Annotated in this window: 106 protein-coding genes, 3 tRNA genes, 1 pseudogene, 1 riboswitch and 1 other annotated feature (2 of these 112 cut by a window edge); of the genes and pseudogenes, 65 read left to right on the plus strand and 45 right to left on the minus strand. The window is 57.9% G+C overall.

Translation table 11 applies throughout. The features are described from left to right. From gatA to ACTJKV_RS09570, 3 genes are all read left to right on the plus strand, one after another. A protein-coding gene (gene gatA, locus ACTJKV_RS09560; protein ID WP_111847892.1) for an Asp-tRNA(Asn)/Glu-tRNA(Gln) amidotransferase subunit GatA crosses the window boundary here: on the plus strand, positions 1-1,154 show its 3' portion. It extends 328 nt beyond the left edge of the window; 1,154 of the gene's 1,482 nt are visible here — the last part of the coding sequence; its start codon lies off the left edge, out of view; its stop codon occupies positions 1,152-1,154. Next, positions 1,145-1,636, plus strand: a complete 492-nt coding sequence (locus tag ACTJKV_RS09565) for a GNAT family N-acetyltransferase (RefSeq protein ID WP_274103680.1) — start codon at positions 1,145-1,147, stop codon at positions 1,634-1,636. Before gatA ends, ACTJKV_RS09565 begins: the two co-directional genes overlap by 10 nt. 64 nt (positions 1,637-1,700) lie before the next feature. Beyond that, entirely contained in the window at positions 1,701-2,171 is a 471-nt protein-coding gene (locus tag ACTJKV_RS09570) for an SRPBCC family protein (protein ID WP_274103678.1), read from the plus strand. Between the two features lie 102 nt (positions 2,172-2,273). On the opposite strand, the gene ACTJKV_RS09575 is transcribed toward ACTJKV_RS09570, so the two are convergent. Next, entirely contained in the window at positions 2,274-2,531 is a 258-nt protein-coding gene (locus tag ACTJKV_RS09575; protein ID WP_116494119.1) for a YjhX family toxin, read from the minus strand. Positions 2,532-2,814: 283 nt separating this feature from the next. On the opposite strand from ACTJKV_RS09575, the gene ACTJKV_RS09580 reads away from it, so the two are divergent. Beyond that, a complete protein-coding gene (locus ACTJKV_RS09580) occupies positions 2,815-3,324 on the plus strand; it encodes a GNAT family N-acetyltransferase (RefSeq protein ID WP_274103675.1) in 510 nt (169 codons plus the stop codon). A gap of 21 nt (positions 3,325-3,345) precedes the next feature. Here the strand turns inward: ACTJKV_RS09580 and ACTJKV_RS09585 are convergent, their stop codons facing one another. Then, a complete protein-coding gene (locus ACTJKV_RS09585) occupies positions 3,346-3,630 on the minus strand; it encodes a DUF1294 domain-containing protein (protein ID WP_274103674.1) in 285 nt (94 codons plus the stop codon). A gap of 151 nt (positions 3,631-3,781) precedes the next feature. Between ACTJKV_RS09585 and gatB the strand changes: the two genes are divergently transcribed. The 5 genes from gatB to ACTJKV_RS09610 all read left to right on the plus strand — a co-directional run bounded on the left by gatB (position 3,782) and on the right by ACTJKV_RS09610 (position 7,470). Beyond that, positions 3,782-5,284 (plus strand): Asp-tRNA(Asn)/Glu-tRNA(Gln) amidotransferase subunit GatB, encoded by a 1,503-nt coding sequence (gatB, locus tag ACTJKV_RS09590; RefSeq protein WP_062437727.1) that lies wholly within the window; start codon positions 3,782-3,784, stop codon positions 5,282-5,284. 137 nt (positions 5,285-5,421) lie between these two features. Beyond that, the gene (locus ACTJKV_RS09595) at positions 5,422-5,919 is read left to right on the plus strand and encodes a GNAT family N-acetyltransferase (RefSeq protein WP_274103800.1); all 498 of its coding nucleotides are present in this window, start codon (positions 5,422-5,424) and stop codon (positions 5,917-5,919) included. 4 nt (positions 5,920-5,923) lie between these two features. Further along, positions 5,924-6,385: a GNAT family N-acetyltransferase gene (locus ACTJKV_RS09600; protein WP_274103672.1), complete on the plus strand. Its 462-nt coding sequence runs from the start codon at positions 5,924-5,926 to the stop codon at positions 6,383-6,385. Positions 6,386-6,490: 105 nt separating this feature from the next. Then, complete coding sequence (locus tag ACTJKV_RS09605) at positions 6,491-6,889, plus strand: NADH:ubiquinone oxidoreductase subunit NDUFA12 (protein WP_274103670.1); 399 nt, start codon at positions 6,491-6,493, stop codon at positions 6,887-6,889. Positions 6,890-7,032: 143 nt separating this feature from the next. Further along, positions 7,033-7,470 carry a DUF2155 domain-containing protein gene (locus ACTJKV_RS09610; protein ID WP_062425495.1) on the plus strand — a complete coding sequence of 146 codons (438 nt, stop codon included), beginning with the start codon at positions 7,033-7,035 and terminating at the stop codon, positions 7,468-7,470. A 144-nt stretch (positions 7,471-7,614) separates the two neighbouring features. Here ACTJKV_RS09610 and aat read toward each other — a convergent pair whose 3' ends face one another. From aat to ACTJKV_RS09635, 5 genes are all read right to left on the minus strand, one after another. Further along, positions 7,615-8,226 carry a leucyl/phenylalanyl-tRNA--protein transferase gene (gene aat / locus ACTJKV_RS09615; RefSeq protein ID WP_062437723.1) on the minus strand — a complete coding sequence of 204 codons (612 nt, stop codon included), beginning with the start codon at positions 8,224-8,226 and terminating at the stop codon, positions 7,615-7,617. A gap of 3 nt (positions 8,227-8,229) precedes the next feature. Next, complete coding sequence (accC, locus tag ACTJKV_RS09620) at positions 8,230-9,573, minus strand: acetyl-CoA carboxylase biotin carboxylase subunit (protein WP_062425493.1); 1,344 nt, start codon at positions 9,571-9,573, stop codon at positions 8,230-8,232. 11 nt (positions 9,574-9,584) lie between these two features. Next, on the minus strand, positions 9,585-10,067 hold the full coding sequence (accB, locus tag ACTJKV_RS09625) for an acetyl-CoA carboxylase biotin carboxyl carrier protein (protein WP_062425492.1): 483 nt from the start codon (positions 10,065-10,067) through the stop codon (positions 9,585-9,587). A 27-nt stretch (positions 10,068-10,094) separates the two neighbouring features. After that, complete coding sequence (gene aroQ / locus ACTJKV_RS09630; RefSeq protein ID WP_113260710.1) at positions 10,095-10,532, minus strand: type II 3-dehydroquinate dehydratase; 438 nt, start codon at positions 10,530-10,532, stop codon at positions 10,095-10,097. Between the two features lie 146 nt (positions 10,533-10,678). Further along, positions 10,679-11,446: a DsbA family protein gene (locus ACTJKV_RS09635; RefSeq protein WP_062437722.1), complete on the minus strand. Its 768-nt coding sequence runs from the start codon at positions 11,444-11,446 to the stop codon at positions 10,679-10,681. A 157-nt stretch (positions 11,447-11,603) separates the two neighbouring features. Here ACTJKV_RS09635 and ACTJKV_RS09640 point away from each other — a divergent pair, with 157 nt between their 5' ends. The 5 genes from ACTJKV_RS09640 (at position 11,604) to ACTJKV_RS09660 (ending at position 17,040) form a co-directional block, all read left to right on the plus strand. Next, the gene (locus tag ACTJKV_RS09640) at positions 11,604-12,773 is read left to right on the plus strand and encodes a pyridoxal phosphate-dependent aminotransferase (RefSeq protein WP_274103666.1); all 1,170 of its coding nucleotides are present in this window, start codon (positions 11,604-11,606) and stop codon (positions 12,771-12,773) included. Positions 12,774-12,802: 29 nt separating this feature from the next. Then, a complete protein-coding gene (locus ACTJKV_RS09645) occupies positions 12,803-13,501 on the plus strand; it encodes an SDR family oxidoreductase (RefSeq protein WP_274103664.1) in 699 nt (232 codons plus the stop codon). 147 nt (positions 13,502-13,648) lie between these two features. Beyond that, positions 13,649-15,667, plus strand: coding sequence for a GAF domain-containing protein (locus tag ACTJKV_RS09650; RefSeq protein ID WP_440598632.1), 2,019 nt, complete (start codon positions 13,649-13,651; stop codon positions 15,665-15,667). Positions 15,668-15,670: 3 nt separating this feature from the next. Continuing rightward, positions 15,671-16,048, plus strand: coding sequence for a response regulator (locus ACTJKV_RS09655; RefSeq protein WP_062425488.1), 378 nt, complete (start codon positions 15,671-15,673; stop codon positions 16,046-16,048). A 152-nt stretch (positions 16,049-16,200) separates the two neighbouring features. Continuing rightward, on the plus strand, positions 16,201-17,040 hold the full coding sequence (locus tag ACTJKV_RS09660; protein ID WP_062425487.1) for a response regulator: 840 nt from the start codon (positions 16,201-16,203) through the stop codon (positions 17,038-17,040). A 57-nt stretch (positions 17,041-17,097) separates the two neighbouring features. Here the strand turns inward: ACTJKV_RS09660 and ACTJKV_RS09665 are convergent, their stop codons facing one another. Next, on the minus strand, positions 17,098-18,672 hold the full coding sequence (locus tag ACTJKV_RS09665; protein ID WP_274103658.1) for a phospholipase D family protein: 1,575 nt from the start codon (positions 18,670-18,672) through the stop codon (positions 17,098-17,100). A gap of 40 nt (positions 18,673-18,712) precedes the next feature. After that, positions 18,713-18,946: a hypothetical protein gene (locus tag ACTJKV_RS09670; protein WP_062425485.1), complete on the minus strand. Its 234-nt coding sequence runs from the start codon at positions 18,944-18,946 to the stop codon at positions 18,713-18,715. A 185-nt stretch (positions 18,947-19,131) separates the two neighbouring features. Here ACTJKV_RS09670 and ACTJKV_RS09675 point away from each other — a divergent pair, with 185 nt between their 5' ends. The 3 genes from ACTJKV_RS09675 to recJ all read left to right on the plus strand — a co-directional run bounded on the left by ACTJKV_RS09675 (position 19,132) and on the right by recJ (position 23,082). After that, complete coding sequence (locus tag ACTJKV_RS09675; RefSeq protein ID WP_274103656.1) at positions 19,132-20,391, plus strand: glycerate kinase type-2 family protein; 1,260 nt, start codon at positions 19,132-19,134, stop codon at positions 20,389-20,391. 39 nt (positions 20,392-20,430) lie between these two features. Continuing rightward, the gene (locus ACTJKV_RS09680) at positions 20,431-20,871 is read left to right on the plus strand and encodes a YqaA family protein (RefSeq protein WP_274103655.1); all 441 of its coding nucleotides are present in this window, start codon (positions 20,431-20,433) and stop codon (positions 20,869-20,871) included. Positions 20,872-21,279: 408 nt separating this feature from the next. Then, complete coding sequence (recJ, locus tag ACTJKV_RS09685; protein WP_274103799.1) at positions 21,280-23,082, plus strand: single-stranded-DNA-specific exonuclease RecJ; 1,803 nt, start codon at positions 21,280-21,282, stop codon at positions 23,080-23,082. Positions 23,083-23,217: 135 nt separating this feature from the next. On the opposite strand, the gene ACTJKV_RS09690 is transcribed toward recJ, so the two are convergent. From ACTJKV_RS09690 to ACTJKV_RS09705, 4 genes are all read right to left on the minus strand, one after another. Then, positions 23,218-23,292, minus strand: a tRNA-Glu gene (locus tag ACTJKV_RS09690). Between the two features lie 389 nt (positions 23,293-23,681). After that, positions 23,682-23,885, minus strand: coding sequence for a DUF3126 family protein (locus ACTJKV_RS09695; protein WP_062425480.1), 204 nt, complete (start codon positions 23,883-23,885; stop codon positions 23,682-23,684). A 184-nt stretch (positions 23,886-24,069) separates the two neighbouring features. Beyond that, positions 24,070-24,894 carry a serine O-acetyltransferase gene (gene cysE / locus ACTJKV_RS09700; RefSeq protein ID WP_062437708.1) on the minus strand — a complete coding sequence of 275 codons (825 nt, stop codon included), beginning with the start codon at positions 24,892-24,894 and terminating at the stop codon, positions 24,070-24,072. Between the two features lie 133 nt (positions 24,895-25,027). Beyond that, positions 25,028-25,816 (minus strand): alpha/beta fold hydrolase, encoded by a 789-nt coding sequence (locus ACTJKV_RS09705; protein WP_274103652.1) that lies wholly within the window; start codon positions 25,814-25,816, stop codon positions 25,028-25,030. A gap of 152 nt (positions 25,817-25,968) precedes the next feature. Between ACTJKV_RS09705 and ACTJKV_RS09710 the strand changes: the two genes are divergently transcribed. Both ACTJKV_RS09710 and ACTJKV_RS09715 read left to right on the plus strand, forming a co-directional pair. Beyond that, positions 25,969-26,214 (plus strand): zinc-finger domain-containing protein, encoded by a 246-nt coding sequence (locus tag ACTJKV_RS09710; RefSeq protein WP_062425477.1) that lies wholly within the window; start codon positions 25,969-25,971, stop codon positions 26,212-26,214. 23 nt (positions 26,215-26,237) lie between these two features. Further along, entirely contained in the window at positions 26,238-27,407 is a 1,170-nt protein-coding gene (locus tag ACTJKV_RS09715) for an FAD-dependent monooxygenase (protein WP_274103650.1), read from the plus strand. On the opposite strand, the gene ACTJKV_RS09720 is transcribed toward ACTJKV_RS09715, so the two are convergent. After that, complete coding sequence (locus tag ACTJKV_RS09720; RefSeq protein ID WP_274103648.1) at positions 27,404-28,591, minus strand: cystathionine beta-lyase; 1,188 nt, start codon at positions 28,589-28,591, stop codon at positions 27,404-27,406. The genes ACTJKV_RS09715 and ACTJKV_RS09720 overlap by 4 nt on opposite strands. 340 nt (positions 28,592-28,931) lie before the next feature. Between ACTJKV_RS09720 and ACTJKV_RS09725 the strand changes: the two genes are divergently transcribed. The 4 genes from ACTJKV_RS09725 (at position 28,932) to ACTJKV_RS09740 (ending at position 33,205) form a co-directional block, all read left to right on the plus strand. Then, positions 28,932-29,954: an amino acid ABC transporter substrate-binding protein gene (locus tag ACTJKV_RS09725; RefSeq protein WP_113227420.1), complete on the plus strand. Its 1,023-nt coding sequence runs from the start codon at positions 28,932-28,934 to the stop codon at positions 29,952-29,954. A gap of 106 nt (positions 29,955-30,060) precedes the next feature. Continuing rightward, positions 30,061-31,257, plus strand: a complete 1,197-nt coding sequence (locus ACTJKV_RS09730) for an amino acid ABC transporter permease (RefSeq protein ID WP_113260702.1) — start codon at positions 30,061-30,063, stop codon at positions 31,255-31,257. Positions 31,258-31,262: 5 nt separating this feature from the next. Continuing rightward, positions 31,263-32,420, plus strand: coding sequence for an amino acid ABC transporter permease (locus tag ACTJKV_RS09735; protein WP_062425472.1), 1,158 nt, complete (start codon positions 31,263-31,265; stop codon positions 32,418-32,420). 11 nt (positions 32,421-32,431) lie between these two features. After that, positions 32,432-33,205 carry an amino acid ABC transporter ATP-binding protein gene (locus ACTJKV_RS09740; RefSeq protein ID WP_274103646.1) on the plus strand — a complete coding sequence of 258 codons (774 nt, stop codon included), beginning with the start codon at positions 32,432-32,434 and terminating at the stop codon, positions 33,203-33,205. Positions 33,206-33,276: 71 nt separating this feature from the next. Here the strand turns inward: ACTJKV_RS09740 and ACTJKV_RS09745 are convergent, their stop codons facing one another. After that, positions 33,277-34,122 carry a universal stress protein gene (locus ACTJKV_RS09745; protein ID WP_274103644.1) on the minus strand — a complete coding sequence of 282 codons (846 nt, stop codon included), beginning with the start codon at positions 34,120-34,122 and terminating at the stop codon, positions 33,277-33,279. A 119-nt stretch (positions 34,123-34,241) separates the two neighbouring features. Further along, a complete protein-coding gene (locus ACTJKV_RS09750; RefSeq protein ID WP_274103642.1) occupies positions 34,242-35,015 on the minus strand; it encodes a competence/damage-inducible protein A in 774 nt (257 codons plus the stop codon). A 245-nt stretch (positions 35,016-35,260) separates the two neighbouring features. Between ACTJKV_RS09750 and wrbA the strand changes: the two genes are divergently transcribed. Next, entirely contained in the window at positions 35,261-35,860 is a 600-nt protein-coding gene (gene wrbA / locus ACTJKV_RS09755; protein WP_112519040.1) for an NAD(P)H:quinone oxidoreductase type IV, read from the plus strand. Between the two features lie 554 nt (positions 35,861-36,414). Here wrbA and ACTJKV_RS09760 read toward each other — a convergent pair. Further along, positions 36,415-36,660 carry a DUF982 domain-containing protein gene (locus ACTJKV_RS09760; protein WP_274103639.1) on the minus strand — a complete coding sequence of 82 codons (246 nt, stop codon included), beginning with the start codon at positions 36,658-36,660 and terminating at the stop codon, positions 36,415-36,417. 72 nt (positions 36,661-36,732) lie between these two features. Beyond that, on the minus strand, positions 36,733-37,023 hold the full coding sequence (locus ACTJKV_RS09765; RefSeq protein WP_274103637.1) for a hypothetical protein: 291 nt from the start codon (positions 37,021-37,023) through the stop codon (positions 36,733-36,735). Positions 37,024-37,224: 201 nt separating this feature from the next. Between ACTJKV_RS09765 and ACTJKV_RS09770 the strand changes: the two genes are divergently transcribed. After that, a tRNA-Cys gene (locus tag ACTJKV_RS09770) sits at positions 37,225-37,298 on the plus strand. Positions 37,299-37,442: 144 nt separating this feature from the next. Here the strand turns inward: ACTJKV_RS09770 and ACTJKV_RS09775 are convergent. Then, on the minus strand, positions 37,443-37,595 hold the full coding sequence (locus tag ACTJKV_RS09775) for a DUF3309 family protein (protein ID WP_082447214.1): 153 nt from the start codon (positions 37,593-37,595) through the stop codon (positions 37,443-37,445). A gap of 243 nt (positions 37,596-37,838) precedes the next feature. Here ACTJKV_RS09775 and ACTJKV_RS09780 point away from each other — a divergent pair, with 243 nt between their 5' ends. Further along, a complete protein-coding gene (locus ACTJKV_RS09780; protein ID WP_082447213.1) occupies positions 37,839-38,510 on the plus strand; it encodes a protein-L-isoaspartate O-methyltransferase family protein in 672 nt (223 codons plus the stop codon). A 197-nt stretch (positions 38,511-38,707) separates the two neighbouring features. Beyond that, the gene (locus ACTJKV_RS09785; RefSeq protein WP_274103635.1) at positions 38,708-39,643 is read left to right on the plus strand and encodes a PopZ family protein; all 936 of its coding nucleotides are present in this window, start codon (positions 38,708-38,710) and stop codon (positions 39,641-39,643) included. 646 nt (positions 39,644-40,289) lie between these two features. Here the strand turns inward: ACTJKV_RS09785 and ACTJKV_RS09790 are convergent. Next, complete coding sequence (locus tag ACTJKV_RS09790) at positions 40,290-47,402, minus strand: hypothetical protein (RefSeq protein ID WP_440598633.1); 7,113 nt, start codon at positions 47,400-47,402, stop codon at positions 40,290-40,292. Positions 47,403-47,882: 480 nt separating this feature from the next. Between ACTJKV_RS09790 and ACTJKV_RS09795 the strand changes: the two genes are divergently transcribed. Then, positions 47,883-48,251 carry an Hpt domain-containing protein gene (locus ACTJKV_RS09795; RefSeq protein ID WP_112952677.1) on the plus strand — a complete coding sequence of 123 codons (369 nt, stop codon included), beginning with the start codon at positions 47,883-47,885 and terminating at the stop codon, positions 48,249-48,251. Positions 48,252-48,411: 160 nt separating this feature from the next. Then, the gene (locus tag ACTJKV_RS09800; protein WP_274104171.1) at positions 48,412-48,732 is read left to right on the plus strand and encodes a 2Fe-2S iron-sulfur cluster-binding protein; all 321 of its coding nucleotides are present in this window, start codon (positions 48,412-48,414) and stop codon (positions 48,730-48,732) included. Positions 48,733-49,031: 299 nt separating this feature from the next. Here the strand turns inward: ACTJKV_RS09800 and ACTJKV_RS09805 are convergent, their stop codons facing one another. Next, positions 49,032-49,661 (minus strand): DUF922 domain-containing Zn-dependent protease, encoded by a 630-nt coding sequence (locus ACTJKV_RS09805; RefSeq protein WP_062425461.1) that lies wholly within the window; start codon positions 49,659-49,661, stop codon positions 49,032-49,034. A gap of 208 nt (positions 49,662-49,869) precedes the next feature. On the opposite strand from ACTJKV_RS09805, the gene folP reads away from it, so the two are divergent. From folP to folK, 3 genes are read left to right on the plus strand one after another with little or no spacing between them, the layout of a single operon-like run. Continuing rightward, positions 49,870-50,733, plus strand: a complete 864-nt coding sequence (folP, locus tag ACTJKV_RS09810) for a dihydropteroate synthase (RefSeq protein ID WP_440598634.1) — start codon at positions 49,870-49,872, stop codon at positions 50,731-50,733. Beyond that, a complete protein-coding gene (folB, locus tag ACTJKV_RS09815) occupies positions 50,730-51,095 on the plus strand; it encodes a dihydroneopterin aldolase (protein WP_062425460.1) in 366 nt (121 codons plus the stop codon). Before folP ends, folB begins: the two co-directional genes overlap by 4 nt. Further along, positions 51,088-51,606 carry a 2-amino-4-hydroxy-6-hydroxymethyldihydropteridine diphosphokinase gene (folK, locus tag ACTJKV_RS09820; protein ID WP_440598635.1) on the plus strand — a complete coding sequence of 173 codons (519 nt, stop codon included), beginning with the start codon at positions 51,088-51,090 and terminating at the stop codon, positions 51,604-51,606. Before folB ends, folK begins: the two co-directional genes overlap by 8 nt. Positions 51,607-51,733: 127 nt before the next feature. Here folK and ACTJKV_RS09825 read toward each other — a convergent pair whose 3' ends face one another. From ACTJKV_RS09825 to ACTJKV_RS09840, 4 genes are all read right to left on the minus strand, one after another. Then, positions 51,734-52,291 (minus strand): hypothetical protein, encoded by a 558-nt coding sequence (locus tag ACTJKV_RS09825; protein WP_274104169.1) that lies wholly within the window; start codon positions 52,289-52,291, stop codon positions 51,734-51,736. A 128-nt stretch (positions 52,292-52,419) separates the two neighbouring features. Continuing rightward, complete coding sequence (locus ACTJKV_RS09830; RefSeq protein WP_274104168.1) at positions 52,420-53,496, minus strand: YcjF family protein; 1,077 nt, start codon at positions 53,494-53,496, stop codon at positions 52,420-52,422. Beyond that, positions 53,493-54,968, minus strand: coding sequence for a YcjX family protein (locus tag ACTJKV_RS09835; RefSeq protein ID WP_274104167.1), 1,476 nt, complete (start codon positions 54,966-54,968; stop codon positions 53,493-53,495). The genes ACTJKV_RS09830 and ACTJKV_RS09835 overlap by 4 nt, the downstream gene beginning before the upstream one ends. A 101-nt stretch (positions 54,969-55,069) precedes the next feature. Further along, positions 55,070-55,579, minus strand: coding sequence for a SixA phosphatase family protein (locus tag ACTJKV_RS09840; protein WP_274104166.1), 510 nt, complete (start codon positions 55,577-55,579; stop codon positions 55,070-55,072). A 268-nt stretch (positions 55,580-55,847) separates the two neighbouring features. On the opposite strand from ACTJKV_RS09840, the gene dksA reads away from it, so the two are divergent. Next, positions 55,848-56,267 (plus strand): RNA polymerase-binding protein DksA, encoded by a 420-nt coding sequence (dksA, locus tag ACTJKV_RS09845; protein WP_062425454.1) that lies wholly within the window; start codon positions 55,848-55,850, stop codon positions 56,265-56,267. A 118-nt stretch (positions 56,268-56,385) separates the two neighbouring features. Here the strand turns inward: dksA and ACTJKV_RS09850 are convergent, their stop codons facing one another. Together ACTJKV_RS09850 and ACTJKV_RS09855 are read right to left on the minus strand one after the other, a co-directional pair. Continuing rightward, positions 56,386-57,285: a PhnA-like protein gene (locus ACTJKV_RS09850; protein WP_274104165.1), complete on the minus strand. Its 900-nt coding sequence runs from the start codon at positions 57,283-57,285 to the stop codon at positions 56,386-56,388. Between the two features lie 152 nt (positions 57,286-57,437). Beyond that, positions 57,438-58,313, minus strand: a complete 876-nt coding sequence (locus ACTJKV_RS09855) for an ATP-binding protein (RefSeq protein ID WP_274104164.1) — start codon at positions 58,311-58,313, stop codon at positions 57,438-57,440. 234 nt (positions 58,314-58,547) lie between these two features. On the opposite strand from ACTJKV_RS09855, the gene yajC reads away from it, so the two are divergent. From yajC to ACTJKV_RS09880, 5 genes are all read left to right on the plus strand, one after another. After that, on the plus strand, positions 58,548-58,904 hold the full coding sequence (gene yajC / locus ACTJKV_RS09860; RefSeq protein ID WP_113260685.1) for a preprotein translocase subunit YajC: 357 nt from the start codon (positions 58,548-58,550) through the stop codon (positions 58,902-58,904). Between the two features lie 63 nt (positions 58,905-58,967). Further along, positions 58,968-61,529 carry a protein translocase subunit SecDF gene (secDF, locus tag ACTJKV_RS09865; protein WP_440598636.1) on the plus strand — a complete coding sequence of 854 codons (2,562 nt, stop codon included), beginning with the start codon at positions 58,968-58,970 and terminating at the stop codon, positions 61,527-61,529. Continuing rightward, complete coding sequence (locus ACTJKV_RS09870) at positions 61,529-61,921, plus strand: Mth938-like domain-containing protein (protein WP_062425449.1); 393 nt, start codon at positions 61,529-61,531, stop codon at positions 61,919-61,921. The genes secDF and ACTJKV_RS09870 overlap by 1 nt, the downstream gene beginning before the upstream one ends. Before the next feature lie 13 nt (positions 61,922-61,934). Continuing rightward, on the plus strand, positions 61,935-62,783 hold the full coding sequence (locus ACTJKV_RS09875) for a phytoene/squalene synthase family protein (protein WP_274104162.1): 849 nt from the start codon (positions 61,935-61,937) through the stop codon (positions 62,781-62,783). A gap of 254 nt (positions 62,784-63,037) precedes the next feature. Next, positions 63,038-63,520, plus strand: a complete 483-nt coding sequence (locus ACTJKV_RS09880) for a hypothetical protein (RefSeq protein WP_113176236.1) — start codon at positions 63,038-63,040, stop codon at positions 63,518-63,520. Here ACTJKV_RS09880 and trmFO read toward each other — a convergent pair. The 3 genes from trmFO to ACTJKV_RS09895 all read right to left on the minus strand — a co-directional run bounded on the left by trmFO (position 63,472) and on the right by ACTJKV_RS09895 (position 65,956). Then, on the minus strand, positions 63,472-64,941 hold the full coding sequence (gene trmFO / locus ACTJKV_RS09885) for a methylenetetrahydrofolate--tRNA-(uracil(54)-C(5))-methyltransferase (FADH(2)-oxidizing) TrmFO (RefSeq protein WP_274104161.1): 1,470 nt from the start codon (positions 64,939-64,941) through the stop codon (positions 63,472-63,474). The genes ACTJKV_RS09880 and trmFO overlap by 49 nt on opposite strands. Before the next feature lie 295 nt (positions 64,942-65,236). After that, positions 65,237-65,380 (minus strand): DUF1127 domain-containing protein, encoded by a 144-nt coding sequence (locus ACTJKV_RS09890; protein ID WP_082447266.1) that lies wholly within the window; start codon positions 65,378-65,380, stop codon positions 65,237-65,239. A 429-nt stretch (positions 65,381-65,809) separates the two neighbouring features. Beyond that, positions 65,810-65,956 carry a DUF1127 domain-containing protein gene (locus ACTJKV_RS09895; protein WP_082447210.1) on the minus strand — a complete coding sequence of 49 codons (147 nt, stop codon included), beginning with the start codon at positions 65,954-65,956 and terminating at the stop codon, positions 65,810-65,812. 552 nt (positions 65,957-66,508) lie between these two features. On the opposite strand from ACTJKV_RS09895, the gene ACTJKV_RS09900 reads away from it, so the two are divergent. From ACTJKV_RS09900 to ACTJKV_RS09915, 4 genes are all read left to right on the plus strand, one after another. After that, positions 66,509-66,593 (plus strand) — tRNA-Leu (locus tag ACTJKV_RS09900). A 188-nt stretch (positions 66,594-66,781) separates the two neighbouring features. Continuing rightward, entirely contained in the window at positions 66,782-68,257 is a 1,476-nt protein-coding gene (tig, locus tag ACTJKV_RS09905) for a trigger factor (protein ID WP_062425445.1), read from the plus strand. 162 nt (positions 68,258-68,419) lie between these two features. Next, on the plus strand, positions 68,420-68,944 hold the full coding sequence (locus tag ACTJKV_RS09910; RefSeq protein ID WP_313556339.1) for a nucleoside kinase: 525 nt from the start codon (positions 68,420-68,422) through the stop codon (positions 68,942-68,944). Positions 68,945-69,343: 399 nt separating this feature from the next. Next, a complete protein-coding gene (locus ACTJKV_RS09915; RefSeq protein WP_313556340.1) occupies positions 69,344-69,997 on the plus strand; it encodes a hypothetical protein in 654 nt (217 codons plus the stop codon). Positions 69,998-70,003: 6 nt separating this feature from the next. Here ACTJKV_RS09915 and sthA read toward each other — a convergent pair whose 3' ends face one another. The 3 genes from sthA to ACTJKV_RS09930 form a co-directional block, all read right to left on the minus strand. Continuing rightward, entirely contained in the window at positions 70,004-71,422 is a 1,419-nt protein-coding gene (gene sthA / locus ACTJKV_RS09920; protein ID WP_062598105.1) for a Si-specific NAD(P)(+) transhydrogenase, read from the minus strand. Between the two features lie 237 nt (positions 71,423-71,659). Next, a complete protein-coding gene (locus ACTJKV_RS09925; RefSeq protein WP_274104158.1) occupies positions 71,660-72,205 on the minus strand; it encodes a DUF1003 domain-containing protein in 546 nt (181 codons plus the stop codon). Positions 72,206-72,287: 82 nt separating this feature from the next. Further along, a complete protein-coding gene (locus ACTJKV_RS09930) occupies positions 72,288-74,183 on the minus strand; it encodes an LTA synthase family protein (protein WP_313556486.1) in 1,896 nt (631 codons plus the stop codon). 283 nt (positions 74,184-74,466) lie between these two features. Between ACTJKV_RS09930 and ACTJKV_RS09935 the strand changes: the two genes are divergently transcribed. The 6 genes from ACTJKV_RS09935 to ACTJKV_RS09960 all read left to right on the plus strand — a co-directional run bounded on the left by ACTJKV_RS09935 (position 74,467) and on the right by ACTJKV_RS09960 (position 81,321). Further along, positions 74,467-76,146 (plus strand): NAD+ synthase, encoded by a 1,680-nt coding sequence (locus tag ACTJKV_RS09935; protein ID WP_116493632.1) that lies wholly within the window; start codon positions 74,467-74,469, stop codon positions 76,144-76,146. 38 nt (positions 76,147-76,184) lie between these two features. Then, complete coding sequence (locus ACTJKV_RS09940; RefSeq protein ID WP_274104156.1) at positions 76,185-77,015, plus strand: TolB family protein; 831 nt, start codon at positions 76,185-76,187, stop codon at positions 77,013-77,015. A 33-nt stretch (positions 77,016-77,048) separates the two neighbouring features. Further along, a riboswitch (cobalamin riboswitch) is annotated at positions 77,049-77,228 on the plus strand. Positions 77,229-77,318: 90 nt separating this feature from the next. After that, positions 77,319-78,005, plus strand: a complete 687-nt coding sequence (gene bluB, locus ACTJKV_RS09945; RefSeq protein ID WP_274104155.1) for a 5,6-dimethylbenzimidazole synthase — start codon at positions 77,319-77,321, stop codon at positions 78,003-78,005. Between the two features lie 104 nt (positions 78,006-78,109). Next, a complete protein-coding gene (locus ACTJKV_RS09950; RefSeq protein ID WP_130979663.1) occupies positions 78,110-78,745 on the plus strand; it encodes a LysE family translocator in 636 nt (211 codons plus the stop codon). A gap of 42 nt (positions 78,746-78,787) precedes the next feature. Beyond that, a complete protein-coding gene (locus ACTJKV_RS09955; protein WP_062425435.1) occupies positions 78,788-79,675 on the plus strand; it encodes an EamA family transporter in 888 nt (295 codons plus the stop codon). Between the two features lie 128 nt (positions 79,676-79,803). Beyond that, positions 79,804-81,321, plus strand: a complete 1,518-nt coding sequence (locus ACTJKV_RS09960) for an ATP-binding protein (RefSeq protein WP_062426118.1) — start codon at positions 79,804-79,806, stop codon at positions 81,319-81,321. A gap of 93 nt (positions 81,322-81,414) precedes the next feature. Here the strand turns inward: ACTJKV_RS09960 and ACTJKV_RS09965 are convergent, their stop codons facing one another. Further along, the gene (locus ACTJKV_RS09965) at positions 81,415-82,404 is read right to left on the minus strand and encodes a TerC family protein (RefSeq protein ID WP_274104154.1); all 990 of its coding nucleotides are present in this window, start codon (positions 82,402-82,404) and stop codon (positions 81,415-81,417) included. A 436-nt stretch (positions 82,405-82,840) separates the two neighbouring features. Between ACTJKV_RS09965 and rpsD the strand changes: the two genes are divergently transcribed. Further along, positions 82,841-83,458 (plus strand): 30S ribosomal protein S4, encoded by a 618-nt coding sequence (rpsD, locus tag ACTJKV_RS09970; protein WP_062425433.1) that lies wholly within the window; start codon positions 82,841-82,843, stop codon positions 83,456-83,458. A 120-nt stretch (positions 83,459-83,578) separates the two neighbouring features. On the opposite strand, the gene gph is transcribed toward rpsD, so the two are convergent. Next, a complete protein-coding gene (gph, locus tag ACTJKV_RS09975; protein WP_274104153.1) occupies positions 83,579-84,268 on the minus strand; it encodes a phosphoglycolate phosphatase in 690 nt (229 codons plus the stop codon). Between the two features lie 349 nt (positions 84,269-84,617). On the opposite strand from gph, the gene rpiA reads away from it, so the two are divergent. From rpiA to gor, 3 genes are all read left to right on the plus strand, one after another. After that, positions 84,618-85,316: a ribose-5-phosphate isomerase RpiA gene (gene rpiA / locus ACTJKV_RS09980; protein WP_113179546.1), complete on the plus strand. Its 699-nt coding sequence runs from the start codon at positions 84,618-84,620 to the stop codon at positions 85,314-85,316. 17 nt (positions 85,317-85,333) lie between these two features. After that, a complete protein-coding gene (locus tag ACTJKV_RS09985; RefSeq protein ID WP_062437632.1) occupies positions 85,334-85,930 on the plus strand; it encodes a DUF2059 domain-containing protein in 597 nt (198 codons plus the stop codon). A 210-nt stretch (positions 85,931-86,140) separates the two neighbouring features. Then, positions 86,141-87,529 carry a glutathione-disulfide reductase gene (gor, locus tag ACTJKV_RS09990; protein WP_274104152.1) on the plus strand — a complete coding sequence of 463 codons (1,389 nt, stop codon included), beginning with the start codon at positions 86,141-86,143 and terminating at the stop codon, positions 87,527-87,529. Here the strand turns inward: gor and ACTJKV_RS09995 are convergent. Continuing rightward, a complete protein-coding gene (locus ACTJKV_RS09995) occupies positions 87,507-88,415 on the minus strand; it encodes a LysR family transcriptional regulator (protein ID WP_274104151.1) in 909 nt (302 codons plus the stop codon). The two genes, gor and ACTJKV_RS09995, sit on opposite strands and share 23 nt — an antisense overlap. 498 nt (positions 88,416-88,913) lie before the next feature. Between ACTJKV_RS09995 and ACTJKV_RS10000 the strand changes: the two genes are divergently transcribed. Next, positions 88,914-90,290, plus strand: a complete 1,377-nt coding sequence (locus tag ACTJKV_RS10000) for a class II 3-deoxy-7-phosphoheptulonate synthase (protein WP_062425427.1) — start codon at positions 88,914-88,916, stop codon at positions 90,288-90,290. A 67-nt stretch (positions 90,291-90,357) separates the two neighbouring features. Here the strand turns inward: ACTJKV_RS10000 and ACTJKV_RS10005 are convergent, their stop codons facing one another. The 6 genes and pseudogenes from ACTJKV_RS10005 to ACTJKV_RS10030 all read right to left on the minus strand — a co-directional run bounded on the left by ACTJKV_RS10005 (position 90,358) and on the right by ACTJKV_RS10030 (position 97,011). Continuing rightward, positions 90,358-92,088: a TadG family pilus assembly protein gene (locus tag ACTJKV_RS10005; protein ID WP_274104150.1), complete on the minus strand. Its 1,731-nt coding sequence runs from the start codon at positions 92,086-92,088 to the stop codon at positions 90,358-90,360. Position 92,089: 1 nt separating this feature from the next. Next, a complete protein-coding gene (locus ACTJKV_RS10010; RefSeq protein WP_062425425.1) occupies positions 92,090-92,503 on the minus strand; it encodes a TadE/TadG family type IV pilus assembly protein in 414 nt (137 codons plus the stop codon). Between the two features lie 192 nt (positions 92,504-92,695). Continuing rightward, positions 92,696-93,370, minus strand: a pseudogene (gene radC / locus ACTJKV_RS10015) (RadC family protein); the annotation flags it as partial. Positions 93,371-93,544: 174 nt separating this feature from the next. Then, a complete protein-coding gene (gene map / locus ACTJKV_RS10020; protein WP_062598095.1) occupies positions 93,545-94,375 on the minus strand; it encodes a type I methionyl aminopeptidase in 831 nt (276 codons plus the stop codon). Between the two features lie 32 nt (positions 94,376-94,407). Continuing rightward, a complete protein-coding gene (gene sfsA / locus ACTJKV_RS10025) occupies positions 94,408-95,127 on the minus strand; it encodes a DNA/RNA nuclease SfsA (RefSeq protein WP_274104149.1) in 720 nt (239 codons plus the stop codon). Between the two features lie 27 nt (positions 95,128-95,154). Then, positions 95,155-97,011, minus strand: a complete 1,857-nt coding sequence (locus ACTJKV_RS10030) for a PHA/PHB synthase family protein (protein WP_274104148.1) — start codon at positions 97,009-97,011, stop codon at positions 95,155-95,157. A gap of 181 nt (positions 97,012-97,192) precedes the next feature. On the opposite strand from ACTJKV_RS10030, the gene ACTJKV_RS10035 reads away from it, so the two are divergent. Beyond that, positions 97,193-97,534: a hypothetical protein gene (locus ACTJKV_RS10035; protein ID WP_246666335.1), complete on the plus strand. Its 342-nt coding sequence runs from the start codon at positions 97,193-97,195 to the stop codon at positions 97,532-97,534. A 79-nt stretch (positions 97,535-97,613) separates the two neighbouring features. Here the strand turns inward: ACTJKV_RS10035 and ACTJKV_RS10040 are convergent, their stop codons facing one another. Then, a complete protein-coding gene (locus ACTJKV_RS10040) occupies positions 97,614-99,101 on the minus strand; it encodes a SulP family inorganic anion transporter (protein ID WP_274104147.1) in 1,488 nt (495 codons plus the stop codon). A gap of 75 nt (positions 99,102-99,176) precedes the next feature. After that, positions 99,177-99,232, minus strand: a sequence feature (sul1 is cis-regulatory element that is thought to sense ions involved in sulfur or methionine metabolism; They are found in Alphaproteobacteria). A gap of 350 nt (positions 99,233-99,582) precedes the next feature. Next, a complete protein-coding gene (gene fnrN, locus ACTJKV_RS10045) occupies positions 99,583-100,308 on the minus strand; it encodes a transcriptional regulator FnrN (protein WP_112519264.1) in 726 nt (241 codons plus the stop codon). A gap of 200 nt (positions 100,309-100,508) precedes the next feature. Between fnrN and hemN the strand changes: the two genes are divergently transcribed. The 9 genes from hemN (at position 100,509) to ACTJKV_RS10090 (ending at position 109,582) form a co-directional block, all read left to right on the plus strand. Then, the gene (gene hemN, locus ACTJKV_RS10050; RefSeq protein ID WP_274104146.1) at positions 100,509-101,858 is read left to right on the plus strand and encodes an oxygen-independent coproporphyrinogen III oxidase; all 1,350 of its coding nucleotides are present in this window, start codon (positions 100,509-100,511) and stop codon (positions 101,856-101,858) included. A gap of 133 nt (positions 101,859-101,991) precedes the next feature. Further along, a complete protein-coding gene (locus tag ACTJKV_RS10055) occupies positions 101,992-102,270 on the plus strand; it encodes an acyl carrier protein (RefSeq protein WP_027675812.1) in 279 nt (92 codons plus the stop codon). 149 nt (positions 102,271-102,419) lie between these two features. Continuing rightward, positions 102,420-102,899 carry a 3-hydroxyacyl-ACP dehydratase FabZ family protein gene (locus tag ACTJKV_RS10060; RefSeq protein WP_062598091.1) on the plus strand — a complete coding sequence of 160 codons (480 nt, stop codon included), beginning with the start codon at positions 102,420-102,422 and terminating at the stop codon, positions 102,897-102,899. Between the two features lie 182 nt (positions 102,900-103,081). Continuing rightward, on the plus strand, positions 103,082-104,278 hold the full coding sequence (locus ACTJKV_RS10065) for a beta-ketoacyl-ACP synthase (RefSeq protein WP_274104145.1): 1,197 nt from the start codon (positions 103,082-103,084) through the stop codon (positions 104,276-104,278). Positions 104,279-104,290: 12 nt separating this feature from the next. Continuing rightward, the gene (locus tag ACTJKV_RS10070) at positions 104,291-105,577 is read left to right on the plus strand and encodes a beta-ketoacyl-ACP synthase (protein ID WP_274104144.1); all 1,287 of its coding nucleotides are present in this window, start codon (positions 104,291-104,293) and stop codon (positions 105,575-105,577) included. A 137-nt stretch (positions 105,578-105,714) separates the two neighbouring features. Next, complete coding sequence (locus ACTJKV_RS10075) at positions 105,715-106,743, plus strand: zinc-binding dehydrogenase (RefSeq protein ID WP_062425415.1); 1,029 nt, start codon at positions 105,715-105,717, stop codon at positions 106,741-106,743. Positions 106,744-106,746: 3 nt separating this feature from the next. Beyond that, positions 106,747-107,688 carry a lipid A biosynthesis lauroyl acyltransferase gene (locus ACTJKV_RS10080; protein WP_062425414.1) on the plus strand — a complete coding sequence of 314 codons (942 nt, stop codon included), beginning with the start codon at positions 106,747-106,749 and terminating at the stop codon, positions 107,686-107,688. A gap of 304 nt (positions 107,689-107,992) precedes the next feature. Beyond that, positions 107,993-108,685, plus strand: a complete 693-nt coding sequence (locus ACTJKV_RS10085) for a PAS domain-containing protein (RefSeq protein WP_062426114.1) — start codon at positions 107,993-107,995, stop codon at positions 108,683-108,685. A gap of 168 nt (positions 108,686-108,853) precedes the next feature. Next, positions 108,854-109,582: a PAS domain-containing protein gene (locus ACTJKV_RS10090; protein ID WP_274104143.1), complete on the plus strand. Its 729-nt coding sequence runs from the start codon at positions 108,854-108,856 to the stop codon at positions 109,580-109,582. Positions 109,583-109,615: 33 nt separating this feature from the next. Here ACTJKV_RS10090 and ACTJKV_RS10095 read toward each other — a convergent pair whose 3' ends face one another. Next, the gene (locus ACTJKV_RS10095) at positions 109,616-110,419 is read right to left on the minus strand and encodes a TSUP family transporter (RefSeq protein WP_274104142.1); all 804 of its coding nucleotides are present in this window, start codon (positions 110,417-110,419) and stop codon (positions 109,616-109,618) included. A gap of 273 nt (positions 110,420-110,692) precedes the next feature. Between ACTJKV_RS10095 and ACTJKV_RS10100 the strand changes: the two genes are divergently transcribed. Together ACTJKV_RS10100 and ACTJKV_RS10105 are read left to right on the plus strand one after the other, a co-directional pair. Further along, positions 110,693-111,652, plus strand: a complete 960-nt coding sequence (locus ACTJKV_RS10100) for a nucleoside hydrolase (protein WP_274104141.1) — start codon at positions 110,693-110,695, stop codon at positions 111,650-111,652. Positions 111,653-111,942: 290 nt separating this feature from the next. Next, positions 111,943-112,437: the 5' portion of an LL-diaminopimelate aminotransferase gene (locus ACTJKV_RS10105; protein WP_062425410.1), read on the plus strand. 726 nt of this gene lie beyond the right edge of the window; 495 of the gene's 1,221 nt are visible here — the first part of the coding sequence; it begins with the start codon at positions 111,943-111,945; its stop codon lies beyond the right edge, outside the window.

Below are 112,437 nucleotides of genomic sequence, written 5' to 3' on the forward strand. Positions count from 1 at the left end.
ACCTGTGGGATGCCGGCGCCGTGCTTCTCGGCAAGCTCAACATGGACGAATTCGCCATGGGCTCGTCGAATGAGAGCTCCTATTACGGCCCGGTCGTAAATCCCTGGCGCGCGCAGGGTTCTGACAAGAACCTCGTTCCCGGCGGTTCTTCCGGCGGTTCGGCCGCAGCCGTAGCCGCGCATCTCTGCGCCGGTGCAACGGCAACCGACACCGGCGGCTCCATCCGCCAGCCCGCGGCCTTCACCGGCACCGTCGGCATCAAGCCGACCTATGGCCGCTGCTCGCGCTGGGGCATCGTGGCTTATGCATCCTCGCTCGATCAGGCCGGCCCGATTGCCCGCGATGTTCGCGATGCTGCGATCCTGCTGAAGTCCATGGCAAGCGTCGATGCGAAGGATACGACGTCGGTCGATCTGCCGGTGCCGGATTATGAGAAGGCCATCGGCCAGTCGCTGAAGGGTCTCAAGATCGGCATTCCGAAGGAGTACCGCGTCGATGGCATGCCGGAAGAAATCGAAAAGCTCTGGGCACAGGGCGTTGCCTGGCTGAAGGATGCCGGTGCCGAGGTCGTCGATATTTCGCTGCCGCATACCAAATACGCGCTGCCCGCCTATTACATCGTGGCACCCGCCGAGGCGTCGTCCAACCTTGCTCGCTATGACGGCGTCCGCTACGGCCTTCGCGTCGATGGCAAGGATATTGCCGACATGTATGAGAAGAGCCGCGCCGCTGGCTTTGGCTCGGAAGTGAAGCGCCGCATCATGGTCGGCACCTATGTTCTGTCCGCCGGCTATTACGACGCCTATTACCTCAAGGCGCAGAAGGTCCGCACGCTGATCAAGCGCGACTTCGAAAACGTCTTCCACGAAGGCGTCGACGCGGTTCTCGCACCAATCACGCCATCTTCGGCCTTCGAGATCGGCGACAAGGAACTCGCCTCCGATCCCGTGAAGATGTACCTGCAGGACGTCTTCACCATCACCGTCAACATGGCGGGACTGCCTGGTCTTTCCGTACCGGCCGGCCTTGACGGCAAGGGCCTGCCACTCGGCCTTCAGTTGATCGGTAAGCCTTTCGAGGAAGAAACGCTGTTCAAGACGGCGCATGCCATCGAGCAGGCAGCGGGCAAGTTCACGCCCGCCAAGTGGTGGTAAGCGGCCTCATAATTCGAGCCATGACAGAGGCCGATCGCGATGCGGTCGGCCTCATCGGTTTTCGCGCCTGGCAATCAAGCAGTGCGTTTGAAGACACCTATCTCGATCCCGTTGTAATCGAACGGGTGCGCGGCGAGTTTGAAGTCTTTGCCAAAGAGACCAACTGCGATCTCGTGGTTGCAGAGATCGACGGCGCGATCGTCGGCTGGGGTGCGCGCGCTGGAGAGCCGGACTACATATCTGATATCTGGATCGATCCAGACTACCAGGGCAGAGCTATCGGTCGTGTCCTCGTTGAGCATTTTCTAAACGAGATGCGCAGCGCGGATATTTCGACGGCAAAAATCGCCACGCATGCCAAGAACGTCAACGCCATCCGCGCCTACGAACGTTGCGGTTTTGCCATCGTCTGGCAGGGCCCTCAATGGTCGGAAAGCATGAAGGTGGAGCTTCAGAAAGTGCGGCTAGAGAAGCCTCTGTAAGAGCCGCCTTCTTCTCCAGCGATCCTCTGCTATGCTGTGGGGCAGACCATCACGGGAGGCAATGATGTCATCTGAAACAGCAAGGCATGAACTCGTTTTGATGCGCGAAATCGACGCGCCGCGGGAGAAGATTTTTCGCGCCTGGACCGATCCGGAGCTTTTGAAACAATGGTTCTGTCCAAAGCCCTGGGGCGTGTCTCACGCTGAACTTGACGTTCGCACAGGAGGCTCAAGCGTCATCGTCATGAACGGGCCAAACGGCGAGGTGGTCGACAACCGCGGCGTTTATCTGGAAGTCGTGCCGAATGAGAAGATCGTCTTTACCGACGCTTTCAAGACCGCCTGGATACCATCCGAAAAGCCGTTCATGACCGGCATTATCCTCCTTGAACCGCTGGGCGATGGCAAGACCAAGTACACGGCCATGGCACGCCACTGGACGGAAGAAGACAAGAAGACGCATGAGGCCATGGGCTTTCATGAAGGCTGGGGCGCTGCCACAGATCAACTCGCAGCGCTCGTTGCCACCATCTAGCAGGTTTGCTGAGGCATCCGGAGCCAAGCTGCCTGTCGTCCAGCGCATGACGACGCGAGGCTTTGATAGGAGCGGCGGGTGTCTGACCGCCGCCCCTTGTTCTCAGCGATTGTCGAGTTCGCCTCTCACCAGTTCCAGCCCACGCGTGGTAATGCGATAAGGTTGGCTTCTGGAGGACGAGATTGCTCTTTTGCTCTTCAGTTTGCGGAAGGTGGTGAGGTCGAGCCCGCTGAAAACCCAGCCGTCACGCGTATAAAGCACGGCTTTCTCGATCTTGCGGTTCTCGTCTCGTGTCAGTTCAATTCTGCCACCCTGCGCGAGCAGGTGGAGGATGCGCTGTTCTGCGCGTGAAATGTCCATGGTTGGAATCCGGCTTGCGTCCATATGGACGCGTGAAAACAAACCCGGGTGCCACTGGCATCCGGCTCGGTTTCAACATGGCCCGGCACGCAAGAGACTTGCGGGCAGGGCCTTTACCGGGACTCCGATTGAGAGAACATCAAAACTCCAAAGTTGGTCCTTCCTGATTAAGAGCTTGCTGCCTTTCAGTCAAGAATCGGCCAAATCCACCCGGTCATTTCCGATACGACTGGAAGAATCGCTGGGCCGATGTTTTATCTCGTCGGGTCATAGGGACCAGAACGTGATCGTCATTCGCAACGCAAATGAACAGGATGCGCCCCATCTTGCGGCCATCGGCCTGCAGGCATGGCGGGTCGCAAGCTCTGCGCTGGGGCTGACGGCTGTCCTGGAAACGAACGCGGCAGAAGCCTTTGCAGGCTTCACGCAATCCTCCTGGCATCGCATCCTCGTTGTCGAAAGACACGGCATGCCCGCAGGATGGGCGGCGCGCGAAAACTCCGACGATATGATCTCGGACTTCTGGATCGATCCGCGCCTTCATCGGCAAGGCCTGGGCGGCAAGCTCCTCAGTGCGGTCGAAGAGCAGGTGCTTGCGGCTGGCTTCTACTCGATCAGGCTTGAAAGCCACGCCAGCAACGAGCGGGCGCTCTCCTTCTTTCGCAAGCATGGCTACAATGTCAGTTGGCTGTCGATGAAATACGCGCGAAAGCTCGACCGCGAAGTCCAGACCATCGGCCTGCGCAAGGAGCTGAAAGAGTTCGACACGACGACCTATGGACCGTCTTTCTAATCACAAAAACTGTCGAAGAGCTCACGCGGTTCGGGCCAAGAAGGCCCACGCGACCGCCGCTGCGAGTTGAAGAAAAACGATAGCCAGAAGCAGTCCGCGAAACGGCTGCTTGCGTGTCTTGTGGCGCAGCAAGTGTTGTGCTGTCACCGTGCCGAGACTTCCGCCCATGAGCGCGAAGAGGAGCAATGTCCTTTCGCGAATGCGTCTGTCGCCTTGCCTTGCGGCCCGCTTGTCCCACCAGAAGAGGAAGAAGGTTGTGATATTGAGAACGGTGTAGAGGCCAAGAGCCGCGGTGATAAATGTCATGACGGGCTCTATAATCCAAATCCCGCTCGCTTGGCATTCCGGATCGCGAAAAAGGTAGGCCTTTGTCCGTAAGCGCCTTAGAAGTCTTGCACCTCCGGACCATTTGCTCTACCTCACCACGGATAGAAATTCCGTATCTTATGAGCTTGATATGACCCTTGTAGACGTTCGCACACCCGACCCGAAGCGTTTTATCCCCGGCGCCACTGGCGACTGGGAAATCGTCATCGGCATGGAGGTCCACGCGCAGGTTCTGTCCAATTCGAAGCTCTTCTCCGGCGCTTCCACGACCTTCGGCAATGCGCCCAATTCCAACGTCTCGCTCGTCGATGCGGCCATGCCTGGCATGCTGCCGGTCATCAACGAAGAATGCGTGGCGCAGGCGGTTCGTACCGGGCTTGGTCTCAAGGCCAAGATCAACAACCGTTCCATCTTCGACCGCAAGAACTACTTCTATCCCGACCTGCCGCAGGGCTATCAGATCTCGCAGTTCAAGGATCCGATCGTGGGTGAAGGCACCATCACGATTTCGCTCGGTCCGGACCGTCAGGGCAATTTCGAGGATATCGAGATCGGCATCGAGCGTCTGCATCTCGAGCAGGACGCCGGCAAGTCCATGCACGACCAGCATCCGACAATGTCCTTTGTCGACCTGAACCGCTCCGGCGTCGCGTTGATGGAAATCGTTTCCAAGCCGGACATGCGCTCGTCCGATGAGGCGAAAGCCTATCTGACCAAGCTGCGCTCCATCGTTCGCTATCTCGGCACCTGCGACGGCAACATGGACGAAGGCTCCATGCGCGCCGACGTCAACGTCTCTGTTCGTCGTCCGGGCGAGGGTTTTGGCACGCGTTGCGAGATCAAGAACGTCAACTCCATCCGCTTCGTCGGCCAGGCCATCGAGTATGAAGCGCGCCGCCAGATCGCCATTCTCGAAGATGGCGGCGTCATCGACCAGGAAACCCGTCTCTTTGATCCGGGCAAGGGCGAGACGCGCTCCATGCGCTCCAAGGAAGATGCGCATGACTATCGCTATTTCCCTGATCCCGACCTGCTGCCGCTGGAATTCGACGATGCTTTCGTGGAAAGCCTGAAGGTCGGTCTTCCGGAACTGCCTGACGACAAGAAGGCCCGTTTCGTTTCGGAACTCGGCCTCTCCGTCTACGATGCCTCTATCCTAGTATCGGAAAAGGCGATCGCCGATTATTACGAGGCCGTGGCTGCCGGACGCGATCCGAAGGCGGCTGCCAACTGGGTCATCAACGATCTGCTCGGCGCGCTGAACAAGTCCAGCAAGTCGATTGAGGAAACGCCTGTGTCGCCTGATCAGCTTGGCGGTATCATTGATCTCATCAAGGCTGGCACGATCTCCGGCAAGATCGCCAAGGATCTGTTCGAGATTGTCTGGAACGAGGGCGGCAACCCGGCAGAGATCGTCGAAAGCCGCGGCATGAAGCAGGTGACCGACACCGGCGCCATCGAAAAGGCCGTAGACGAAATCATCGCTGCGAACCCGGATCAGGTGGAAAAGGTCAAGGCAAAGCCAACGTTAGCCGGCTGGTTCGTCGGCCAGGTGATGAAGGCAACTGGCGGCAAGGCCAACCCGCAGGCGGTGCAGGAGTTGGTGAAAGCCAAGCTTGGTATCGAGGAATAAGTCGCTTTCGGGCTTTTTGCATAAGAGGCCGCGACCCTTTGCCTCGTCACCCTCTTGTGAATTCGAGGTGACGTCGAGAGACTACAAGCAATGCCGGGATCACTCCCGGCGTTTCTGTTTTAATGGGAGTAATGATGGTGTTCTTCATTCGCACCGCAAGCGAGCGCGATATCGAGCCTGTCCGGTCTTTGCTGACGAAGACCTGGCATGCGACCTATGATCCAATCTACGGCGCAGACAAGGTCAACGAGATGATCGCTCTGTGGCATACGCCAAAGGCCTTGAAGGGGCGCGTCGAGAAAAAGGGTGGCGAGTTTCTGGTCGCCGATGATGGCAAGCGTATCGGCGGCATGGCCTATGCTCTCATGTCGACCAGCATGGCGAAAACAGCACTTCTCTATCAGCTCTATGTCGATCCTCAGTTCCAGCGTCAGGGGGTCGGGCGTGATCTTTTTGCTGAACTGGAAACCTGCTTTCCCGACGCGGAAATCATGCGGCTTGAAGTCGAGCCCAAAAATACTGTCGCAATTGCCTTCTATGAAGGCGTCGGCTTCTCCGAAGTCGATCGAATCGAGCGCATGGCAGGCGTCGAGGGGATGCCTGGAATCGTGATGGAAAAGAGCTTGAGGCGGTAAGAGAATGGACGGTCTGATCATTCGCGAAGCACGCGAAGCGGATGTCGCGGCAATCGCTGCGATGTTTGCCGCCGATGATGTGGGCGGGCATGGCGACACCGCCGATGAGGCCGCGATGCCAGATTATCTTGCGGCCTTTAGGGCGATTGCCATGTCGACCCTCGAAACGCTTTACGTCGCTGAGTTCGACGGCCAAGTGATCGGCACCTTCCAGACGGTGATTCTCACCAAGCTCGCCGGCCGCGGCGCCGTTTGGATGGTGGTGGAAGGGGTCCAGACCAGAGAGGATATGCGCGGTCGCGGCATCGGCGCGACGATGATCCGATACTGCATCGCTGAGGCTGAGAAGCGTGGTCTCTCGGGCGTGCAACTGACCTCCAATATGGCGCGGATCGATGCCCATCGCTTTTATGAGAAGCTAGGCTTCGAGAAGCGTCATTTCGGCTTCCGGCTGAAGCTGAAATAATCGTCGCAACGTTGGAAAAGCTGGACAATCGTTGGTGACAGCGTCATAAGCTTCTGGCTGTGCGAGTGCGAAAGCGGCGCATATGAAAAGCCCGAGGAACGGATAATGAAGACTCTTCTGCTACAAATCTTCACATGGTGGAACGGCCAGACGATCGGAACGCGCTTCCATACCTGGCGCTTGGGCAAGAAGGTGGGGCAGGACGAGTTCGGCAACACCTATTACGAAGGTGGCACCACCTCCTGGGGCATGCCGCGCCGTTGGGTGATTTACAAGGGCTATGCAGAGGCTTCGGCAATTCCGCCCGGCTGGCATGGCTGGATGCATTACCGCACCGATACGCCACCGAGCAAGGAAAGCTATGTCGCACGCGACTGGCAGAAGCAGCACCAGCCAAACCTGACCGGTTCCGCCCAGGCTTACCGTCCTCAGGGTTCGATCGCTGTTCCAGGCGAGCGCCCGCGCGTCACCGGTGACTACGACGCCTGGACGCCCGGCGGCTGATCAACTTCACCCGAGGCTCCGTGTGCATCGGGGCGAAAAAGGGCGGCCGTTTCATCATGGCCGCCACCCGCTTTTGCCACATTCGATCATTAGGCGTGATGGGCGCTTCGAAAAGCGGGGCAGTTTTCTGGAGATGGTTTGATATGAGAACATTCACGCGAGATGTATCTTTGCGTGCACTGGCGGTTTCGCTTCTGGCGCTTCTTCCGGCAGTGGGTCTCGTGTCTCCGGCTTCCGCCGCCCGCCTCGAAAACAAGGTCGCCGTCTTCTCCGGGATCGACAAGATCACCGGCCGCATTACCTCTTTCGACGTCTACATCAACGAAACAGTGCAGTTCGGTGCGCTGCAGGTCACGCCAAAGGTCTGCTATTCGCGTGACGACACCGAAGCGCAGAAGATCGATTCCTTCGTCGAAGTGGATGAAATCACCCTCGACCGCAAGATCCGCCGTATCTTCACCGGCTGGATGTTTGCCGACAGCCCCGGTCTCAACGCCGTCGAGCACCCGATCTACGACGTCTGGCTCACCGGCTGCAAGCAGGACTCCGACGTCCCGCCGCCATCGACAGCAAGTAAGTAAAAGAGCCGGATTCGGCGCAGACGAGCGTTTCTATGCGTTGCCGATGTCGGGCTTGATGTAAGTGGTAGTTCAACCTGTAGTGCTGGTTTGCGGCGGGTTGAACCGCAATGATCCCGCATGCAAGCGAATCTCTTTATCGCGAAATCAGAATTTCAAATCCGCCTGGTTCACAGCCAGATCCAGCATCTTTGCATACGCGTCCTTGGGAACGTCGATCGCGCCAAAGGTCTTCAGGTGTTCGGTGGTGAACTGCGTATCGAGCAGCACAAATCCGTTGTCGCGCAGTCGCTCAACCAGATGAACGAGGCAGATTTTCGAGGCGTTGGTGCGGCGGGAGAACATGCTCTCGCCGAAGAAGGCGGCGCCCAGCGACACGCCGTAGAGACCGCCGACCAGTTCATCACCCTCCCACGCCTCCACGCTATGCGCGTGGCCGATCTCATGCAACTCGGTATAGAGTTTGCGAATCGTCTCGTTGATCCAGGTGTTAGGGCGGTCCGGCGCTTCTGCGGCACATCCGGCCATGACGGCAGTGAAGGCCGTGTCGAAGCGAATATCGAAAGGCTTCTTTCGGATCGCTTTTGCGAGACTTTTTGAGACGTGAAAATCGTTGAGCGGGATGATGCCCCGCAGGTCCGGCTCGACCCAGAATAGCTCGGGGTCATCAGCCGCCTCGGCCATCGGGAAGAGGCCGATGGAATAGGCGCGCAGCAGCATATCGACCGTAATATCGCTATCCCTGCTGCGCCGCCCCATTCCCTAGTGCGCGTCGCCGGCCAGATATTTTTCCAGCCAGTGAATGTCGTAATTGCCGTTCAGAATGTCTTCGTTCTGAAGCAGATCCTGGAACAGCGGAAGCGTGGTCTTGATGCCATCGACGACGAACTCGTCGAGTGCACGGCGCAGGCGGCGAATACACTCGTCACGGTCGCGACCATGGACGATGAGCTTGCCGATCATGCTGTCGTAGTAAGGCGGGATCTTGTAGCCCTGATAGGCACCCGAATCCACACGAACGCCGAGACCGCCGGGCGTGTGGAAATAGGTCAGCGTCCCGGGAGAGGGGACGAATGTCCGCGGGTCTTCGGCATTGATACGGCATTCGATGGCGTGGCCATGGAATTCGATATCGGCCTGCGTAACGGAAAGGCCCTGGCCGGAAGCAACGCGAATCTGCTCCTGCACGAGGTCCATGCCCGTGATCGCTTCCGTGACCGGATGCTCAACCTGAAGACGGGTGTTCATTTCGATGAAATAGAACTCGCCATTTTCATAGAGGAACTCGATGGTACCTGCACCGCGATATTTGAGCTTGCGCATGGCGCTGGCACAAATCTCGCCGATCTCCATGCGCTGTTCGACGGTGAGAGCAGGGGAGTTGGCCTCTTCTAGTACCTTCTGGTGACGACGCTGCAGCGAGCAGTCGCGTTCGCCAAGGTGGATCGCCTTTCCTTCGCCATCGCCGAACACCTGCACCTCAATATGGCGCGGCTTGCCGAGATACTTTTCCATGTAAACAGCGTCGTTGCCGAAAGCGGCAAGCGCTTCGGAACGGGCGGTCGAGACGGCCTCGTCGAGATCGGCTTCGGTCTTGGCGACTTTCATGCCGCGACCGCCACCACCTGCTGTGGCCTTGATCAGAACGGGGAAGCCGATCGAACGCGCGATCTCCATCGCGTTTTCAGGCTTCACCTCGCCATCGGAGCCGGGAACGACCGGGATGCCAAGTTCCTGAGCGGTCTGCTTGGCGGTGATCTTGTCGCCCATGATTCGGATGTGCTCGGCGGTCGGCCCGATGAAGGTGATGCCGTGCGCGTCGAGGATATCGGCAAACTTGGCGTTTTCCGAAAGGAAGCCATAGCCGGGGTGAACCGCGTCCGCGCCGGTGATTTCGCAGGCTGCAACGATCTGATGAATGTTGAGGTAGCTGTCACGCGATGGCGGTGGGCCGATGCACACGCTCTCGTCGGCGAGGCGCACATGCATGGCATCCGCGTCAGCCGTGGAGTGAACGGCAACCGTCGGGATACCGAGTTCCTTGGCGGCACGAAGCACGCGAAGGGCGATTTCGCCGCGGTTGGCAATGAGGATCTTGGATACCATGTGAGCTGCCCTTATTCGATGACCACGAGGGCTTCACCATACTCCACGGGCTGCGCGTCATTGACAATGATTTCCGTGACCTTGCCGGATTTCGGAGCCGGAATCTGGTTCATGGTCTTCATGGCTTCAACGATGAGAATGGTCTGGCCTTCCTTGACGGTGGCGCCGACTTCAACAAAGGCGCGGGCGCCTGGTGCCGGCGACAGGTAAACCGTGCCGACCATCGGGGAGGTGACGGTGTTTGCAGGGTTGCGCGCCGGAGCTGCCGGTGCAGCGGCGGCGGCAGGTGCTGCTGCGGGAGCCGCAGGCGCTGCGGCAGGTGCAGGGGCGTACTGGGGAGCCGCGGCATAGACGGTTGCAGGCGGTGCGGAGCGCGACACGCGGATGCGCAGATCGTCCTGCTCGACTTCGATCTCGGAAAGATCGGTGTCGTTGAGGATGTTCGCGAGGTCGCGGATCAGTTCCTTGTCGATACCGTTTTTCTTTTCAGACATGACAAACCCTATTCTGATTGTTTCTTTTTATGCCGTGATGTTCTTCAAGGCGTTGAGCGCCATGATGTAGCCGTAAGGCCCGAAGCCGCAGACCATGCCTTTTGCAGCGGGCGCTATCATCGATTTGTGGCGGAATTCTTCGCGGGCGTGGATGTTGGAGATGTGCACTTCCACGACGGGAACGGAAATGGCGCGGATGGCATCATGCAGAGCAATCGATGTATGGCCATAGGCACCGGGATTGATGACGATACCGGCGGCGCGTTCGCCCGCCTCATGCAACAGGTCCACAAGAACGCCTTCATGATTGGACTGATGGCACTCGACAGAAAAGCCAAGCCCTTCACCAGCCACCACGCAGTCGTTCTCGATATCCTTCAGCGTCTTGCCGCCGTAAATGCCCGGCTCCCGTTTTCCCAGCATATTGAGATTGGGGCCGTTCAGGACGAAGATCGTGTTGCTCATTCGCGGTTCCGTCAAAAATCAGCGCCACCTATAGACTGCGCGACCGTCAAGGAAAAGCCCCCGGAGCCTCGAAAGAGGGCCGGAGGCAGCGTAAGTCGAAGTTATTCAGTGGCTTTTGGGCTTTCAACGCGGCCGAAGCGCGTGTCTTATGAGCAGCTTGCCTTGCCGCAATTGCGCATATTGGCGATCTTTTCCTTCAATGGCTCGGCGCCGACCGCACCAAAGACCGCCTCGTTGCCGATCACGTAGGAAGGCGTACCGGAGATCCCGAGATTGCTGGCAAGCGTATAGGCTTCCTGAACCTGCGCATCATTCGGGTTGTCCGCCATCGATTTGCGGATGTCGGCTTCCTTAAGCCCGAGCGATGTCGCCACCTCCATTGCCTTGGCTTCATTGGCGCGTCCGCGGCTGCCGAGCAGCGTGCGTTGGAACTCAGGATATTTCTTCGGCGCAAGCAGTTTCACCGCATTGGACACCTTGTGCGCCTCGACCGATTCCGGTCCGAGGATCGGGAACTCTTTCAGCACCACACGGACGTTCTTGTCCTCTTTCAGGATCTTGTCCATGTCGGCCATGGCGCGCTTGCAGTAGCCGCAATTGTAATCGAAGAACTCGACCAGCGTCACATCGCCGTCAGGATTGCCGATTGCGAGATCGTATTTGGAGCCGAAGATCGCTTTGGTGTTGTCGGCAACGGCTTCGGCAGCTTTGGTGTTGCGGGCCGCATATTGCTTCTTTTCCAGAGCATCCTGGACTTCAAGCATGATTTCAGGATTTTCGACCAGATATTCCTTGATGAAAGCGCCGATCTCCTTCTTCTGGTCGGCATCCAGCGCATGAGCAGGAAGGCTCGCGCCAAGGGTGGAAAGGGCCGTGACACAGGCAAGTGTTGCTGATCGGATGGAAAGTGCCATTGCGGTCCTCACTGGGTTCGGTCGTGGTTCATGTTGCAGCCAATTACCGTAATTTAAAGGAATTGCCATATCGCAAATAAATTGCGTTCGTTGCTCTCTCGTCATTGTGAAGAGCGCAACAATGCGGCAAATCTCCGTCACAGCATATAGAAAGACCATGCCTTTGATCACACTGTCCAAGCGAAGCGCCGTCGAGCCTTTCCATGCCATGGATATCCTGGCAGAGGCCAACCGGCGAATGCAGGCGGGGCGGCCTGTGATTTCCATGGCAGTGGGGCAGCCTTCCCATCCCGCCCCAAAGGCCGCGCTGGAAGCGGCCGAGACTGCGTTGAAACATGGCCGTATCGGCTACACGGATGCGCTTGGTCTTCGCGAGTTGCGAGAGGCGATTTCCGCCCATTACCGGCTGCGGCATCAGGCGATCATCGATCCGGCCCGGATTGCGGTGACGACCGGCTCGTCAGCAGCCTTCAACCTTGCCTTTCTGGCGCTGTTCGATGCCGGGGATGCAGTCGCGATCGCAAGGCCCGGCTATCCCGCCTACCGCAACATCTTGAAGGCGCTTGGGCTGAATGTGGTGGAAGTGCCGGTCACGGCTGAAACGGGCTACACGCTGACGCCTGCCAGCCTGGAGCGGGCCGAGACCAAGGCGGGCTGCAAGCTCAAGGGCGTGCTGCTTGCAAGCCCCGCCAACCCGACCGGTACAGTCACCGGCCGAGACGCGCTGAAGCGGCTCGCGACCTATTGCGATAGCCGCGACATCGCTTTCATTTCGGATGAGATCTATCACGGTCTGACCTTTGTCGGTGATGAGACCAGCGCTGTCGAAGTCACAGACAAGGCCATCATCATCAACTCCTTCTCCAAATATTACTGCATGACAGGTTGGCGAGTCGGCTGGATGGCGCTGCCGGAAGAGCTGATCCGGCCTGTCGAATGTCTGGCGCAAAGCATGTATATTTCGGCGCCCGAACTTTCCCAGCTCGCTGCGGCTGCGGCGTTTTCCGCACAAGCGGAGCTCGATATCTACAAGGAAAGCTATCGCACCAACCGCGACTTTCTGATGAGCCGCCTGCCGGAACTCGGCCTGCCACTTGCCTCCCCCATGGACGGCGCCTTCTACGCCTATGTCGATACCAGCCGCTATTCCAATGACAGTATGGAGTTCGCCAAGCGCATGCTGGCGGAAATCGATGTGGCCGCGACGCCGGGACTGGATTTTGATCCGCTGGAAGGGCATCGTGCCATGCGGTTTTCCTATGCGGGTTCGGTCTCGGACATTGCCGAGGCCGTGGGCCGCATTGCGGCCTGGCTGAAACAGGATTGACGCGCAAGCGCGTGAGAGAGGAGACGACGATGGATAAAGTGGCGATCGTGACGGCGGGAGGAAGCGGCATGGGTGCCGCCGTTGCAAAGCGTTTCGCACAAGACGGTTACAAGGTGGCGATCCTCTCTTCGTCCGGGAAGGGTGAGGCACTGGCAGCTGAACTCGGCGGCGTGGGCGTGACCGGGTCCAACCAGTCCAACGACGATATCCAGAAGCTCACCGATCTCGCGTTGGAAAAGTTCGGCCGCATCGATGTACTGGTCAACAGCGCCGGACACGGCCCTCGCGCACCGATCCTCGACATCACCGACGACCAGTGGCACACGGGTCTCGACGTCTACCTGATGAATGTCATCCGTCCGACCCGGATCATCGCCCCCTTGATGGTCGCACAGAAGGGCGGAGCCATCATCAATATCTCGACGGCATGGGCCTTCGAGCCCAGTGACATGTTCCCAACCTCCGCGGTCTTCCGTGCTGGTCTTGCCGCCTATACCAAGATCTTTGCCGACACGTACGCCGCCGACAATGTCCGCATGAACAATGTTCTGCCAGGCTGGATCGATAGTCTTCCGGCAACCGAGCAGCGCCGGGACATGGTGCCGATGCAGCGCTATGGCACAAGCGAGGAAATTGCGGCCACCGTCGCCTTTTTGGCGTCCGCAGGCGCCGGCTACATCACCGGGCAAAACCTGAAGGTCGATGGTGGCCTGACGCGCTCCGTGTAACTTTTTTCTCGGCCCCGGAACTGATTTTCTTTCCCAGCGTTGTAGCAAGGCGGGGGAGTGTCCTTTTTCTGTTCTCGATTCCGAATGGACGTCGCGAGTTGATGGACGCCACGCCCTTTAATGGATTGGGGAATGGACTTGGTTCACATGATTCGCGATTCTGAGCCGGAAGTGTCCGTATTCTCGGCGTCGTATATGGAGCGTCTGGAGGCTCTGGAAGAGCTCCAGATCATCGGAAGCGGGCCTGAGCCGGTTTTCGATGATGTCGTGCAAATCGCGAGCACCGTTTGCAAAGCGCCAGTTGCCCTCATCAGCTTCGTTCAGGAAGAGCGTCAGTGGTTCAAGGCGCGTATCGGCTTCCCGCCGACCGAGACACCGATAGATCAATCGGTCTGCCGCTATTCTTTGAACTCCGAGGATCTGCTGATCATTCCTGATCTGACGAAAGATCCTCGCACCTCTAACAATACCTTGGTCACTCAAGCCCCTTTCATCAGATTTTATGCAGGCGCACGGCTTATTCTATCGGATGGCGTCGCGGTAGGCGCGCTCTGCGTTATCGACCATGTGCCGCGCCCGGAGGGCCTGACGCAGGAGCAGCGCTCCGTACTGAAGGCTCTAGCCGGACAGATTTCCGCTCATCTCGAACTTCGCCGCGTCGCAAACCGTCAGCGCGAACTCCTTGAGCGTCAAAAACAGATCAACGCGATGATGCGCGATAGCGTTCGCACAGCGCTCACGGCGCAGGAAGCCGGACGCATCGGCACCTTCGAACTCGATATCGAAACGGGAAATATCAAGGTCTCGGCAGAATTTTGCCGGATTTTCGACGTGCCGCCCGCCGGCCGCTATCATGCGCGCGATTTGGAAAAGATGCTCCATCCCGACGATCGCGGGCGCGAATCATCGGAAGAGACGCGCAAGAACGGTACGGCGGTCACCACGGTTGACTATCGCATCGTCACTGCCTCGCGCGGTGTCCGTTGGGTGTCCCGCCAAGCGACCTTCGAGCGGGATGAAAGTGGTAAGCCGCTCAAGCTGCTGGGCACTGTCCAGGATATCACACAGCAAAGGCGTGCGACCCAACGCATCAGGACTCTCTTGGAGTTGGGCGACAGGCTTCGCGATTTGAACGACGTCGAGGAAATCGCCTTGACCGCCGCAGAACTGATGGCGCACGCGTTGGATGCGACGCGCGCCGGCTTTGGCGTCGTCGATCCCGTTCGCGAGACAGTGATGATGCAGCCGGAATGGCGCGCGCCAGGCGTCTCGTCACTGTCGGGCAAGCACTATTTTCGCGACTACGGCTCCTATATCGATGACTTGAAGGGCGGCATGAGCGTCGTCATTTCAGATGTGACCACCGATGCGAGAACCAGGGACAAAGCCGACGCACTGCTGTCACTTGGCATTCGTCAACTCGTCAACGTCCCAATCTTCGACCAAGGGAAATTCGCCCTCGTCGTTTTCGTCCACCATTGCGATCTCTTCGAATGGATGGAAGACGATCTGGCCTTTGTCAGGAGTTTTGGCGACCGCATCCAGAGCGCGATCGGCCGCTTGCGGGCGGAAGCGGAGCAGAACATGCTCAACCGAGAAATCGGCCACCGGCTGAAGAACGCCTTCGCCATGGTGCAGGCGCTTGCGAAGCAGACCTTGCGACCCGTTCAGGACCGGGGACCGGTGTTGAACTTCGAGCAGCGGCTCCAGGCGCTGAGTTCAGCCCACGACATTCTGCTCGGCAACAACTGGGCAAATGCAGATGTGCGCACGGCGCTTCTGCGTGTTGTCGATACGCTTGGAATGACAGAGCAGGTGGAGATCCGGGGCAAGGATATTTCGGTCAATCCCAAGGGGGCGCTGTCCCTGTCGCTGCTTTTGCACGAGCTGACGACGAATGCGGTAAAATACGGAAGTCTCTCGTCAGTTCATGGCAGGGTCTTGGTATCCTGGGATGTTCAGGGCGAGAGGGAGGATGCCGTCCTCCGTTTGCTCTGGAGGGAGACAGGCGGGCCGCCGGTCGTCCAGCCGCAATCAAAGGGCTTTGGCTCGCGCCTGATTTCGATGGGGCTATTAGGAACCGGCGGTGTATCGACGCGTTACTTAGATCAAGGACTAGAGGTCGAAATGACAGCGTCTCTGGTTCAACTGCAACAGGTAGCGTAAACGATGGGACAGAAGCAACCATTCGCCAAACACGTCGTACTGGTCGTGGAGGATGATCCACTCCTGCGCATGATGGCAGTCGATATGGTCGAAGATGCGGGTTTTAGTGCAATCGAGGCCGGTGGGGCCGACGAAGCACTGGAAATCCTGCAGGCGCGGACCGACGTTGGCGTGCTCTTTACCGATATCGACATGCCAGGCAGCATGGATGGCGTGCAACTTGCGCATCTCGCCTGCCAAACCGACAGGCCGATCAGCATTCTGTTGACCTCCGGGCACCATCGCCTCGACCAGGAAACCCTGCCACCGCGCAGCGTTTTCTTTCCCAAGCCATACGACCTCAACATCGTGACGGAGGTATTGCGGAAGTTTGCGGCTTGAGGGAGCTGTCCCCGTCAAAACTTTAGAACATGTGCACGCGAAGCATCGAAATTCACGGGTTATAAACCAAGATAATCGTCGAAAATTCGCATTAATTTTTCAGAAAATAAAATTTTCTATTGTCTCTCCAAGATTTGGCTCTGGGGGACTACATGAATTTTCTCGGCATTACAGGTATGCAATATTCCGGCGTTCCATTCCACGATACGCGAATATTGCTCGCGGAAGATTCAAACGTCTTTACCCAGATGATCGGAGCGCGTTTGAAGGAGTTGCTTGGGCTGACCGTCGAAGTCTGCCGCAATTTCGAAGAGCTGCAAGAGTGCTACGAGCACTCCAGCGAAGAGGTAACGCTCGCCATCTCCAACATCAATCTGCCGGGTGCGGAAAACGGCGAGGCGCTGGAATATCTGGTCGATCTGTCGATCCCCACGATCGTCTTCACCAGTACCTTCCATGAAGATACGCGCGAGAAGCTGATCACCAAGGAAGTGGTCGACTATATCCTCAAGGACAATGTCTTTGCTGTCGACATGCTGACGGAATCGGTCTGCCGCTTCCTGACCAACCATCGTCACCACGTGCTGATCGTCGACGACAGTCCAACTGCGCGTGCGCTGCTGTCCAGTCGTTTGAAGCGCTATAATTTTCGCGTCAGCCTCGCCGATAGCGGCGCTAAGGCGCTCGAGATTCTTCGCAACAATCCGGACATCGGTCTGGTCGTCACCGACTATAACATGCCGGACATTGATGGCTTCGAACTGACCCGTCGCATTCGCACCATGCGTGGCTCGCACGAGCTGCGCATCATCGGTGTGTCGTCTTCGACCAATCGTCTGCTCTCTGCTCGCTTCCTGAAGGCCGGCGGCAATGACTTCATGCTGCGTCCCTTCATCGAGGAGGAGTTCTATTGCCGCGTGAACCAGAACCTCGACACCCTGGTGCAGATCAAGACGGCCCGGGGAAACGGTCAGAAAGCCGCAGCGGCCTGAGGGGCGCGCGCATCACAATCATCCAAGCCGTCCTTGCATCAAGGACGGCTTTTCATTTTAAAGCTGGGACTCAAGCGGAAGAATGCCCATGATGAGCGCGATCCCGCGCCTCGACAGGCTGGCATAGGGCTCGTTGCCGTAAAGACGGGGCCTGCCTTTGACAAGCCCGGTCCAGATCAGCCGTCTCTTAGGGTTGAGTGCCAACTCGAAGCTCATCTCGCGGCTGGTTTCCTGTTTGAAGATGTCGTCCATTGCGCTTGCTAGTTCCGGCGAATTGAACAGCACACCCATTTCGGTATTCAGCGACATCGACCGTGGGTCGAAATTGAGCGATCCGATGAAGCCGGTCTCTCCATCACGGGTGAAGGCCTTGGTGTGCAGGCTCGCCTGTCCCGAACCTCGAAGAGACAACGAATTATGCTGGTCGGCAAGCGACCTAAGTTCGTGGATTTTGACGCCATTCAACAGAAGAGGGCGGCGGTAGCGTGCGTAGCCGGCATGCACTGCGGCGACATCGGTGGCGGCGAGCGAATTGGTCAACACAGAAACACAGACTCCGCTGGCCGAGAGGCGTGACAGCGTCTCGACACCTTTCTGCCCAGGAATGAAATAGGGCGAGGTAATCTTGAGCTTATGTTTGGCGCCTTCCAGAACCGGCAGCAGGTTCTCCATCAGATAGTTATGCCCGCTGCGGCGCTTGCCAGCGGCTTTCTCTGGTGGGTCCGCCAAAACGGTTGCGGACGAAACGGTGTGAAGTCGGTCGGCCATCAGGAACTGGCCGTCGTGATGAAGGCTTTCCACTTTTTGAAGATAGGGCCGTGCAGCGTCGCTTGTTGCAAGACGATCGAGCTTGCGCCGCAGCCTGGCAAGTCTGCTCGGCCGTTTGGCGAGCAGTGACCGCACCGGTATGGCAACGGCGCTGTTCCAGTAATCGTCGAAAATCTCCTCGGCATCGCTGACGGCTTTGCCATGGGCAAGCACGTCGAAGTCTCGAAAATTCGCGGCCTCCGCCGCACCGAAATAGGCGTCGCCAATATTGCGCCCACCGATGATCAGCGCGCGACCATCTGCAATCCAGGCCTTGTTGTGCATTCGTCTGTTGACGCTGCGGAAACGCAGAACGAGCTCGATACCACGCCGGAACATATTCTCCCGTGCCTTCGTCGGATTGAACAGGCGCAACTCGATATTGGGATGGCTATCAATTGCGTGGAAAATCCTGTCCGACATGGTGACGCCAAGATCGTCCAACAGAAGCCGCACGCGAACGCCACGATCGGCCGCGGCAAGAACCTCCCGCATCATCAGCCGACCGGTGAGATCGGCATTCCACATATAGTACATGAGATCGAGACTGCGGCCGGCAGCGCGAGCGGTTGCGACGCGGACGGCAAAAGCACCCATGTTTGACTGCACCAGCGCCAATGCCGTCAGTGTCGCGTCATCATCACCCTTGCTAATATCCGCCCAGTGCCGGTCCAGCGGCGTGGCGTCGTCGGATTTGGGGAGCGCAGTGGAGGCAATCTTCGTGATCGCCCGCTCCTGCCGGCGCGACAGAGCAACGAGCGCAGCGACGACGGAGACGACCACGATCAGCGTCGTAATGATGATCCCCGTCAAAATGGCTTCCATCCCTCGTTCTTTGGCCGCCGGCCAGTGTCAATCATCAAGCCTATCGCATCGCCTGCGTTTCGATCCCCGGATTAGGCTCGGGCATACCGGGATGCGATGTCACCAGATAGGTGACGGCGACGATTCCGGCAGCGACGATCAGCGTGCCGATGACCGCAATCGTCAGGCCCCATGGCTTGGACTTGCGGCGAGACCAGACGAAGCGACGGTGAAGCAACCGATTCTTGTTGTGGTGGTGTTGATATTCCGGGCCAAGATTTTCTGTGTTGGTCATGATGGCTCTCCCGCACCTGTGGAAATTTATGGCTGTGAACCATCGAACGCTTCAACCGCATCGCTGGTTTCATCAGGACACACGAATGAAGCTCTCCTGGTGTTTTTGCCGTGAAGTGGCCTTGTCGCGGGTAGCTGCACACGACATGCTAGTCGAGAGTGTTCTATTGCTCTTGGGAGAGAGTCGTGATTTCCGACCCGCGCACATTTCTGGAAGATTTGTTTTTTGCAGCCGTTCGCGCAGCAGACCCCTATGAGGCGATCCGGGCACATCTTCCGCAAAGACCAAAAGGCCGGACCGTGGTGATCGGAGCCGGGAAGGCGGCAAGCCAGATGGCAGAAGCCTTCGAACGGCTGTGGCCCCACCCTTTCGAAGGCATCGTGGTCGCGCGTCATGGACCGGTCGCTGCCTGTCAGACCGTCAAGATATTGCAGTCTGCCCATCCCGTCCCCGATGAGGCCGGCCTTGCCGCGTCTGAAGCGCTTATCGGCGCGGTCCAAGGCTTGACGAAGGATGATCTGGTCATCGCTCTCATTTCCGGCGGTGGCTCGGCGCTGCTGCCTGCACCGCCCGAAGGGTTCTCGCTTTCAGACGAAATTGCGCTTAACGAGGCGCTGCTCGCTTCCGGTGCGCCGATCTCCGCCATGAACCTGGTGCGCAAGCATTTCTCCCGCATCAAAGGGGGAAGGTTGGCTGCTCTTGCCCATCCGGCGCGCGTCGTCAGCCTGATCGTTTCCGACGTGCCGGGAGACAATCCTGCCTTCGTCGCCTCCGGTCCGACGGTGCCAGACGAAGGCGACGCCGCCGAAGCGTTGCGCGCGATCCGCGACTACAAAATCGCGCTGCCTCAGAAGATCGTCGATTTTATTCACCGGGAGGTGACACCGAAACCTTCGGACGCAACCTTTGTCGGACACGAGGTGTATGTCATTGCTTCAGCCCGTGTTTCTCTGGAAGCGGCTGCGAAGCTTGCTGCGGAACGGGACGTGGAACCGCTCATCCTCTCAGACTGCATCGAAGGGGAGGCTAAGGACATCGGCAGAATGCATGCTGCCTTGGCGCGCGAGTTTGCAAGCCGCGCTTCAGCAGGCAAATCCATGGTGCTTCTCTCCGGCGGCGAAACGACGGTGACGATTGGTAGTGGCACATATGGAAAGGGCGGTCGAAATTCCGAGCTGCTGCTTTCGGCTGCTCTCGACTTGCAGGGCAGCGAGGGTATAACGGCGCTCGCAGCGGACACGGACGGAATTGATGGATCGGAAGATAATGCCGGCGCTTTTTGTGACGGACAAACCGTGGCGCGCATCCGTGCTGCCGGGGGCGATGCGCGCTCCTTTCTTGCGGGCCACGATGCGTGGTCGGCTTTTTCCCTGGCGGGCGATCTCTTTGCACCCGGTCCGACCGGCACCAATGTCAACGATTTCCGCGCTTTTCTGCTGCAGTAGGCGAGGCGGTGGTGCTGATGTCACGCTAGCGGCCACGCGATGAGCGGTGACATCGGAGCCTATCTCAGCCTTTTCGCGTCTGCTTTTTTTGCGGCAACGCTGATCCCTGCTCAGTCGGAATCGGTCCTGGTCTATTTGATCACGACTGGGCACTATTCCATTCTGTTGCTCGTCGCCGTCGCAAGCCTTGGCAACGTCTTGGGATCCATCCTCAACTGGTATCTGGGACGAGGCATCGAGCACTATCGTGATCGGCGCTGGTTTCCGGTTTCCCCCGACAAGCTCGAAAAGGCGCAAGGCTGGTACGCCCGCTACGGACGGTGGTCTTTGTTGGCAAGCTGGCTTCCTGTCGTGGGTGATCCCTTGACGGTGGTCGCAGGCGTGATGCGCGAACCTCTGCCATCCTTTGTCGCCATCGTGACTCTCGCCAAGGCAGGACGCTATGTGCTTCTGGCTATGGTCACCCAAGGCCTTCTCTAATCCTCGCGTCACGCTTTAGGATCATCCTCGCCCTTGCGTAGGCTTTGCAAAAGCTTCGGCTCTGATGATATGATCCTGTCAGAATTCACCTAAGCGAAGGGAGGCGCTGCCGTGAAATCGAAAATGCTCTTTAGAGATGATCATCCGCGGGGTCTTGTATCCCGCCGCAAAATTCCTCGCGTCGGCGCAAATGACAATGTCCCGAGCCTGGAATTCGAGACCACGGGTCAAGAGCGAGACTGGCGTCTCTTCTGTCTTGTCGGTGCGATCATATGTGGGCTTTCTGCCTTCATTTTCCTGCCGCTTTGGTAACAGGGGACATAAGCGCCGGTTTTAGCTTGAAAAAGACCGGATCGGTCGTTAGCCCGTTAAGCAGAGCATGAACGGCGGTACGGGCTGACTATGGTAATGATTGAAACGGTCGATGCCGTTCCGAGGGCCTTCCTCGGGGTGGAGCGATCGGCAACGGACCAGCGATGGATGTCGCGGCTAGATCAGGCCGGGCAGAACCGTGCGCTCGCCATGTCCCAGGTCCATGGTATTCCAGAACTGATCGCCCGCGTGCTGGCGGGCCGCAATGTCGGCGTTGATGACGCGCTTGCTTTTCTCGATCCGACGATCCGCTCGCTGATGCCCGATCCGCACACGCTGACGGATTGCGAGAACGCCGCAATGCGCATTGCCGACGCGATCGAAAAGCGCGAGAAGATCGCCATCTTCGGCGATTACGATGTGGACGGTGCTTCATCCTCGGCGCTGATGTACCGCTTTCTCCATCATTTCGGCCTCGAGCCTGAAATCTATATTCCAGATCGCATCTTCGAAGGTTACGGACCAAATCCAGCCGCCATGCAGCAGCTCGCCGCCAATGGCGCGACGCTGATCATCACCGTCGATTGCGGTTCGACCAGCCATGAGTCGCTCAGCGTTGCGCGCGCTGCCGGAACCGACGTGCTCGTCATCGACCACCACCAAGTCGGAACCGAGCTTCCTCCGGCGGTTGCTCTGGTCAATCCAAACCGCGAGGACGATCTGTCGGGGCAGGGGCATCTTTGCGCCGCAGGCGTGGTGTTCCTCGTGCTGGTGGCAACACTTCGGGTGCTAAAAGAGCGGCACAACCGCCAGGCCTTCATGCTCGACCTTCTAACCTATCTCGACATCGTGGCGCTGGCGACGGTCTGTGATGTTGTGCCGCTGAAGGGCCTGAACCGCGCTTATGTGGTCAAGGGACTGGTTGCGGCACGCCACATGAACAATGTCGGGCTGGCAGCCCTCTTCAAGAAGGCGGGACTTGGTGGTCCTGTCACGCCCTATCATTTCGGCTTTCTGATCGGCCCCCGCATCAATGCCGGCGGACGTATCGGGGACGCAGCACTTGGAAGCCGTCTCCTGACACTGGATGACAGCACGCAGGCTGACGTGATTGCGGACAAGCTGGACGAGTTGAACCGCGAGCGCCAGGCAATGGAGGCGGCCATGCTCGCCGAAGCCGAAGCGGAGGCGCTCTTCGAATATGGTGATGGCTCCGGAGCAGGCGTTATTGTCACCGCCAGGGAGAATTGGCATCCGGGCATCGTCGGTCTTCTCGCCTCACGGCTGAAGGATCGCTTTCGCCGTCCTGCCTTCGCCATTGCCTTCGATTCGCAGGGACGAGGAACCGGCTCCGGGCGCTCCATCAATGGCTTCGACATGGGGCGGATGGTGCGCAATGCCGTCGACGCTGGTCTGCTGATCAAGGGCGGCGGCCACGCCATGGCAGCCGGCCTCACCGTGGAGCGTGCCAATCTCGGGCGCTTGCGTACCTTTTTCGAGGAAGCCGCACAGAAGACGGTCTCGCAGCTTGTCGAAAACAGCGTGCTGAAAATCGACGGTGCCATCGGTGCGTCCGGTGCCACGCTGGCGCTGATTGATCAATTGGAGCAGGCGGGCCCCTATGGATCGGGCCATCCGCAGCCGATCTTTGCCGTGCCGGCGCACCGGCTGCGCGATGTGCGCATCGTCGGCACCTCGCACATCAAGATTACGTTGGAAGCTCTGGATGGCTCGCGCCTCGACGGTATTGCCTTCCGTGCTGCGGATGCGCCCCTCGGCCAGATGTTGATGGCAGCCCGCGGCCGCCAGATCCATGTCGCCGGCACCTTGGGGGCCGAGCACTGGCAGGGACAGAAGCGGGTACAGCTGCGCGTTCTGGACGCAGCCTTTGCACCGTAGCGCATCATGACAGGCCATGCATGTTTTGAAACCTCAACACGCGGAATCGTCCGCGTGACAATCCGACAAAGACTGCGAGCAGGTTAAAGCGCTTGATCAAGCTCTGCGCGTAAGGTCATGAATATATAGGGGAAGTGGCACGCCCTAGGGGAGTCGAACCCCTCTTTTCAGAATGAAAATCTGACGTCCTAACCGATAGACGAAGGGCGCGTGCGCTGTGGTGGGGGCCTTATAGTCAGGCCGCGGATTCTCCGCAAGCGGCAATTTCGATTTTTTTGATTTTAGACGATGTTTTTTGTCGAGGGAGCGGGCGCCCTGTGGACAAGCCGATCAACACCTAGGGCTATGAACGAACTGGCGAAGGAAGGAAGGGAAAGCGTGAGGTGGCTCGGGATCAGGGGCTTCCCGTTTTGATCGCCGCCTCACGCTTCATCGGGGGGACAGCGAAAAAACGAGCGGTTAACAATTTGGTTCCAGCCTTGTGAGGTGGACCACGAAAAATCGCTTTGCCGGGCATCGCGCCGCCTCTCGCAGCAACAAAAAGCCGCCCGAAGACCACTGTCTCGGACGGCTGATATCATGCGAATTGTACGACGCGATCAAAGATCGACGTCGAGGATCGCCATGGAGAAGTTGTAGGAACGATCGCCATCTTCGTCATCAATATAGACGACGCCGAGGAACTCTTCACCCATGTAGACTTCAGCGGAATCATCCTTACGCGGACGCGCCTTGACGGCCATCTTGTCGTTGAAAGTACGCTTGAAATAGGCGTCGAGCTTTTTGATTTCGTCGGCTTTCACCAGTCTTCTCCTGTGCGGTTCTCACGTCGTCCATCGTCGTTGAAGACGCGTCGTTCGGACATCGTGATTTTCAATCTGCGCCGCTTGTGGCACGGCTTAAAGGCCAAAGTAAAGTCAAAGAGGCAAATCGCGCATGCGGTCCACTAGGTGATCCACGTGGGCGATTTTATCGCATTGAGGTTGATCAGATATCCGCGCCGATGATCTGGTCCATGATGCGGGAAGGCTCGTTGCAGCCGCCTTCGCCAACGATCCGGGCGGGCACGCCGGCAACCGTGGTATTGGGGGGAACGGGCTTCAAGACCACCGAGCCAGCCGCAACGCGAGAGCAGCTTCCGACCTCGATATTGCCAAGAATTTTGGCGCCTGCTCCGATCAGCACGCCGCTGCGAATTTTCGGGTGACGATCTCCCGTTTCCTTCCCGGTACCGCCAAGCGTGACACCCTGGAGAATGGAGACGTTGTCGCCGATGACCGCAGTCGAGCCGACGACAAGCCCGGTGGCATGATCGAGGAACAGGCCTTTGCCAACCTTGGCCTGCGGGTTGATGTCGGTCTGGAAAACGCTTGAGGACCGGCTCTGCAGATAAAGCGCAAAATCCTTCCGTCCCTTTGACCACAGCCAATGGGCCAGACGGTGGGTCTGGATGGCATGAAAACCCTTGAAGTAAAGAATAGGCTCGATGAAGCGCGTGCAGGCGGGATCACGGTCATAGACGGCCTGGATATCGACGCGCAGAATTGCGCCCCATTCCGGCCAGTCGTGAAGCATCTCTGAAAATGTCTGGCGCAACAGAACGGCCTGCATGTCCGGATGGTCGAGCAACTCGCAGATGCGATAGATGACGCTTTCTTCCAGCGAATGGTGATTGAGGATTGTGGAATAGAAGAACGCCGAGAGCAGGGGATCCTGCGCGGCGGCTGTGCGCGCTTCGTTCAACAGGCTGCCCCAGATCGGATCGACGACGGTGATCTGATCATTCTGGCGGGTCTCTATCAGTGCGACCATGTCAGCTGTCCTTAAAACCGGTTTGCTTCAGTATACAGAAAAATGCGTTGCACAGAAATGGGTATGCGCGAGCAGCGTTAAAGGTGGTACAGCATCAGTTTTTCTGACAGCTTTGTGGAACGGGATGTCTTGATCACGCCGATCGGTCGAGTTCGCCGTAGAATTCCAACACCGCCGCCTTGAAGACCCGATCTCCCACTGCCAACATGTGATCGCGGTTGGGAATGTCGATGGCCTTTGCATGCGGCATCAGATCGGCGAGCTCCTGACCCGACCCTGCAATATCGTCCTTCGTTCCGACGGCAATCAGCGTCGGTGCCTCGATCTTGGCTGCTTCTTCGCGGGTGACCAGAACGCGCGATGTCTCGATACAGGCGGCAAGCGCGACGCGATCGCTTTTCGTCTGCTCGGCAAAAGCGCGGAACATGCGCCCGCGTTCATGGGTGACGACATCGAGCGATGGCGCGCGAAGCGCATCCGCAATCGGATCCCAGTCCCCAACGCCGTCCACCATGCCGATGCCAAGGCCGCCGAACACCAGCGAGCGGACGCGATCGGGGTGTGCCATCGCCAAGAAAGCGGAGATACGCGCGCCCATGGAGTAACCCATCACATGCGCTTCGGGGATGCCAAGGTGGTTGAGCAGACCAACCGCGTCTTCAGCCATCACGGCCGGGTAGTAGGCATTCGGGTCATGTGGCTTGTCGCTGGCCCCGTGGCCGCGATTATCGAGTGCAATCACACGATAGCCGGCGTCGCCGAGCGTCTTCACCCAGCCGGGATGAACCCAGTTCACTGCCGCACTGGATGCAAATCCGTGAATGAGAAGAACCGGTACGCCGGACGGGTCGCCCTCGTCAAAATAGGCGAGTTGAAGTCCATCGCGCTGGAAGGACAAAAATTGCGGCAGGTTGAGATTCATCAAGGACCTCCTTTTTTGCCGACCATATGTCAGGAAATAGTGGTGTTGGGAATATTCAACGCTCTTTTCTATGGAGGTTGGAGTGATTTAACGCTACATACTCGAACAATACGAGCGTTGGCTCAGAGACGAATTTGCATTTGGAGACGAACATGGCCGGCCACACAATTCCTCACTTCCAGAACGACGGCGGACACCGCATGATCGAGATCGGCGTCAAGGAATTCATGTGCACGGGGGCATCCGTTCCTTTCGATCACCCGCATATCTTCATCGATATGGGCGACGAGAACGAGAAGGTCTGCTCCTACTGTTCCACGCTCTATCGCTACGATCCGTCGCTGAAGGCCACGCAGACCAATCCTCCCGGCTGCGTCTTCCACGTGAAGGCAGCGTAACCCCATAAATATCGGGGCTCTCCATGCCCATTAAATCCGTGGCGATTGTCGGTGCCGGTATAGCCGGTCTCACCGCAGCCCTTTCTTTTGCCCGTCATGGCATTGCAAGTGACATCGTCGAGCAGGCGTCCGAACTCGCAGAGGTCGGCGCCGGGCTGCAAATCTCGCCCAATGCCGCTAATATCCTTTCTGCCCTCGATGTCCTGCCGCTGATTGAAGAGACGTGGATCGAACCCGAGACGGTCGATCTGGCGTCCGGCCTTTCGCTCAAGACGCTCGTCTCTCTGCCGATGAAGAATGTGGCAAGAAGCCGTTGGCACGCACCCTACGGCGTGCTGCATCGAGCGAGCCTGCAGCAGGCACTTCTTGCTACCGTCAAAAACAATCCTCTGTGCCGATTGCATCTTGGAAAAAGACTGGAGACCGCCAGCAAATCCGAGATTGCCAAGACAGTCTTCACTGAGCCGGATCTGCTCATCGGTGCTGATGGCGTTTGGTCGAGCACGCGCTACGCCGTGCCGAATAGCCCCGTCGCGACCTTCTCGGGCAACATCGCCTGGCGCTTCACGCTGTCTGGCGATGACGCGCCTGAGTTTCTCAATCGTAACGCTGTGACGGCCTTCCTCGGCCCATCCGCGCATGTCGTGGCCTATCCGCTGGCAGAAACAGGCGGCTTCAACATCGTCGCAATTGCTGTTGGCGCAAATCCCGGAGACACGTGGAAGGCGGAAGCGCAAGGTCAGCAGAAGGCGTTTCTCATCCAGCAGTTTCGCCGTTGGAATCCGGCTTTTTCGAGCGCATTGGAGCGGCCCTCCACGCCGACATTCTGGCCGCTCTTCCAGGCTGGCCCTGGCCGCTGGCAAAACGGGCGGGACACAGTTCTCATCGGCGATGCAGCCCATGCGATGATGCCCTTTGCCGCTCAAGGAGCAGCAATGGCAATCGAGGATGCCTTTGAACTGGCCACTTTCGTTGCGCAAGGAGATACGCTGGGCTCATCGCTTGAGAGCTTTGAGGCGCATCGCATGCCACGCGTCGAGCAGGCGCGCAGACGCGCAAAGCTGAATAGCTTTGCCTATCACGCCCGAGGCCCTCTGCGGATCGGGCGCGATGTTCTGCTGTCTTTGCGTCCGCCGGAAAAATTCCTTGCGGACTTTGACTGGCTCTATGGCTACCGCGCAAAAGGGCTTTAGGCTTTCGCCGCTGCGGCAAACCCTGCTTCCAGATCGCGCTTGATATCCGCGACATCCTCAAGTCCGATCTGAAGCCGGATAACCGGTCCTCCGCTCGGGCCAGCCGCTGCCGTCCGATCGGCGAGATTGACGAGGACGGCCAGAGATTCATAGCCGCCCCATGAAAAACCAAGCCCGAAAATGGACAGGGCATCTAGGAAGGTATGGGCCTTGTCTTTGAACTTTTCTGGATCGGCCTTCAGGACAAACGAGAATACGCCGCTGGATCCCTTGAAATCGCGTTTCCAGATATGGTGTGTCGGGAAGCTGGGCAGGGCGGGGTGCAGGACGCTGGCGACGTCGTCGCGCGTTTCAAGCCATAGAGCGATCTCAAGCGCGCTTTTCTGGTGGTGTTCCAGCCTGATTCCCATTGTGCGCATCCCGCGCAGCACCTGATAGGCATCGTCGGACGTCACGCACATGCCGAGATTGGTATTGGCGTCCCAAAGTTTCTTCCAGTGCTTTTCATTGGCGGATACGAAGCCCATCAGCACGTCGGAATGGCCTGCCGGATATTTCGTCGCAGCATGGATGGAGACGTCGACGCCATGATCGAGCGGGCGAAAATAGAGCGGCGTCGCCCAGGTATTATCCATGGTAACGACGCAGTCGTAGCGATGCGCGATGGACGAAATCAGCTTCACGTCCTGCATTTCGAAAGTGTTCGAGCCGGGCGCTTCCAGATGGACCAGCCGCGTATTCGGGCGGATCAAAGCCTCAATGCCGGCCCCGATCGCGGGATCATAATATTCGACCTCGACACCATATTGTTTGAGCATCGTATTGCAGAAGCGGCGGGTCGGAAAATACACCGAATCGACGATTAGCGCGTGGTCTCCGGCAGAGAGATAAGCAAGAAATGGAACGGTCACGGCAGCGAGGCCGGACGACAGGAGGATCGTTCCAGCCGAGCCTTCCAGCTCGTCGATCATCTTGCAGAGCACGTCCGTCGTCGGCGTGCCATGAGTGCCATAAGTGTATGGCTGGTCACCCGACATCAATGTTGCAGCATCCGGGAAAAGAACGGTCGAACCACGGGCGATCGGAGGATTGACGAAGCCGAAAAAGTCGAACGGCTCGTTACCGAGATGGGCAAGGCGCGTATTCACTCCCGAGGCGCCTAGGATCTCGTTCTTGTTTTTCATGCTGGAAGTCTCTCATTAATGTGATGCGGGAAGATGCCGAAGAATTGCGCTTGCGGTCAAGCCGCTTATCTGAGCAGGGGAAAAACCAGTCTATCTGTCAGACAGGATGAACAGATTTTGAGCTATTTTAGCGCAAAAAATAGTCATATGCTTACTTAAAAGCCGAAAATTTGAAAATTCCGTTTTTTAGACACAATTGCTCAGCGAAAGTCTTGACCATGGCGGCAATTGTGATTGTGATAGGGGCGCACACCGGGAGGTGAAGCGGAGAGACTGTCGCGAGCGCACGGCATGCGTCGGTCATCTCCAATCGAGAAAAAAGAGACAAAGGTTGGGAAAAATGAAAAAGGCACTTCTGTCAGCCGCTATTGGCGCAGCAGTATTGGGAGCTGCAACGGCTGCATCTGCCGCTACTCTTCAGGATGTTAAGGCAAAGGGCTTCGTCACCTGCGGCGTCAGCTCTGGCATTCCGGGTTTCTCGAACCCCGACGACAAGGGCGAATGGTCCGGTATCGACGTTGACTATTGCCGCGGTATCGCTGCTGCTGTCTTCGGTGATCCGACCAAGGCCAAGTACGTTCCGCTGACATCGAAGGATCGTTTCCCGGCTCTTCAGTCCGGCGAAGTCGACGTTCTCACACGTAATACCACCTGGACGATTAGCCGCGATACGTCTCTCGGCTTCAACTTCCGCACCGTCAACTATTACGACGGCCAGGGCTTCATCGTTAAGAAGAGCCTGAACGTGAAGTCTGCTCTCGAGCTCTCCGGCGCTGCCGTCTGCGTTCAGCAGGGCACGACGACCGAGCTCAACCTCGCCGACTACTTCAAGACCAACAACCTTCAGTACAACCCGGTTGTGTTTGAAAAGGAATCCGACGCGACCTCGGCTTATGACTCCGGTCGTTGCGACGTCTACACCACGGACCAGTCCGGCCTTTACGCAATCCGTCTGAAGATGAAGAACCCTGACGAAAACATGGTTCTCCCGGAAATCATCTCCAAGGAGCCTCTCGGACCGGCCGTTCGTCAAGGTGACGACCAGTGGTTCGACCTTGTCAGCTGGGTTCACTACGCCATGATCAATGCTGAAGAGCTCGGCATCACCTCCAAGAACGTTGACGAGCAGAAGGCTTCTGCCAACCCGGACGTCAAGCGTCTTCTCGGCACCGAAGAGGGCACCAAGATCGGTACCGATCTCGGCGTCACCAACGAGTGGGCCTACAACATCATCAAGACTGTCGGCAACTACGGCGAAGTCTTCGACCGCAACGTCGGTCCTGGCTCTCCGCTTAAGATCGAGCGCGGCCTCAACTCTCTGTGGAACAAGGGCGGCCTGCAGTACGCGCCTCCGGTTCGCTGATTGCTTTAAAGCCTAAAAGCTTGTGCAGGAGGCGGGGATGTTCATCTCTGCCTCCTTCTTCTTCATAAAATAAGCTCGAAAAGAGCATATAGAGGGAAAGGTGCCTATGGCAGGCAAGACGATCCGTTCTGGACCGTCCGGCGCATCCGGCGCGACGTCCATGATCAACGATCCGCGCATGCGGTCTATCTTCTATCAGACCGTGACGCTCATCATCCTGGTGCTGGCCGTCTGGTTCATCACCAACAACACCATCCAGAATCTTCAGAGAGCCAACATCGCCTCTGGCTTTGGCTTCCTGAACGGGAGAGCCGGTTTCGATATCGGTCAGACGCTGATCGACTACAACAATGACAACACGTTTGGTCGCGCACTGATCGTCGGTATATTGAACACCTTGCAGGTGGCAGTTCTCGGCATTATCACGGCCTCGATCATCGGTTTCCTCGTCGGTATCGCACGCCTGTCCAAAAACTGGCTGGTCTCGAAGCTCGCTCAGGCCTATGTGGAGATCTTCCGCAATCTGCCGCCGCTTCTCGTCATCTTCTTCTGGTACAAAGGCGTCATCACTATCCTTCCGCAGGCACGTGAATCGCTTGCTCTGCCACTCGATACCTATTTGAACAATCGCGGTTTCTTTTACCCCAAGTTCGTCTGGGGCGAGGGCACCTGGATGGTTCCGGTGGCATTCCTCGTCGGTATCATCATCACCTTCTTCGTCTATCGCTGGGCAAAGGCCCGGCAGATGCGCACCGGCCAGCCCTTCCGCACGGGCCTCGTCGGCACTGCGATCATCATCGGCCTGCCGCTCCTGACCTTTCTTGCGCTCGGCGCGCCGTTGACCTTTGACGTGCCGGTTCTTGGTCGGTTCAATCTGGCTGGCGGCTCGGTCATTGCACCGGAATTCATGTCGCTCTACCTAGCGCTTTCCTTCTACACCGCCTCCTTCATCGCTGAAATCGTCCGTGGCGGCATCAAGGCCGTTGCGAAGGGGCAGACGGAAGCGGCCGAGGCACTCGGCCTTCGTTCCAGCACCACGACGCGCCTAATCGTCGTTCCGCAGGCGATGCGCATCATCATTCCGCCGCTCACCAGCCAATATCTCAATCTGACGAAAAATTCGTCGCTGGCTGTTGCCGTTGGCTTCTCGGATCTCGTCGCCGTTGGCGGGACCATCCTCAACCAGACGGGTCAGGCTGTCGAAGTCGTGGCGATCTGGATGATCGTCTATCTGTCGCTGTCCATCACGACGGCGTTGTTCATGAACTGGTTCAACGCGAAGATGGCATTGGTGGAGAGATAAGCGATATGACAAGTACTTCCGTTTCCTATATCCGCCGCGAATTGGTGCCGGCTCAGCCGGCGCCATCCAGCCAGGTCGGGGTCGCGCATTGGCTCAAGACGAAACTCTTCGCCACGCCGAAGGACGTCGTGATGACAGTGCTGTCCATCGCACTGCTCGCCTACATCCTTCCACCTCTGGTGCAGTTTTTGTTCGTCGATGCCGTCTGGACCGGTACCGATCGCTTGGCTTGCCTCACCGTCGCGCAGGGCGGCACTCTGCCGGATGGCCAAGCCGGAGCCTGCTGGGCCTTCGTTGGCGCCAAGTTCCAGCAGTTCATGTTTGGACGTTATCCGTTTGATGAACGGTGGCGTCCGCTTCTGGTCGCAGCAATGTTTGTCATTCTGCTCATCCCGATGCTGATCCCGAAGGCACCCTTCAAGACGGCCAATGCCGTGTTGCTTTTCCTCGTGCTGCCTTTCGTCTCCTTCTTCCTGCTGGTTGGCGGTTACTTCGGCCTGCCGCGGGTGGAGACGCAGCTCTGGGGCGGGCTGATGGTCACGCTCATCCTGTCCTTCTTCGGGATCACCGTATCGCTGCCGCTTGGCATTCTCTTGGCGCTTGGTCGTCGTTCAACGATGCCCGTGATCAAGACACTGTGCGTCACCTTCATCGAGGTCATTCGTGGCATTCCTCTGATCACCGTCCTGTTCTTCGCCAGTATCATGCTGCCGCTGTTCCTGCCCGAAGGCGTGACCTTCGACAAGTTCATGCGTGCTCTGGTCGGGGTGTCGCTGTTTGCATCCGCTTATATGGCGGAAGTTATTCGCGGTGGCCTTCAGGCCATTCCGAAGGGGCAGTACGAAGGTGCGGATTCGCTTGGCCTGAATTATTGGCAGAAGACGCGTCTGATCGTTTTGCCGCAGGCGCTGAAGCTCGTCATTCCCGGCATCGTCAACACCTTTATCGGTCTCTTCAAGGATACGTCGCTCGTGTCGATCATTGGCATGTTCGACCTCCTCGGTATCGTCAACCTCAACCAGTCGGATGCGAACTGGGCAACACCGGTGACACCTGTCACGGGTTATGTGTTTGCCGGGTTCGTATTCTGGATATTCTGCTTCGGCATGTCGCGCTATTCCCTGTTCATGGAGCGCCATCTCGACACCGGACATAGAAAATAAGGGAAAATCTCATGGCAGAAACCCAAGCAAAGAAGCTCGAAGTTTCGGCGACGGATGTCGCGATCGAAATCACTGGCATGAACAAGTGGTACGGCGATTTTCACGTGCTGCGCGATATCAACCTCAAGGTCATGAAGGGCGAGCGCATCGTTATCGCCGGGCCATCCGGTTCCGGCAAATCTACGATGATCCGGTGTATCAATCGCCTGGAAGAGCACCAGTCGGGCAGCATCGTCGTCGATGGCATCGAGCTGACCAACGACCTGAAGAAAATCGATGAAGTACGCCGTGAAGTCGGCATGGTGTTCCAGCACTTCAACCTCTTCCCGCATTTGACCATTCTGGAGAACTGCACGCTGGCACCGATCTGGGTTCGCAAGATGCCCAAGAAGGAGGCCGAAGAGATCGCGATGCACTATCTGACGCGCGTCAAGATCCCTGAGCAGGCGCATAAATATCCAGGCCAGCTTTCCGGTGGCCAGCAGCAGCGTGTGGCGATTGCTCGCTCGCTCTGCATGAAGCCCAAAATCATGCTCTTCGACGAGCCGACATCGGCACTTGACCCGGAAATGGTCAAGGAAGTGCTCGACACCATGGTGAGCCTTGCCGAAGACGGCATGACCATGCTCTGCGTCACCCACGAAATGGGCTTTGCCCGCCAGGTGGCCAACCGCGTGATCTTCATGGACCAGGGCCAGATCGTCGAACAGAACGCCCCGCAGGAGTTCTTCGACAATCCGCAGCATGAGCGCACCAAGCTCTTCCTGAGTCAGATCCTGCACTAGTCCTCTTGCGACTAAAGAAACAAAAAACCCGCCGGTCGCCCGGCGGGTTTCTTTTTGGAGGATGTTTCGCGTCAGCGGGACATCAAGGTCATCGCCGTCATCGAGTCTAGGAGCGTGCGGGTCACGCCGCCAAACAGCATTTCCCACCAGCGGGAATGACCATAGGCACCCATTACCAGCAGATCGATGCTGGTATCCGCCAGTCGATTTTCAATCGCCGTATGCGGCGCGACACCTTGAATTTTTTCGTGCGAGGTCACCGTCACATTGATGCCGTGGCGTGCAAGCGTTGCGGCGATCTCAGAACCCGCCAAGGCTGCGGTCTGCGAATCATTGTCTTCCATGTCGACGGAGAACACTTCGACGCTCTCTGCTGCCTTAAGGAAGGGCAGGGCGTCAAAGGTAGCGCGTGTTGCTTCCCGCGATCCATTCCACGCGATCAGCACCCGGCGGATAGGTTTCGGCTCGGTCAAAATGTTCGGAATGAGAAGGACGGGGCGACCGCTCTCATAGAGAAAATTGTCGATATCGGCGCGGCTATCCGACAAGGCAAACGAAGCATGCTGTCTTGCGACGATCAGATCGGCGCAGCGCGCGCTTTGAAGCGAAGACTTGGCCGAGTAACCGACGGAAGAGGCGAAGCTGCGCCATTCGCTGGAAATACCGTTCGCTGTCATGCCTTCGGCAAAGACTCTTTGGGACTCTTCGGTTTCCTTGTGAGCCACATCCTGTACCGCCTGCACGGTGGCAGGATCAGGGATTTCCATAGGCGCGACAAGCGGAACGGCCGCCAGCGTTTCCATATGAAGCCCTATCACATGTGAAGAGAATTGTTGCGCCAGCTGAGCCACGAACGCGTCCAGATGACGCGTGTTTTCAGCGGTGTCGACAACAGCGAGGATCGTTCTGTAGCCCATGGCCATTCTCCTTGTGACGCATCAATGACAGGTCCAAGATGAACCTGTCATTCGCTAGTCGCCTTGATCCTTATCAAGACGAAATCTGCACGGATTAAACGTATTGCGCCCAAAGGAGTTCACGCAAACGTGGAGGACGCCTTCGCGTTCGCAATGTTTTCAATCATCGCCGCCACGTCTCTTGCTGCTGCCTCCAACAGGTGTGCATCGCGTGCGCGGACCACGATCTCGGTGGAGAAGCGCTGCCCGTCATATTTCGGATAGGAACCGATGCTGGTCTGAGGGTGAGCCCTCTGGATTTCGCTCAGGGGCGTTCCGATGTCACCCTCCCCAAATTGCGATGTCACCGACTGGGACATCATCTTTGCGCCCGTTTTGAGGGTCGGCACGACATTGTCGAGCATGGCTTGGAAAACCTGCGGGACGCCCGCCATGACATAGACATTCTCGACGATGAAGCCTGGCGCGACCGAGACAGGATTGGCGATGTGCTTTGCGCCGCGCGGCATGCGGGCCATGCGTTTGCGCGCCTCGGTAAACTCCATCTCCCGAGCGCGATACATGTCTGCGAGAATCCGCAAGGCATCCGCATCATGCTCACAGGGTAGGTTGAATGCGACGGACACGGCATCGGCCGTAATGTCGTCATGCGTCGGGCCGATTCCGCCCGAGGTGAACACGTAATCATAGCGAGCACGAAGAGCGTTCAAAGCTTCGACAATGGCTGGCTCATCATCGGCGACGATCCGCACTTCCTTCAGGTCGATGCCAGACATGGTGAGGACGTCCGCAAGGTGCCCGATATTCTTGTCTTTGGTGCGACCCGACAAGAGCTCATCGCCGATGGCGAGCATGGCGGCCGTAACCGGGGAGGAGGGAGAGGCAGAAGACATGGAAGGATACTCACACGACACGATGTGCGCAGACGTTAAACCCGCCAGCGGCGAATGCAATATGCAAGGTCATAAAATAGGACTGTATACCGACGTATTGCCGTCGTTCGCAAATCGAGAACGGTGCGTCCTTTCCGCACCTCTCGCTCTCGCCCCATTCCTCTGTTAGCGTCCTGTTACATCAGCGGCGTAGAAATCGTCCGCGATCCTGATGCTGAACAACAAACAATGAGGAAAGACCAACGATGGCAAAAGTTCTGGTGCTCTATTACTCGTCCTACGGTCATGTGGAAACAATGGCTTACGCCGTTGCGGAAGGTGCAAAGTCTGCAGGCGCCGACGTCGTCGTGAAGCGCGTTCCCGAACTCGTTCCGGAAGAGGTCGCGAAGTCCTCTCACTTCAAGCTGGATCAGCAGGCACCGATCGCGACCGTCGAAGAGCTTGCAGACTACGACGCGATCATCGTCGGCGCCGGTACACGCTTCGGCACCGTTGCCTCGCAGATGCGTAACTTCTGGGATCAGACCGGTAGCCTGTGGTTCAGCGGCAAGCTGGTTGGCAAGGTGGGCTCGGCCTTCACCTCCACGGCGACGCAGCACGGCGGCCAGGAATCCACCATCCTCGGCTTCATCCCGACCTTCCTTCACCACGGCATGGTCGTGGCAGGTCTGCCTTATGCCTTCCAGGGTCAAATGGGCGTGGACGAAATCAAGGGCGGCTCGCCTTACGGCGCATCTACTATCACGGATGGTGATGGCTCGCGCCAGCCTTCGGCAGTAGAGCTGGAAGGCGCAAAGTTCCAAGGCGCGCATGTCGCCAAGCTTGCAGCCAAGCTCTCGGCCTAAGCCTCATAGACAAAACGAAAATGCGGCCCGTGAGGCCGCATTTTCATAACTGCCGTGAGAGGCAGCTGAGATATTGTTTACGAGCTTTAGACCAGCGGGTTGACCATGATCAGGCAGGTCACAACCACAAATCCCAGAAGCGATATCTCGAGCAAACTGTTTAGGCCGTCACGCATCTCATTACCCTCCAGATTTCCGTACCAGGAAAACGTGGAAAACATAACGTAGTTCCGCGACAACGATACGAATCTTAATGGACGGTAAAGAAAATCTCTTATCCCGTGTTTCGGTCAGCCGGTAATGACGAAGGCGATAATCAGATGGCCGACGATACCCACCACAAGGCAGGTCATCAAAAGCAGGAGCAGGGGCTTCTTCATCGTCTTTTGCACTTTCCAAGGCGTTTGATAATCCATCATATCGACTTCAAGTTCTCGTGCTGAAGTACGTCGGCATCGATCCGACGACTGGCGCGACATGCTGTGGATGAACCGGTCGACATCTTCTACACACCAGAAGAGCGCGCGATAACCCGTATCTGCGCACTTGCGACATTACGCCTTGATGTCGAGGCCCGCTTCGAGTGCGGCCGCGATAAAGGCGCGCCTGGCATCCTCTGGCTTCTTCTTACCAGCGCCGACAGCGGCGAAGACGAGCAGAGCGTGATCGAGCGCGTCACCCTCTTCCACAGGCCAGTCTTCGATCATCGCCCAGGACGCCGCCTGGGTCGTTTCAATGCTGGTGTAATTGCCCGGCTCTTCGAGCGCGACAAGAACCGGCTTGCTCCATTTCGTATTCATCTTCGCGTTCGCCGCTCCATTCGATCAAAAGATGCCTCTAACCCGAGAGCGTGCATCATTCAACGGTGTGGATCAGTCGTCGCGCCCAAACATCAGCCAGTCGCGAATGATGCGACGGTCGATGATCTTGATCGAGCGATCCGGCTGGATCTGATAGGTTTCGATCACACGATCGCCGTTCCAGCGCCTGAAATTGTGCGTGAAGGTGCTGCCAACAGGGGATTTGGTCAGCTTGGTGCGCGGCTGGCCATTATATGTAATGCTGCCTGAAATTGGTTCGAGATTGGCATTCGAAATCCCCGTCGTACAGCCTGCAAGCGCCAGAGCCAAAACGGAAACTGCGATAAGGGACTTGGCTTTCATGATACATTCCTTTTGGATCAGACGCGATGTCGTCGCAATGGGTGATCGGAATAAACATTAGGCCGGTGCACAGGTTCCACAACGCTGAGCATGTGGAAACGTGAGCAGAATATCTTATCCGAGTTTTTGAAACTTACCTATTGCGCGGAAAATGGATTCGTTCTAAATCCCCGCCATCGCTCGACGTTACAGAGCGTATGAGGCCTCGTGGCGGAGTGGTGACGCAGAGGACTGCAAATCCTTGTACCCCGGTTCAATTCCGGGCGAGGCCTCCATAAAATCCTCCACATATTAGATATCGAACCCCTGCAGCCACAGCATGCGTTTTGGCGCTTTTGCATAGGCTCGTTGCGCAGCTGATTTGCGCAAAAAAGGCCCCGCCGGACCGAATAATCTCAGCAGGGCTGTAGTTTATTCGTTCAAATTCGTCCGAGTAGAACGAGGATCAGGACGATGACCAGCACGAGACCAAGGCCGCCCGACGGCCCCCATCCGTAGTTGTGGTAGCCCCAATTTGGAAGTGCTCCGACGAGGAACAGAATCAGAAGGATGACGAGGATTGTGCCGAGCATGTTTGCCTCCAGCCGTTGATGATGCCTTAGTAACGCAATAATGATTAGGCGGATAAAAAAGTTCCCGAACGCGGTATCAGGGGATGTAATTTTGGCGGCCGAATATGCCGAGGCGCGCGAGCGTTTCTTTTTAGCCCACTGATGCATGCTTGTGCTTGAAAGCACGGGCGGAGCCCATTAAGACGATTAGCAAAATGCGGACACAGCTGTGTCTGCTAGGCTTTTACTCGAGGCAAGCACGACATGATGGATTTTGAAACCGCACGCGCGAAAATGGTGGACGGCCAGGTGCGTACGACCGATGTAACGTCCCATTCGGTGCTCAAGGCGTTTCTTTCCGTACCGCGTGAGGCCTTCGTTCCAGACAACGTCAAGCAGGTCGCTTACATGGACGAAGATCTGCAAATCTGTCCTGCCAAGGATGGGCTTGCGGCGCGTTACCTCTTGAAGGCTTCGCCCATCGCCAAGATGCTGCAGCTCGTGGCTGTCACCAAAGATGACCTGGTGCTGGAAGTTGGTGGTGCGACGGGTTACGTCTCCGCAATCCTCTCGGAACTCGCAGGCTCCGTTGTTTCGCTGGAAAGCGATCCGGAACTGTCTGCGAAGGCGACCGAAACGCTTGCCGCACTGGGTTACGTCAATGTGGTCACGGTTGCTGGCCCGCTGGAGCAGGGACATGCCGCCCAGGCACCATACGATGTGATCTTCATCAATGGCGCTGTTGAGGAGGTGCCGCAGGCGCTTCTCGACCAACTCGCCGATGGTGGTCGTCTGATTGCCGTCGTGGGTTATGGTAATGCAGCCAAAGCCAGCGTTTATCGCCGGGATGGCAAGGGTGTGTCGGCGGCGACCTTCTTCAATGCATCGCTGAAGCCACTCCCGGGCTTTGCCAAGGCTAAGGAATTCGTTTTCTAAATCGGTTGCAAAAGTAGATGGTTAACAGATGGCCCGGTGAATGCCGGGCCATTTTTGTTTGTAAATAAAGCTGTGTATCGCGCAAATCATCCACCCGCATGGATTCTCTTCTGAGCGCTCGTGCCCTACACTCAAGATGATTCGGAGCATGCGTATTCTGCTCCGGCCCGTCTTGAATGTGAAAATCGGGGATAAAAATGGCTCAGCCGAGTGTAGCGCGTGAACCATCCATGGAAGAGATTCTGGCATCGATCCGCAGGATCATCGAAAGCAACGAACCTGCGCCGTCGAATGGATTTCCAGGTCAGCCGGCTACCGAGTTCGAACTTGGCGAGGTGGAGCTGGATGTGGATTTTGCCGAGGATATCTCAGCAGAGATCCCAAGCCCGCCGGCCCATGTTCCTCCGGCTGCCAATCAGGGCTATGGCGCGCGCCAGTTCAACGATTTCGCGCCTGTCGTCGAAAGAGAAGAGCCTGTCGTCGAGAAGTCTATGTCGCTCGCCGATGTGGCGGCACGGGTTCGCGCAGCCGCAGATCGTAATGCAACGCTTGGGCCCCAGGGCAGCCTGGCTCAGGGACATGGCGTGACGCCGGTGCCCACCGCTGCACCAGCGCCAACGCAATCCTCTTTGGAGGTTGAGCGCCCACAGGTGGCACAGCCTGCCCGCCCTACTGATGTGCGTCCGTTGTTGGCTGCCACAGCACCTCAGCCGCTCCGGGAAATGCCGACGTTCAATCCTCCGCCGCAAGCCGCGGCACCTGCGCCAGCACCACAGCCTGTCCCCGTTTGGGAAACGATGCAGTTGCGCGGCGCGGTGGAAGAAGAGAAGCCTGTATCTCGCGCTGTCGACGTTCGCCAGGAGCCTACTGCCGAACCTGCCGTTCAGAAGAGCGAGCCCAAACTCGATCTACCGGTGAACCTGGTGTCCGCCGAGGCCGGCGCCCAGATCGCCCGGTCCTTCGGCGCTCTCGCTGAAGTATTTGACGGCGTGCGTAACCCGACGATCGAGACTGTCGCTCAGGACATGCTGCGTCCAATGCTGCAGGAATGGCTGGAAGACAACCTGCCGACGATCGTCGAGCGTATGGTTCGTGAAGAAATCGAGCGCGTTGCGCGTGGTCCTCGTCGTTGATGCACGTTGGAGGAAGGCTGCACCTTTCTCCTGACCGTGCCGAGACGAGGTCACCTTGAGGTCATGATGACCTTTCGTTGATACAGAAAGCCGCTGTGGAGATGATCTCCTCAGCGGCTTTTGCTTTTACATGCTTCGTTTGCGGGGACACTTAACGCCATCTGCCGCAGCGTCGTTTTTCAGGGCGCGTCATCACGGCTGTACAGCGAAGCTTATTCAACCGTGCCTTCTGCAAAGTTCCAGAGACTGTCTATTTCGGTTACGACAATAAGTGATCTTGGTACTCGACTCCGCAGAAAGGCGAAGAGGAAAACCACGACGCGATATGGATCGACCTCAGAGTTGGGTCAAATTCCGAGTCGCAAGATGATGACGTGTTGACCACAGCATCGGCCTAAAAATCGGACTCGATTTTCGAAAAAGCACGCTGCGTAGATCGAAAAGGTCAAGCGCCGTGCGCCCAGTAGGACGCACAGCGCTTCAGCCATTCATTCACTCTGCCTGAATTGTTGCAAATGCTTTGCTTGTGCGGTGTTCCGCTCAGTCTCGTGTGAAGACACGTCGCTCGAGATCGACGGTGTAAACCCAAACGAAAACGCCCCCGCGGTGGCGAGGGCGTTTTCCAAAAGCTTATCGAAGCACTTGCTTAGCTGAAGCGCCCGGCTGCGTGGGCCAGCATGGTGTAGACTTTGCCGGTATCGGACGTCAGGTAGGACTGTGTCACCGTACGGTCACGATCCGTGCGGGCAACATCCGCCAGAAGCTTTTCGAAGTCGGAGATGTATCGATCGACCGCGGTACGGAACTCCGACTCACGCTCATATTTGCGCTTGATCTCATCGAAGGTCTGCTGGCCCTTCAGTGTGTAGAGGCGACGCGTGAAGACGTCGCGCTCGCCGCGCTGATATCGACCCCACAACTCGACAGACGCATCGTGATCGATGGCCCGTGCGATATCCACGGAAAGCGAATTCAGTGACTCGACGACATGGCGCGGGTTGCGGCTGTCGGCGGCACGCGTCTGCTGTTCCGCTGCAGGCCGGGCTGCAGATGGGGCAGGCGCCATCGGTGCTGCGCCGTCCTGAGCGTCGCGAGAGGCGCCGCGCAACAGATCGCTAATCCATCCACCGCCTTCTTCACGGCGCTGAAGCGGTGCCGAAAGACCAGGCTGCGAAGGCGCTGGACGTTGCTCGACGGGAGCGACGTTGCGGATGACCGGTGCGGCTGGCTGCTGCTGCACGGGAGCTGCTGTTGCTGCCGGTGTAGGCAGCGGCTGCTGTTGCGGGCGTGGCTCTGCGCGCGCCTGTTGAGGCTGCGGGGCGGCGGGCTTGGTAGCCGCAATCGCCCGCGCTGCAGGCTCGGAGATTTCAAACTGCTGCGTGGAGCGACCCACCAGCTGCGAAATATCCTGCAGCGCCTTGATCTGCTCGGAAACGGCGCGACGCATGGCGGCGGCACTTTCCTTGGCTTCTTCCGGCAGGTCGAATGCACCGCGTTTCAATTCGGCGCGGGTGGCATCGAGCTCCTGGCGGATATCCTGGCTGGAGCGGCGGATCTCTTCCGTCGCGCCGGAGAAGCGATTGACCGCTTCCTGCACCGCTTCACGCAAGGTTTCGCGCATGACGGTGGCCGCCGCATTCGACTTGTCGGTGGCGGTATTGATCAGCTTGTCGACGTCGGACAGCGACGAGGCGACACCGTTGCGCAGACGGCCGGCAAGCTCGTCCGAATACTTCTGCGTCTCGGACATGGTGCCTTCGATCGCACGTGCCGCTTCTTGGCTGGCTGCCAGAAGCGCGCCGCGCATGTTCTGCGCCGCGCTGCGCGCCCGCTGTTCGGTCTCGTCCAGCGAGCGACCAATATCGTCGAAGGAGGAGTTGAGGTTTTCGCGCAGGTTGCCCGCCACTTTGGTGGAGCGCTGCTCGGCTTCGCCCAAGGTCTGCTCCACGACGGACATGACGCCCCGCATGGAGTTTTCGATTTCCTCGGAGCGCTGCAACAGACCCACGGAAAGCGAACGAAGCGCTTCCTGACGTTCCTCCAGCGTGCCGACGAGGTTGGCCTGTGCCGAGGTCAGAAGCTCGCCTGCCTGCGACAGAACCGAAGTGTGCTCGTCGAAGCGTGCCACGATGCCGGCGACCTGAGACAGCGTGGTACCGGACACATTGGCCAGACGATCGACCTTGCTCTCAAGCAGGCGGCTGGAGGTGGTGATAAGGTCGGATGCGCGCGATGCGGATTCCGAGAAGCTTGTGGTGGCGCTGCTGAGAGCCACGTCGGCTTGCTTGAATTCCTGCGTCGCACGTGCCACGGCCACATTCAGGCTGTCGGTAGCGCCGTTGACCACATCCGTCATGCTCGAATGGCTGTGCGACAGCATGTCGGTGCTCTGACGCGTCGCCGAAACCAGCTTGTTGGCAGCATCGCTGCTGGCGCGAGCGTAATCGTCGATGGCCTGCTCGACCATGCCGACCATGCCGCTATTGGTTTCCGACAGAAGGTTTGCGCTCTGCTGAGCAGCAGTAACGATCTTCTCAGCCGCATCCTGGCCGACGACAGCATATTCGTTGACGATCGGCTTTGCCTTCTCCTCGATGAGGCGAGACAGTTCGGCAGAACGGCTTGCCAGCATGGAGTTGAGTTCGCGGGTGCGGCTGTCGAGCGTATGGCGGATAGATTCACCACGGGCATCGAGCGCGCTTTCGACATTGGTCAGCGTCTCGGAGATGGCGCCGACCTGGGTGCGGACGACAGCTTCTGCTTCGGCAACCTTGTTGACGATGGCGTTGCCAGCATCGGAGAAGGTCTGTGCAACCGCAGCGGCCTGACCAGAAAGCCTGCTCTGCGCATCGGAAATCCGGCCAACGATCTCATCGGAGCGCTGTTCGATGGTGCGGGTGAACTCGTCGTTGCGGGACTTGATCTGGTCTGCAAACTCAAGGCCCGTCTTGCTGATGAACTCGGTCGAGCGCACCGCCTCGTGGTCGATGCTCTGGGCGGCGTCAGCCACCGCATCGCGAAGCGTGCGAGCAAGGCCGGAAGCCTTGCCTTCAATTGTGCGGTTGACGTTTTCAAGCCCGACATTAAGCGCGCGATCCATCGTGCCGAGACGCTCGTCGATCCGAGCCGTACCGGTAACGAACACGCCTTCGAGCTTCTGCGTGGCGTCGTCAAGCGTTGCATTGACGTTGGTCAGATCGGACTGGAGCTTGCCATGCAGAGCTTCGATATTGTTTTCCAACCGCGTGCCGGTTTCACCGAGACGGTTGGAGACCGTGTTAACGGAGTTTTCGATGCGCGAGGTGAGCGATTCCGACGCCGTGTCTATCGTCCGCTGCAGAACTTCCTGCTGCGTTTCGAAAGACATCTCCAGCATGCTGGTGCTTGAGGCAACGGTGGTTGCAAGCGACATGGTCTGGTCAGACAGAAGATCGCCAAGCTGCTCCTTGGCAGAGCCTAGTGTTTCCGAAAGAGCGGAATGATGCTGATCCAACGTGGTGCGGATGGCATCGTGCGATGTCTGGAGATTGTTTTCCAGTCGCTGAACGCCGGTTTCCATCGTGTTGGCGAAGCTACCGGCACCAGATTCGACTGCGGTTTCGATACGCGTCGCTGCGGAAGCAACCGTCTGCTCGATCAACTCGCTGTTGCGCTCGACGGTCCGGCTGATGGTGTAGGCCTGCGTGCCAAGCATGGTGTCGAGACGCAGATGTCCGACCGATAGTGCTTCTTCCATGGCGGATGTCGTCGATGTGAGTCGTTCTTCGGCATCCGAGACCGTACGGGCAAGGCTCGCAGCGCGGCCATCGAGAGCAGAAGCAAGGCGCTCTTCGGCCGACGAGATCGCCATGTCGATGGCGATGGTGCGGCTGTCGAGTGTGTCTGCAAGACGTTCTTCCACGCCGGACACCACCGAGGTGAGGGCACCCGTCCGGCCATCCAAAGTTCCGGCAAGACGCTCTTCGGCCGACGAGAAGGCCATGTCGATGGCCATGGTGCGGCTGTCGAGCGTATCGGCCAGACGCTCTTCCACGCCGGACACCACGGAGGTGAGGGCGCTGGTGCGGCCATCCAGGGTTTCGGCCAGACGTTCTTCGGCAGAAGAAAAGGCCATGTCGATAGCCATGGTACGGCTATCAAGCGTATCGGTGAGACGTTCCTCTACGCCGGACACCACGGAGGTGAGGGCGCTGGTGCGGCCATCCAGGGTTTCGGCCAGACGCTCTTCGGCAGAGGAGAAGGCCATGTCGATAGCCATGGTGCGGCTGTCGAGCGTTTCGGCCAGACGTTCTTCCACGCCGGACACGAGGGAGGTGAGGGCGCTGGTGCGGCCATCCAGGGTTTCGGCCAGACGCTCTTCGGCAGAGGAGAAGGCCATGTCGATAGCCATGGTGCGGCTGTCGAGCGTTTCGGCCAGACGTTCTTCCACGCCGGACACGACGGAGGTGAGGGCGCTGGTGCGGCCATCCAGGGTTTCGGCCAGACGCTCTTCGGCAGAAGAAAAGGCCATGTCGATGGCCATGGTGCGGCTATCGAGCGTATCTGTGATACGCTCTTCCACGCCGGACACAACCGAGGTGAGGGCGTTGGTGCGGCCATCCAGAGTTTCGGCCAGACGCTCTTCAGCGCTGGAGAAGGCGATATTGATCGCCATCGTCCGGCTATCCAATGTGTCGGCGATGCGGCCTTCGACGCCATTGACGGCATCGTTCAGTGCTTGAGTGCGGCTTTCCAACGTATCGGCAATACGGGTCTCGATACCGGAAACGGCCGAGGTCAATGAGGCTGCGCGGCTGTCGAGCGTTTCTGCAATCCGTTCTTCAGCGGACGAGAATGCCATGTCGATGGCCATAGTGCGGCTGTCGAGTGTATCGGCGATGCGCTCTTCCACACCTGCAACAACGCTGTTGAGCGCCAAGGTACGGCTATCCAGCGTGTCGGCCAAACGGCCTTCGACATCGCTGACGATATTGGTGAGGTTCGACGCGCGGGTATCGAGCGTTTCCGCAATCCGCTCTTCGGCTGTAGAGAATGCCATGTCGAGCGCCATGGTGCGGCTGTCGAGAGCATCGGCGATACGATCTTCAACGCCCGCCACGACATTGCCCAAGGCAGAGGTACGGCTATCCAGCGTATCGGCCAAACGGCCTTCGGCACCGCTGACGAGGTTGGTCAGGTTGGACGTGCGGGTATCGAGCGTTTCAGCAATGCGCTCTTCAGCGCTGGAGAATGCCATGTCGAGCGCCATGGTGCGGCTGTCGAGAGCATCGGCAATGCGTTCTTCCACGCCCGCAACGACATTGCCCAAGGCAGACGTGCGGCTGTCCAATGTGTCGGCCAAACGGCCTTCGACGCCGCTGACGAGGTTGGTGAGATTGGACGTGCGGGTATCCAGCGTTTCGGCAATTCGCTCTTCAGCGGTGGAGAATGCCATGTCGAGCGCCATGGTGCGGCTATCGAGTGCATCGGTGATGCGCTCTTCCACACCGGCAACGACGGTGCCGAGTGCGGACGTGCGGCTGTCCAGCGTCTCCGCCAGACGGCTGTCGACATCGTTGACCATGGTCGTCAGAGCAGAGGTCCGCGTATCGAGTGTCTCGGCAATGCGCTCTTCAGCGGTTGAGAACGCCATGTCGAGGGCCATGGTGCGGCTATCGAGCGTATCGGCGATCCGTTCTTCAACGCCGGCAACGACGTGGCTGAGCGCTGCGGTGCGGCTGTCCAACGTGTCGGCAATGCGGTCTTCAACGCCGGAGACGGCACCGGTAATGGCAGCAGCGCGGCTATCCAGCGTTTCGGCCAGGCGACGCTCGACATCGGCGACGACGTTGTTGATGGCGGCGGCTCGCTCATCCAGCAGTGCGGCAAGGTGTTCGGCGGTACCGGCAACCGATGCGGTGATGGCTTCCGAGCGGCTGGCAAGCGCGCTGTCGAAACGATTCTGGCTTTCGGTGAGCGCGCCGAAAAGCTGGGCGCTACGCTCGGCAAGAACCGCATCGATCTTTTCATGCGTGCCGACGATCGCGCTGGAAATCTCGTTGGTGCGGGCGCTCAAGGCGTCCGTCAGTTCGCGGGTGCGCGTTTCGAGCGAGCTTTCCAGCATTTCCTGGCCAGCGCCCAGCGATGTCGCGAGAGCCAGGGACTGGTCGGTGAGGGTGCTGTTCAGGCGATCGATATTGGAACTGAGAATGCCGCTGAGCGAATCCGTGCCGCCTGCAACCGTCTCGTTGATGCGTGCCAGGCTCTCCATCAGCTTGCTGTCGAGCGTGCCGGCGCGCTGATCGAAGGCGCTGGCAAACTCTGCAACATGGGCGTCGAACGCCGTGTTCACCAGGCCGACGGTCGTCTGAAGCTTCTCTTCGAAGAGGCCCGAACGCAGATCGAGATCCATGATCGCATCGTCTGCCGTGCTCTGCAGGCTCTGGCGGAAGGACATGCCCTTCTCTTCCAGCGTCGCGGAGAGCTTGCCGAGCACCGTGTCGAGAGACCCATCGATGACCTGCTGGCCGCGGCTGATATTCTGCGACAGTTCCTGCGTGCGCTTGGTCAGCGTGTCGTTGAGCAGGCGGGTATGCTCGTCCATGGACTGGTTGAGCATTTCCGTGCCGCTCGAAAGTGCGGTCGCATGCGTTGCGAATTTCTCGATCAGAGCATTTCCACGCTCGTCGAACGTATTGGAGAGATCGTGGAGGCGCAGATCGAATTCGTTGTTGAGCGCCGCTCCAGAGCTGTTCAGAGCATTCAGCAGATTCTCGGTCTTCGCTGCAATCAGCGTGCCCATGGCTTCCGTCGAAACGCGGGATTTCTCAAGAAGCGCTGCGGAGCGCGTGTCGATCATCGACGCGAACGCCTCACCACTGGTGGCAAGACGCATGGAAAGCTCTTCACCAACCAGTGACAGCTCTTCCTTTAGCTGCTCCTGAGCGCCGAAGATCGAGGACCGGATACGTTCCGCATGGCTGATAATGGCGTCGCGCTCTGCGGTCAGTTCGTGAACAAGGCCGCGGACGCGCAGTTCGTTGTCGGCATAGCTACGCTCGAGCGCATTGACTTCCGAATGAACCAGCGTCTCAAGCTCGGTCGCGCGGGCAATGGTGCGCTCGATGCCGTCATTCATGGCGGACACTTCGCGGCGAACCGCCTGGCCAACCGACATGATCCGCTCGGATGCGATCGTTTCCGGCTCTGCGAGACGCAGCGCGACTTCTGCCATGGAGCGTGCGGCGTTGCGCAGATCCTTGGCGCGCGCCATCATGATGGCGAAGGCGAAGAACAGCATGATCGGAACGACAATGCCGACCATGATCGCCATCAGGCCAGGAATCGCGAAAAGCTGTGCAATCGAGCCTACATTCCAGATCTGGCCGCCATAGATGGCATGTGCAAGACCGACGCCGGCAATCGCCCAGAAAACCGATACGATCGAAGCATTGCGGATAGCGCCCGTCATGGAGCCGGCCTCCAGCGATCGCAGGATCATGGCCGGGCTACGCTTGGTGCCGTCATTTGCAGCCTCAAGCCCTCCGGCTCGCGACTGCTGCTCGCTCGCCGCACGCGCTGCCGCTGCTTGAGCCGAAGACTGTGCCTGCTGGTCGTTCTTACGCGGTCTATTCTGTTCTGGCACTCTTGCCTCCGCGGGCTTGGGAGTGGACCTTCTACGAGGCTCCGGCTGGTTTTCGTATGCGCCGAGCTGCAAAGCATCTTCAAGTGCCTGATACGCAGTCTCGTCGATCGAGTCGCTAAACTTGTTGTTCGCCATGCGGTTACGCCTCGTTACATATACGCCCGGCTCATGCCGTTCATTCGCCCGCCGCCTGCAAACGAATATCCGCCATCATGCCTGCAAGACACCCTGAACCATCATGGTCGCCCGGTGGCCTGTTCCTCACTAACACCTGAAAGTGGTCACCCAGCTTTAAGGCAAAAAATACATCAGCTTGCCGAATCCGCAAAACCGGGGAAGAGGTGATGCGGCACCGAATAACGGTAGTGACACATTTGCAGCTTTTAAACAATTAACACGGGCGGGGAAGGCAGTCCAAGTGCCTGCTTGTTAACAGTTTTTAAACCCGTAAAAGGCCTGGAAACCCTGAATTATGAGAAGTTTAACATAAATTAACCATAGCGAAAGATTTTCCCGTTATAGGCGCCGCATTTTTAGCGGAAAGCGACAATAGCCTGCTTTGATGTGAAACACATTCAAGCAACTTCTACCCATAGATAATGAAGGATAACGGAAATGGCTGCGCTGAGTATCGCGTTCGAAGCGCCGGACAATCATGGCGGCAACACCGCTACTGGAAAGAAACCGATCGATTTCGCTCTCCTTGCCGCTCAGACGAAGGGTGACAAGGACCTTGAAATCGCTGTTCTTCAGCTCTTCTCGCGGCATGCGCGGTCCATTTTGCAGGAGCTTGCGTTTGCCGATAAGCCCTCGGCGCGCGCGATTGCCGGTCGCCTTAAGGGCTCTGCCGATGCCGTTGGCGCCTTCAAAGTCTCCGCTGCCGCCGAAGCCCTCGAAAATGGCCAGCATGACGGTGCGGCGCTTGCAAAGCTTGCAGCCTCCGTTCTGGAAGCCGAAAACTTCATTCTGAAGCTCTGCCGATAATCTTGAGCGAAGCGGATGGCGTCCGGGCAAATCTGCGCCCGGAACACGACACCTGACTAGGGCCGGTTCGGTTCGCAACCACATTGACGGGTTGCCAATCGCAGCCGGCCTTTCTATGTGTTTAGAAGAATTCTGAAACACTCTGCCTGGATCTTTTGAAATGACCAAACTGACTATCGTTGCTTTCGACGGCACGTCCCATGAACTTGACGTCAGCAACGGCTCCACCGTGATGGAGAACGCTGTTCGCAATTCCGTTCCCGGCATTGATGCTGAATGTGGCGGCGCCTGTGCCTGTGCCACCTGTCATGTCTATGTGGCTGATCAATGGACGGAGCGGGTAGGGCCGCCCGAACCGATGGAGGAGGACATGCTCGATTTCGCTTTCGACGTCCGTCCGACCTCGCGTCTTTCCTGTCAGATCAAGATGACCGACGACCTCAACGGTCTGGTCGTTCACGTCCCTGAGCGCCAGGGCTGATCAAAACTACTGGAAGTCTTTGAAAAGATTGAGCGGCGGTGGCCATAGTCACTCCACCTGCCGCTCCAGTTGGGCGCGTCACCTGCAGGCGGAGAGGAAGACACCTGCGGCTTCATACGCACCGGGAGAGCCCGTGCGATCGTGAATTTCAAGTCTTCGAATATGTCTGTTATCTGGTGCTTTCACCAATACGTGAGTCTGCCTCAGGCGGCCATGACAAGAAATCAACGGTGATTATCCGGCAAAACCTTTTGGTCGGTGACATGGTTGACGCAAGCGCCATGTGCTTCATGCCGTCATCAACGTGAGCCTGCACGTTGTTGAATGCGGTTCTTGAGAAGCCGCGTCATTCTGGCGTCGAAGTTCTTGGACTCGATCTTGTCGAAACGCACCTGATCCTTGTCATGCGCATCCATGACCTCCTGGCTGACTTCCGCGACCATTTTCTGCATGGTCTCGCAATCGGCTTGCGGACGAAGCGCGCGCAGCTTCTGATCAAGATCGCGCGCGTAGCCGCGGGCAATCTCGGCATGCCGTTCCTCATGGCGCTTGATGTCGGCGGCAAGCGTATCCCAGATCAGTGCCAGATCGGCATTGGTGCGACGCCGGTTCGACCAGCGCGGCAGAAGAATCTTCGTGTGCAGCGTGACCTTCACAGTGCCCACGCCGCATCGTCCATTCTTCTCCACATAGGTGAGTTCACCACCGAACTTGATTTCTGTCGCACCCGGATGGCGGAAGCCCGTAGACTTGGTGACCGGGCCGCGCTGCGAAAGCTCGCGATCCAGATCTTCAGCCGTCTTCCCGCCAATGGTGAAATAGGAATAGGTCTTGGTGCTGATGGCCTCGGCGAGAGCCGGACGGTTCAGACATGAGAGCAACAGGGCACCCGCGAGGAGCGCGCGGCAGACAGGTGAAAGCTGCTTCATTTTCCGGCCTTCATGTTGAACTTGCCGGAGGATTGCGGCATAGAGCCCAAGGTGGCCGAAGAAGTGTTAACACGACCCTTCAATCCTTCGTAAAACGTACCGCGCCTGGAGAAAGTCGATACCGGTCTGACAACGACCGATGCGGAAAACGGAGCGGGATCGGTATAGATGGCAAGGCACTCCACGAATTCGGAAAGGCATATGTTACTTGATAACAGCCAGCAGTAATCTGTGGCAAGCGGCCCATGGCCGCTTCCTGAAACTTGATGGACATGGCCTTATCATGGCGATCGTCAACGCCACGCCGGATTCTTTCTCCGATGGGGGACGCTTTGCGACCGTGGACCAAGCCGTCCAGCACGCCTTGGCCTGCGTAAAAGACGGCGCGCACATCGTTGATATCGGCGGTGAATCGACCCGTCCAGGGGCTGCAAATGTGACAGACGCGGAAGAACAGGATCGCGTTCTTCCAGTGATCGAAAAGCTGTCTCGGGAAACGGATGCGCTGATCTCCGTCGATACCTACCGGGCATCGACGGCGCGCGTGGCAATCGAGGCGGGGGCTCACATCGTCAACGACGTCTTCGGCCTGCAGAGAGATACTGACATGGCCAAGGTCGTGGCGGGCTCCGGGGCAGGAGTCTGCATCATGCACACCGGCCGAGAGCGTCAGAAGCTGGACGACGTCGTCGCCGACCAATTCGTTTTTTTGGACCACTCTCTCGCGATCGCCGACGCTGCCGGCATTGCGCGCGATCGTATCGTGCTTGATCCCGGCTTCGGCTTTGCCAAGGATGTGGATGAAAATGTCGCACTAATGTCGCGTTTCGATGAGCTTGCAGCCTTCCGCCTGCCTATGCTGGCTGGCACGTCCCGCAAGCGCTTCATCGGCGCGCTGACCGGGCGGGAAGCAGCGGATGAGCGCGATGTGGGAACGGCGGCAACAACCACGATCTTACGTCTTGCAGGCGCGGTCATTTTCCGCGTTCATAACGTGTCCATGACAAGGGATGCCTTGGCTGTCGCCGATGCTGTCCTCGACCAGAAGAAGCGACAGGAGACACGCGCTTGAGCCGTTACACGATCCTATTGAAAAACTGTTCGTTCTTCGCTCGCCATGGCCTGCTGGAGCAGGAAGAGGTTCTGGGCCAGCGCTTCTTCGTCGACGCCGAAATGGATGTCGAGGCCGGAGATGCGCTCGAGACGGACGAGATCGGCAACACCGTGGATTACGGTGTGGCCTTCGCCGTCATCGAAAAGATCGTCGTCGGCCAACGGCGCTATCTGATCGAAGCTTTGGCCAACGATATCGCAACGGCGCTTCGGCAGCGTTACCCGCAAATCGTGCGGGTCAAGATCACCGTGCGCAAGCCCTCGGCGCCTGTTCCGGGCATTCTCGATTACGCTCAGGTCTGCGTCGAGCAGCATGCCTGAGATGTGGACCTCCGCAACGCTCGGTCTCGGGGGCAATATCGGTGATCCGAGGGCAGCCATGGCCAAAGCGCTGGCTGCTTTAAGCGACCGTAGCGATTGCCGCCTTGTGTCTGTGTCTGAGCTCTACCGCACACCGCCCTGGGGCAAGACCGATCAGGCCGATTTCTTCAACTGCTGCGCTTTGATCGAAACGGCGCTGCCTGCCGAGGCCTTGCTCGATCTCTGCCTTGATATTGAACGCGGGATGAAACGCGTTCGCCTTGAGCGCTGGGGACCGCGCACCATCGATATCGATGTGCTGATCTATGGCGACGCGCAGGTCCTGACGGAGCGTGTCGAAATTCCCCATCCCAGAATGACGGAGCGAGCCTTCGTCTTGATGCCGCTTGCCGATATTGCGCCGGATCTGGTGGTGAAGGGCAGGCGGGTGATCGAGTGGCTGGCAGATGCTGATAAGACGGGCATCGTGCGCGCAAACGAAAAGCGGGAATGGTGGGCCACTCCCGCTTAGAGCGCCGTGCGTCCTATTGGACGCACAAAGGACGCTCTATCTTCTTTGATCTACGCATCGTGCTTTCCGAAAATCGATTCCGATTTTCGGGCCGATGCTGTAGCAATCAGAATTGGATTGAGGCGCTTTACGGCTTGATCGAACCGACCGCCATCGAGTCGACATTGCGTGCCAATGTCAGGCCGATCACGGGAATCATCTGGTCTGCGACCTTCACCGAGATCGTGATGTTCATCGACTTGTTGTCTTCCATCACACGGGCAACCATGGCGCCGTTGAGTTTCGCGCGGTTGATGCCGAGCACCACCTTGTCGCCGCTGACCTGTCCGGAGGTGACGTCCAGTCCCTTGCCTTCGGAGCCGTCAAGGAACTTGCCCTCATAGCCGCTGCCGTTCTTGGCAATGATGGCGGACATGGGCTGCTTGAAGACGCCAACGCGGCAGGTGCCCCCAAGCTTGATGCCGGTCTCTTTTTCACCCAGCGGTTCGCCGGTGAGATCGCAATTGAACTTGGTGCCCTTGTACTTGCCCGCGACGATCTCGCCCGGGCCGGACCACGTGCCGGCGACCGATCCGAAAAAGACATCGTCACGCGATGCGGCTTGAACGTCGGAAACTGCGAGCCCGCTGCTCACGGACATAACGGCGGCAAGCCCGCCCAGAAGCGAAAAGAAGCGCGAAAACATGATACTTTCCCTGGCGAGTAGGTCGCTTTGTGTGGGAGCAATCTATGTCGCGAATGGTTAACGCTTGGTATATTTCGCCGAAATAAGGATAACGAATTGTAACCATTTGGTCCTGAAGAGCCCTGAAATCAGGGCTTTTCCGTCTTTAAACCACCTTTCAGATCCGGTGTGAGATCGGACATGAAGTCGCTGATGCCAGGCCGTTTGAGAGCCCGGAAAGGAAGCGGGCGGCAGAGGTCCATTGCGGCAATACCGATCCGTGCGGTCATCAGTCCATTGATGACACCCTCGCCGAGACGGGCCGAAAGGCGTGAGGCGAGACCATGTCCAAGCACCTGCTGAGCAAGCCCATCACCCACCGCAATCGAGCCTGTCACCGCCAAATGGGCAATCACATCACGCAGCAGCCGGATCATGCCGAGTGTGCCGGGACGTCCGCCATAAAGTTCTGCCATGGCGCGAACAAGCCGGGTCACTTCAAACAGAACATAGGCCAGATCGACGATCGCCCGCGGGCTGACGGCAGTCACGACGGAGACGCGCTTGGACGAGTTGAGAATCAGCGCACGCGCCTGCCGGTCAAGCGGGGTCAAAAGCTCCCTTTCGGCAAGCTCCATCAGATGCGGGCCGTCGATCACATCGTTTTCGGTGTCCTTCAGGGCGGAACGACCTTTTGCTGTCTCCGCCCGGTGAGAAAGGACAGCCGTCAGTTTTGTGATAACCGAGCGCGCGGCAGACGCCTTCTTTTGGCTGGCAGCGTCGTGCGCATCGGCTTTCAGTGACTGCACCGCATTCAACCGCATGATTCCGAAGACTTCTCGCCCGACGAGCAAGAGGACGGCGAAGACGGCAACGATGAGAGCGATGCTTGCCGTGTACCCCAACCAGTCAGAGCGCGAAAACAGGTCGCGGATCAGCTGGTCCGCCCACAGCCCGAAGGCAAGTGACAGAAGAACGCCAACTGCGCCGAGAGCAAGCTTGCCGAAGGAGAAGCGGTGACGACGCGGTTCAGCCACGGGAAGCGGTGCTGCATCGATTTCTTCCGGTGCCAGGAATGGATCCTCTTCATCCGGTACCATGGACACATCGCTATCGAAGCTGCGTGGCTGACGCCGTAGCAAAGCCGTCGGCGCGTCTTGTCTCGCTTCCGTCTCCAGCGTGAAAGCAGCAGGTCTGCGGGAAGAGCCGTTAGTATCGTCTTTCATGCGAGCTTGTCTCCAAACAGGAACTGCATCGCGCGGTCGAGCCGGATATGCGGAACCGAGAGCTTGATGCCGCCAGCCGTCTCTTCGAGCTTCGGCGGACGAAAGCGGATGACGTTGACGTCCGGCAGGTCTGCCGAAGCGCCCTGCGCGTCGATCTGGCGAAACAGCGGCTCGGGGTCTTCCGGCAGATCGCCGGGGAAGATTGCCGTGCTGCGATTGCCATCGAAGACCTCACCATTGATCGTCTCGCCGGCAATCGGCGTCCCGACGATGACCGGCAATGACACGCCGTCCTGACGCACGCTTGCTTCCTTCGTCGCGCGCACCGAGGCAAGCGCCATGACTTCGATACCCGCCCCACTCATGCCGATCGCCGTCACGGCGCGATCGACCAGACGCGCTGTAAGATTTTCCAGCCGATCATGACTTTCGTGGTGCAGATGATCCGCCTTGGTCGCGGCCACCAGCACCTTGTCGATTCGCCGTCCGACGAGTGACGAGAGCAGGCTGTTCTTGCCAGGGCGGAAACAGGCAAGCACATCGCCAAGCGCGCGCTCCAGATCCTGCACCGCTTCTGGTCCTCGATTGACCGCCTGCAGCGCATCGATGAGGACGATCTGCCTGTCGAGACGGGCGAAATGTTCGCGGAAGAACGGCTTCACCACGATCGACTTATAGGCCTCGAAGCGCCGCTCCATCATGGCCCGGAGCGATCCCTTGGCAGCCTTCTCGGTGCCGATACCGGGAAGAGGTGAAAAGGTGAGGGCAGGCGAGCCTTCGAGATCACCCGGCATCAGGAAGCGACCGGGCGGCAATGTCGAAAGCGAACGCTCATCGGATTTGCAGGCCTTGAGATAGGCCGCGAAGCTTTCTGCCAGGCGCTTGGCGGTCATCTCGTCGGCAGGTGCATCGATATCGAGAGAGGACGCAATCTCCAGCCAATCGCGGGCAAGTTCGGCGCGCACACCTGTCTGCGCCAGCGAGACCGTGTTGTCGCTGAAGGTCTTGTAATCCTGTGCCAGCAGTGGCAGATCGAGCAGCCATTCCCCTGGATAATCGACGATATCGATGGACAGCCTGCCAGGGGAGAACCACCGTCCCCAGCCGCTCGCGCTCTGGTAATCCAACGTGATGCGCAGCTCCGAAATCGCGCGCGTGGAGTCCGGCCAGACGCGGTCTCGCACCAGTGCCTGGATGTGATCTTCGTATTGGAAGCGCGGAATGGCGTCATCGGGTTGCGGCTCCAGGCGCACATTCGACACCCGGCCGGACCGGGTCGCCTCGAAGAGTGGCAGGCGTCCACCATTCAGGAGATTATGGACGAGCGACGAGATGAAGACCGTCTTGCCCGCGCGCGAAAGTCCCGTCACACCAAGCCGCAATGTTGGATTGGCAAGCGCACTTGCCCGGTCGGCAAGGTTGTCGAGGGCGATCAATGCACTGTCGGTGAAGGATGTCAGGGATGGTGGCAATGACTCTTCCTAAAAATAATCGGTTTCCCGAAAATATATAGGGTTATCGCATGCTCAAAAAAGAAGCGCTGAAGAAAGTTTTGCTTGGCCTTCGATCTTGGCTATGGCGTCAGAAAGTCGATGAGGCGCCAGGAGTCGCGCTTGGCTTTGTCCCTAGACGCGCAGTCCAGCACCGCGAGCCCGGCCGTGGGAAACCCGTGCGGCAGCGACGCTTCGAGGATGTCGCGGCCGAGCAAAGCTTCAGCAACGGCCTCCATGGTCGGATTATGTCCCACAAGCATGAGGGAGGAAACCTTGTCCTGTGCCAGCGCGAGATTGAGATAGGTTTCAGCCTGCGCGTTATACATTTCCTCCAGATAGGACGCTTCAATGGCTCCCCCGAATGAATGCAGGAAAATCCGCGTGGTTTCGCGACATCGGGTGGCGGCGGAGCTGATCACGAGCTCCGGGCGATAGTTTTTTTCCGCGGCGGATTTGCCGATGAGAGCGGCCTCGGCCTTGCCCTCCTCGGTCAGCCTTCTATCGAAATCGCGTTCGCCGGGTTCCGCCCATCCTGCCTGGGCGTGACGCAACAGATAAAGCCGGAAAGTTTGCTGTTGAGACGGCGCCATTCCGGAGCATCCTAATGCAATCAAAGAGGGAGAACGATGTTTACAGGAGGAGGGGGCAAACTCGCAAGAGGCGTCGATCGCGAAGCAAGTCTAGATAAAGTGATTGAAGAAATAATCCGTGACGTCGCAATAATGTATAAAAAATAGTCGTTTAGATGATTTTTATGACAGATTTAAAAATGCCTAAAAACGAATCTCCAGACTTGAATGGCTACACGGCATTGGAGTATACCCCCGCCATATGAGATGTTCTTCGAGGAGAATCGCGTTGAGTGAGAAGATCGATCTTAGTAACTATGTGCTCTCGGAAAACGATGAGTTCATGAATGCCAACCAGCGCGCCTATTTTAGGGCCAAGCTGATCGGTTGGAAAAACGACATTTTGCGAGAAGCGCGCGAGACACTCGGTCATCTCGCAGAGGAAAGTGCCAATCACCCTGATCTGGCGGACCGCGCTTCATCCGAAACCGACAGAGCCATCGAACTTCGAGCCCGCGATCGTCAGCGCAAGCTGATTTCCAAGATTGACGCCGCCCTTCAGCGCATCGAGGACGGAACCTACGGCTACTGCGAGGAAACAGGCGAGCCGATCGGTATCAAGCGTCTGGATGCTCGCCCGATCGCAACTCTGTCGATCGAGGCGCAGGAGCGTCACGAGCGTCGCGAAAAAGTGTACCGTGACGAGTAGTCAGTCCTATCAGATACGATGATCAGAAGGCCGCCTCAGAAATGAGGCGGCCTTTTTCATGTCCTCATAAAAATGCCCGCGACTTGCGCGGGCATTCCAGACGATCTTTCGATCGATATTATTCGACGACGACGTCGCCCTCGCGGTAAGCGCGGCTTGTGCCGACGCTGCCACCGAAGAGAGCGGCAACCGCACTGACCAGAAGCGCGCCAAAGGCAACGTAAGAGGCTGTCGACACGGCGGTCGCAGTTGCCTGAGCAGCTTCGGTCGCACGAACCTTGGCCTGCTCTACAGCCTGACGGTACTGATTTTCGTAGTCCGTCACCTGCTGGCGGGCCTGATCGACCGGGATATTCTGTGCGCGGGCAAGGGCGTCGGCAGCACGGTTGCGTGCATCTTCAGCCTGAGCCTGGTCGCCGGTCAGCACGGCGCGGACGGCGCTGACGGCTGTATCGCGCAGCGCCTGCGGATCGTTTCCGCCGCTCGCATCGCGAATGCGCTGCTCGATACCCGCCAAGGGATCGGAGGTGTTGGCAAGCGCGGGGGCCGCAGTCGTCGCAGCGGTTGCGATTGTCGAGCCTGCGCCGGAGAAGACGCTCGTGACGCCGGTGAATGCACCGCCGATCAGCGCGCCAACCGAGGTGGTCAGCATATAGAAGACGATCAGCGTGGTTACAGCCCAGGTGGTCAGGCCATGAAGGGCGCCAGTGGAGCGGACGGCGCGGCCAGACAGGCGGCTAGCGACATAGCCACCGACGAAGGACGAGATGATGCCGCTGGCGATGATCCAGATGACGGAGCCGGTCGAAAGCGACATCGCCGATGGCGTATCGTTACGAGCAGGGTCGATCACGCCAGCACCTATGGCGGCGCCGAGAATGTTGAGAACCAACTGAAGCGTCAGTGCCACGGCGACACCGGCAAAAACGCCACCCCAGGAAATACGTGTCACGGCTTCCGGCAAGACTGCGCTGCGCGCGGCCACCGTCGATGTTGCATAGCGGACCTGATCGGCCATTTAAGACTCTCCTAATGTATCGCGCGATGGTTGCGCATGCGGAGCAACGGCCTTCCCATCCGTTGGTTCCATTGTGCACTAAGTTCTCGCAGATACCGAAGCGTCTCGGATTTAATGCCTATCGCTGTGGTTGTGATCAATCACTTATCTGTCTATCGCTGGTCCAGAGGCTTGCGCAGACGCCCGGCTGCATCCTGAATATATTGCCAGGCCACGCGACCGGATCTGCCGCCACGTGTCGTCGCCCATTCCAGCGCTTCGCGGTGCAGGACATCGCGAGCGAGACCGAGGTCGAAATGGTCCGCATAGCCATCGATCATCGCCAGGTAATCATCCTGGCTGCATTTATGGAACCCAAGCCATAGGCCGAAGCGATCGGACAGCGAGACTTTTTCCTCGACCGCTTCAGATGGATTGATGGCAGTCGACTGCTCATTTTCCATCATGTGTCTCGGCAGGAGATGACGGCGGTTGGAGGTCGCGTAGAACAGTACGTTCTCAGGGCGGCCCTCAATACCGCCGTCCAGTGCCGCCTTCAGAGACTTATAGGCCGTATCGTCATGGTCAAAAGAAAGATCGTCGCAGAAGAGGATGATTCTGTGCGGAGCGGCTTGCAGAATGTCGAGGAGGACGGGCAAGGTATGAATGTCTTCGCGGTGCACCTCGACGAGCTTTAACGACGTGCCGCTTGCGGTGCGCACGTCTTCGTGAACCGCCTTCACCAGCGATGATTTGCCCATGCCGCGCGCGCCCCAAAGCAGCACATTGTTGGCAGCAAAGCCTTCTGCGAAGCGCAGCGTGTTCTCGTGCAGGATATCCCGGACGTGGTCCACACCGCGGATCAGCGTCAGCGCAATTCGGTTAGGACGCGGCACGGGCTGCAGCCAGGCATTGGCAGGCGTCCAGACGAAACAATCGGCGCTATTCCAGTCATTTGACGCAGGTGCGGGGCCTGAGAGCCGCTCCACGGCGTCGGCAAGACGGCGAAGTTCGAGAAGCAGGAGTGCGCTGGTTTCTTCTGACGTCATGATCGATGCTCCTTGTCGACTTTCCCCGGCCCATTGAACCCGGTCAAATGCCGGAACAGACGTGGAATTTGCGCGGCCTAGCATGGTGTTTCATGCCCCGAAAGAGTATGAGCCGTGGAAACGGTACGGGGGTCGAAGTCTTTCTGTTGCATTCTAGGGGATCGCAACTATATTCCGGCGGCTTGAAAGCTGGCCAGTGGCTTAAGACTGTGCCTGAAATCTGAGGAGTTTTTTATGTTCATTAGCCAAGCCTTTGCTCAGGATGCAGCGGGCACACCATCGGCTTTCGGATCCGGCCTGGAAATGCTTTTCCTTTTCGCCCCGCTCATGGTCGTGTGGTACTTTTTCCTGATCCGTCCGCAGCGCGCGCAAATGAAGAAGCGTCAGGAGACGCTCACCAACATTCGTCGTGGCGATCAGGTCGTGCTGGGCGGCGGCATTGTCGGCAAGGTGACCAAGGTTATCGACGATAACGAACTTGAAGTCGAAATTGCCGAAGGCGTCAAGGTCCGCGCATCGCGTACCTATATCGCCGAGGTTCGTGTCAAGGGTGAGCCGGTCAAGACCGAAGCTCCTGCTAACGCGAAGTAACAATAAGCAGGCTGCGCATCGACGCGGCCTGGGTTTTCTAACCCAACCCTGACCGAGACCGAAATGCTTCATTTTTCCCGCTGGAAAACAGTCTTCATCTGGTTGATCGTGCTGATAAGCGCCGTCATCGCTTCCCCCAACCTGTTCACGGACAAGCAACTGGAGGGAATGCCAAACTGGTACAAGCACAACAAGGTGACGCTTGGTCTCGACCTTCAGGGCGGTTCCTACATCATGCTCAAAGTCGAGCGTTCCGACATCGTCAAGGAACGTCTCGAAACCATCGTCGGCGACGTCCGCGCCCAGTTGCGCGACGCCAATATCCGCTATTCCGGTCTGGCCGGTAACGGCCAGCAGATTCAGGTTCGCATCACCGATCCGGCTCAGTATGAGGCGGCCAAGAATGCGTTGAAAGATCTGACACTGCCAGTCTCGGTCGGTACGCTGACCGGTGGCTCGGTGCAGGAAGTGACGATGAGCGACGGTGGCGACAATCTCTTGCGCCTGAACCTCACCGATGCAGGCATCGATTATCGCCTGTCTTCTGCCGTTGCCCAGTCGATCGAAGTCGTCCGCCGCCGCGTCGACGAACTCGGCACGACGGAACCGCTGATCGTGCGCCAGGGCAATGACCGTATCATCGTTCAGGTTCCGGGCCTCCAAGATCCGCAGCGCTTGAAGTCTCTGTTGAACCAGACAGCCAAGCTTTCCTTCCGCATGGTGGATACATCCATGCCGGTTCAGGAAGCGTTGAACGGACGCCCACCTGCGACAGATGAAATCCTCTATTCGCAGGACGACCCGCCGGTTCCTTACCTTGTCGAGCGCCGTGCGCTGGTCTCGGGCGACAATCTTGTCGATGCGCAGGCAAGCTTCAACCAGCAGACCAATGAGCCTGTTGTGACATTCCGCTTCGACAGCCGCGGTGCGCAGCGTTTCGCCCAGGCCACCCAGCAGAATGTCGGTAAGCCTTTCGCCATCGTCCTCGATAATAACGTTATTTCTGCACCCGTGATCCGCGAGCCAATCATCGGCGGTTCGGGCCAGATTTCCGGTAACTTCACCGTTCAGGGTGCAAATGACCTCGCGGTTCTCCTGCGAGCCGGCGCCCTGCCTGCGACGTTGACGGTGGTGGAAGAGCGGACCGTCGGTCCAAGCCTTGGTAGTGACTCCATCAATGCCGGCCTGACCGCGAGTGCCATCGGCGCCATCGGCGTCGTCCTTTTCATGTTTATCTTCTATGGCTTCTTCGGCCTGCTGGCAAATATCGCGCTTGTCATCAATATCGTGATGCTCCTGGCGCTCCTAAGCGTTATCGGATCGACACTGACCTTGCCGGGGATTGCCGGTATCGTCTTGACGATCGGTATGGCAGTGGACTCGAACGTTCTGATCTACGAGCGAATTCGCGAGGAAGTCAAAGCTGGCAAACCGTTGATATCGTCGCTTGAGAACGGCTTTACCCGCGCCTTCGCCACCATCATCGACGCCAACCTGACCACCTTTATCGTGGCCTGCGTGCTCTTCTATATGGGTACCGGACCGGTGAAGGGCTTTGCGGTCACGCTCGCCGTCGGTATCGTGACGACTGTCTTTACCGCCTACACGCTGACGGCTTGGCTGTTTGGTGTCTGGGTTCGTCGCAGCCGTCCCAAGCATCTGCCGAAAGGCATCCGCACCGGCATGTTTGACGGCAAGGATATTCCTTTCATGAAGTACCGTCGCATCGTCTTCGGTATTACCGGCGTCATCATGCTGACCTGCCTTGGCGGCTTCATGACCAAGGGTCTGAACCTTGGCATCGACTTCCAGGGCGGCTCGATCATCGAGGTGCAGTCGAAAAGCGGTCCTGCCGATATCGCAGATATTCGTGAGCGCCTGAGCCAGTTGAACCTTGGAGAAATTCAGGCTCAAAGCTTCGGTTCTCCCGACGACGTTCTGATCCGCATCCAGGCGCAGGAAGGCGGCGAGAATGCCGAGCAGTCCGCAATCACGATGATCCGTGGCGAGTTGCAGGATAAGTATGACTTCCGCCGCGTGGAAGTTGTGGGACCGGCCGTCTCGGGCGATCTCACCGTCACCTCGACCATCGGCATCGCGCTCGCCATGATCGCGATCATGATCTACATCTGGTTCCGCTTCGAGTGGCAGTTTGCGCTCGGTGCGATCATCTCCATGGTCCACGACGTGGTCTTCACCATAGGCCTCTTCGTCTTCCTGGGGATCGAGTTCAACCTCACCAGTATCGCGGCGATATTGACCATTATCGGTTACTCGCTGAACGATACGGTGGTCATTTACGACCGAATTCGAGAGAACCTGCGGCGCTACAAGAAGATGCCGCTGTCCATGATCATCGACGTCTCTCTGAACCAGACGCTGTCGCGCACGATCTTGACCGGCCTGACCGTCATGCTTGCGCTGCTATCGCTCTACCTCTTCGGTGGAGAGGTCATACGCTCCTTCACCTTCGCCATGCTCTTCGGTGTCGGTATCGGTGTGTTCTCGTCGATCTACATCGCGGCTCCTGTTCTGATCGCCTTCAATCTGCGTCCGACCAGCACGGATGCCGATGACAAGGATGACCAGAAGGCGAATTCGATCAGCGGCAAACCGGCAGTCTGATGGCTGGCGGAATCGAAATACGCCCGGCCCATTTTCCTGGCCGGGCGCCCATTGATGCTTATGGAAATGGCGGCTTTCGCTTTGCCGAGATGTCGCATCGCGGCTCGCTTCTTTGCCTGCCTTCCGGCATTCACGGATGGGACGTGACCGATCCCTCGCAGCTTTCGGTCGATAACTTCACCAAGGTTTTGGAACAAGCGGCCGACATCGAGTTTCTATTGATCGGCATGGGTGACTCCATGCGCGTCGTCCCGAGAGAGTTGAAGGCCGCCTTGAAAGAGGCTGGCATCTCTGTCGATCCGATGAGCACGGGTGCTGCGGTCAGAACATACAACATCATGCTTTCCGAATCGCGGGCAGTGGCCGCCGCCCTGATTGCGGTCGAAGGCTGAAGAACGGTTATCGATGACAGACCTGCCGGCGGATAATGGCGCGTGCCTGACGATGCTGCGTGACATGGATCGCGACAGATATCTCGCATGCCTCCTTGCGCCGGAAGACAAGCGCGGTGATCTCGCGGCCCTTTACGCTTTCAACGCCGAGATTGCCCGTATCCGCGACGTCGTTCGCGAGCCGCTTCCAGGCGAAGTGCGCATGCAGTGGTGGCGCGATCTCCTGGAGGGAAATCCGCATGGGGACAGTGTCGGCCATCCTGTTGCCGCAGCACTGCTCAACGCGATCGCCACCCATAATCTACCGCGGCAGACTTTGATCGACATGATCGAAGCGCGCATCTTCGATCTCTACGATGACGTCTTCGAGAATCGCAACGCTCTCGAGGGTTATGCGGGCGAGACGGCCTCTGCATTGATACAGCTATCCAGCATCGTGCTTTCGCCGGATGATGCAGCGAGAAACGCCGAGACCGCGGGCCACGCAGGCGTTGCCCAGGCCATGGCTGGCATGCTGCTGTTGATGCCGCTGCATCGCCGTCGAGGTCAGGTATATGTCCCGCAGGACGTTCTGTCGGTAGCCGGATTGAACCGCGAGAGTTTTCTGGAAGGCAAGGACCGTGAGAAGGTCGGTGCGGCGATCGAGATATTCTGCGCACATGCTCAGGATCATCTGAACAAGGCGCGCCAAACGTCCCTGCCTAAAGCGGTCGTTCCCGCTTTCTTGCCCGTGGCACAGGTCGAGGCTGTGTTGAAGGCGGCACGTCGCGCAGGCGCGGACGTTGTTGAAAACGGCATCCAGCTCTCATTGCTCCGTCGCCAGTGGCTGCTCGCTAAGGCCGCCTATCTGAAGCGGTTCTAGAGCGTGGCACGCAAAGCCGCAGCGGCTTTGCGATGACGATATGCCTTCAAAGCGCAGTGGGTCTTTTGGGCGCTCCACCTTTTTGAAATCTCAGCACGATGCGTGAGGCGCGCTTCACCTCCGCGCAAGTCTTGGTTGCTAAGCCGCTTGATGAGCTGGTATGGACGACAGCATTGTCCAATACGTGATTTCGAGAAGTCAGAGCGTGTCTTGTAGGTCCCGAAGGGCTGACGACGCTCCAAGGAGTGACAGAGATGAGCCTTACCATTTGGATCATCATCCTCGCGCTTTTGATCGCGGTCGCGATCTATCTCTGGCGCCTGAAGCGTTTCTCGGAAGGCGAAAGCAGCTACGATACGGGGCAGGCCATTTTGGATTTCGCCCGGGCCTTTCCCAATGAGGCGATCCGCAGCCTGCACATGACCGCCGACGGCAACGCCGTTTTTGTTCGGTTGCACGACAACAAGGCTGGCTTCATGCGCAACATGGGCAAGCACAATGCCTGCATGATGCTGAACCCGGAGCGCATCACGGTGGAACATCTGGAAAGCGGCGACGGTTTTGTCGTCACCTTCATCGACACGCCGAAATATAGCGGTGCCTATCGTTTCAAGACGATTGGGGAGGCCGCAGAAGTGTCTCTCTGGTTGCTCGGCAGCTATCTGGAGGCAGCGGATGCAGAGCCCGATCAGCCTAAGGAAGCTGACGCCAGCTCCTCACCTTCCTCCGCGACCTGATTAAGAACCGGCGCTTCGACGCCAAGCCATGTCGCGCAATCTCGCAGCGCGCGGGCGCACATCAACTGACGCTTCATGATGGTCTTGTCCTTGCCGCGGAAGCGCTTCACGCCTTCGGGCTTGACGATCGAGCCCGGCGCGAGCTCAGGAAACAGGCCGAAATTGACATTCATCGGCTGGAATGAACGCTTGCCCGGTTCTTCATCGGTGGAAAGATGCCCGCCTGTAATGTGGTTGAGCAGGGCGCCAAGCGCAGTCGTCGCCGGCGGCAGGCGGACCGGCTCGCCTTTGTGCTCGGCACTGGCGAACCGACCGCAAAGCAGCCCGATGGACGCACTCTCCACATAGCCTTCGCAGCCGGTAATCTGGCCGGCAAAACGGATGTCCGGACGGGACTTCAGCTTCAGCGACGGATCGAGCAGCCGCGGCGAATCGATATAGGTGTTGCGGTGCAGGCCACCGAGACGCGCGAACTCGGCGTTTTCCAGGCCTGGAATCATGCGGAAGACGTCCGCCTGGGCGCCATATTTCAGCTTCGTCTGGAAGCCGACCATGTTGTAAAGCGTGCCAAGCGCATTGTCCTGACGCAGCTGCACCACCGCATAGGGCTTGACTGTCGGGTTATGGGCATTGGTCAGACCCATCGGCTTCATCGGGCCGTGACGAAGCGTTTCGCGTCCGCGTTCCGCCATGATCTCGATCGGCAGACAGCCATCGAAATAGGGAGTGCCTTCCCATTCCTTGAAGCCCACCGTATCGCCGGCGATCAGCGCATCGATGAAGGCATGATACTGCGCCTCATCCATGGGGCAGTTGATGTAGTCCTTACCGTTGCCACCAGGGCCCACCTTGTCGTAGCGGGACTGATACCAGCAGATATCCATGTTGATGCTGTCGCGATGGACGATCGGTGCGATTGCGTCAAAGAACGCCAGCGCATCTTCGCCTGTTTCCGCCTGGATGGCGGCGGCAAGCTCGGGCGCGGTGAGCGGGCCTGTGGCAATGATCGTGTTGCCCCATTGCTTCGGTGGGAGGCCCGGAACAACTTCGCGAACAATGGTAATGAGTGGATGCGCCTCAAGTTGCGCCGTAACCGCTTCGGAAAAGCCATCACGGTCGACGGCGAGAGCGCCGCCGGCGGGAACCTTGTGCTTGTCGGCGCAGGCCATAATGAGCGAGCCCGCCAGACGCATTTCCGCATGAATGACACCGACGGCATTGGCCGTCGCATCGTCGGAACGGAAGGAGTTGGAGCAAACGAGTTCAGCAAGGCTGTCACCCTTGTGAGCATCCGTGCCCCGAACGCCGCGCATTTCGTGCAGGATGACGGGAATGCCAGCCTGGGCGATCTGCCAGGCCGCTTCCGAGCCGGCAAGGCCGCCGCCGATGACGTGGATGGGAGAGTTCATATTGTCTTGCATCGCGCGCTCACGTTGCCAACCGGCACAAAGGTTGCTGCGGGTCGACCATCTTTCTTGATTGGCTTAGCCTCACTCTGAGGAGGCATTTGCCCGATGCAGTATCACGAGCAGTGTGGACCGCCAAACTTTTTCGAAAGCCTGCGAGCCTCCGACCTCAGGAGAAGGAGATTCATGCGACGATCGTGAGCGACCCTCAAGAATCAAAAAACGGCGCTCGTGGCGCCGTTTTTTTGCCTGTCGCTCAGCCATCCGGTGCCGTGGGAGGTCGGCTCTTGCGGATGACCCTGTACGCTGATTAGCGGAACGAACGGGATGCGACGTTACGGATGTCGTAACGGGTCAGGCCGATGTCGCTGAGAGCCTGGTTGGAGAGGCTGCCCAGTTCGTTGAGCGTACGGCGATAGCTGATCCAGTTCTTTGCGATGCGAAGCGGGTTCATGGTTGTTTCCTCAATCTTTGATGTGTGTGATCTTTAAAATTCAGTCCGCCGGGCCGCTGGTCATCTGCGCTCTCGGCTGTTGAGTGGTATATACATATTCATAGCGATGATTTGGAGTGCAGATTTTGAGCGACTGCCATGCATTTGTGCAATGTGTCGTCTATTTTTGCAGCTTGTGGATCGATATGCGCATTATTTGAGCGAAAGTCGATGAGGCGCTGTTACGATCCCGTCCGTCTTTTTGGGCACAGGGAGGACGCTGCATTCAAGCATCGTGTTTTCGAAGATCGGTTCCGGTTTTCAGGCCGATGCTGCAGGGCGGGCAGGGGCGTTGAGCGCAAAAAGAAAAGGCCCGGAGCGGGTGCTCAGGGCCTTTTGAGGGTAACACATCGGGCAGACGAAGGATCGTCAGCCGGTGTTATCGATCTATTACATACCGACTGCAGTGCGAGCAACGCGACGGATGTCGGTGCGGCCGATGCCGAGATCGCTCAGTTCGCGATCGCTCATGCGGTCCAGTTCAGTTACGGTCTGACGATACTTGCGCCAGTTGTTCAGCGAGCGTGCAATGTTCATGGTCTTATTCCTCGTTTCGGTTCGCCGGTTGCTTGGGATCAACTCAGCTTCGTTTTCTGAAACTGAATATATGCCTTTCGCCGCGCTTCAAAAACAGACAAAGAAGGATGACACCTATGCGCGTAACGCAGGGCAAGCTCCGAATCGGCGCCTACTTCCTTAACAAATGCATAATTTGACAGCATTCGAAGCTGATTTTCTGGCTCAGACAGCAGCAGTCACGCTCTCAAGCCCGTCCCCGGGCCCTCCAAATCTCAACCGGCCTCACAAACTCTCGTCAATGGTCGCGGCGAGAGGTGAGCACGTTGGTATGGCATTCCATCCGGGAGGGGCTTTCATGGGCGGTCCACTGAAATCGAACTGCGTGGACCGCGAGCCTCGTGATTCCCGCAGATGGCCTGCTCGCGATTGTCATAGAGTCCTCAAAACCCATGGAAATAGGGCTTGTACGGCGTCATTTTTCCTTTGCGCTCCTGAAAACGGATGATATAGAGACGCCGCGCTCCGGAAGGCCTCATGTGCCAGATGTTGTTTATGCAGGATTTAAAGAGCGCGGGTATGGCGGAATTGGTAGACGCACCAGATTTAGGTTCTGGCGACGAGAGTTGTGGGGGTTCGAGTCCCTCTACCCGCACCACAAATCGCCGGGAAAGCCAGGTAAAGCGTTTCGTTTTGCCCTTTCCCTGGCTCAGGCATAATTGCTCCGCAACGCGCCTGTGCATGCAAGTTTTATAGTCACGGCCGGTGAATTCAGATTCCGGCGCTGTGCTCGAAAGTAAACCGACGGCTGTCTGAGCACTGCCGCCATGATGTGAAGGTATGAAAATGCAGGTTATCGAAACGCTCGCTGAAGGGCTGAAGCGCGAAATCAAGGTCGTTATTCCGGCCGCTGACATGAAGGCTCGCCTTGACGAGCGCCTCGCCGAAGCCAAGGATAAGGTTCGTATCAACGGCTTCCGTCCCGGCAAGGTCCCTGCCGCTCATCTGAAGAAGATGTATGGCAAGTCGATCATGGCTGATCTCGTCAACGAGCTGGTTCGCGAAAAGCCTTCCGAGATCATTTCCAGCCGCGGCGAAAAGTCTGCGACTCAGCCTTCCATCTCCATGACGGAAGACGAGAAGGAAGCCGACAAGATTCTGGCCGCCGAAACCGATTTCGAATTTAACATTGCTTACGAAGTCATCCCGCCGATCGAACTGAAGTCGAATGACGGCATCAAGGTCACGCGCGAAGTCGTTGAAGTGACCGAAGACGAAATCAACGAGCAGATCCTCAAGATCGCCGAAAGCGCTCGTAGCTACGAGACGAAGAAGGGCAAGGCCGCTGAAGGCGACCGCGTCACCATGAACTACCTCGGCAAGGTCGATGGCGTAGCCTTCGATGGCGGCGCTGCTGAAGATGCCGAGCTGGTTATCGGCTCCGGCCGCTTTATCCCAGGCTTCGAAGACCAGCTCGTTGGCGTCAAGGCTGGCGACGAGAAGACCATTACCGTTACCTTCCCGAGCGAATATCCGGCTGCTGAGCTGGCTGGCAAGGAAGCCACCTTCGACATCACCGTCAAGGAAGTTGCTGCCGCCGCCGACGTTGAAATTAACGACGAACTGGCAACCAAGCTCGGTCTCGAATCGGCTGAGAAGCTGAAGGAAATCGTTCGCGGCCAGATCGAAAGCCAGTACGGCAACGTGACCCGTCAGAAGGTCAAGCGTCAGATCCTCGACCAGCTGGACGAACTCTACAAGTTCGACACGCCTGCCGGTCTCGTCGACGCTGAGTTCGACAACATCTGGCGCCAGATCAACACGGATCTCGCACAGTCCGGCAAGACGTTTGCTGACGAAGACACGACCGAAGAAGAAGCGCGCGAAGAATATCGCAAGCTCGCTGAGCGCCGCGTTCGCCTCGGCCTCGTTCTCTCCGAAATCGGCGAGAAGGCTGGCGTTGAAGTCACCGAAGAAGAAATGCAGCGCGCTCTGTTCCAGCAGCTGCAGCAGTTCCCGGGCCAGCAGAAGGAAATCCTCGATTACTTCCGCAACACGCCTGGCGCTTCCGCTTCGCTGCGTGCACCGATCTTCGAAGAAAAGGTCATCGACAAGCTGCTGACCGAAGTCTCCGTTACCGACAAGACGGTTTCGAAGGAAGAGCTTCTGGCTGACGACGCCGAAGAAGGCGAAGAAACCAAGAAGAAGGCTCCGGCCAAGAAGAAGGCTGCAGCCAAGGCTGACGCTGCTGAAGGCGAAGAAGCCGCTCCAAAGAAGAAGGCGCCTGCCAAGAAGAAGGCAGCCGAAGGCGACGCAGAGTAATCTGCTCTTCTCATATTTGTTTCGAAGAGGCCGCGGCGAAAGCTGCGGCCTTTTCATTTAGGAGTGTCGAGAGGCGTTTGCGTTCACGCCGAAAAGACATCCTGTCGTCATCCGAAGAGTGTATGGGCGACCTTTGCTGCATCTTGCTGAAGTAGAGGTGTCATGGGCGTCAAAAACGACCTTGTTGAAGGTGTGTCCTGTTCGGGCAAAACGTCTGTGGCAACAGAGCTTCAGCGACAAGGTTACCATGTCATTCATGGCGACAGGGAACTCGCCTATAAAGGTGACCCTAAGACCGGCTTACCTTTGCAAGAGCGGCAGGGTGGCGCGTGGGCCACGGATGTCGCTTTTGCTCACCGTCATCACCTCTGGTGTGTCGAGAGAGTAAAAGATTTGGCGGCCGATCAGAGCCATGCTGCCACCTTCTTTTGCGGCGGCGCCCGCAACATTTCCACTTTCATCGGCCTCTTTGACGCCGTGTTCATTCTCAAGCTTGATCGAGCCGCCTTGGAGAAGCGCCTGTCCGCGAGGCCAGAAGACGAGTTCGGTGGCAAAGCTGAGGAGCGGGCGTTCATCCTGGCGCTCCACGAGAGTGAGGATGACGTTTCGAAGGAAGGCATCGCAATCGATTCCACCCAGCCCGTCGAAGCGGTTGTTGCGGAGTTGTTATCCCACACCAACGCGTAGCAATTCCGGCATTTCCGACAGGGCAGCACGTCCACCAACTGTGTTCCGACGGTCACAATGCAGTGCACAATGACTTTTTGCTGCACATGCTCTTGTTCATCTCCCGTTCATCTGGCACCCTTTGGGAGTGATTTGCCGGACGCGCTTGTGCGTCGAGAGCGATCTGCCGCCAAACGCGGCTTGGCTTTAAGCCTTCAGTTTCATCTTTCTTTCGAGCGCGGGTGTGATGTCGCGCTTGTCGATTCGCGTCGCCTGTCAGCGAGTGCGGTTAAGTCTGGCGCCCAGCGCCGGCAGAATTGAGTCCGGGTGATCTCCGTTTTCTGGATCGCCCAAGCCGAAACGAGACCTGCTGTTTTCCTCCCAAGAGCGGCTGGTCTTTTTAAAGCTTGAGGAAATGACATGTTGGTCAAGATACTGGGCACGCTCGCCGCTGCCTCGCTCATCCTTTTGTCCCCGGTAGAGGTGAAGGCACAGGAGCGGGGATTGATCTGGGCGCCCGCCAAGAATTCCGACCGCTCCTATTCGGCGCGGCTGGGTGCAAAGCTGCCGACGGAAACGCCGCTGCGCGCCGGCCTTGAGATGGGCATGAGCGCGTCTGAGGGTGGTGCTGTGGTCGACACGCCGGTGAAGTTCTGGGGTGACATGACGTTGATGTCCACCAATCTGCCGGGTGTCAAGATCGCCAGAGACGTGGGCATTCTGATGAACGCGCTGACGGGCTCGGCCGCCGTGACGATGACGATGACGCAAAAGCGCGTCGCCACAGCCGATTTCGATGTGGAATCGAACCGAAACGTCACGCTGCGCTATGATGGCCATAGTCAGCAGTGGAGCGGGCTCGATGTGACGCAGTCCCTGCGGCTGACGCGCTCGGCGACCGGCACTGCCTTCGTCTTGACGGGCGCGAGCCGCGAGACATTCGACGAGTTCAGTTCCAGCGTCGCGCTCGAACAGAAGCTCTCCGACAATCTGACGGTAACAGGCAGTTTCGACCGGGGCTTTGAAGATCGTTTCCGCCCGGCGGTGCATGCAAACTACAAGATCAGGTGGTGAAGCGGCTCACTTGACCGCTTCATTCCTATTCTTGATATCACCCATGCGGTTCCACGCATCCAGACCCGCGATCTTGTAGGCCTCGGCAAGCGTCGGGTAGTTGAAGGTATTTTCGACAAAATACTCCACCGTGCCCTTGAGGTTCAACACAGCCTGACCGATGTGAACCAGTTCGGTCGCGCCTTCGCCGACGATGTGAACGCCGAGAAGCCGGCGCGTCTTCAATGAGAAGATCAGCTTCAGAAGACCAGTATCAAGACCCATGATGTGGCCGCGCGAGGTTTCCCGGAAGCGGGCAATCCCGCATTCGTAAGGAATGCCGCGTTCCTTCATTTCTTCTTCCGTCAGGCCGCAGGTGGAGATTTCTGGGACGGCATAGATGCCGTATGGGAAATACTTCTGCGGCTCCATGCCGATTGCGCCGACCGCGACGCGGGCCGCAATACGGCCCTGTTCCATGGAGGTGGAGGCAAGGCTCGGGAAGCCGATAACGTCGCCTGCGGCGAAAATTCCTGGTACGGAGGTTTCGAAGGTTTCCGGATTGACGGAAAGACGGCCACGGCTGTCGGCCTCAAGTCCGGCTGCCGCGAGGTTCAGCGTGTCGGTCGCGCCCATTCTGCCTGCGGCAAAAAGCACCATTTCGGTCACGATCGTGCGGCCATTATCCAGTGTGATCGACACCTTGCCTTCCGGCGTGTGTTCCACTTTCTCGGCCTTCTGGCCGAGAAGCAGCTTCATGTTCCGGTCGCGGAGCTGGTAGGTGAAATCTTCGACGATTTCCTTGTCGATGAAGTCGAGCATTGTGGATTTGGGATCGATCAGCGTGACGGCGGTATCGAGCGCGCTGAAAATGGTCGCATATTCGATGCCAATGACGCCGGCACCAATGACTACCAGGGAGCGCGGTAGCCTCTCCATCTGCAGCAATTCATCGCTGTCGATGACGGTCTTGCCATCAAACGGCATGTAGTCCGGTCTGAATGGGCGAGTGCCGACGGCGAGCAGAATGCTCTTGCCCAACACATGCATCACTTCGCCATCGTCTTTGGTGATCTGGAGTGTATCGGGCGCGAGGAAGCTTGCCTTGCCGCGCACGTGCTGCACGCGGTTACGGGCAAACTGGTGCTCCAGCACTTCGACTTCGTGGTTGAGAGTGATCAGTAGGCGCTGGCGCAGATCTTCGGCGCTGATCTCTTGCTTGACGCGATAGGACTGGCCATAAAAGCCGCGCTCGCGCCATCCGGAAAGATTGAGCGCCGTCTCGCGCATCGTCTTGGAGGGGATGGTGCCGGTATGAACCGAGACACCGCCGACGCGGCTGCCCTTCTCGATGACCAGGACCTTCTTGTCGAGCTTTGCCGCCTGGATGGCAGCACGTCTGCCGGCGGGACCGCTGCCAACAACAATGAGATCGTACTGGTTCATGAAAAAGCCTCTGGACGTAAGCCCGGTAGAATGCCGGGATGTGTGAATATCCGATGTGAGGATTTGCCGCGAAAAGCGTGATGCTCTCAGCCTGCGGAAATGATCTCCGCATTCGCACATCCGGATGTCGTGAGACCGCAGAGTGCAATGCAACAAATGCCTGCGTCAATCTGTAGCGCAGAAATCTGACGGATTCGTAACCGGCACAGAAAAAGCCGCAAATCGGCTATCGATCGATCAGGACGAGGGGCGGTCGCTTTGCTGGGCCTGATGCTGGTGCAGCTTTGCGATGTCTTCCCGCAATGCGGCGAGTTCGGCCAGAACCTTGAGATCGATCTTCTCGTGGAGAGAGAGAACTTCGAGCTCGGCCTTGAGGTTGACCTCGTAGTCCTTGGCTGCCTCAAACCGATCGCGTTCCGCCTGCCGGTTCTGGGACATCATGATGATGGGTGCCTGGATCGCGGCCAGCATGGACAGAATGAGATTGAGGAACACGAAGGGATAGGGGTCAAAGGCCTTTGTTGTCAGAACAATTGTATTGATGACGGCCCATACGGCCAGAAACACCAGGAAGCTGATGATGAAGCCCCATGAGCCACCGACGCGGGCGATGCTGTCCGCTAGCCTCTCGCCGACTGTGGATCCCTTCGAAAACTCAGCATTGGTGTCGGTGGAAATCAGTTGCTTCTGATGCGCCACCTCCAGAATCCGCTTTTCGACCTCACCGATCTGTCGGGAGGATCGCTTGAAGTGGGACAGGACGTAATCTGGAATGGCAGACATGATTCATCTCCGGCAATGCGTTGGCTGGAGATAAGCCCAAGGTGCCGGCAAGTTCAAACAAAATCGCGGGTTCGAAGGCGTCTTAACCGGATGGCGTGGTCTCGTGGATCCAGTTGAAGCCGGGGAAGAATCGCTCTTTTCCGAATTGGTCGCCAAACATCATGTCGAACTGCAGTTGCCGATATTCGCTGAGTGAAGATGGTAGAGTCGCAGGCGCAATCGACCAGTCCGGCACGCCCGAACCGTTTCGCTGCATCAGCATATGGCGATCGATGACGGAGTAGGACGCATGCACCTTGCCCAGCACGCCGGTGTAGAAGGGATCGTCAAAGCCCGCGGTTTTTAAGATGTGATAGGGCAGCAACGAGGGGCTGATCGTGCCGATCCGGTTCTGCAATCCTGCCTTTGAAGACCAGACCACCAGAGGCGTCTCATGCTCCGTCTTCATCGTGGCAAGCGGCGCGCGGCGGGTTGCGACCATGCCCGGCATATAGCCGCTTTCGACAAAGGCTTGCCCGAGCGGCGGCAGATGATCACCAAAAAGCACGATGACGGTCTCCCTCTCGCGACCCTTGGCCCAGGCGATAAGCCTTGCAAAGCTTTCGTCGGCTTCCGAAACGCCCTGCGCGTAGGTGGCGAGCGCATCGCGTGCATTGTCGGATAGATCACCTCTGACGGAGACGGCTTTCTCAGCATAGCGGTTCGTTTCATAGGGGCCGTGTCCCTGAAGCGTGACGGCAAAGAGAAACTGCGGCTTTTCGGCTGCATCAACCGTTTGGATGATTTCGTTCGTCAGTGCCGCATCCGACGCGAACGCCCCACGCTTTTCCATCGGCGGCAAGGTTTCTTCGGAGCGAAACTCCTCAAATCCGAAATGCTTGTAGACCTCACGACGATTCCAGAACCATTCCTGGAATGGGTGGACGGCGACTGCGGAATATCCCTCCGAGCGAAAGAAGGTCGCAAGCGAAGGAACAGGGCGGCGCACATATTGCTGATAGGGAATGCTGCCATAGGGCAGGAACGCATTGCTGAAGCCGGTCAGCGCTTCGAATTCGACATTTGCCGTCATGCCGCCAAACTCGGGCGAAAACACATGGCCTGACTGCATGGCGCGGATGCGCGGCATCGGATCTTTCGAGAGCGTGACATTCTCCAGACGCGTCGGATCCCACAGCGATTCGCTCATGATCATGATGACATCGGGACGCTTGGAATGGTTGACCGCGAAGGCGGAACTGTCGGACGCAATGTCCGCGATCGTCGCCTCGCCATAGCCATAAGGTGCTGTCACTTTCGCCATCGGGATATTGAAGGCGAAGGCCATGAGGAAACCGTTATGGCGATAGTTTTCCTTTTGATCCCACATCATCGGAATGATGTTGAGGCGGTCTCTGATCCAGGAATAGCTAGAATATTCCATCATGGAGCCAAAGCTGACGAAGAGTGGAACGGCAAGCGCCAGTCTCCAAATTCTAGCTTTGAACGACATCACAGGCATGGCACGCCGCGAAAGGCGCCACAGCATCACAATGGCAAACGCAGAGAGCGAAAGTGCAACCCCAACGGCGATTGCGGTCACGGGCTGAGCCTTCAGCATGGCAGGCAAAAGCTGAAGGATCTGGCGGCCGAACAGCAGGTCGGAAGGATAGAGCGGATCGGAAAGGTAAAGCTGCTTCTGGCTCGAGATGAAAGCCGGCAGGATCATTAGCGGGACGGCAACCAGAAGCGACTGGTAATGACGCCCGAAGACGGCATCAAGCGCCATGAGGCCGATGAAGACTGCTACGACCGTCGTCAGCCCAGGTCGTGCAGGTGACAGCAAAAAGGAGCCGACATCATGCAAGGTGCCGCGCGCGATCCATTCCATGCAGACGACGAGCAGCACCGCTGCGAGGACCAGATTGGCCAGCATTTGTGCATCGTTTGCGAGGCGGGCAGGGGACCGTGTCCACGGCTTTGAAAGGACGAGCTTCATCCTTTCGGTAACCGTTGTTCTAGGTACCGATTTCGTCACGTTTCTACTCCGGCAGTCTCGAAAGCAGGTGTGAATCACCTGTCATATAAGCGTCATCTAACTGTCACATGCGCGCAATGAACGCGACATGAACTATGCAAAATTCACAGGTCTCGAGGATAACCATCGCGTGAGCCGTTTATTTCGCGCATGCACCCGCCGGACCCTTCTTGACTGGCCATTGTTTTGAAACAGTTTATGCGGCGCGTTGCACTGTAAGAGCCGGCACGATATTGAGGAAGGCATGAGCACAGCACAGACCATTCCCCACACGTTCCGGATTGCGGTTGGACAATTCAACCCGACCGTCGGCGATGTCGCAGGCAACCTTGCCAAAGCGCGCGAGGCAAGAGCCGATGCGGCAGCGCAAGGCGCCGATCTTCTTCTGCTGACGGAGCTTTTCATCTCCGGCTACCCGCCAGAAGATCTGGTGTTGAAACCGGCATTTTTGAAGTCCTGCCTCAAGGCAGTGGAGGAGTTGGCCGCGGAGACCGCGGATGGCGGGCCGGGCGTCGTTATCGGCTTCCCGCGCCAGGGCGAAAAGGGCAGGCACAATTCGGTAGCTCTGCTCGATGGCGGTAAGATCGTCGCGTTGCGCGACAAGGTGGACCTGCCGAATTACGGCGAGTTCGACGAAAAGCGCGTCTTTAGCGAAGGCTCTATCTCCGGCCCCTATAATTTTAGGGGCATTCGCATCGGCATTCCGATTTGCGAAGAAATCTGGAACGATTTCGGCGTGTGCGAGACGCTGGCCGAGGCCGGCGCCGAAATTTTGCTGGTGCCCAATGGCTCGCCCTATTATCGCGGCAAGGTCGATGTCCGTCATCAGGTCGCCCTCCGCCAGGTCATTGAAAGTGGCCTGCCTCTGGTCTTTGTCAACCAACTCGGCGGCCAGGATGAACTGGTGTTCGACGGCGCGAGCTTCGGTTTCAATGCCGACAAGACGCTGGCCTTCCAGATGAGCCAGTTCGAAGCAACGTTGGCGGTCACGGACTGGAAACGCACGGAGAATGGCTGGCACTGCAGCCATGGTCCGGTTTCCCATATTCCCGAAGGCGAGGAGGCCGATTACCGGGCCTGCATGCTGGGCTTCCGCGACTACGTCAACAAGAATGGCTTCAAGAGCGTCGTTCTCGGCCTTTCCGGCGGCATCGACTCGGCCATCTGCGCAGCAATCGCGGTTGATGCGCTGGGCGAGGAGCGGGTGCGCTGCATCATGCTGCCCTACCGCTATACCTCGGAAGAATCGCTGAAGGACGCCGCCGATTGCGCCAGGGCGCTCGGCTGCCGTTATGACATCGTTCCGATTGCCGAACCTGTCGATGGCTTCATGACGGCGCTGTCGGATCTGTTCGAAGGAACGGAGGAGGGCATCACCGAGGAAAACCTGCAGAGCCGTGCGCGCGGCACGATCCTGATGGGTGTTTCCAACAAGTTTGGCTCGATGGTGGTAACCACCGGCAACAAGTCGGAAATGTCCGTCGGCTATGCCACGCTCTACGGCGATATGAATGGTGGCTTCAACCCCATCAAGGACCTCTACAAGATGCAGGTCTATGCCATCTCCAGATGGCGCAACGCCCACGTGCCGCCTGGCGCGCTTGGGCCTTCGGGCGAAGTCATCCCGGCCAACATCATTTCCAAGGCACCGTCCGCCGAGTTGCGTCCCAATCAGACCGACCAGGACTCGCTTCCGCCCTATCCGCTTCTCGACGATATTCTCGAGTGCCTGGTGGAGCAGGAAATGTCCGTCGACGAAATCGTGGCGCGCGGTCACGACGTCGCAACGGTTCATCGCATCGAGCATCTGTTGTACCTGGCCGAATATAAGCGCCGGCAGTCTGCACCTGGCGTGAAGATTACCAAGAAGAACTTCGGTCGCGATCGCAGGTATCCTATTACCAATCGATTCCGCGACAGGTAGGTCCGACGGGTCAGTGGGCAATCGCAACGGGAGGGACGATGCGAAGTTCAGTCGAGATATTCAATATCCGTACCCGCGAAGATCGGATTGTCTGGCAGACCGAGAAGCTTTTCGAAGCGCCGAACTGGTCTCCAGATGGGCAATATCTGCTGCTTAACAGTGATGGCGTGCTCTACCGCCTGTCCCTTGCTGGAGACATCTCGGTCGATAAGGTAGATACCGGGTTCGCGGTTCAGTGCAACAACGACCACGGCATTTCGCCCGACGGTTCTCTCTATGCCATTTCCGACAAGGTCGAGTTCGGCAAGAGCGCGATCTATGTGCTTCCATCCATAGGCGGCACGCCGAAACTGATGACGCGGAACCTTCCCTCCTACTGGCATGGTTGGGCGCCGGACGGCAAAAGCTTCGCCTATTGCGGGATCAGGGATCAGGTTTTCGATATCTATGCCATGGACATCGAAACCGGCACCGAAACACGTCTGACCCATGGCGAGGGGCGAAACGACGGTCCGGATTATTCGTCTGACGGTCAGTGGATCTACTTCAACTCCAGCCGCACAGGACAGATGCAGATCTGGCGGGTGCGACCGGATGGATCGGGCGTCGAGCGGATCACCGATAGCCCATATGGCGACTGGTTCCCGCACCCCTCTCCAAAGGGAGACAAGGTCGTCTTCATTTCCTATGATGGCGACGTCTTCGACCACCCGCGTGACCTCAATGTTCGCGTGCGGCTGATGGACCCGGATGGTGGCAACGTCGAAACGCTCTTCGATCTCTTTGGCGGGCAGGGAACGATGAACTCGCCCAACTGGTCACCGGACGGTGATGAGTTCGCCTATGTGCTATATTTTCCGGTTGGATAGACCTACGGCGCTTGCCTTCCGATCGGCAATTGCCGATACGCAACGTCGTCAGGTGCCTGCTCTTGGCAGGAGAATCGGGAATGCGGTGCAAGACCGCAACGTGCCCAACGCTGTAAGGCGGATGCCTGTTGCCATAAGCCACTGAGCAATCGGGAAGGCGGCAACCGGCAAACGAAGCCAAGTCAGAAGACCGGCCTGACACGATAGACCAGTCCGCGCGGACGGCGGCAGGTTGTGAGGAAGAGCGTTTGTGCCTATCTGACAGGCGCGCACGTGGTCTTTCTGCATTGTTGGGGATTGACGATGCGACCTGATGATACTGCACATGGCCCGGTGCCGGCCTATGAATTTGCCAAGGACGAAAAGGCTGCGGTCTACCGCGCCATCGAGACCCGCCGCGATGTCCGCAACGAGTTTTTATCCGATCCGGTTTCTGATGAACTGATCCACAAGCTGCTTTCCGCCGCCCACTCCGCCCCCTCGGTGGGTTTCATGCAGCCATGGAATTTTACTCTCGTCAGCGATGCAGACATCAAAAATGCCGTGTGGCAGGCTTTCAGTCGCGCCAATGAGGAAGCGGCCTTGATGTTTCCCGACGATAAGCAGTCGCTCTACCGAAGCCTCAAGCTAGAGGGCATCCGGAAGGCGCCGCTCTCCATCTGCGTCACCTGCGATCCGACAAGGGGTGGCGATGTCGTGCTCGGGCGAACGCACAATCCGCGCATGGATGTCTACTCCACCGTCTGCGCCGTGCAGAACCTCTGGCTGGCGGCACGCGCCGAAGGCGTCGGCGTCGGTTGGGTCAGTATCTTCCATGACGACGATATTCGAAAGATCCTGGGTATCCCTGAGCATATCGAAATCGTCGCATGGCTCTGCGTCGGCTATGTCTCGGAACTCTATGCTGAGCCTGAGTTAGCGGTGAAGGGCTGGCGTCAGCGTTTGCCGCTGGACGAACTGATTTTCAAAGACCGGTGGGGCGAGAAATAGCAAAGAGCCGACTTGCTAGCAGGCGTATTACGACCCAAAAATCCACTTGCCAGTCCTCATGGCCGGTGGCTTAGTTCACTCTCATTTCGAGAGGGGATCATATTATACCGATTGAAAACTGGCTGGCCTTCGTTGCCGCATCTGCCATCATGCTCGCCATTCCCGGACCAACGATCTTGCTGGTCATTTCTTACGCGCTTGGCCACGGACGCAAGGCAAGCAGCGCCACCGTTGCCGGTGTAGCGCTTGGAGACTTTACCGCCATGACGGCGTCCATGCTGGGTCTTGGTGCACTGCTCGCGACCTCCGCCGCTCTCTTCACTGTCTTGAAGTGGGTGGGTGCTGCCTATCTGATCTATCTCGGCATCAAGCTCTGGCGCGCGCCTGTCGGCACGTCGGCTGAAGGTGAGGGTGACGTGACGGGTCGCGAGCGTCCGCTGAAGATCTTCCTCCACACCTACATCGTCACGGCACTGAACCCGAAGAGCATCATCTTCTTCGTCGCCTTCCTGCCGCAGTTCCTGGTGCCAACCCTGCCGTTCTGGCCGCAGGTGCTTATTTTCGAAGTTACTTTTCTAGTGCTTGCGACTTGCAACGCCGCTCTTTATGGGTTGCTGGCAAGTGCGGCCCGCAACACCATTCGCAAGCCCTCCGTCCAGCGCGTCGTCAATCGCACCGGTGGTGGGCTTTTGATCGGTGCCGGACTGCTCGCGGCGGGCTGGAAGAAAGCCGTCGCCTAAACCGTCGCCATTCCGTGCGGCGCCGAGTTCTGGAATATATCAATGTCAGTGCCGCACATCCTTCTTGCCTTGGTCACCGTCTTCCTCTGGGGCTTCAACTTCGTGGTGATCAAGGTCGGCGTCATGGATATGCCGCCGCTGTTTCTCACAGCCTTGCGCTATCTCTTCGCAGCCGTGCCGCTGATCTTCTTTCTGCCGCGTCCCAAGGTTCCGTGGAAGCACATGGTCGTCTACGGCATGGTCATGGGCTGCGCGCAATTCGGCCTGCTCTATACGGCGATCAAATGGGGCCTGCCTGCAGGACTTGCCTCGCTCGTCATGCAGTCGCAGGCGTTCTTCACCATGGCGCTGGCCGTGACGATGCTCGGTGAAATTCCGCTGAAATCTCATATCGCCGGTGCCGCTGTTGCCTTTTCCGGTCTCGCAGTGATCGGCCTTGAACGTCTGGAACTAACCGCTCTTGTGCCTCTCCTCATGTGCGTCGGTGCCGCTTTCAGCTGGGCCATCGGCAATATCGTCAATCGCAAGGTCGGACGGGTCAACGCGATCTCCTTCGTTGCCTGGACGAGTCTCGCACCCGTTCTGCCGCTGATCGCGCTTTCGCTGCTGCTCGAAGGCCCGCAGGCGATTGGCGAAGGTTTGGCAAATGCCAACATGATGACGGTGGCCGTCGTTGCCTATATGGCCTATGGCGCGACGATTGTCGGGGCAGGGATATGGAGCTTTCTTCTGCTGCGTTATCCGGCAGGAACCGTCGCGCCGTTTTCTCTGCTGGTGCCGATCGTCGGCTTCCTTGGCGCCTACTTTGCCTTCGCCGAACACATCACCACGCTGGAAATTGTCGGTAGTGCGCTTGTCGTTGCCGGGCTGGCACTGAATGTGTTTGGCCGCCGGCTGTCTTTCGGTCGTGCGCCGTCCGGCAACGCGTGAGAGCGATCTGCAATTCCCTGTGCATTGTTGCGATGCGGCGGGGCATTTGTGGAAAACTTTGGTAAAGAGAGTGTTCGCCGCGCGATGAAGCGGCGCTTTTGATCATTGCAGTGCAGGGACGGGTCAACGTGCAGGTCGGTATCGACATGGGAACGCTTTCGGGCGGGCAGAGTGCCAAGCTCGATATTGAGGAACTGCTCGCCACGCGTTTGCTGGTTCAGGGCAATTCCGGTTCCGGAAAGTCGCATCTGCTGCGCAGACTGCTGGAGCAATCGGCCCCCTGGGTGCAACAGGTCATCATTGATCCCGAAGGTGATTTCGTCACGCTGGCCGACAAGTTCGGTCACGTTGTGGTGGATGGGGAGCGCACCGAAGCCGAACTTGCAGGGATTGCCAACCGTATTCGCCAGCACCGTGTCTCCTGCGTGCTCACGCTGGAGGGGCTCGATATCGAGCAGCAGATGCGCGCCGCCGCCGCCTTCCTCAATGGCATGTTCGATGCCGATCGCGAATATTGGTACCCGGTCCTGGTCGTTGTGGATGAGGCGCAGATGTTTGCGCCTTCCGTCGGTGGCGAAGTCACCGAAGATGCCCGCAAGGCTTCACTCGGCGCGATGACCAACCTGATGTGCCGTGGGCGTAAACGCGGTCTTGCCGGTGTGATTGCCACGCAACGATTGGCGAAACTTGCCAAGAACGTGGCGGCAGAAGCCTCCAACTTCCTGATGGGCCGCACCTTCCTCGATATCGACATGGCGCGCGCCGCCGATCTTCTCGGCATGGACCGTCGTCAGGCGGAAATGTTCCGCGATCTTCAGCGCGGCAATTTCGTCGCCCTTGGTCCCGCTCTCTCGCGGCGTCCGCTGCCGATCGTTATCGGCCCGGTGGAGACCTCGGCGCGCTCCTCGTCGCCGAAACTCATGCCGCTGCCGGACGCGCCGCAGGATGTGGAGGATTTGATCTTCACGCCAGATCCGGAAGAGTTCAATCGTCCTGTTGTCCGTCGCACGCCGCCAGCACCGCGGCCCACGACTGACATTCTCGCCGAACTTTCGCGCTCGACACCAGCGGCCATCGCACCGGCCTCTGAACAACCTTCACGTTCGAGCCAGCCGGAATTGACGCCGGAAGAGCGTGAGGAAAAGATTACGGCTGTTCTGACCGAAATCCTCGATGACCCGCAATCGGCCTATCGCACCGATGCTGTCCTCTATCAGGACTTTCTCGTTCGCGCCCGCATGCGCCGTATTCCGGGCACGCCCATGGCGCTATCGGAGTTCCGTCGCCAGATCGCGATTACGCGCTCTGGTGTGGATGTGGAGATGGCGGCAAGCGAAAATTGGCAGAAGGCTCTGGAGCTGTCCCGCAGCGTCTCGGATGACCTGCAGGGCGTCTTCCTGCTTCTGGTGAAGGCAGCTCTTGCGGAAGAGCCATGCCCCTCTGATGCGCGGATTGCACGCGCCTACGGTACCCATTCGGCGCGCCGCGCAAGACGACTGCTTGGATACTTCGAGGAGAAGGAACTGGTCGTGGTGCATGCGGACTTTTCCGGCAAGCGCATCGTGGCTTTCCCTGAGCTTGACGCCAAGACCGCGCCCGGCGACGCAGATGCGCCCGACGGTGATGTGAGCCTGGCCGCGGAATGACGTCGACCTTGTAAATCTCCAAATAGCCAGAATCGCCGGCCCAAAGAAAAAGGCGGGTCGCCCCGCCTTTCCAGGTCGTGAAGGTGAAGTCTTTTAGACTTCGTCGATGACCTTCTTGTCGTTTCTCGTGGCAAACAGCGAGCCGACGATGCCTGTCAGAAGGATCGCAACGGTGATACCGAGCGAGATGGACGGCGGGATCTTTGCGATGCCCAGCATGTCCGCCAGGAAGATCTTCGAGCCGACGAAGACCAGAACCGCAGCCAAGGCGTATTTGAGGTATGCGAAGCGGTGGATCAGGGCGGCAAGCGCAAAGTAAAGGGCGCGCAGTCCAAGGATCGCGAAGATGTTCGACGTGTAGACGATGAACGGATCGGTGGTGATCGCGAAGATCGCAGGGATCGAGTCGACCGCGAAGATCAGGTCGGCGATTTCGACCATGATAAGCGCCAGGAAAAGCGGCGTGACGAAGGTCTTCAACCGACCGGTCTTGGGGTCGGGCTGCTTGACGAAGAAACGCTCCTCATGAAGCTTCTCTGTGACAGGCAGGCGCGAGCGCAGGAACTTCAGGATCGGGTTCTTGCCAATGTCCTGTTCCTCGTGATCTGCCGAGAACAGCATCTTGATGCCCGTGAACACTAGGAAGGCGGCGAAGAGGTAGAGAACCCAGTGGAAGTTTTCGACGATCGCAGCGCCTGCGGCAATCATGATACCGCGCAGGACGATCACGCCGAGAATACCCCAGAGCAGCACGCGGTGCTGATACTGGCGCGGGATCGAGAAGTAGGAAAAAATCATGGCGATGATGAAGATATTGTCCATCGCCAGGCTTTTTTCCACCACGAAGCCCGTGACATATTCCATCGCCGGCTGCTGACCGGACTGGAACCAGATCCAGCCGCCGAAGGCCAAGCCGATGGCGATGTAGAAGCCCGACATCAGCAGGCTTTCCTTGATGCCGATTTCCTTGGAGTTCTTATGCAGAATGCCAAGATCGAGCGCCAGGAGGCCTAAAACGAGAGTGATGAAAATGCCCCACATCCATGTGGGGGTACCGAGAAAATCCGTAAACAGAAAGTCCATCAGTCAACCTTTGTCCGGACGAGGTTGGCTCAATGGTCGGGAACGTGATGAGAAATAGACGACGCCCCAACCTTGGAGACTCGACATCGCGTATTGTCCGGTAATACGCCAGAGGGGCCCGAGTCCTGATCACCAGGATGAAATGGGAGGCGCGGCGCAGGTTTCAAGAGGCTTTTATCGTTTTATCGTTGACATTTTTATGAAGCGCCCCTAGAAGCCGCTCCAACGCCGGGTAGCAATGCCCGGTGTGTTTCGTTGACTGCCTTGCAGTAAATAGCTGACGTTCGGCGGTCAACATCACCGACATGTCCCGTGGTCTCTCCATATCGCATGTGAGAAGCCTGTCAGAGGTTCTTCAACAGAACCTCAGAGGAGGGCGTGTTTCCTTAATCCGATCTGGCAACAGATCGGTATAAACTGTTGAGAAGGAAATACGATGAGCAAGCGCGAATCGTCCAAGTACAAAATTGACCGCCGCATGGGCGAAAACATCTGGGGTCGTCCGAAGTCCCCGGTCAACCGTCGCGAATACGGCCCCGGCCAACACGGCCAGCGCCGCAAGGGCAAGATGTCCGACTTCGGCACGCAGCTGCGCGCCAAGCAGAAGCTGAAGGGTTACTACGGCGAAATCCGCGAAAAGCAGTTCCGTGCAACCTACGACGAGGCCAACCGCCGCAAGGGCGACACCTCCGAGAACCTGATCGGTCTGCTCGAGTCGCGTCTGGACGCCATCGTCTACCGCGCCAAGTTCGTACCGACCGTTTTCGCGGCTCGCCAGTTCATCAACCATGGCCACGTCACAGTTAACGGCGTTCGCGTCAACATCGGTTCCTACCGCTGCAAGGTTGGCGACGTTATCGAAGTTCGCCAGAAGTCCAAGCAGCTCGCAATCGTTCTTGAAGCTGTTCAGCTCGCAGAGCGCGACGTTCCGGACTACATCGAAGTCGATCACAACAAGATGACCGCGACGTTTGCTCGCGTACCGGCTCTCGCTGACGTGCCTTACGCCGTCATCATGGAACCGCATCTGGTCGTCGAATTCTACTCGCGTTAATCCGCGTCCAAGTTCAGCAAAAAAGCCGGTCCCTGTGGCCGGCTTTTTTGTGCGCATTTTTTGATGAGAAAATTTCAGTCCTTGGCGCGAGGCCAAGGACTTTCACGGTCGGCCGCGCCTTCAGGCCGCGGCGACGCGCTGCGCCAGAAGTCTTTCGACAAGTGCTGCATCCAGCGTTTCGTAGCGATCGATCGTCACATCAGGTCCAAGCTCTGCCATCGGAACATCGGTGTAGCCGAAGGTCACGCCGATGGAGGGGATCTTGGCATTCTTGGCCGCAAGGATATCGTTGACGCTATCGCCCACCATCACGCTACGGGCCACATCGCCGCCAGCTTTCTCGATGGTTCCGAGGATATGACGGGCATCCGGCTTGCGCCACTCGAAGGTGTCTCCACAGGTAATCGTCGCGAAGCGGTCCTTCAGTCCGAGTTTTTCAAGCAGGGGAAGGGCCAGATCAGACGTCTTGTTGGTGCAAACGGCAAGCCGGAAACCTGACGCAGTCAGCCGATCCAGAGCTTCGGGAACGCCGGGATAAGGCTTGCTCTGACCCGGCATCTCTTCTTTGTAATGGGCAATGAACCGTTGGTGCAGCGGCTCCACGTCTTCCTTCGGCAACTCCTTGTTCCTCAGCGCAAAGGCGCGTTGGACCATGACACGAACGCCTTGACCGACGAGATGCGTCAGGTCGTTGAAGGTTACGGGCATAAGGCCTGCGGCAGCGATCGTGTGGTTCAGGCTGTCGATCAGGTCGGGGGCGGTGTCGACCAGTGTGCCGTCGAGATCGAAAATAACAAGGGGTGAAGTCAAAGAGGAAACCTCGTCTGTCTGTGTCAATATTGCGAGAACCTACAGCATCGGCCCGAAAATCGTAACCGATTTTCGGAAAAGCACGATGCGTCTTTTCAAGGTCTGAACAGAGCTTTGGGACCTTCCCTCGACCGATCTGGTACAGCACGTGATCTCGTTTCGAACGAAACCCTTGAATGGTCGATTTTGAAGCAGCAAAAGGGGCTTTCGTTTGAGTTTCTAGACGTGTAAACACACGCAGTCGCAAAGGTCGGGACCAGTCATCTGTCCTCTCCGATGCACAACCACCAGGGCGATTTGGTGCGGATAGTCACCGCGCAGCCCATGAGTCAATCGGAGTTGCAGGCGTATGGATGCCCGCGAAATGAAGATCAAGGCAGCAGAGGCTGCCCTTGCCCATGTTGAAGACGGCATGCGTCTTGGCATCGGTACGGGGTCCACCGCGGAAGAGTTTGTCCGCCTGCTTGCTGAAAAAGTATCGAACGGTTTGAGAGTCCAGGGTGTCCCGACATCGGAACGCACCGCGCGTCTGTGCGTCGAGCTTGGTGTTCCGCTGAAATCTCTGGATGAGCTGCCCGAACTCGATCTGACGATCGATGGCGCCGACGAGGTCGATCACGGTCTTCGTCTGATCAAGGGCGGCGGTGGTGCTCTGCTACGCGAAAAGATCGTCGCGGCCGCTTCGGCCCGCATGATCGTGATTGCGGATCAGACGAAGGTGGTCGAGACGCTGGGAGCCTTTCCGCTTCCCATCGAAATCAATGCCTTCGGCCAGATCGCAACCCGCATCGCAATCGAGAAACTGGCTTCCAAAATGGGCCTTTCGGGCGAGTTGAAGCTGCGTTCTTCCGAGGACGGACCGTTCAAAACCGATGGTGGTCATCTCATTTTCGACGCATCATTTGGCCGTATTCCTGATGCAGAAGCGCTGGCACGTCAGCTGAATACGATTCCCGGGATCGTCGAGCACGGACTTTTCATTAATTTGGCATCGCTTGCCATCATAGCAGGGCCGGATGGCGCCCGCGTTATGCAGGCGAAAATATAATAGGAGCGAGAGAGTTCATGGGTAAAATAGCGGGACTGGGCAAAGCTGCCGCTGCTTCGATCCTTATTTCCGGCCTCGTGTTCGGCACTGCCGCACGTGCGCAGGAAATTTCTGCAGAGCATATCGCTGCTGCAAAGCAGGCAATCACGGCACTGGGCGTGACCGATCGCTTTGACAACATTCTGCCGGGTCTTGCTGAGCGTCTGAAGTCTGAACTCATTCAGTCGTCGCCAAACGTCGAAGACCAGATTACTGCGACGGTCGATGCCAAGGCACTGGAACTCGCACCACGCCGTGCCGACCTGGAACGCGAAGCGGCGCTCACCTATGCGCGCGCCTTCTCGGTCGAAGAGCTGAAGGCCATTTCCACCTTCTACAGCAGCGATGCTGGCAAGAAGCTCCTCAAGGATGGACCGATCGCCACGCGTGAACTGATGAAGGCCGCCGACATCTGGGCAGCTGGTATCAACCGCGATCTCAACGCCTCCAGCATGGCAGAGCTTCAGAAGGTTGCCGGCGCTGATCTGCAGCCACTTCCTGCAAACGCATCCAACATTGGCGGCGCTCCTGGGGCGACGACTGCTCCACCTGCGGCCCCTGCGCCAAAGCCATGATCGCTGGCTGATCAATCAGTATTTTTCAAAGCCCGGAAGAGATTCCGGGCTTTTCTTTTGCCGCTACCGGCACCTATATGAGCATCAGGAAGATGCCTCGGCATTGCGCGCTTATAAGGCGCTAGCTTCGCTTAACAGGCTGATTTTCCACGCTGCGACAGTCGATAGTGTACGTCGTTCGAGCGGCTCGGCCGATGACAGGGGTTTATGATGACGTCCTATGATTACGATCTTTTTGTTATTGGCGGCGGCTCCGGCGGTGTGCGCAGCGCTCGTGTGGCAGCATCGCTTGGCAAGCGTGTCGGCATTGCCGAGGAATATCGCTATGGCGGCACCTGCGTGATCAGAGGCTGCGTGCCTAAGAAGCTTTTCGTCTACGCGTCGCAATATCCTGAGCATTTTGACGATGCCAAAGGCTTTGGCTGGACTGTCGGCGAAAGCACTTTCGACTGGAAAAAGCTGATTGCTGCCAAGGACAAGGAAATCGAGCGCCTTGAGGGTCTTTACCGCAAGGGTCTGGAAAACGCCAAGGCCGAGATCTTCGATAGCCGTGCAGAGCTTGTCGATGCACACACTATAAAGCTTCTCAGCACCGGAGAGACGGTGACGGCAGAGCGCATCGTCATTGCCGTCGGCGGCACGCCAAATGCTCACACATCCTTGCCAGGCCATGAACTGACAATTTCCTCCAACGAAGCGTTTCATCTGGAGGAACTGCCGAAATCCATCCTGATTGCTGGTGGCGGTTATATCGCTGTCGAATTCGCCAACATCTTCCATGGCCTTGGGGTCGAAACGACGCTGATCTATCGCGGCAAGGAAATCCTGAACGGCTTCGATGCCGACATGCGCAAGGGCCTGCATGAAGCGATGGAAGCCAAGGGCATCCGCATCATCCTGGAAGACGTGATCCAGGAGGTGAGCAAGGATGGGGCAGGCGGCTTCGTGGCCCGCACCAAGCAGGGCGCGTCGGTTCATGTTGGTCTCGTCATGCTGGCGCTTGGTCGCGATCCCAACACCAAGGGGCTCGGGCTTGAAAAGGCAGGAGTCGAGATCAATGAGAAGGGCGCGATCATTGTCGATGACTATTCGCGCACCAACGTCCCGCACATCTACGCACTCGGCGACGTCACCGACCGGGTACAGCTGACGCCCGTCGCCATTCATGAGGCGATGTGCTTCATCGAGACGGAATTCAAGAACAACCCGACAAAGCCCGATCATCACCTGATTGCGACTGCCGTCTTCTCCCAGCCTGAAATCGGCACGGTCGGGCTTTCGGAAGAGCAGGCGGCTTCGAAATTCGAAGAGGTCGAGGTGTACCGCGCGCAATTCCGCCCGATGAAGGCAACGCTTTCCGGTCGTCAGGAAAAGACGATCATGAAGCTTCTTGTGAACGCTGCCGACCGAAAGGTCGTCGGCGCGCATATTTTGGGGCATGAGGCCGGTGAGATGGCACAGCTTCTCGGCATCACGCTGAAGGCCGGTTGCACCAAGGACGACTTCGACGCCACCATGGCCGTCCACCCGACGGCTGCGGAGGAGCTGGTGACGATGTATTCGCCAAGCTACCGTATCAAGAACGGGGAAAGAGTATAACCGGGCTCTGCCTGTCGACAGGCTCGGCTTGCACGCCCTCGAATAGTCGCTCGTTGTGCTTCAACAGCGCAGCGAGCCGGTCGATGGCAACCCGCATTTCCGCTGTGTGTCGATCATCGTCGTTGACGGTGATCCACAGGTTGTGGGCGAGCTCCTCAATGATCTCACCGTCTCGCACCACGCCTGGCAGAGTGTCGCCGATATAGGCGGGCAACACGCCCTTGCCGGCCCCGCTCTGGATCAGGCGCGGCAAGAGCGCTGGCGCATTTGTCCATGTGTGGATCATCTGCTCCCGATTGCGAAACACCCACTTCTCCGCATCAGACGCCGCGACTTCTGTGCCGATTGAAATCCAGGGGGCGGATGCGGTCGTTGTCAGTCCCTCCGACCGGTAGGCGCAGTAATTGACCGTAACGGATTTGCGCACTGCGAAATTGCCATGCTGTGGGGGTGCGTCAAAGACCCCGATCATTCCGCGTCGGTAGGTCAGATCATCGTCGGGACCGAAGTGCTTGCAGCAAAGTCGAAAAGCGTCGTCTGGTCCGCGAATGGCGCTCGTGTTTTCTGCGATGAAACCCATCAGCCATATGTTGGAGGAAATCGAAACGATGGGTAGCGAGAAGGCATCGCCGTGCCACTGGCTGATCTCTGCTGCCGTCCGCCTCATATGTTGAACGCGTTCAAACAGGATCACGCCGTCGGGCGCCAGCTTGTAGCCCTGCTGGCTGCGGATGAAGAGCGTGCGTCCCATCATCCGTTCGAGAAAGAGCATCTTGCGGCCGATCGTCGGCGCGCTGATGCCGGTCAGGTTTGCCGCGCCTGCAAGACCACCCTCGGACGCAACGATATGGAAGAGTTTCAGATCGTCCCAGTTTACATCTGTCATGGAAGGCTCTCCGGCTGATAGGGCATTTATAGCCGGATCCGTCTGGCTTTGCATCGTTTGCCGGTGAAACGCGCCTTTCATTCCTGCATCTACGCCCGTCGCAGCCTCTGCCTTACCTCCTGTCGGGAACACAGGAGAAAGATCATGTTGCCGGAAACGATGTTTGCAATGGAGAGGATGACGCGTAACCAGGTCACAGAGAGGAACAGTGGCGATGATCACCGATGGGAGACATGGCCATCGACCCGTCTCGACCATTTCGGCTTGTTTCTCTGGCGCGTAGTGCAGCGGTTGTGCAGTCGCGATTAGCTGCAGAAACAACGACGTGAAGCACACGGGCTTCAATTCTAGGATAATCCAGAATTCCAAGCACTTTCCGCAGGTCCAAAAGCGTCGGTAATTGACTAGGCAAGCTCCCTGCAAAGGTTTATAAGCCGCTCAATTTTTAAAGGTGCGCACGCCCGCGCAATTTTTCGGGCGGGGAGACAGGTGAGTAGAATGGCACAGAATTGGACGCCCGGTAGCTGGAGACAGAAGCCCATCCAGCAGGTTCCGCAATATCCGGACGCTGCTGCGCTTGCAGCAACGGAAGCCCAGCTTGCAAGCTATCCCCCGCTGGTTTTTGCCGGCGAAGCACGCCGTCTGAAGAAGCAGCTTGCCAGCGTTGCAGAAGGCGAAGCCTTCCTTCTGCAGGGTGGCGATTGCGCCGAAAGCTTCCTGGAGCATGGTGCCGACAACATCCGTGACTTCTTCCGTGCCTTCCTGCAGATGGCCGTTGTCCTGACCTATGGCGCGCAACTGCCCGTCGTGAAGGTCGGCCGCATCGCCGGTCAGTTTGCCAAGCCGCGCTCGTCCAACATCGAAGCGCAAAATGGCGTGGAGCTGCCGTCCTACCGTGGTGACATCATCAACGGTATCGAGTTCAACGAAGCCTCGCGCATTCCGAACCCCGAGCGCCAGCTGGATGCCTACCGCCAGTCGGCTGCCACGCTGAACCTGCTTCGCGCTTTCGCCATGGGCGGCTATGCCAATCTGGAAAACGTGCATCAGTGGATGCTCGGCTTCGTCAAGGATTCCCCGCAGGCGGATCGTTACCGCAAGCTTGCTGGTCGCATCTCCGAAACCATGGACTTCATGAAGGCGATCGGCATCAGCGCCGAAAACAATCCGAGCCTTCGCGAAACGGACTTCTTCACCAGCCACGAAGCGCTGCTTCTCGGCTATGAAGAAGCATTGACCCGTATCGACTCCACGTCGGGCGATTGGTACGCGACCTCCGGCCACATGCTGTGGATCGGTGACCGTACGCGCCAGCTCGATCACGCGCATGTGGAATATTTCCGCGGCATCAAGAACCCGATCGGTCTGAAGTGCGGCCCGTCGCTGCAGCCGGACAATCTGATCCAGCTGATCGACGCTCTGAACCCTGCCAACGAAGCAGGACGCCTGACGCTGATCTGCCGCTTTGGTCACGACAAGGTCGCCGACCATCTGCCGAAGCTGATCCGCGCCGTTGAGAAGGAAGGTCGCAAGGTCATCTGGTCCTGCGACCCGATGCACGGCAACACCATCACGCTCAACCATTACAAGACGCGCCCATTCGAGCGCATTCTGTCGGAAGTGGAGAGCTTCTTCCAGATCCACCGCGCGGAAGGGACACATCCAGGCGGCATCCACATCGAGATGACCGGCAAGGACGTGACGGAATGCACCGGCGGTGCGCGCGCCGTGACCGCCGACTCGCTGTCCGATCGCTACCACACGCACTGCGACCCGCGCCTCAACGCCGATCAGGCTCTGGAACTGGCGTTCCTCCTGTCCGAGCGGATGAAGAGCGGTCGCGACGAAAAGCGCCTGGCCGTCGCCAACGCCTGATCTCATTGACATGCAGGCATACAAAAGCCGCCGGAGCGATCCGGCGGCTTTCTTGTTTTAAGCAGAGTTATTGAACCAACACGGGCTGCATGCAGCGCAGATCCGTCACCCGCACATCCGCTTCACCAATCTTCACGCCCAGCACGAGCAAGGTGTTGTAAAGTAGCTCATCGATCGGTTTCGTCGCAGCACCCAGCGTATCGGCAAGCGCTGCCTGGAGAACCGTTGGTGAGCCAATCGTCAGGAACAGCACGTTGATATCGAGATCGAGCTTCTTCAGAAGCGATGTAACGAGCGATGTGGAGACATCCTTCGTCGAGACCTGTTTGATTTTGCCGAGCTGGATTTCCGATTGATAGAAGGTCAGTCGGCTCTTCGTCATGTTGCCGCTGTTGATCTGCGCCATGCCGTTGATCCTGACCACGGCAGAATCGACGATCGACGCTTTGGTAACGCGTGGCGTGCGCCCGAAATTATTGAATGCACCGGTGTCGACATTGCCGAGCGATATCTCAGCAAGACCCGGCACCACATCAATATCCACCGCGCCATTACCAGGCGTCATGCAACGGATGTCGGCAAGCCGTGCCTCCGCATTCGCCACCTCGACATAAAGAGGGATTTGAATCTGCAGGCCGAGAAGTGCTTTCAATCCTATCACGGAAGTATCGACGGCGAGGCGTGTCTGTGCCGTGCGCACAACGGTGCCGGATGCGCCAACAGCCAAGGGCGGGGTGCTGACCGGAGGCTCGCCCACGGCAAGCGTGATCTTGGTTCCCGCAAGCCCCGGAACGGACGCGCCCGCATTGATCGCAATCTGCTTGCTTCCGTTGCCGGCAACGGCTGCAGCGGAGATCAAGTCGAAGACACCTGCCGTGACCTTGAGGTTTTCGCTGTTTCCGACCATCGAGTCCATAAATGGACCGAGATTGACGATCTTCTCAAGAGGAAGGCTGATGCTGCTCTTGTTTGCCGTCCGCTCCAGGGTCTTGATGGCAGCCGCGACGGAGGGCGACAGGCCGCTGGTGCGCCCAAGGGCGCTGAGAAACTTGCTGACGGTCACATCCGTGGCGAGCACCTCGCGGTAGGTGCCAGCCTGCAGGCCGAGGTCGACCGCCAGGACATCGATGACCTTCAACAAATTGACGTCGGCGCTGACGAGCGCCTGATAATCCATCAGCTTGAGACTGACGGACGAACCCAGGAGTCCACTGAGAAGCGAATTGAGGATGCCTTCATTGAGTGACAGCAGACGCGACCCCACGGAGAAGGCCGCTACGCGCTGTGCTGCCGCCGTTCCGACTGCCGAAACCTTAGGTGGCGTGGTGAAGCTCGACGCGAAAAAGAGCGCCCCTCGTTCAACGATCTCAACCTTCACCGCATTGGGCGGTGTGGCATTTGCAACAAACCGCTGGCCGACCTCAGTATTCGGGTCAGGCACATAGCGCCCCTTGGTAAGCTCGGCGTAGCCGTCCATACCAGGCACTTCACCGTTTATATCGAGAGGCACGATTCCCGTATCCGTCAGCACGCCGGCCGGAATTTTGACGCCCAGCTTTTTGCCATTGAGCTTGAAGTGCTGCAACACCGCCTGTTCCGGATTGGGAGCGCCAGCAGCAGAAATAGCGGCAAGATCCGCCGTCTGTTGAAGCTCCCGCTTTTGCAGCGTCAGCGCCCCGTAATCGACGCCGAGTGCCAGAATGCCGGCAAAGAGCGGTGCGGTGAGCCCGGCCATGATGGCAATGTTGCCGGATGTGTTTTGCCAGAAACGCGATTGCCGAAATCCTGCTTTGTCCATGTCAGACCCCTCCGATCCGGATTGTCGAGAAACGCTTGATGGTTTTTTCCGGAAGGGCGTAGGAGTAGAGGCTCCAGATCGGTAGCTCCGTCGCATCGTACTCCACGGTCACGGTGAACTGATTGCTATTGCTGAGATCGCTGCCGACCGTCACATGGAAATAGCGCTTGTCCATGAAGGCGTAGCCGAGAGCGCTTCTGGACACGAAGTCCTTTGCCAGCGCCTCGCGTTCGTTGTTGTTCAATCCGGCAATGGCGGTTCTGGCGGCATCGGCCGCCACCTGCTGCACGGAATAGGCGGTCATCAGATAGATGCCGTAGGCAATCATGGTCAGCAGGACCAGCAGAAAGATAGGGGCAATAATCGCAAATTCGACGGCGGATGAGCCAGCACGATTACGAAGCATTCTTGCCATAAGTCCCACGGCACCCTCCGATACGCTTGTTGCGTTATTTTCGGATATGCTAATTCAAGCGGGTTGTTTTTTTCTTAATGGCAAAGCTTTGGGTTGTGTGCCACTTTGGGATGGTCCCAATATGCCTTCATAAGTAGCGAAGATGATGGGTAACGGTTATCCGGCATAACAGGCGGACATCATTCGTCGTCTTCAGATCAGCCGCAGGCCTCTGAAGCTCACATGCCCGTCCTTGCCGATAATGATATGATCATGCACGACAATTCCAAGTGGCTTTGCTGTATCGATGATGGTCTTCGTCATATCGATATCGGCCTTGGACGGCGTCGGGTCTCCACTGGGATGATTGTGGACGAGGATAATCGCCGTTGAGGAAAGCTCCAGTGCGCGCCGCACGAGCTCGCGTGGATAGACGGGCGTGTGGTCCACGGTGCCATAGCCTTGCACTTCATCGGCGATGAGCACGTTGCGCTTGTCGAGAAAGAGAATGCGAAACTGCTCTCGCGTTTCGTAGGCCATGGCGGCATGGCAGTAATCGATGACAGACGACCACGAACCGAGCACCTGCTTGTTGCGGATTTCGCTTTTCAGCATTCTCTGTGAGACCGACGCGACGAGTTTCAGATCCAGTGCCACAGCCTCTCCGACGCCGCTGACTTCCTGCAAAAGCGCTGGCGGTGCGCCGAGAACGCCGCCAAGCGTGCCGAACCGGGCGATCAGCGCCTTGGCGATCGGCTTTGTATCGCGGCGCGGAATGAGCCTGAAGAGCAGAAGCTCAAGGAGTTCGTAGTCGGCGAGCGCCACATCGCCAATATCGCGATATTTGGCTCGTAGTCGTTCTCGATGACCGTGATAATGCGCGATCTCCTCACCGCCTCTGGCCTTCGTCTTGGCGGAATTTGGGGCAGGTGAGGTCTCTCTGGGAAGGCCAAGGTCTACCGAAGTGCCAAACAGGTCACCCGCCCCAGAGGTTTCGCCAAATGCTGATGCTTTTCCGGTGTCGGGCGAGGGACCTTTTGCCATCTGGCGATAACTCTCCCGTTAGAGCGGTGGTAGGCCGGGCCGGTCGAAGCCGCCCGGCGACAAGGTGAAGACTTCGCAGCCTGTCGCCGTCACGCCAACGGCATGCTCATATTGGGCGGACAGCGATCTGTCACGCGTCACCGCCGTCCATCCGTCCGAGAGAACCTTCACATGCGGCTTGCCAAGGTTGATCATCGGCTCGATGGTGAAGATCATGCCCTCACGAATTTCCGGGCCATCGCTTTCCTTGCCGTAGTGCAGGATATTCGGCGTATCGTGGAAAAGGCGCCCGACGCCGTGGCCGCAGAAATCCGTCACCACCGAGCAGCGTTCCGCTTCAGCATAGGCCTGGATGGCAGCACCGATGGCGCCGGTCCGCACGCCAGGTCTCACCGCAGCAATGCCGCGCATGAGGCACTCGTAAGTGACTTCGAGCAGGCGCTCGGCGGACCGCTTGATCTGTCCAACGGGATACATGCGGCTCGAATCGCCATACCAGCCGTCGAGCAAATAGGTCACGTCGATATTGACGATGTCGCCTTCGCGTAGCGGCTTGTCGTCTGGAATTCCGTGGCAGACCACGTGGTTGATCGAGGTGCAGACGGATTTGGTATAGCCGCGGTAATTCAGCGTCGCGGGAAGCGCGCCATGATCGGCCCCGAATTCGAAGACGAAGCGGTCGATTGCGTTGGTTGTGATCCCTGGCTTGACCATGTCGGCAAGCGCATCGAGGCAACGTGCCGTCAACTGACTTGCCTTGCGCATGCCCTCGAAGTCTTCGGCATTATAGAGGCGGATGACGCCCGTGTTCTTCATGGGGGCGGATGCCGCTTCGATATAGGTGACCATTCTATCGCTTTCTGTCTTACTTTCACCTGCGTTCATAAAGCAGCAGGGGGCCAGTCGTCTATTGCAACCATCCGGTTCGCGACGATTTCCAGCGGCGAAACCTCGCAAGCCATGGCATAGGCCTCCACACCGCGCCGCATCGCGCGTTGAAACGCGACGGCATAAACCGGGTCGAGATCGGAGCAGATTCGCATCTGATGGCAATCTGGACGCTGGATCAGATAGAGCATGACGGCGCGGTAACCGGCTTCTGCCGCATCACCCAGTTCTTCAAGATGTTTGGCGCCGCGCTTCGTCGCTGTGTCCGGAAACTCCGCGAGCCCGGCCTCCCGCACGAAATGCACGTTCTTGACCTCGACATAGGCATCCGGTCTTCCAGGCGCCGAAAGCAGGAAATCGATGCGAGAATTGATGCCGTATCGCTGCTCGCGTTTCAGCACGTCGTAGCCGCGTAGCGACGGAATTCGATTTGCAAGGATTGCCTCTTCCGCAAGCCGGTTCGGCATCCCTGTGTTAATGCCCACCACCGTTTGATCCGCTTCCACCATTTCCAGCATGTGACGATATTTGCGCGTCGGGCTGTCATGCTCGGAGAGCCAAATCCTGGACCCGGGGGTCGTCAGTCCACGCATGGAGCCCGTATTCGGGCATGATCCGGTGATCGCCGTTCCGTCATCCAGAATGGCGTCGAAGAGGAAGCGTTTATAGCGGGAGACGAGCGTGGCGGGCACGAGGGGAGAATCAAAGCGCATGGCGCAAGTGTCTTCCCATGGCGTCGGTCATTCAAGCACATAGGTGCCTGGTGCATCGCAGAGCGGGGTGAGCCCACCATCTCCTGGAATGCGCGCTCCGACCATGTCTTTGCTCTGTCGTTCAAGCCAGTCCTGCCAATGCGGCCACCAGGAGCCGGGATGAACGCTGCTTTCCCGCTGCCAGTCGTCAAAGTCACCGACAGGTGAGGCTCCGGTCAGATATTGATACTTGCCAGCGTCAGGCGGGTTCACCACACCTGCGATGTGGCCCGAACCACCCAGCACGAATTCGACCGGCGCGCCGAACGTCTTTGCGCCCTCGAATACCGATTTTGCCGGAGCAATATGGTCGTCGCGCGTGGCGAGATCATAGATCGGAATAGTGACGTCCCCGAGGTTCAGCACCTTGCCATCCACCACCATCCGCCCTTCGGCCAAATTGTTTTCCAGATAGCAGTTGCGCAGATAGAAGGAATGAACGGCCGCGGCGACGCGGGTGGAATCGGAGTTCCAGTAGAGCAGATCGAAGGGTGGAGGCTGGGTACCACGCAGATAGTTGTCCACCATATAGGGCCAGATCAGATCAGACGCGCGCAGCATGTTGAACACACTCGCCATGATCGCGCCATCGAGGTATCCGACCGCTTTCATATGTACATCGAGCGCAGCAAGCTGAGGCTCGTCGATGAAGATCTTCAGATCGCCCGTATGGGTGAAGTCGGTTTGTGCGGCAAGCAGCGTGGCACTGCGGATGCGATCGTTTTTTTCCTTGACGTGAAGGGCGAGGGTGGCAGCAAGAAGGGTACCGCCAATGCAGTAACCCACCGCGTTGACATGCCGTTCGCCGGTGGCCTCTTCGATTGCGCCAAGCGCAAAATCGATGCCCTCACGAATATAGTCGTCCCAACCTTTTTCCGCATGGCGCGCGTCAGGATTGACCCAGGAGATCATGAAGACGCTGTGGCCTTGATCGACGCACCATTTGACAAAGGATTTTCGTGCGTTGAGATCGAGAATGTAGAACTTGTTAATCCATGGCGGGATGATGAGAAGAGGGCGCCTGAACACCCTTTCCGTTGAGGGGGCGTATTGGATAACCTCGCAGAGCGCACTGCGGGCAATCACCTTGCCTGGAGAGATCGCGATGTTCTGGCCGATGACGAACTGGCTGTAGTCGGTGTGGCGAAGCCTTAAGTGTCCGTTGCCAGCCGCCATGTCTTCCGCCAGCTGTGCCATTCCTTTGACGAGGTTTGCCCCGCTGGTAGCAACCGTCTCGCGAAACACTTGAGGATTGGTGAAGGCGAAGTTGGCTGGTGAGATCGCCTCCGTCACCTGCCGCATATAAAAGCGCGCCTTTTCGCGGGTCCGCTCATCCAGACCCTCGGCCTCTGTGACCATCTTCTCCGCCCAGTCGGCGGTGGCGAAATAGACCTTCTGCAGAAAATCGAAAAAGGGGTTCGCCTGCCAGTCACTATCGGCAAACCGTTTGTGGGCGCTTCGGGTTTCGGTCTGTGGTTTTTGCGCGCCAGCTTTGGTCTGCTGCTCGGATAGCCGCATTACCGATTCTTGCCATATCGCGAAATAGTTCGATAGAAGGTGGGTCTGCGCCTCCACGGATCGCTGCGGCTCCGCCATCCAATATTCGGCCACGTCCGACAATGTCTGGAAGACATCGCTTATTGGAGTTGGGCTCGTCTGCGGAATCTCGCCGCGCTCTCTGGGAGCGAGCCACTCGGAAGCAGCCTTGCCGAGATTTTCCACAGCCCTTGCAATGTTCATGGCAAAGGCCTGCGGATCGCGGAGAATATAGGCATCGGCAGATTTGGGATCGAAACTGAACCCTTTGTCCTCAGCATCGTCGGGTCCGCCTCGACTGCCGGCCATACGTTCTCCTCCGCGGCAATTTTTGTATTTGCACATTCTGTACGAAAACGAATACAAGTTCCAGCAACACGGGCGCCGGGACAGTGCGTTCGACACGCGATAGATACCTTACAGGTGGGGCAGGAAAATGGGCAAGCATTCGGGAAGCGTAAAAACAGCATCTATGCTGTTGGTTTGCGGCTTGGTCCTTCCTTTGGCTGCCTGCACCACGCCCAAGCCTCTCGTCAATCCGGCCCATATGGAGCGCCCCAAGGCGCAGATTGTCGGCCCACAGCCTGTCAGCAGCGGCCCTTTGCAGAAGCGTGATACCGGCAATTTCCCGACCTTTGCCAAGCCGATGACGGCTGCCATGCCGCAGATGGAAGAAAACGAAGCTTCCACCATGGAGCAGAACCTGACTGCACTTGGCGCTGCCCGTCGCCGTGGTCAGATCACCGAGGCGGAATACAAGCGCCGCGTTGCAGAGCTTCGTGCGCTTTCAGCGCAGCAGCAGCCGACGGCAACGCCCGCTGCCTCCCAGTAAGCGAACAAAATCAACATTCTTCGTCGCTTCTAACTGGAGATGAGGATGGGCCGCAGCGTTGCCACGGCCCCATCACCGATCAATGCAGCGATGCACTCGCCGCCGGACGTTCCTGTCTGTCATGGAGCGCGAACTTGTCGATCATGTCGGCGCTCGCCTTGTTGAAGCCCATGACCTCGACCTCGACGCCCGCCTTGCGATACTTCAAGATGACCTTGTCCAGTGCGCCCACTGCGGTGATATCCCAGAGATGCGCGGACGAAACGTCGATGACGATCTTCTCGGCCTGCTCGGCGAAATCGAACGCACCGATGAGGTTTTCCGCTGAGGCAAAGAAGATCTGACCCTCGACGACATAGGTGACCGTCTTGGCGCCCACATCCTCGCTTCGCGTGACACGGAAGAGCTTCGAGACCTTGCCTGCGAAGAAGATGCCCGACAGCAGCACGCCGACGATAACGCCCTTGGCAAGGTCATGAGTTGCCACCACGGTGACGACCGTTGCCAGCATGACGACAGACGAGGGCAGCGGGTTGCGTCTCAGGTCGAGGATAGAGCGCCAGGAAAAGGTGCCGATCGACACCATGATCATTACCGCGACGAGTGCGGCCATCGGAATGATCCGAACGAGGTCGTCCAGCACGACGATAAGGAACAGCAAAAAGGCACCGGCGACGAAGGTCGAGAGCCGCCCACGTCCCCCGGACGTGACGTTGATCACCGACTGGCCGATCATGGCGCAGCCACCCATGCCGCCGATCAGGGCGGAGGCGATGTTGCCGGCACCCTGGCCGACGCATTCCTGGCTCTTGTTGCTTGGTGTATCTGTCATGTCGTCGACGATTTGAGCCGTAAGAAGGGACTCAAGGAGACCGACGGCTGCGAGCGTGACGGAATAAGGAAAGATGATCTGCAGCGTTTCCCATGTCAGGGGAACCTGTGGAATCATCAGGACTGGAAAGGTCGATGGTAATTCGCCAAGGTCTCCGACAGTGCGAAGATCCATGCCCGTCCACCATGCGATCGCAGTCAGCACGGCAATGGCAACGAGCGGCGAGGGGATCGCCTTCGTGACGTAGGGAAAGAGATAGATGATGGCGAGGCCCGCCGCGATCATCACGTAGGTCAATGCCGGAACGCCGATCAGTTCAGGCAACTGCGCCATGAAGATCAGGATGGCGAGTGCATTGACGAAGCCGGTAATGACCGAGCGAGAGACGAAGCGCATGATGCGTCCGACTTTCAGCCAGCCTGCAACGATCTGGATCAGGCCCATCAGGATGGTTGCGGCGAAAAGATATTGAAGCCCATGGTCTTTGACGAGCGAGACCATGACCACGGCTGTCGCAGCCGTCGCAGCAGAGATCATGCCGGGACGTCCCCCGACGAAAGCTGCGACGCAGGCAATGGCAAACGAGGCGTAAAGCCCGACTTTGGGATCGACGCCGGCGATGACGGAAAAACCGATCGCTTCGGGAATCAGCGCAAGCGCGACGACGATGCCGGAGAGCACGTCTCCACGAATATTGGAGAACCACTCCTGACGGTAGTGTGAGAAAGTTTGCATAGATGAGTTACCACAGTTGATGCAACGGGCCGAGCAGAACTCGGTCCTCAAAAGATGAAACAGGTTGCGTTGCTGTGTTGTCTGGCGGATCGGCGGCCAGAAGAGCCACCCGGATTTTCACCGGGTCCTTGTGGATAATTGCTCTATAATCGAGATGTCGACGTGCTGCAACCGGCATCGTTTTGCTGAAACGCCTGAAGCACCGTCGCTGTCCGTTAACGAAATCCTACTTGGATCTGCTGTTTTTGACCCATCCCGCCAATCTGGCGATAACCCATTTTCTTAAACGAAAAGAGTATCTTATCGTCTAAAACTTGTTTCCAGGGAGGCCACTTGATGGCAGGCGCTGGGGAGCGTGATGATGAAGTGCTTATTTGTAGTTTTGATCCTGACCGCAACGGTGTTTACACCAGCAGAAGCCAAGGCGCCTTACATGTTTGGCGCCTCGCTGACACATTTGAAGTGGGATAAGTAAGGCCCGTCAGTCGTTACCGGCGGCGTCGTTAAGCGCATCGAGATCGGGCACAGTGATATGCCGGTTGTTCTCGATCTGAATAATGCCCTCTTTTTTCAGCTTGGTCATCTGACGGCTGACGGTCTCGATCGTAAGACCAAGGAAGTCCGCAATATCGGCGCGTGACAGCGGCAGGTCGAAGCAGGACACGTCACCCTTTTCAGGATCGATGTGCGTGGCGATGAGATGCAGAAAGCTTGCGACCTTTTCCTGCGCGGATTTACGACCGAGCGTCAGCATCCAGTCCCGCGCTTCGTCCAGTTCCTTCAGTGACTGGCCGTGAAGCTTGCGCTCCATGTTCGGCACTTCGCCAATCATCCGGTCCACCACACGCCGTGGAAACAGGCAGATCTCCACATCGGTGGCGGCTTCGGCGGTCATGCTGCTTTCGGCATTGAAAGGGCGCCCGAGAAAATCAGGTGCGAACTGCAGGCCGACGATCTGCTGACGGCCGTCCGACATCATCTTCGACAACTTGATGACGCCACTGAGAATATTGGCGTAGTAGGGCACGAGTTCGCCCTGGCCAAGCAGTTCGTTGCCGGTTTCGAACCTCTTGCGGCTGGACTGACGGTTGAGCTCCAGAAGCTGCGCTGGCGTAAGAACTCCACAAAGGCCGCCATGGCGCGCCTCACAGGAACGGCACACGACGGGCATGTCTGAATTGTGGATAGTTCTCTGCAGCGTGTCCATCGCGTCACGTCCAAGTCGAACGGGTCCGATCGCAGGCGCGATCTCAAAAATCCCCGTCAAATCAAGCCCCCGAAGCCCATGTCCCCACATCGCTTCTGATACGTTTGTTTATTAGCTAATTTGATCGAAGTCAAAGTTGCAAACTGTCGCAGCATGTATCCCTAAGTCGCAGAATTGATACATGTCAGGAAGCGAGCGCGATGGCTGAGCATTTGTTGAAGAAATATTCCGCGGCCGTTCCCCGCTACACGAGTTATCCAACGGCGCCTCACTTCCATCTGGGTATAGGAGCCAGGGACTATTCATCCTGGCTGCAAGCCCTTGATTCGCAGCATCGCCTCTCGCTTTACATCCATATTCCCTATTGCGACCGGCTCTGTTGGTTCTGTGCCTGCCACACCAAACACACGCTTCGCTACGAGCCGATTGCCGCTTATCTGAAAGCGCTGCACTGCGAAATTCAAGCGGTCGGGCGGCTGGTGTCGAAAGACGTCCGCGTTACCGCCGTACATTTTGGTGGGGGGTCGCCAACGATGGTCAGGCCGCAGGACTTGATTGCGCTGATGGACGCTCTGCGTTCGACGTTCTCATTTTCGGATAACGCCGAAATCAGCGTCGAGATGGACCCGAACGATCTCGATCAGGGGCGCTACGATGCCCTGGCTGCAATCGGCATGACGCGGGCAAGTCTTGGCGTGCAGGACTTCGACCGGAAAGTGCAGAAGACAATCAACCGCATACAGACCTTTGAACAGACGAGATCGGTGGTGGATGCGGTCAGGGCGCGTGGCGTGCACTCTGTCAATTGCGACGTGCTCTATGGCCTGCCGTATCAAACGCTCGAAACACTGCGCGATACCGTCGACAAGATCATCTCTTTGGACCCCGATCGCGTGGCTCTCTTTGGATACGCGCATGTGCCGTGGATGAAGAAGCACCAGACGATGATCCCGCAAGAGGCGCTGCCGGATGCTATTGCGCGATACAGGCAGATGAAAACCGCAGGCGAAATGCTGGTGCAGGCGGGTTATGAGGCGGTCGGCATCGATCACTTCGCCAAGCCAGGTGACACACTGGCGAAAGCGATGGAAGAGGGAGAGCTTCGCCGCAATTTCCAGGGCTATACCGATGACAGCGCCGACGCCCTGATCGGGCTTGGTGCCTCGTCCATTGGCAAGTTGCCGCAAGGCTACGTCCAGAACATGGTTGCGACGGGTGAGTATGAACGCATGGCTAAAACCGATGGTCTCTGCATCGCTCGTGGCATTGCACTTTCTGTCGAAGACCGGGTGAGGGCCTTCGTGATTGAAAGGATCATGTGCGATTTCTCGTTCGATCTGTCGGCGCTTGCCGCGCTCTTCGGTCCTGCGTCTCTCCCAGCCGTGGAGGAAGCTCAGCAATTTGCGGAAGGTGATCGCGACGGGCTTGTCCATATCGAGGCCGGTCGTTTTGCCCTGACGGAAACGGGCAAGCCGTTTGCTCGCAGCATTGCCGCAACCTTCGATACCTATCTCTCCAACGGGCGAGGGCGTCATTCTCTGGCGGTTTGAGTGTAGGGTGTAGGCAACACACATCGCCCAAAATAGAGCGAAGCATCACGAAAGCATTGGCTTTTTGGTGCAACTTCCCTATGTGGTGCGTCTGAAGAGACCTTTATAATTAAGAACACAAAGGATTACGGGCGTGACAGCTACATTCGATAAGGTTGCCGACATCATCGCTGATACCAGCGAAATCGATCGCGAAACCATTACGCCGGAAAGCCATACGATTGACGACCTCGGCATCGACAGCCTCGACTTCCTCGATATCGTTTTCGCCATCGACAAGGAATTCGGCATCAAGATCCCGCTCGAGCAGTGGACGCAGGAAGTCAACGAAGGCAAGGTTTCGACCGAAGAATACTTCGTTCTGAAGAACCTTTGCGCCAAGATTGACGAGTTGAAGGCAGCCAAGGGCTGATCTTTTCGTTCCGCTTCTGCGGGTTCCAGCAAAATGGGACCTGCATGCTGCTTTTTGACAGAGCTCGATCCTCAGGACTTGCCTGAGGACGTTTGCCCATCTGACGCTGTCTTGGGGCGAAACAGCCTGGCCTATTTCACGGACAAGATATGCTTCTCGAATATTTCCAGATGGTGGACCGAATCGAGTCTATCGACAGATCAGCCCGCATCCTGAAGGCGCGATCGGTCGTGCCGGACAAGAGCCCGGTTTTCGAGGGGCATTTCCCGGGTATGCCGCTGGTTCCAGGCGTGCTGTTGATCGAAACCATGGCGCAGACGTCCGGAATGCTGGTTCTTGCCATGACGGATTTCGCCGCCATGCCATTCCTGATGTCGGTCGACAGTGCCAAGATGCGGACCTTTGTCGAGCCAAATGCCGTGCTCGATATCGAGGCCTATCTCGAGCATGATGGATCGGGCTTTGCCGTCACCAAGGCAAAGATTACTTCAGGCGGCAAGAAGGTCTGCGACGCGCAACTGAAGCTTCGCACCATGCCTTTCTCTGAAATTCCGCTTGCGCCGATCGTCAAGAAGCGCGCCGAGGAAGTAGGCCTTATGGCGGCGATCGCTGCCGATACCTCCGCCTGATCGAAAAAGCGCTATCTTCGCGTTTAAAATGCTGAAAAGTCATGCGGTGCGGAAGGTCCGATAGGCTTTCGCCATTGCAAAGCCGCATCGCGCGCATTATTCCGCATGGCAAGTGCGGCGTACCTGCCGTTTTTGAGAGCTGGCCCGGGACTGCGTTCCGAAAAAGCGACGAAGGATCACGGATGATGAAGTCTGACAATGATGTGGTGATTACCGGGGTCGGTATCGTGACCTGTCATGGTGTTGGTAAAGATGCCCATATTGCGCTGCTCTCCAGCACCACGACGCCAGAGGCGATCGTTGAGACGGAAAAGTTTGCGCCTTATCCCATTCATCCGCTGCCGGAGATTGACTGGTCTGCGCAAATCGGTCGCAAGGATCAGCGCCAGATGGAAAACTGGCAGCGCCTCGGCGTGTTTGCAGCCGGTCTCGCGCTGGACGATGCTGGTTTGAAAGAAGACGCGGACGCCTGTGGCACGATGGACATGATCGTGGCTGCCGGTGGCGGCGAACGCGACATCAATGTCGATACGCTGATTGTCGACGAAGGCCTCAAGCGCAACGACCGCGAAGTGATGCTCAATGAAAAGCTGACGACGGAGCTTCGCCCGACGCTGTTTCTCGCCCAGCTTTCCAACCTGATGGCTGGCAATATTTCGATCGTGCATAAGGTCACCGGCTCTTCGCGCACCTTCATGGGTGAAGAAGGTGCCGGTATCTCCGCCGTCGAGACCGCATTTTATCGTATTCGCTCAGGCGAATCGAGCCATGCCCTTGTGGGCGGCGCATTTGCGGCCGAACGCCCGGACATGACGCTGCTTTTCGAAGCCGTCGGCGCGCATGCTCAAGGTGGCTGGCAGCCGCTTTGGTCGCGCGAGCAAGGCGAGGGCGGCGGCATGATCACGGGATCCGTCGGCGCCTTCCTCGTGCTGGAATCGCGCAAGCGCGCCGAAGCGCGTGGCGCGAAGATTTACGCGCGTATCGACGCGATCGAAGGCGATCGTGGCAACCGCGACGATGGCAAGCTTGAGGCGCGTCTCGAACGCCTCCTCGCGCCTGCCAAGGACGCGGCTGAAACCGTCGTCTTCTCTGGTGCCAGCGGTTATGACGGCCTGACGTCCCGCGAAAAGGACATTCTCGAAAAGACCTTGCCACATGCTACAATTCGCGGCTTTGGCGGTGTTACCGGCCATGGACTTGAAGCGCAGTTTCCGCTGGGCCTTGCGCTTGCAGCTCTTGCGCTTGAAAGCGGTGCGATGGTTCCGGCCTTTGACAGCGCTGTCGAAAAGCCGATGGCGGCTGCCGCAACGGAAGCGGTCGTGACCACGGTTGGCCATGTGCGCGGCGAAGGTGTCGCCGTTCTTTCCAGAGACGCTTGAGGAGTTCAGACCATGGCATCCAGCAATTTCAAGGATCACCTTGGACGCCCCATCGTTGCCGTCACCGGTATGGGCATCATCACCTCGTTGGGGCAAGGGCTCTCGGATAACTGGGCGGCTTTGACCTCCGGCAAATCCGGCATCCACAAGATTACCCGCTTCCCGACCGACAATCTCTCGACGAAGATCTGTGGCACGGTCGATTTCATCGATATCCCGGCACCCAATTCCGTCGAGCGGTCCTTCGCATTTGCGCGCGAAACCACGATCGAAGCTCTGGCTCAAGCAGGACTATCCGGCGATTTCAACGGTCCGCTGTTTCTGGCTGCGCCGCCGATCGAACCGGAATGGAGCGCCCGCTTCGAGCTTGCCGATCGGTCTCCACCTGCTGCAAAGCCGGGCGACGCCTATGATCGCTTCATGGCCGCTCTTCGTCAGCGCCCCGATCCAGCCTTTCAGGAGGCCGCGCTCTTTGGTGCGATCTCGGAGCGTCTATCCGATCAGTTCGGTACACGCGGCCTCCCGGTCACGCTTTCGACGGCCTGTGCTTCGGGCGCGACGGCCATCCAACTTGGTGTTGAAGCCATCCGCCAGGGCCGCACCGATCGCGCACTGACCGTTGCGACGGACGGATCCGTCAGCGCCGAAGCGCTGATCCGCTTTTCGCTTCTGTCTGCCTTGTCCACACAGAACGAGCCGCCCGAAAAGGCGTCCAAGCCCTTCAGCAAGGACCGCGATGGCTTCGTGATTGCAGAGGGTGCGGCCACCCTGGTTCTGGAATCGCTGGAAGCAGCGGTAGCCCGCGGTGCAAAGGTGCTCGGCATTATCAAGGGCGCGGGCGAAAAGGCAGACAGCTTCCACCGCACGCGCTCGTCGCCCGATGGCGGCCCAGCGATCGCAACCATCCGCGCAGCGCTTGCCGATGCTGGCTTCTCCGAAAGCGATATCGGCTATGTCAACGCACATGGTACATCCACGCCGGAAAACGACAAGATGGAGTATAGCTCCATGCTGGCGGTCTTCGGCGAAGGTCTGAAGGCGATCCCGGTCTCCTCCAACAAGTCGATGATCGGCCATACGCTGACAGCAGCAGGTGCGGTCGAAGCCGTGTTCTCATTGCAGACCATGCTGACCGGCACCCTTCCGCCAACGATCAACTACACCAATCCCGATCCGACCATCGCGCTGGATGTCGTGCCGAATGTGAAGCGTGAGGCTCAGGTCAGCGCCGTTCTGTCGAACTCCTTCGGCTTTGGTGGCCAGAACGCAAGCCTTGTCATGACGCGGGAACCGGCTTAAGCGGTTCCCCAACGCATCTGTCCGCAAGTGGGCGATGTCTATTTGAGTGAAGGAGAGCTGTCTTCGCATGTCCCAGTTGGATGAGCGGCGCTCTCAATCGAAAACGCTTTAACGCCTCCGGGCGAAGGACTTCTATTATGCGCGCTCTTCAACTCGTCGACGACCGTAAGCTCGAGAAAGTGGATCTGCCGGAGCCAGAAGCGCCGGCGCCGGGCGAGGTCACCTTGCGCGTGAAAGCCGTTGCGCTGAACCACATCGACGTGTGGGGCTGGCGCGGCATGGCCTTTGCCAAGCGCAAGATGCCTTTGACGATTGGTGCCGAAGCCTCGGGCGTGGTGGAAGCCATCGGTCCTGGTGTCTCCAACGTTCTTCCCGGTCAGCTTGTTTCCATTTACGGCGCGCGCATCTGTGGTCGTTGCCACCACTGTGTCGCCGGACGAGACAACCTTTGTGAGAATGTCGGCGGCGTTCATGGTTTCCACCTGGATGGCTTTGCTCAGGAAAAGATTAACATTCCGGCCCGCCAGCTGGTGCTGGCACCGCCCGGCGTCGATGCCGTGGCGGCCGCACTTGCACCTGTGACCTTTGGCACCGTCGAACACATGTTGTTCGACAATGCCAAACTTCAACCCGGTGAAACGATCCTCGTCCATGCTGGCGGTTCCGGTATCGGCTCCGCCGCCATTCAGCTGGCGAAGAAGATGGGCTGCACGGTCATCACCACGGTCGGTTCGGACGACAAGATCGAACGCGCCAAGGCGTTGGGCGCAGATCACGTCATCAACTACCGCGTGGACCGCTTCGAGGGCGTTGTGCGCAAGATCACCAAGAAGAAGGGTGTCGATGTCGTTTTCGAGCATGTCGGCAAGGATACCTGGGCAGGTTCCATGTTCTCGCTGAAGCGCGGCGGTCGCCTCGTCACCTGCGGCTCGACTTCGGGTGTCTCGACCGAAATCAACCTGATGATGCTTTTCCAGCAGCAGCTCAAGTTGCTCGGCTCCTTTGGCTGCCGCATGCAGAACATGGCCGATGCCATGCAGAAAATGGCGCGCGGTCTTGTACATCCGGTGATCGATACCGAAGTAACCTTCGACGATATCGACAAGGCTCTGGAACGCATGGAGACCCGTCAGGTCTTCGGTAAGATCGTTCTGCGAATGGATTGATCAGTGAAGCTTTTTATTACGCGCATTGTTCTGGCGCTTGAGAACTTTCGCCAGTGGCTGAACGCGACCATTGCGTTCGGCTTTCTGAACATGCTGAAATTGTTACCGGCCGATCCAGCAATTCACTTTGCCGATCGCCTTGCGCGTAAACTCGGGCCCAAGACGCCGCGTCATAAGTTGATGCTTTTCAACCTGGCTCGCGCCTATCCGGAAAAGACCGAAGAAGAGCGTCTGGAAATCGCGCTCGACAGCTGGGGAAACATGGGGCGTCTCGCCGCCGAATATGTTTTCCTCGACCGACTGTTCGATTATGATCCGGAGCAAACGAAACCCGGTCGTATCGAAGTCGTCGGCATCGACAACTTTCTGGAGCTGCGCGACAATCCGCGTCCATTCATCGTCTTTACGGCCCATACCGGAAACTTCGAGCTTCTGCCTGTGGCAGGATCTGCCTTCGGCCTCGATGTGACGGTGCTCTTCCGTCCACCGAACAATCCTTACGTGGCAGAGAAGATCTACAATTTCCGCAAGGAGCGCATGGGCAAGCTCGTTCCGTCGCATGCGGGCTCGTCTTTCGCGCTTGCGCGGCAGTTGGAACGTGGTGCGGGCGTCGGTGTGCTGGTCGATCAGAAGTTCCGTAAGGGTCTCCTCACCAAGTTTTTCGGACATAATGTCCAGACCAATCCTCTGCTCGCCAAGCTGGTGCGCCAGTTTGGCTGCGACGTCTATCCGGCAAGATGCATCCGCCTGCCGGACAATCGCTACCGTCTGGAAATCGAACCCAAGGTCGAGATACCGCTCAATGAAAAAGGCAGTGTCGATATCCAAAAGACCGCACAGCTTTTGAATGACAAGGTCGAGAGCTGGGTGCGCGAATATCCCGGCCAGTGGTTGTGGTACCACGACCGTTGGCATATCAAGGATCAGGTCAAGACGGACGGTTGAAGACTAAACGGTCAATTTTAATAACTTTGATCGATCGGTGGGGTATTATTAAACCACAAAATACCGGCCGGTTGACGTGATGTGATGATTTAGTCGGCGTGTCGCGAGACAATACCGTGCTTATTCTTCCTTACTATTTCTCGGATTTGTAATAACATAGCCGATTGTGATATGGGTGAATGCGCTGGTGTGGTGATCTTGCAACTCCTTACATCATGCTTTACGGGCACATCGTGCAGATAGTCACGCGTGCGCCCGGGGAGGATTGGGCAACTGGAATGCCTGCGTCTCGGGAGTGTTTGGGTTGAAAAGAAAAATCGAATTGTTCTGGCAGAACTATGCGGAACTGAAAAGCGCAGTCATTCGCAATGAAGCGCCCAAGGTTGCCGCTCTTGATAAAGAGCTCGAAACTCTGCTCGATAGCATTATCGGCAGAAAGAACGCTTCGTCGTCGGAAATTCTCGAACAGTTTCGTTTCGCCATCGACCTCCTGAACGAGGAAGCCGAGGACATCGGCTGTGTCCAGCGAAATGCCGACGTCCTGCGCAAACTTGTCGATCGCTATATCGGAGCTGGGCTGCCACGCGACGGCAGCACCCCGGATGGCGAGGATGCGCCGTGGAGCCCCTATATCATTCTGGATGAAGACAGGTTGGAAGACCTGGACGATCGCGTCGTCGTCGTGTCTCCCGGTTACCGCATCAACTATACTAACTCCGCCAATGCTGCCTCGCTCCACTCGGATCGCAGTGAGATCATCGGCAAGCATATTGCCGAGTTTGTCGGCATCCATCACTTCCAGCAGGCATTCCGCGAGAAGCTCGACGCGTGCTTCAAGGGAGAGGCTGAGAAGTATACCTATGCCGAGGACGCCCTTGGGCATACGGTGGTGAAGTCTTTCGAGATGTCGCCGTGCTATTCGCCATCCTACAAACTCGTTGGCGCTATCGTGGTGGTCAAGGAGTTGGAAGATCGTCGTACACGCGTGGTTGCGTAACGCACGCGATGTGCCGCGAATGCCGCATTGCAGTCCACAATGCGCTTTTTATCGCGGCACTACTATAAATCGTATATTGACGGCGGAGAAACACTCGGTACTGGTGTACCGTAGTTGTACGGCCTGAGGTTGGCCGGGGATAGTTCCGGTTTTTCGGAGTAAGCGTGGATGGACACTGTGCTCCAGGATTTTTTTCAAGCTTTTGCGATCAAAAGCAGTCAATTGCGATACGCCATCAACCAAAGTGAGGATGAGCTGGTTCAGTTGTTTGACAGGGAGCTTCAGGCGATCGTCAACGACATTCTGGCCTACCAGGCGTCCAGCCGCGAAGAGCTCTACAGACAATTCCAGTTTCTCTGCACGCTGGTTCGTGACGAAGCCGACGACCGGCTGGCGGTTGTGCGCAGAAGCGTGATGATGTCCGGGCTGATCGACCGATATTTCCGTGATCACTCGGATTGGTCCGATGTGGATTTGTCTCCGGCAATCGCTCGACCAGCCAGGGCTCCAGCACCGGCCTATTATGAGCAGCCGCTTTTTAACGAAGCAATTCTCGATAGTCTGGATGATCAGATCATCGTCGTCACAAACGACTACCGCTATCTTTATACCAATAATGCCTACGCAAAATTGAAGAACCGGACCCGCTTATCGCTGATCGGTTGCCACGTCACCGAGTTCATTGGTGAAGATGGGTTTTACCTCCAGGCAAAGCCCGCCCTTGATCGTTGCTTTGCAGGTGAGGAGATCGGATACATTCATCATGCGTACCGGGACGGACAGAGATTTGCCACCCGATGCAGAATGACGCCGCTGCGCGGACCCAAAAATCACGTCATGGGTGCCGTTGTGGTGTTAAGGAATATCGATGAGATGGCGACACTGGAATGTGGTTGAGAGAGGGCCCTGAGCCCTCGCTTTGCGTCGTTATCACGTGCCGCTGAGCTTACCGATGATCCAACCGAGCGAGTAGGGCGCATTCGTATCCAGTATAAGTCTGGCCGCCATGGCGAGGCAGGATATCACCAGGAGCGGGCGAATGATCTTTGCACCGTTCCTCATCGCCAGTCTGGACCCGATCTGGGCTCCCAGGAACTGCCCAAATCCCATCACCAGCCCGAGCTTCCAAAGAATCGCACCGTTAAGTGTGAACACCAGGAAGCCACCGAAATTCGAGCCGAGGTTCAAGAGCTTCGTATGCGCGGTCGCCTTCAGCATGCCGAAGCCGGCAAGCGCGACGAATGACAGCATATAGAAGGAACCGGCTCCTGGACCGAAAATGCCATCGTAAAAACCAATCAATGGAACCACCGTCGGACCGAAGACAAACGGCGTGATACGGCGCTGGCTGTCGATGTCGCTGAGGTTGGGCTTGAAGGCGAAGTAGATGGCGATGGCGACGAGCAGGAAGGGCATGATTGCCCTCAAAACGTCGGCCGGAACAAAGGATGCGGTAAATGCTCCAGCCATCCCTCCGAGCAGAGCCATCAACGCCATCGGAAATTGTTCTCTGAGATTGACGTGGCCCTTGCGCGCATAGGCAATCGTCGCAGAGGCGGAGCCGAACTGAGCCTGTAGCTTATTGGTCCCGAGCGCTTCCAGCGGCGGTATGCCCATAATCAGCATAGCCGGCAGCACGATCAACCCGCCGCCGCCGGCAATAGAATCGACGAAGCCGGCAAAGACGGCAACAAAAAACAGTATGATGAAAAGCTGGAGAGCGACGTCTTGCACTGGGGAGGGATCCGGAGGGTTTTGCTGGCCGCTTGTGGCACCGAATGCCTTGCCCCGCAACCGCTTTTGCGGGCAAGGCTACAGCATCGGCCCGAAAATCCGACTCGATTTTCGGAAAGCACGATGCGTAGATTCAAAAATATAAAGCGCTGTGCGTCCAATAGGACTCACAGCGCTTTATTGGTCGGATGGAAAAGATTGCGCAGGCTGCACAGGAAGCTATTGTGCGCCGAACGCTAGCGCGAAGCATGCAGCCGCATTGATGAGGAACATATGCATAAAGTAATTTTCGACACGGATCCGGGTATTGACGATGCAATGGCGTTGCTTTTTCTGCACCGCCACCCTGATATCGATCTCATTGGGGTCACGACCGTTTTCGGCAACGCGCCGATCGAGATTACCACTCGCAATGCGCAGTTCCTCAAACAGCAATGGATGATTGATGCGCCCGTAGCACAGGGCGCCGGCAAGACGTTCGATCCGTCGCGTCCGGACGGCCACTTCCCCACCTTCATCCACGGCGATGATGGGCTTGGCAATATCGGCGTGCCTGAAACGGTCGATGTGCCGCTCGATCCGCGCGCGGCCCATCATTTCATCATCGACACGGTCAAGGCCAATCCCGGTGAAGTGACGCTGATCGCGGTCGGTCGCATGACCAATCTGGCGCTTGCGCTGAAGACCGATCCCGATTTCGCTGCTCTGGTGAAAGAGGTGATCATCATGGGGGGCGCCTTCGACATCAATGGCAATGTCAGCCCCGCGGCAGAGGCGAATATTCACGGTGATCCGGAGGCGGCTGATCTCGTCTTCACCGCAGCCTGGCCGGTTACCGTCATCGGCCTGGACGTCACGACGAAAACCGTGATGACCTCCGGTTTCCTGGCGGACATGGTCAAGGAGAATGGCGCAGCCGTGCAGCTTCTGTCGGATCTCTCGCAGTTCTATATCAACTTCTACAACATGCGCACCGGCGACGGCATGGTGGTTCACGATTCCTGTGCCTGCGTCTATCTGACGAATCCTGAGCTGTTCGAAACACGAAGCGGCGCAATCCGTGTTGTTTGTGGCGGTCTTGCGGACGGGCAGACCATCCAGAAGCCCGACGGCGTCACCTTCCCACCGGGCAATTGGGACGGTTATCCAAGCCAGAAAGTGTGCACCAGGATCGAGCCGGATCGTGTGCTGTCGGTCATTCGCTCTGCAATTGTGCGGGGTGAACGTGGCTGATTGAATTGAGCCGCCGTTCGCGCGGCGGCTTTGCCTTGCATTTTATCAGAATCTGGCGTTATGCAAGCACGACTGGCGCAAGCCGCGTTCTGCGCCAGACTCGTCACGACAAATGTTTCGGCGAAGCACGGTGATCGCTTGGCGTTTCGGGAAAACCAATTCGTGTTTTCCGGCGCTTGCGCTACAATAGACAGCACAGGTCCGATTTGTTCGTGTCGGCTTATGTTTCAAACCAAAAAACGAACGCTACTGTGGGCCGGACGATCCGGTCCATTTCCATGAGGAAAGAGATGGAAGAGTTTCACAAGGTCAAGCGTCTGCCGCAATACGTCTTCGAACAGGTCAACCGTTTGAAAGCGAGCGCGCGAGCGGGTGGCGCGGATATCATTGACCTTGGCATGGGCAATCCAGATCTGCCGACACCCAAGGCAATCGTCGACAAGCTTTGCGAAGTCGTCCAGGACCCACGTACGCATCGTTACTCCTCTTCCAAGGGCATTCCAGGCCTTCGCCGCGCCCAGGCCGCTTATTATGCGCGCCGTTTTGGTGTGAAGCTGAACCCGGATACACAGGTTGTCGCCACGCTCGGTTCAAAGGAAGGCTTCGCCAATATGGCGCAGGCAATCACCGCGCCCGGCGACGTGATCCTGTGTCCGAACCCGACCTATCCGATCCATGCCTTCGGCTTCCTGATGGCAGGCGGCGTCATTCGTTCGATGAATGTCGAGCCGGATGAAACCTTCTTCGGCCCGCTTGAGCGCGCCGTGCGCCATTCGATCCCGAAG

This window comes from Agrobacterium sp. 22117, from assembly GCF_052045735.1.
GTDB lineage: Bacteria > Pseudomonadota > Alphaproteobacteria > Rhizobiales > Rhizobiaceae > Agrobacterium > Agrobacterium cavarae.

Bases quoted from the DNA above. Each gene is read 5' to 3' on its own strand.
- ACTJKV_RS09740 (WP_274103646.1), top strand. From the start codon at position 32,432: ATGGCAGAAACCCAAGCAAAGAAGCTCGAAGTTTCGGCGACGGATGTC.
- ACTJKV_RS09890 (WP_082447266.1), bottom strand. From the start codon at position 65,380: ATGAACCCGCTTCGCATCGCAAAGAACTGGATCAGCTATCGCCGTACG.
- ACTJKV_RS09765 (WP_274103637.1), bottom strand. From the start codon at position 37,023: ATGAAAGCCAAGTCCCTTATCGCAGTTTCCGTTTTGGCTCTGGCGCTT.
- accC (WP_062425493.1), bottom strand. From the start codon at position 9,573: ATGGTATCCAAGATCCTCATTGCCAACCGCGGCGAAATCGCCCTTCGC.
- ACTJKV_RS10005 (WP_274104150.1), bottom strand. From the start codon at position 92,088: ATGGACAAAGCAGGATTTCGGCAATCGCGTTTCTGGCAAAACACATCC.
- ACTJKV_RS10100 (WP_274104141.1), top strand. From the start codon at position 110,693: ATGCATAAAGTAATTTTCGACACGGATCCGGGTATTGACGATGCAATG.
- ACTJKV_RS09760 (WP_274103639.1), bottom strand. From the start codon at position 36,660: ATGAATACGAAATGGAGCAAGCCGGTTCTTGTCGCGCTCGAAGAGCCG.
- folK (WP_440598635.1), top strand. From the start codon at position 51,088: ATGCCTGAGATGTGGACCTCCGCAACGCTCGGTCTCGGGGGCAATATC.
- ACTJKV_RS09610 (WP_062425495.1), top strand. From the start codon at position 7,033: ATGAGAACATTCACGCGAGATGTATCTTTGCGTGCACTGGCGGTTTCG.
- ACTJKV_RS09985 (WP_062437632.1), top strand. From the start codon at position 85,334: ATGGGTAAAATAGCGGGACTGGGCAAAGCTGCCGCTGCTTCGATCCTT.
- ACTJKV_RS09730 (WP_113260702.1), top strand. From the start codon at position 30,061: ATGGCAGGCAAGACGATCCGTTCTGGACCGTCCGGCGCATCCGGCGCG.
- ACTJKV_RS09880 (WP_113176236.1), top strand. From the start codon at position 63,038: ATGAGCCTTACCATTTGGATCATCATCCTCGCGCTTTTGATCGCGGTC.
- ACTJKV_RS09645 (WP_274103664.1), top strand. From the start codon at position 12,803: ATGGATAAAGTGGCGATCGTGACGGCGGGAGGAAGCGGCATGGGTGCC.
- ACTJKV_RS09805 (WP_062425461.1), bottom strand. From the start codon at position 49,661: ATGAAGCAGCTTTCACCTGTCTGCCGCGCGCTCCTCGCGGGTGCCCTG.
- ACTJKV_RS10030 (WP_274104148.1), bottom strand. From the start codon at position 97,011: ATGGCCGGCAGTCGAGGCGGACCCGACGATGCTGAGGACAAAGGGTTC.
- ACTJKV_RS10070 (WP_274104144.1), top strand. From the start codon at position 104,291: ATGGCATCCAGCAATTTCAAGGATCACCTTGGACGCCCCATCGTTGCC.
- ACTJKV_RS09795 (WP_112952677.1), top strand. From the start codon at position 47,883: ATGGCTGCGCTGAGTATCGCGTTCGAAGCGCCGGACAATCATGGCGGC.
- ACTJKV_RS10090 (WP_274104143.1), top strand. From the start codon at position 108,854: ATGGACACTGTGCTCCAGGATTTTTTTCAAGCTTTTGCGATCAAAAGC.
- ACTJKV_RS09655 (WP_062425488.1), top strand. From the start codon at position 15,671: ATGGGACAGAAGCAACCATTCGCCAAACACGTCGTACTGGTCGTGGAG.
- ACTJKV_RS09705 (WP_274103652.1), bottom strand. From the start codon at position 25,816: ATGAATCTCAACCTGCCGCAATTTTTGTCCTTCCAGCGCGATGGACTT.
- hemN (WP_274104146.1), top strand. From the start codon at position 100,509: ATGGCTGAGCATTTGTTGAAGAAATATTCCGCGGCCGTTCCCCGCTAC.
- ACTJKV_RS09570 (WP_274103678.1), top strand. From the start codon at position 1,701: ATGTCATCTGAAACAGCAAGGCATGAACTCGTTTTGATGCGCGAAATC.
- ACTJKV_RS09825 (WP_274104169.1), bottom strand. From the start codon at position 52,291: ATGTTTTCGCGCTTCTTTTCGCTTCTGGGCGGGCTTGCCGCCGTTATG.
- ACTJKV_RS09870 (WP_062425449.1), top strand. From the start codon at position 61,529: ATGGCTGGCGGAATCGAAATACGCCCGGCCCATTTTCCTGGCCGGGCG.
- ACTJKV_RS09575 (WP_116494119.1), bottom strand. From the start codon at position 2,531: ATGGACATTTCACGCGCAGAACAGCGCATCCTCCACCTGCTCGCGCAG.
- ACTJKV_RS09895 (WP_082447210.1), bottom strand. From the start codon at position 65,956: ATGAACATTGCACGCTCGCTGAACAACTGGCGCAAGTATCGTCAGACC.
- ACTJKV_RS10065 (WP_274104145.1), top strand. From the start codon at position 103,082: ATGATGAAGTCTGACAATGATGTGGTGATTACCGGGGTCGGTATCGTG.
- ACTJKV_RS09855 (WP_274104164.1), bottom strand. From the start codon at position 58,313: ATGACGTCAGAAGAAACCAGCGCACTCCTGCTTCTCGAACTTCGCCGT.
- gatB (WP_062437727.1), top strand. From the start codon at position 3,782: ATGACCCTTGTAGACGTTCGCACACCCGACCCGAAGCGTTTTATCCCC.
- ACTJKV_RS09785 (WP_274103635.1), top strand. From the start codon at position 38,708: ATGGCTCAGCCGAGTGTAGCGCGTGAACCATCCATGGAAGAGATTCTG.
- ACTJKV_RS09735 (WP_062425472.1), top strand. From the start codon at position 31,263: ATGACAAGTACTTCCGTTTCCTATATCCGCCGCGAATTGGTGCCGGCT.
- aat (WP_062437723.1), bottom strand. From the start codon at position 8,226: ATGGGGCGGCGCAGCAGGGATAGCGATATTACGGTCGATATGCTGCTG.
- ACTJKV_RS09660 (WP_062425487.1), top strand. From the start codon at position 16,201: ATGAATTTTCTCGGCATTACAGGTATGCAATATTCCGGCGTTCCATTC.
- map (WP_062598095.1), bottom strand. From the start codon at position 94,375: ATGGTCACCTATATCGAAGCGGCATCCGCCCCCATGAAGAACACGGGC.
- ACTJKV_RS09670 (WP_062425485.1), bottom strand. From the start codon at position 18,946: ATGACCAACACAGAAAATCTTGGCCCGGAATATCAACACCACCACAAC.
- ACTJKV_RS09830 (WP_274104168.1), bottom strand. From the start codon at position 53,496: ATGAAAGACGATACTAACGGCTCTTCCCGCAGACCTGCTGCTTTCACG.
- cysE (WP_062437708.1), bottom strand. From the start codon at position 24,894: ATGGTCGCACTGATAGAGACCCGCCAGAATGATCAGATCACCGTCGTC.
- ACTJKV_RS09965 (WP_274104154.1), bottom strand. From the start codon at position 82,404: ATGGACTTTCTGTTTACGGATTTTCTCGGTACCCCCACATGGATGTGG.
- ACTJKV_RS09780 (WP_082447213.1), top strand. From the start codon at position 37,839: ATGATGGATTTTGAAACCGCACGCGCGAAAATGGTGGACGGCCAGGTG.
- ACTJKV_RS09725 (WP_113227420.1), top strand. From the start codon at position 28,932: ATGAAAAAGGCACTTCTGTCAGCCGCTATTGGCGCAGCAGTATTGGGA.
- aroQ (WP_113260710.1), bottom strand. From the start codon at position 10,532: ATGAGCAACACGATCTTCGTCCTGAACGGCCCCAATCTCAATATGCTG.
- ACTJKV_RS09935 (WP_116493632.1), top strand. From the start codon at position 74,467: ATGAGCACAGCACAGACCATTCCCCACACGTTCCGGATTGCGGTTGGA.
- ACTJKV_RS09715 (WP_274103650.1), top strand. From the start codon at position 26,238: ATGCCCATTAAATCCGTGGCGATTGTCGGTGCCGGTATAGCCGGTCTC.
- ACTJKV_RS09640 (WP_274103666.1), top strand. From the start codon at position 11,604: ATGCCTTTGATCACACTGTCCAAGCGAAGCGCCGTCGAGCCTTTCCAT.
- ACTJKV_RS09665 (WP_274103658.1), bottom strand. From the start codon at position 18,672: ATGGAAGCCATTTTGACGGGGATCATCATTACGACGCTGATCGTGGTC.
- rpsD (WP_062425433.1), top strand. From the start codon at position 82,841: ATGAGCAAGCGCGAATCGTCCAAGTACAAAATTGACCGCCGCATGGGC.
- sthA (WP_062598105.1), bottom strand. From the start codon at position 71,422: ATGAACCAGTACGATCTCATTGTTGTTGGCAGCGGTCCCGCCGGCAGA.
- ACTJKV_RS09800 (WP_274104171.1), top strand. From the start codon at position 48,412: ATGACCAAACTGACTATCGTTGCTTTCGACGGCACGTCCCATGAACTT.
- ACTJKV_RS10075 (WP_062425415.1), top strand. From the start codon at position 105,715: ATGCGCGCTCTTCAACTCGTCGACGACCGTAAGCTCGAGAAAGTGGAT.
- ACTJKV_RS09995 (WP_274104151.1), bottom strand. From the start codon at position 88,415: ATGACAGATGTAAACTGGGACGATCTGAAACTCTTCCATATCGTTGCG.
- yajC (WP_113260685.1), top strand. From the start codon at position 58,548: ATGTTCATTAGCCAAGCCTTTGCTCAGGATGCAGCGGGCACACCATCG.
- ACTJKV_RS09750 (WP_274103642.1), bottom strand. From the start codon at position 35,015: ATGTCTTCTGCCTCTCCCTCCTCCCCGGTTACGGCCGCCATGCTCGCC.
- ACTJKV_RS09840 (WP_274104166.1), bottom strand. From the start codon at position 55,579: ATGGCGCCGTCTCAACAGCAAACTTTCCGGCTTTATCTGTTGCGTCAC.
- ACTJKV_RS09585 (WP_274103674.1), bottom strand. From the start codon at position 3,630: ATGACATTTATCACCGCGGCTCTTGGCCTCTACACCGTTCTCAATATC.
- ACTJKV_RS09910 (WP_313556339.1), top strand. From the start codon at position 68,420: ATGGGCGTCAAAAACGACCTTGTTGAAGGTGTGTCCTGTTCGGGCAAA.
- fnrN (WP_112519264.1), bottom strand. From the start codon at position 100,308: ATGGACACGCTGCAGAGAACTATCCACAATTCAGACATGCCCGTCGTG.
- secDF (WP_440598636.1), top strand. From the start codon at position 58,968: ATGCTTCATTTTTCCCGCTGGAAAACAGTCTTCATCTGGTTGATCGTG.
- ACTJKV_RS09720 (WP_274103648.1), bottom strand. From the start codon at position 28,591: ATGAAAAACAAGAACGAGATCCTAGGCGCCTCGGGAGTGAATACGCGC.
- accB (WP_062425492.1), bottom strand. From the start codon at position 10,067: ATGTCTGAAAAGAAAAACGGTATCGACAAGGAACTGATCCGCGACCTC.
- sfsA (WP_274104149.1), bottom strand. From the start codon at position 95,127: ATGCGCTTTGATTCTCCCCTCGTGCCCGCCACGCTCGTCTCCCGCTAT.
- ACTJKV_RS09745 (WP_274103644.1), bottom strand. From the start codon at position 34,122: ATGGGCTACAGAACGATCCTCGCTGTTGTCGACACCGCTGAAAACACG.
- ACTJKV_RS09650 (WP_440598632.1), top strand. From the start codon at position 13,649: ATGATTCGCGATTCTGAGCCGGAAGTGTCCGTATTCTCGGCGTCGTAT.
- wrbA (WP_112519040.1), top strand. From the start codon at position 35,261: ATGGCAAAAGTTCTGGTGCTCTATTACTCGTCCTACGGTCATGTGGAA.
- recJ (WP_274103799.1), top strand. From the start codon at position 21,280: ATGATTGAAACGGTCGATGCCGTTCCGAGGGCCTTCCTCGGGGTGGAG.
- ACTJKV_RS09940 (WP_274104156.1), top strand. From the start codon at position 76,185: ATGCGAAGTTCAGTCGAGATATTCAATATCCGTACCCGCGAAGATCGG.
- gor (WP_274104152.1), top strand. From the start codon at position 86,141: ATGACGTCCTATGATTACGATCTTTTTGTTATTGGCGGCGGCTCCGGC.
- ACTJKV_RS09600 (WP_274103672.1), top strand. From the start codon at position 5,924: ATGGACGGTCTGATCATTCGCGAAGCACGCGAAGCGGATGTCGCGGCA.
- ACTJKV_RS10000 (WP_062425427.1), top strand. From the start codon at position 88,914: ATGGCACAGAATTGGACGCCCGGTAGCTGGAGACAGAAGCCCATCCAG.
- ACTJKV_RS09930 (WP_313556486.1), bottom strand. From the start codon at position 74,183: ATGAAGCTCGTCCTTTCAAAGCCGTGGACACGGTCCCCTGCCCGCCTC.
- ACTJKV_RS09775 (WP_082447214.1), bottom strand. From the start codon at position 37,595: ATGCTCGGCACAATCCTCGTCATCCTTCTGATTCTGTTCCTCGTCGGA.
- ACTJKV_RS10060 (WP_062598091.1), top strand. From the start codon at position 102,420: ATGCTTCTCGAATATTTCCAGATGGTGGACCGAATCGAGTCTATCGAC.
- trmFO (WP_274104161.1), bottom strand. From the start codon at position 64,941: ATGCAAGACAATATGAACTCTCCCATCCACGTCATCGGCGGCGGCCTT.
- ACTJKV_RS09635 (WP_062437722.1), bottom strand. From the start codon at position 11,446: ATGGCACTTTCCATCCGATCAGCAACACTTGCCTGTGTCACGGCCCTT.
- ACTJKV_RS09955 (WP_062425435.1), top strand. From the start codon at position 78,788: ATGTCAGTGCCGCACATCCTTCTTGCCTTGGTCACCGTCTTCCTCTGG.
- ACTJKV_RS10040 (WP_274104147.1), bottom strand. From the start codon at position 99,101: ATGCAAACTTTCTCACACTACCGTCAGGAGTGGTTCTCCAATATTCGT.
- ACTJKV_RS09850 (WP_274104165.1), bottom strand. From the start codon at position 57,285: ATGGCCGATCAGGTCCGCTATGCAACATCGACGGTGGCCGCGCGCAGC.
- ACTJKV_RS09915 (WP_313556340.1), top strand. From the start codon at position 69,344: ATGTTGGTCAAGATACTGGGCACGCTCGCCGCTGCCTCGCTCATCCTT.
- ACTJKV_RS09605 (WP_274103670.1), top strand. From the start codon at position 6,491: ATGAAGACTCTTCTGCTACAAATCTTCACATGGTGGAACGGCCAGACG.
- ACTJKV_RS09925 (WP_274104158.1), bottom strand. From the start codon at position 72,205: ATGTCTGCCATTCCAGATTACGTCCTGTCCCACTTCAAGCGATCCTCC.
- bluB (WP_274104155.1), top strand. From the start codon at position 77,319: ATGCGACCTGATGATACTGCACATGGCCCGGTGCCGGCCTATGAATTT.
- tig (WP_062425445.1), top strand. From the start codon at position 66,782: ATGCAGGTTATCGAAACGCTCGCTGAAGGGCTGAAGCGCGAAATCAAG.
- rpiA (WP_113179546.1), top strand. From the start codon at position 84,618: ATGGATGCCCGCGAAATGAAGATCAAGGCAGCAGAGGCTGCCCTTGCC.
- ACTJKV_RS09710 (WP_062425477.1), top strand. From the start codon at position 25,969: ATGGCCGGCCACACAATTCCTCACTTCCAGAACGACGGCGGACACCGC.
- ACTJKV_RS09680 (WP_274103655.1), top strand. From the start codon at position 20,431: ATGAGCGGTGACATCGGAGCCTATCTCAGCCTTTTCGCGTCTGCTTTT.
- ACTJKV_RS10010 (WP_062425425.1), bottom strand. From the start codon at position 92,503: ATGGCAAGAATGCTTCGTAATCGTGCTGGCTCATCCGCCGTCGAATTT.
- ACTJKV_RS09790 (WP_440598633.1), bottom strand. From the start codon at position 47,402: ATGGCGAACAACAAGTTTAGCGACTCGATCGACGAGACTGCGTATCAG.
- ACTJKV_RS09875 (WP_274104162.1), top strand. From the start codon at position 61,935: ATGACAGACCTGCCGGCGGATAATGGCGCGTGCCTGACGATGCTGCGT.